The sequence below is a fragment of the Microbacterium sp. 22215 genome, assembly GCF_052045655.1.
Classification (GTDB): Bacteria; Actinomycetota; Actinomycetes; order Actinomycetales; family Microbacteriaceae; genus Microbacterium; species Microbacterium phyllosphaerae.
The window spans coordinates 1-115343 of sequence record NZ_JBQEPC010000002.1 but is presented as its reverse complement, the minus strand read 5'-3'; the positions used below and the strand labels follow the sequence as shown (position 1 = coordinate 115343).

Sequence of the window (115343 nt, the reverse complement as noted above, 5' to 3'; positions counted from 1 at the left end):
GATCGACCTGTTCGGAAAGGCTCGTGCCCGTCAGATCCTCGAGTCGTCGTTCGCCCAGTTCCAGGCGGACCGCGCGGTCGTGGGACTCGCACGGCAGGTGCGAGAGGCCGACGAGTCACTCGAGGGGTACAAGTCTGCGATGGTCTGCGACCACGGAGACTTCCTCGACTACGCGTCGATCCGCCGTGAGCTGAGCGACCTCGAGAAGAAGAACCGCCAGGACTCGAACGCTCCGCGGGTCACGCGCGACAAGCGCATGAAGCAGATCCAGGGTCTGCGTACGCGAATGCAGCGACACGGATGCCACCGCTGCCCCGACCGCGAATCGCACGCGCGCTGGGCCGAGCGGTATTGGAAGCTCAAGCGGCAGACCGACCGCATCCGTCGCCAGATCGAGAACAGGACCGGAACGGTCGCGCGGGTCTTCGACCGGGTCGTCGAGGTGCTTGAGACGCTCGACTACCTGCGACGCGATGACGACGACGAGACCGGCCTCACGGAGGCGGGGCGCACGATGCGACGCATCTACGGTGAGCGCGACCTCCTGGTGGCCGAATCCCTCAGGCAGGGCCTCTGGAACGGGTTGGACGCCCCGTCGTTGGCGGCGATGGCGTGCTGCCTCGTCTACGAGCCGCGCCGAGACGAGGCGAATTCGGGGGAGCGGGATCTCCCACGCGGAGCCTTCCGCGCCGCATACGAGAAGACCACGACGCTCTGGGCGGAGCTGGACGACCTCGAGAAGGATCATCACCTTCCGGGCAGTGAGCCTCTCGCCGCCGGACTCGCCGGTGCCATGCACGCATGGGCGCGCGGGGGGATGCTGGATCGTGTGCTGGTGGACGCGGACATGGCGGCGGGTGACTTCGTGCGCTGGGCGAAGCAGACGATCGACCTCCTCGATCAGCTCTCGATCGTCGCCGAAGACGGGGCTCTCGCCCGGAACGCGCGCGTCGCGCTCGACGGTGTCCGTCGCGGCATCGTCGCCTATTCTTCGATGTGACCAGAGGAACGATGCCTGACTCCCGAGCGCGACAGCGCCCACTTCTGCCGCTCTCGCTCGCGCTTCCCGCTGCGGCGGCCGCAGCACTGCTCATGGATCTGTCGTATCCCGACACCGCAGTGTGGGTGCTCGCCTTCCCGGCCACCGCGTTGCTGCTGATCGCCCTGATCGGACGCAGGGCGGGAGGTGCGCTGGCTGTGGGGCTGGTCTACGGAGTGATCTTCTTCGGGCTGCTGGTGTCCTTCACCTCGCGCTACCTGGGTCCGCTGCCCTGGGCCGCACTGAGCGTCCTGGAAGGCGTCCTGACGGCCGTGGCGCTCATCCTGATCACGTTCGCTTATCGCTGGATCCCCAGGGCTCTGCCGGGCCTCTGGGCGCGGCTCCTGCTCCTTCCGGCAGTCGTGGCCGCGCTCTGGGTCGGGCGGGAGCTGTTCGTGGGTTCGTGGCCGTACGGAGGCTTCCCGTGGGCCCGTCTGGGCATGAGCCAGGCCGAGAGTCCGCTGGCGCACGTCGCGTCCTGGATCGGGGTGAGCGGACTCAGCTTCCTGATGGTGTTCGTCGTCGCCCTGGTCATCCAGGTGGTGCGTGAGAAGGTCTGGCGTCGCCCGACTGCCCTGGTCGCGCCGGTCGTCGTCGCTGTCGCGCTGCTCCTCACACCGTTGTTCCCCACGACCGTCAGCGGATCCATGCGCATCGCCGCCGTGCAGGGGAACGGGCCGAGCGGGTATTTCGACGAGCGAAAGCCGTACTCGCTCATCGATGCGCAGACGGATGCGACCGAGCCGCTCTACGGCGAAGACGTCGACCTGTTGGTGTGGCCCGAGGGTTCGCTCGACTTCGACCCGTTCCAGTCCGAGTCGCTGGGGAGGCGGATGAGCGCGATCGCCTCGCGCATCGGCGCACCCCTGCTCGCCAACGCCGCGACGGAACGTGACGGACTCTTCTACAACACCTCGCTGCTGTGGGCCGAGGACGGTGCGACCGGACAGCTCCACGACAAGCGGCATCCGGTGCCCTTCGGCGAGTACGTGCCGGACAGGCCCTTCTTCAACGCCCTCGCGCCCGATCTGATCGGTCTGATCCAGCGGGAGTACACGCCGGGTTCGAACGCTCCGGTGGTCGACGTCGACGGCGTGAAGGTCGGGCTCGCCATCTGCTTCGATGTGATCTACGACGACGTGATCAACGAGGGAATGGCAGAGGGCGCCGAGGTGCTGGTCTTCCAGACGAACAACGCGGACTTCCGCGGAACCGACGAGAATCTGCAGCAGCTCGCCTTCGCACGGATGCGGGCGATCGAGACCGGTCGCAGCGTGGTCAACATCTCGACGGTCGGGACGAGCCAGGTGATCCGCCCGGACGGCTCCACCGTCTCGAGCCTGGATGCGGGAAAGGCCGGAGCGCTGCTCGAGGATGTCGAACTGCGCTCCGGCCTCACAGCGGGAGTCGCTCTCGGCCCCTGGATTCAGCAGATCCTGCTGTGGGGCGGCCTGGGCGCGCTCGCCTTCGGGTGGCTGCGCGCTCGGAGGCGTTAGGCGCCGATCTTCTCGCGGGTCGGGTCTTCGCCGGCTCCGCGGCGGGCGCGGATGAAGGCGAGTCGTTCTTCGAGGAGCTCCTCGAGCTCCGCGCGGGTGCGACGCTCCAACAGCATGTCCCAGTGCGTACGCGCGGCCTTCTCGTCGGCGGCGTCGAGCGTGACAGCCTGGCCGTCGACGTTCAGGCGGGCGTCCGCGCCGCAGGCACGGCACTCCCAGGTCTGCGGCGGCTCTGCGTCCGCTGCGAACATCAGGTTCGTGACATGGCCGCAGGTGTCACAGATGTAGGTGGTTTCACGGCGCTCCATGAACACGACGCCCTCTTCGCTCTGTAGGCTCTGGGCGCCGAGTCGGATGCCGCGTAGGCTGCGATCTGCCATTGTGTGGTCCTCTCGTCGCTGTCAGGTATAACGCTCCAGCCTGTGCGCTTCATCCACGCAAGCGGGTTCTCGGCGCTATTCACAGCGGAATCCCAGCGCGAGCGCGTATGGGCGGCGTGGCGCGTTCAGCCGGCCAAGGTCGCGAGGGCGACGTCGGCGCGATCCGAGACGATTCCGTCCACACCGGACGCGACGAGTCTGCGCATGTCGTCCGAGTCGTTCACCGTCCACACGTGAACTTCGGTGCCGTGCGCGTGTGCGGACCGAAGGAGAGCAGGCGTGAGGATCCTGAGTGCGCCGTGTCGTTCGGGAATCTGAAGCGCGTCGATGTCGCGCAGCACCCGGGCGGGGGAGAGGTGGAGCGCCGAGAGTCCGCGCACGGCGGCGATCGTGCGGCTGCCGCCCGAGGTGGCCGGTCGCAACGCTGCGCCGGCGCGGAGGACCGCGGCGACGGTGGCTCGACGGTTGGCATCGGAGAAGCTCGTCACGAGGACTCGCTCCGTGTGATCGACGAGGATCGGCCCGAGCAGCTGTGGGGCATCCGCCGTCTTGACGTCGATGTTGAAACGCGCGGTCGGGAACGAGGCGAGCGCGTCCGCGACCGTGAGGAGGCCGCCGTGATCGGCGAAGATGAGGGCGAGCTCGCGTGTGCGCACCTCGCTGACCGCGCGGGGATCCCCGGCGAGGCGTTGCAGCGTCGAGTCGTGGAAGAGCACGACGTCTCCGTCTGCGGTCACCTGGCAGTCGGTCTCGATGTACTCCGCACCCGCCGCATGCGCCGCCGCGAAGGCGGCCGCGGAGTTCTCCCACACGCCGGAGTCCTCACCCGCCGCGGTGACGAGACCGCGGTGAGCGAGGACTCGGGGGTGACGTGCCTTCTCGAAGTACGGGTGCGTCACGCGCCGGGCAGGTTGGTCGGTGGCTGCCCGGGCTTCGGCGTGAACGCGCTGCCGATCCCCTTGAGGGCTTCGGTCAGCTCGCTCGGAATGATCCAGAGCTTGTTCGACTGGCCCTCGCTGATCTTCGGCAGCATCTGCAGGTACTGGTAGGCCAGCAGCTTGTCGTCCGGTGCGCCCTGGTGGATCGCGGTGAAGACGTTCTGGATGGCCTCGGCCTCACCCTGAGCGCGCAGGACCGCCGCCTGCTTGTCACCTTCGGCTCGCAGGATCTCGGCCTGCCGCGAACCCTCTGCCTCGAGGATCGCGGACTGCTTGGTTCCTTCGGCCGTGAGGATCGCTGCTCGGCGATCACGCTCCGCGCGCATCTGCTTCTCCATCGAGTCCTGGATGGAGATGGGCGGATCGATCGCCTTGAGCTCGACACGCCCGACGCGGATTCCCCACTTGCCGGTGGCCTCGTCGAGAACGACGCGCAGCTGGCCGTTGATGTTGTCGCGGCTGGTGAGCGCCTCTTCGAGGTTGAGGCCACCGACGACGTTACGGAGCGTCGTCGTTGTGAGCTGCTCGACGGCGCCGAGGTAGTTCGCGATCTCGTAGGTCGCGGCCCGGGCATCCGTCACCTGGAAATACACCACGGTGTCGATCGAGACGACGAGGTTGTCTTCCGTGATCACCGGCTGCGGCGGGAACGACACGACCTGCTCGCGCATGTCGATCAGCGGACGCAGCCGATCGATGAAGGGGACGAGGATGTTGAGTCCCGGCATGAGCGTCTTGTGGTACCGACCGAGGCGCTCGACGACACCTGCCGTCGCCTGCGGGATGATGCGGATGGATCTGGCCAGCGTGACCACCACGAAGATGATGATCGCGATGACGAGGATCCACCCGATCGCAGCGGGGATGAACGATGCGTCGTCCAAGAGGTTCTCCTAGTCGTTGACGGGACGGACGGTGGCGGTCGCGCCGCTGATCGCGACGACCGCGATCGGGGACCCCTGCGGGATGGGCACGGGTCCGGCGGTGCGGGCTGTCCAGGTGTCGCCATTGCTGAGCTTCACCTGGCCGGTGATCTGGGTGATGTCCTGAAGAGCGGTGCCTCGTAGTTCGAGGAGTGCATCGACGTTGGATTTCGTCGGATCCTCGCCGCGATGCAGCCGCTTGATCAGCGGTGGGCGCAGGAACAGGATGAACAGTGCTGCGGCCGCCGCGGCGATCAGCACCTGCACCCAGACGGGGATGCCGATGAAGTCGGTGACGAGTCCGACGACGCTTCCGAAGCTGAGCATGAGGAAGGTGAAGTCGAGCGTCAGCATCTCGATGACGAGGAAGATGGCGATCAGGACCAACCACCCGATCCATGCCCATTGGTCGATGAACTGAACGAATGTCGCGAAGTTGTCCATGCGGCCTCCTTTGCGGTCAACCTATCACGCGCCATCGGTCGGGTCTCGGGCCGCGGAGGCCGCCTTGATAGTCTGGAGGCGCCGTGTCATCACGGCGTTTCACGCATCAGAGGAGTCACCGTGACCGACGTTCTTCCCGCAGGATCCCTCGAGGGCAAGGTCGCCCTCGTCACCGGTTCGTCCCGAGGCATCGGCGCTGACACGGTCCGCTATCTCGCCGAGGCAGGCGCCGACGTCGTGATCAACTTCCGCAACAAGGCCCCGCGCGCCGAGAAGCTCGCCTCTCAGCTGCGTGAACTGGGTCGCCGTGTCCTCGTCGTCGGTGCGGACCTCACCGACCCCGCATCCGTCGCCGAGATGTTCGACGCCGTGAAGGCCGAGTTCGGACACCTGGACGTGCTCGTGCTCAACGCATCCGGCGGCATGGAGTCCGGCATGGCCGAGGACTACGCGCTCCTCCTGAACCGCGACGCGCAGCTCAGCGTGCTCGATGCGGCCACGCCGCTGCTCGCCGAGGACGCCCGCGTGGTGTTCGTCACGAGCCACCAGGCGCACTTCATCCGCACGACGCCCACGATGCCGGAGTACGAGCCGGTGGCACTGTCGAAGCGCGCGGGCGAGGACGCCCTCCGGGAGCGCATCCCGGGCCTGGCAGAGAAGGGGATCGGCTTCACCGTCGTCTCAGGCGACATGATCGAGGGAACCATCACGGCGACACTCCTCGAGCGTGCCAACCCCGGCGCGATCGCCGAGCGCCGCGAGTCCGCGGGCAAGCTCTACAACGTGTCCGAGTTCGCAGCAGAGGTCGCACGCGCCGCGGTCGACCCGGTGCCGACGGACAACACGCGTCTCGTCGGCGACGTGAGCGCCTTCGCTGCCGAGTGACCCGCTGACACAGGAAGAGGGCCCCGTCCTGATGGACGGGGCCCTCTTCATATCTGCTGTCAGTTCGTGGTGTCGGCGTCGACCGACGCGACGAAGTTCTTCGCGTCCTTGCCGAGCGTGATCGCACGGACGATCTGAACGATGCCCAGGACGACCAGCGAGATGCCGAGCACCAGCCACAGGACGGCGGCGGCGTAGAGCGGCGAGAAGAGCACGACGATACCCGCGATGATGCTGAGCAGCGCGTACAGGAGCGTCCAGACGCGCGAGCCGTCCTGTCCGAGCAGCGACAGAGCGACCACGCCGTCGACGATCCAGCTGATGCCGATGAAGATGACCACGACGAGCGCGAGTGTCGCTGCGGCGACGCCGAGGTTCGCGAACGCGATGACGCCGGCGACGATGTAGAGCAGGCCGAGCACGATGTGTCCGACGCGAGCCCAACCGCCCTTGACCTTCGAGAAGATCCCGAGGCCGATGTAGACGAGACCGGCGACGACGAGGTAGGACGCGAAGATGGCGGTGACGATCACCGCGGACTTGAGCGGCCAGACGAGCAGGATGATGCCGGCGATCAGTGCGATGACTCCGGATACCGCCAGGACGACCCGGATGGATGTGAAGAGCGACTTCGCTTCGGAAGCGAGGGGAGTGGCCATGGTGGGGGACCCTTTCTGAGAAATTCCTGTGAGGGATGATCACAGAGTAGCGCTGTCCGGGTGGGGATGGGAGAGCGACTCCTCCGCGGCGTCGCAGAAGCACATACCGCGTGATGAAGCGTCATGGCAGGATCTACTCGTGACTCCTGACGACGACGCCCGTCTCCGCGAGCTCGTCGTCATGCGCAAGGTGCGCGACCGTATCGATCGCGAGTATGCGAAGCCTCTCGATGTCGAAGCACTCGCGAAGGGGGTGCACATGTCGGCAGGTCACCTCAGCCGTCGATTCCGAGAGGCATACGGCGAGTCTCCGTACTCCTATCTGATGACCCGTCGGATCGAGCGGGCCATGGCGCTGCTGCGCCGAGGCGACCTCTCGGTCACGGAGGTGTGCTTCGAAGTGGGGTCCTCGTCACTCGGCACCTTCAGCACTCGGTTCACCGAGCTCGTCGGTGTCTCACCCAGCGTGTACCGTGAACGCGCGACCAATGTCGACGGCATCCCGACGGTGCACGCGAAGCAGGTCATCAGACCGATCAGGAATCAAGAAGCACCCCGAACCGACGCGAACCTAGCCTGAACCCATGAACATCAGCATCCACTACGCATTCCTTCCGCACACGGATGCCGAGGCAGCCCTCGGCTTCTATCGCGATGCCCTCGGCTTCGAGGTGCGCAACGACGTCGGCTACGACGGGTTGCGATGGCTCACCGTCGGCCCCGAGAATCAGCCCGAGACGTCGATCGTGCTGCATCCACCGGCAACCGACCCGGGGATCACCGATGCCGAGAGGCAGACGATCCTCGAACTCATCGCGAAGGGCAGCTACACGGCGCTCACCCTCGCGAGCGACGACCTCGACGGGCTCTTCGAGCGCTTGGTCGAGCAGGGTGCCGACGTCGTGCAGGAGCCCATGGATCAGCCGTACGGAGTGCGCGACTGCGCCTTCCGTGATCCCGCAGGCAACCTTCTCCGCATCAACCAGGCCGGCTGACGCCGGCTGAGAACACCGAGGACCACCATGACCCATGTCGCCGACGGGCACGACCTCATTCGCGTCCAGGGAGCCCGCGAGAACAACCTCAAAGAGGTCAGCGTCGACATCCCGAAACGTCGTCTGACGGTGTTCACGGGAGTCTCCGGCTCCGGCAAGAGCTCGCTGGTCTTCGACACCATCGCGGCCGAGTCGAGGCGGATGATCGACGAGACCTACAGTGCGTTCGTGCAGGGCTTCATGCCGTCCGTGCCTCGCCCGGACGTCGATGTCCTGGAGGGGCTGACGACGTCGATCATCGTCGATCAGGAGCGCCTCGGGGCCAACCCCCGGTCGACCGTGGGGACGGTCACCGACGCGAACGCGATGCTGCGTATCCTCTTCAGCAAGCTCGGTCAGCCCTACATCGGCGGACCGACGGCGTTCTCCTTCAACATCCCCACGCAGAAGGCCAGCGGTGTGATGACCGGGCCCGGCGGTGAGAAGAAGATCGTCAAGGATGCGATCTATCTCGGTGGCATGTGTCCCCGGTGCGAGGGCAGGGGAGCGGTGTCAGACCTCGACCTCGCTCAGATCGTCGACGAGTCGAAGTCGCTCGATGAGGGCGCCATCATGGTGCCCGGGTACACGGCCGACGGCTGGATGGTCAAGGGATTCTCCGCGTCAGGCTTCTACCCGGCGGACAAGCCTGTGTCGTCGTTCACCGAGAAGCAGCGGCATCTGTTCCTCTACGGCGAGGTCACGAAGGTCAAGATCTCGGGCATCAACATGACCTACGAGGGCCTCATCCCGAAGATCACGAAGTCGATGCTCTCGAAGGACCTGGACGCCCTGCAGCCGCACATCCGCGCCTTCGTCGAGCGCGTCGCCACGTTCGCGACCTGCCCCGAGTGCGACGGCACCCGCCTCACGGAGGGTGCGCGCTCGTCGAAGATCGCCGGGATCAGCATCGCCGATGCGTGCCGGACGCAGGTGACCGACCTCGCCGCGTGGGTAGGAGGTCTCGAGCTGCCCGGCGCAGCGCCTCTTCTCGAGGCGCTGCGTGCCAATCTCGACGCATTCGTGACCCTCGGGCTCGGATACCTGAGCCTCGAGCGTCCATCGGGCACGTTGTCCGGGGGAGAGGCGCAGCGAATCAAGATGCTCCGCCACCTCGGTTCGTCGCTGACGGACGTGACGTACGTGTTCGACGAGCCCACGATCGGGCTGCACCCGCACGACATCCAGCGCATGAACACGCTGCTGCTCCGCTTGCGAGACAAGGGCAACACGGTGCTCGTGGTCGAGCACAAGCCCGAGACCATCGCGATCGGCGACCATGTGGTCGACCTGGGGCCCGGCGCGGGAAGCAAGGGTGGGGAGATCTGCTTCGAGGGCACCGTCGACGGACTCAAGGCCAGCGGCACCCTCACGGGCGAGCACCTCGACGACCGTGCGGAACTCAAGTCGACGGTGCGCCGCAGCAACGGACGGATCGAGGTGCGCGGCGCCACGGCGAACAATCTGCAGGACGTCGATGTCGACATCCCGACGGGCGTCCTGACTGTCGTGACGGGTGTCGCGGGTTCGGGCAAGAGCTCGCTCATCCACGGCTCGGTCTCGAAGCTTGAGGGGGTGGTGGCCATCGATCAGGGGGCGATCAAGGGCTCGCGTCGCAGCAACCCCGCCACGTACACCGGGATGCTGGAGCCCATCCGCAAAGCGTTCGCGAAGGCCAACGGGGTCAAGCCGGCTCTCTTCAGCGCGAACTCCGAGGGAGCCTGCCCGACGTGCAAGGGCGCAGGCGTCATCATCACCGAGCTCGGGTTCATGGACACGATCGAGACGCCCTGCGAGGACTGCGGCGGCAAGCGCTTCCAGGCGGCTGTGCTCGAGTACAAGCTCGCAGGCAAGGACATCATCCAGGTGCTGGATCTGCCCGTCTCCGAGGCACGCGTCTTCTTCTCCGAGGGCGATGCGAAGCTGCCGGCGGCGGCTGCCATCCTCGGGCGCTTGGAAGACGTCGGGCTCGGCTACCTCTCGCTCGGGCAGCCGCTGTCGACGCTCTCGGGTGGTGAGCGCCAGCGGATCAAGCTCGCCATTCAGATGGGGGAGAAGGGCGACACGTATGTCCTCGACGAACCCACCACAGGACTGCATCTCGCCGACGTGCAGAACATCCTCGGCCTTCTCGACAGGCTGGTGGAGTCCGGCAAGACCGTGATCGTCATCGAGCATCATCAGGCGGTGATGGCGCACGCCGACTGGATCATCGACATCGGGCCCGGTGCGGGTCATGACGGCGGACGCGTGGTGTTCGAAGGAAGCCCCGCAGACCTCGTGGCGGCGAAGTCGACGCTGACGGGGGAGCACCTCGCCGCCTACGTGGGCGCCTAGGTCGGGGCCCGATCAGGCGACGTCGGAGAAGGCCGGTCAGTCCTTGCGGGCGACGATCGTGAACGTGCAGGGGACGAGGTTTCGCTCAGCCTCCGGCCACGCGTAGCCGCGGGGGACCTCGACCATTCGAGGACTGAAACGCCACGGGAGCGTTCGTCCCTCATCGAAGTGGACGAGACGCAGGCCGGCACCGAGCAGCGCGCCGAGGATCTCGGACAGCGGATGCGGCCACTCGTACGTCCTCGAATGTGCGACCGTGCCGTCACCCGCATAGGTGGAGTCGTCGTCCCACTGCTGCGCGCGGCCGTCTCCGAAGTACGGGTAGCGCGTCGTGAGTTCCTGCGCATCCTCGTCGAGGGCGAGAAGTGCGGGATGCCCGTCGCGGATGAAGAACGTTCCGCCCGGACGCAGCAGTGCGGCGATCTGAGCTGCCCAGCGATCGAGATCCTCGAGCCAGCAGATCGTGCCGATGCTCGTGTACACGACATCGAAGTCGCCCGACACCGCGCTGCGCGCATCGAGAACGTCCGTTTCCACCCAGGTGGCAGCGACACCAGCGCGGTCGGCGAGAGCGGCTGCGACGCCCAGCGCAGGCGCGGAGAAGTCGACGCCCGTGACGACCGCCCCGGAGCGTGCCCAAGAGATCGTGTCGGTGCCGATGTGGCACTGCAGGTGGCACAGGTCGAGCCCGGTGAGAGCGTCGCCGGGCAGAAATCGGCTGAGCACAGGCAGGTCGTCAGTCACGACGTCACTGATGTGCGTCGGGTCGTCGAACGCATCCAGCCCGTACGCCGCTTCGTGCAGTGGCACGCGGTCATCCCAGTTCTGGAGGTTGGCTCCGCGTGCGGCTTCCCAGTCGATCTCGATGTTGCTTCCGTTCACGCCTCGAGCCTAGCGAGGCTCCGATCGACGCGGATGCAGTAATGCCGATAATGCACATTATGTCAGTACAAGTGAAGAGGCGAGGTCCCCTGCCGGGCCGAGCCGGCGCGGATCACCACGGAGTTCCTCGAAGATCGATGTCACCCTGCGGCCACCCGCCGCCGAGAGCGTTCGCGCTGGCTGCGAAGACGAGTAACGGTCCCGTCGATGTGACTGTTGCGCGCGGATCCGTCATGGACACGTGGCGCTCTTCGGCGTACACCTGTGACCATCCGGTGCGCTCGTAGAAAGGCACGACCTCATCGCGGCATCCGAGGTAGCCGAACTCGACATGATCGTCGTCGCGCATCGCCTGCTGAGCGTAGGACATCACTCGACGGCCGACTCCGTCGGAACGCCAGCGCGGATGCACCAGGACTCCCCCGGTTCCCGCTACCGGAACGTCGTGCCGGCCGACGCGTATGATCCGCCGCTGATAGCCGACGTGCGCGACGGCCGTCGAGCCGCGGAAGACGATCGTGTGCACATCCGCCGGAGAATAACCGTACGGGCGGTCGGGGTTCCACTCTCCGTGTTCCTCGCGGTACTCGCTGTCGAAGAGATCGCGCAGCATCGCCGTCTGAGAGGCCGTCAGCGCGTCGTGCTCGACGATGACGACGTGCTCCGCAACGCCCACCGCGGGTGCCGAAAGTAAGGCCGCCACCGTCAGGATATTCCGTCCATGCGCACCCACGGGGCGGTCGCATCCTGAGTCGACGAAACCGAGCTTCTCGAGCACGCGGCGCGAGGCGACGTTCCACTCCCAGACACTCGCCCAGACTCGCTCGTGTCCTGCAGATCGCGCCCAGGCGAGAACAGCCGTGGCGGCTTCCGTCGCGTACCCGCGACCGTGGACGCTCCGCAGAAGCTCGAACGCGATCTCAGGCTCGTTCGCCGACCCGTTGCCCTCGAAGATGAGCCCGCAGTAGCCGTACAGCTCCCCCGTCGCGGCGTCCTGCACGGACAGCAGGTCGGAGCGCTCGCTGTCCGCGTCGGCGATGTGAGCTGCGATGTCTGCGACCGTCGGGTGGCCGTCGGCATCGAGCTTGCGATGAGCCGGCACTCGTTCGTCTCGTTCGGTCCAGAGTCGACGGAACACCTCGGCGTCCTCGACCTCCTGGGGGCGGAGGATCAGGCGCTGCGTGCGCAGAGTCGCCCCACCCAGCGCACCGGGCGCGGAGACCGGAGCGTCGGTGCTCACGTCGCCGATCCGGCTTCGACGAGATCCGCCAGTGCCGCCGTCACCGATCCCCAGCCATCGAGAAAGCCGAGGTCCTGGTGCAGATTCCGTGCGACGGGGTCGCGATGGCGCACGATCGCGCGGTAGGCGGTCCCCTCCGCGTGCTCGCCGAAGATGATCTCCGCCGTCATGGAGACAGGCTCAGGCTGCGCCGGCCGCCAGGAGCTGTCGATGACGTTGGTGAAGACCAGTCGCTTCTCGGACTCCACGACGAGGAAGATGCCATCCGTATGCGGGACGTACTCCCCCGCCTCCTCGCGCATGCTGGTGACGAAGCCTCCGCCAGGTCGTACATCGAGGCGATCCACGCGCGTCTGCATGGGGGCGGGCACCCACCACCGGGCGAGAAGCTCCGGATCGGTCCATGCTCGCCAGACGGAGGAAGGCGAGGCCCGGATGACCCTTTCGAGGGTCAGATCGAGGGTCGGGTCGAGTACGGTGCTGGTCATGGTGACTCCTCCAGGTCGGTCGCGATGGCTTCGAGGCGGCTCGTGCGGTCTTCCCAGACCCGCCGCTGCTCATCGAGCCAGTCCGTCACCACCGCGAGGCGTTCGCGGTCGAGGCTGCAGGTGCGCACACGCCCGCTCTTCGCTGTGTGGATGAGGCCGCTGCTCTCGAGCGCTCGGATGTGCTTCAGGAAAGACGGAAGCGTGATCGGGAACGGCTGCGCCAGCTCCCCCACGCTTGCGGGCCCTCGCCCGAGGCGCCGGATGATGTCGCGACGAGTGGGGTCGGAGAGAGCGAGGAACACCTCACTCACGTCCATACTGTTAGCCATGAAGATAAGTATTGCGCTCGACAATGCTTAGCGCAAGGGCAAAGTTTCTGCACGCCGCACCATGCAGACGAGTCCCTCACGGTCATCCCACGATGCGACCCGCTCGAATCCGCGCGATTCGTACAGCCTGATCGCCGGAGCGCGCCACTCCCACACGGACAGGCGAACGAGCCCGGCCGTCAGAGACAGTGCCGCATCCAGCAACGCGGAGCCGAGTCCGCGGCCGCGAAGGTCTGGATCTGCCCAGAGTCGCTTGATCTCGGCCTCTCCCCCGTCGATCCGGATGATGACGACCCCGACGGGCTGCCTCTCGACCACGGCGACCAGCGTCGTGCAGTCAGCGTAGGCGGCGCGGGGATCCGCCACCTCCCGCCCGTATCGTGGCGGCAACAGCGTCAGTGCGTCAGCCGATTCGGCCAGACCGCGCTCGCGCTTCTCCGCCTCGGTCTGCAGGAGATAGGTGCGGACGAGCGCACTCACCGCCGTCGTGTCGCACTCGTCCCACTGCGATGCTCGCACGCGGATCGGCAGCCGGAGCCTGTCAGACGACGAGTGAGTACGGGGCGAAGTCACATCCCCATTCTGCTCTCACTGCGCCGCCCAGACTCCCAGCTCGTTGCCGCTCGGGTCCACGAAGTGCAGTCGCCGCCCACCAGGGAAGTCGTACGGCCCCTGCGTCACTGCGCCGCCGGCATCCGTGATCGCCGCGTGCGTGGCGTCGAGGTCATCGGAGTACAGCAGCACGAGCGGCCCTCCCGCGGGACGCGCCTGGTCGGAGAGCAGCAGACCGCCCACCTCTGACCCGTCACCTGTCGGCGAGGCGATGCCCGCGTAGGCAGGACCGTAGTCGACGAACACCCAGCCGAAAGTGTCGCCATAGAAGCGCTTCGCGGTCTCGAGGTCATTGACGACGAGCTCGACGTAGTTGAGGGAGTGATGAACGGGTGCGGGAGTCATGCGGCCACGGTAGCGAGAGCATCCGACATCCGGAAGGGGATGCTCCGGTGCGGCGCGGGACCGAGGAGGCCGCGCACCAGGAGTAGCGTTGAAGGGTGCAACAGGTTCCCCGCTCCCCCGTGACCGACCCGGGGTGGAGGGCCTGGCTCATCTGGGGCGTGGGCGTCGCGGCCTACGTTCTCGCGATCACGAACCGCACCTCCTTGGGCGCTGTCGGAGTCGAGGCCGCCGATCGATTCCAGGCCGATGCGTCCACGCTCGCGCTCTTCGCCGTGGTGCAGCTCGCCGTCTACGGCGGCATGCAGATCCCGATCGGCATCCTGCTCGACCGCTTCGGGTCCCGCCCGATCATGACGGTCGGCATGCTGCTCATGGCGGCCGGCCAGCTCACCATGGCGCTCTCCCCCAGCATCGGGATCGCCGTCTTCGCGCGCATTCTGCTCGGGGCGGGCGATGCGGCGATCTTCCCCGCAGTACTGCGTCTCGTCGCCACGTGGTTCCCCGCGCAGCGAGGGCCGATCATGGTGCAGTTCACCGGCATCATCGGCCAGGGCGGCCAGCTCATCGCCCTCGTCCCCCTGGCCGCGCTCCTGCACGCGACGACCTGGACGATCACGTTCGGCAGCATCGCCGGGCTCGGCGTGCTGTTCACGATCCTGGTCGCGCTCCTCATCCGCAACCACCCCGCCGCACGCGGCGCCGACGTCTCCGTCGACACCGACACGGGCGTGATCCGCGTCGTCACCTCGGCGATCGACACGGGCGTCGGCATCCGCGCGGCGTGGGCGCACCCCGGCACGCGGCTCGCCTTCTGGTCGCACTTCACGACGCCGTTCGCGGGTACGGCCTTCATCCTGCTCTGGGGAATGCCGTTCCTCACCGCAGCCCAGGGCCTCGACACCGCTCATGCGGCCGGGATCATCTCCGTGTACGTGGTCGCCGGAATGGCTTTGGGGCCGATCATCGGAGACCTCTCGAGACGGCTGCCCAATCAGCGCTCGGTGGCGCTCGTCCTCCCTGCCGTCGGGGTGCAGTTCGTCGCGTGGGTCGCCGTCATCGCCATGCCGGAACCCGCGCCGATCTGGCTCCTCTACGTGCTCGCGGTGGCCCTCGCCACGGGTGGTCCGGCCAGCATGATCGCCTTCGACCATGCCCGCACACACAATCCGTCGCATCGCCTGAGCACGGCGACCGGCGTGACCAATGCCGGTGGCTTCATCGCCGCCCTCATCGCGATCTGGCTGATCGGGCTCGCGCTCGACGTCCAAGGCGCCGGAACGCCGGAGACCTACTCGTTCGAGGCATTCCGGATCGCGTTCCTGATGCCCATCCCCCTCTGGATCCTCGGCGTCGTGTTCATCGTGATCGAACGAAAGCGCACGCGCATCCGGATGGGCCTGGATCCCGAGAAGCGGCGCTGACAGCTTCTAGGATGAGGCGCATGTCCTCCGCCTTCACGTTCTCGAACGACCCGTCCCTGATAGACCGGGACCTGGTGCACCACTGGCTCAGCGTCGAGTCCTACTGGGCGCAGGGCAGGAGTCGAGACACGCAGGACGCCGCGATGGACGCGTCGCGGAACTACTCGGTGCGCGATTCCGATGGGCGGCAGGTCGCGTACGCCCGCGTCGTCACCGACGGGGCGACCTTCGCGTGGCTGTGCGACGTGTTCGTCGACGAGGCGGCACGCGGCAACGGGGTGGGTCGGATGATCGTCGAGGGCGTGATTCAGGACCTGCAGGATTCGTCGACGGTGAAGCGGATCGTGCTCGCCACAAGCACCGCGGACGGCCTGTACGCGAAGTACGGTTTCGCGGAATCGTCGGGGCCGAATCGCTACATGATCAAGCAGATGCCGCGGGACTGACCGCCCGATCGAGCGATCGTCCGATCGTTCGATCGAGCGGTTCAGCGCCCGGGGCGTCTCAGCGGCGTCCAGCCGAACGGCACCGGGCCGTCGAACGCGGCCCGTTCGCGGTCGGCACGGTCCGACCACCCCTGCGCCTCGCCGGGCGTCTCGAAGGCCCCACGCGCGACGCGCAGTCCGACGTCCTCGTGGTGCATCCGTGGTGCGCCCCCGCGTCGGACCGAGGCCCGGACGCTCCAGGAGTCGTCGGCGAAACCACCCCCGCGGAATACGCGGTAGTCGCCGTACCGGGCGGGATCGAGGAGGTCCCAGCACCACTCCCAGACGTTGCCGAGTGTGTCGAACAGGCCGTGGAGATTGGGCAGTTTGCCTCCGACGTCCTGCGGCGTCGACACTCCGTCTGCGCTGGTCCATGCCGCATCGGTGAGCGGAGCATAGTGCGGTCCGGTCGAGCCGGCGCGGCACGCGTACTCCCATTCGGCCTCGGTCGGGAGCCGATAGCCGTCGCCGGTGGCGTCCCAGGTGACGTCTTCTCCGTTGAACCGATAGACCGGGTCGAGTCCCTCCCACTCGGACGCGGCGTTGCAGAAGTGGACCGCGCGCAGCCAGCTCAGATCCGCAGCCGGTCTGCGTGGGTGCGTCGAGGGGATCGGTAGCACCTCGGCGAACTGCTCCTCCGTGATCGGGAACACACCGATCTCGAAGTCCTCCACGACCACGGTGCGCTCGACCTTGCGCCGCGCGTCGTGCAGAGTCACCGAGCCGCCCGGAATGCGGCGCATCTCGATGTCGGTCACGCCTGGGGTGCTCTCTCTACCCAGTCCGCGTACTTCGCCGCGCGTCCGTCCCCGGAGGACGTACGCGTGACGCGCCGCCTCACCCAGGGGCCGACGAACTCCCGGTAGTAGGCGAGGCCGGCCGGGCCACCCGCCGTGAGTGCGGTCGGCGACCACCACGACGACGGTGGCTCGAAGCCGAGGCCCTGAAGCACCCGGGCGGCGACCCGGTGGTGTCCCGCGGCGTTCATGTGCAACCGATCCTCTGACCAGTACTTCGCATCGGCGAGCTCGCGATCAGGCCAGTTGAGCGCGCGCACCACGTCGTCGCGCCCCTCGACCCTGCGAAGGACGGCATCGGAGAGCTGGTCGCCGCGGCGCTGCACGAGCGAACCCATCGGCAACTGCCCGCTGGGGTTCGCACCCGACAGCAGGATCAGCGTGACACCCTCTTCGTCGCACCGTCGAAGCACTCGACTGAACGCATCGGCGATGTGCTCGAGATCGGTCCGCGGGCGGAGCATGTCGTTGCCACCGCCGTTGAAGGAGAGATGGGTGGGGCGCAGCGCCAGCGCCGGCTCGAGCTGCTGCTCGACGATGGGCCAGGCCAGCTTGCCGCGGATCGCGAGATTCGCATAGCTGATCGAGTGCCCGGCGGCGTCGGCCCATCCCTGGGCGACCAGGTCGGCCCAGCCCCGCTCGCGTCCGTCCGGCAGCACATCACCCACTCCCTCGGTGAAGGAATCGCCGATGGCCACGTAGCGCACGTCTGTCACCACGACAGCCTATTCCCGCCCACGGACATGTGGCCGCATCAGCGGTCGTCGAGCGCGACTCCCCGTCGATCGACCAGGCCCCACGCCGCAGCGGCTGCTGCCACGAAGCACGCTCCGAACACGGCGAAGAGTACGGGTGCTCCCCCGGCGACGAGGATCACGGGTACGGCGAGAGGAGCCACGATCGAGGCGATCCTCCCGACACCCGCGGCCCATCCGGAACCGGTCCCCCGGAGCGACGTCGGATAGATCTCGGGGGTGACGGCATACAGTGCGCCCCACGCGCCGAGGTTGAAGAAGGACAACGCCATGCCCGAGGCGATGATGGCAGCCTCCGTGGTCGACGTGCCGAAGAACACCGCCGAGACGGCGGACCCGATCAGGAACACCGACAGGGTGGTCCGGCGCCCCCAGACCTCGATCAACCAGGCGGCCACCGCGTATCCCGGCAGTTGAGCGAGGGTGATGATGAGGGTGAACCCGAACGAGCGGACGAGATCGAAACCCGCATCGACGAGGATGCTGGGGATCCAGATGAACGCACCGTAATAGGCGAAGTTCACGCAGAGCCAGACGATCCACAGGCACAGCGTGCGGACGCGGAACTCGGCATTCCAGAGGGTCGTGAGACGCGCCCTGGTGGTGACGGCGATCGCGCGGGAGACAGGCTCGCGCCTGATCGCCGGGCCCGGCTCGACACCGGCATCCGCTTCGAACGTCGACACGATCCGATCGGCCTCGGCGATGCGTCCCCGCGAGGCGAGCCAGCGCGGTGACTCCGGCAGCCCCCAGCGCACGATCAGCGCGTAGACGGCGGGGATCGCGCCGAGCGCGAAGGCCCAACGCCAGCCGTCGTCGGATGCGGGGATCACGAAGAAGCCGATGAGCGCTGCAGCCGTCCATCCCAGCGCCCAGAACGCCTCGAGAATGACGATGAGGCGCCCCCGGATACGCGCCGGCGCGAACTCGCTCACGTATGTCGAGGCGACAGGGAGCTCGGCGCCGAGACCGAGCCCGACGAGGAACCGCAGGACGAGAAGCGCGGCGAGTCCGCCGACGAGTGCGCTCGCCCCCGTGGCGATGCCGTAGATGAGGAGCGTGAGTGCGAAGACCTGGCGTCGCCCCAGGCGGTCGGCGAGAAGGCCGCCGAGCGTCGCGCCGAGAGCCATGCCGATGAATCCGACGGATGCGATCCAGCCGGCATCCGTCTTCGTGAGGCCCCACTGCTGGGTGAGCGCCGCGAGGATGAACGAGATGAGTCCGACATCCATCGCATCCAGCGCCCAGCCGACTCCGGAGCCGGTGAGCAGGCGCAGATGGCGACGCGTGAACGGAAGCTCGTCGAGACGCCCGGCGATCGATGCGCGGCTCGGCAGCGCGGTGTTGGCCATTCCTACATCGTAGGGGCGCACACCGAGCCGCCGAGCCTGTGGCTCAATCGCGGTCGGCGAGCAGCTTGCGCACGCGCGGGATGACCTCGGAGCCGTACAGCTCGATGCTGCGCATCATCGCCTCGTGCGACAGGGTGCCCGTGGCGTACTTCATGTCGAATCGTCCGAGTCCCAGCGTCGTGACCGTGTCGGCGATCTTCGCGGCGACGCGCTCGGGCGAACCGACGTACAGCGCGCCGGCGGGGCCGATGTCGTTCTGGAATCGCGCGCGGCTGTAGGGAGGCCACCCGCGCTCGCGTCCGATCGTGTTGTTCATCGCCTCGAAGCCCGAGTACGCGGCCTCCCACGCCTCGTCGTCGGTGTCGGCGATGTGTCCGGGTGAGTGGACGGCGATCGGATGCGAGGTCGTGCCGAACGACGCCACCGACCGGTGGTAGAGGTCGACGAACTGCCGGAACCGCCCCGCGGGGCCTCCGATGATCGCGAGCATCAGTCCGAGTCCGTGTCGCGCCACGCGCACGACCGACTCGGGGCTGCCGCCCACGCCCACCCACGTGCGCAGACCGTTCGCGGTCTTCGGGAAGACGTTCGCGTTCTCGAGAGAGGCGCGCATGGAGCCTGACCACGTCACGGGCTCCTCCTTGAGCAGTTCGACGAACAGCTCGAGCTTCTGCTCGAAGAGCGCGTCGTAGTCGCGGAGGTCGTACCCGAACAGCGGGAACGACTCGATGAAAGAGCCACGGCCGAGCACGACCTCTGCCCGTCCGTTCGAGAGCGCGTCCAGAGTCGAGAAGCGCTCGAAGACACGCACCGGGTCGTCCGACGACAGCACGGTCACCGCGGTACCGAGGCGGATGTCCTTCGTCCTTCCGGCGATGGTCGCGAGCACCATCTCGGGGGCCGAGACGGCGAACTCGGTGCGGTGGTGCTCCCCCACTCCGAAGAAGTCGACGCCGACGCTGTCGGCCTGTTCCGCCTGCTCGACGATGTTGCGGATCGTCTGCGCTCCTGAGAGGAGCTCGCCGTCGGCGCCCCTCGTGATGTCGCCGAAGGTGTCCAGCCCGAACTCGATGCTCATGTCAGCCCTTTCTATTCAACTGAATGAACACGGTGCGCGCTGGACTCATTCCCTCATCGTGCGAGAAGAGCGGTCCGAAGCGTGTCGAGGCCGACGCCGCCCATGTCGAGAGCTCGCTTGTGGAACTCCTTGACGTCGAAGTCCGCTCCGCGCTCCGTCTGGTAGGCGTCACGCACCTGCTCCCAGATGCGCTGTCCGACCTTGTACGACGGTGCCTGCCCCGGCCAGCCCAGGTAGCGGTTGACCTCGAACTGCACGAACTGGTCCGACATGTTGACGTTCTTGCGCATGAAGTCGAGGGCATAGTCGGCGTCCCAGGTGCCGTCGCCGTCGAGACGGGGCTTGCCGAGGTGCACGCCGATGTCGAGTACGACGCGCGCCGCGCGCATCCGCTGCCCGTCGAGCATGCCGAGTCGATCGGCCGGGTCGTCGAGGTATCCGAGCTGCTGCATGAGCCGTTCGGCGTAGAGCGCCCAGCCCTCGGCGTGACCGGACGTACCGGCGAGCAGTCGCCGCCATGAGTTCAGCTCGGCGCGGTTGTACACGGCCTGTGCGATCTGCAGATGATGCCCGGGAACACCCTCGTGGTACACGGTCGTCAGCTCGCGCCAGGTGTCGAACTCGGTCACACCCTCGGGAACAGACCACCACATGCGTCCAGGGCGCGAGAAGTCATCGGTCGGCCCCGTGTAGTAGATGCCACCCTCCTGGGTGGGCGCGATCATGCACTCGAGGGTGCGGATCGCCTCGGGGATGTCGAAGTGCGTGGCGCCGAGTTCGGCGACCGCGCGGTCACTCGTCTCCTGCATCCAGTGCTGCAGCGCCTCGGTGCCCACGAGCTTGCGGGCGGGATCGGCCTCGAGGTGCGCCACGGCCTCCTCGACGGAGGATCCGGGGAGGATCTCGTTCGCGATCGCCGTCTGCTCGGCGACCATGCGGGCGAGCTCCTCGCGACCCCACTCGTACGTCTCGTCGAGATCGATGGTCGCTCCGAGGAAGCGACGGGAGTTCAGAGCGTAGAGCTCGCGTCCTACGGCATCGACCTCGGTCGCGGCGGGAGCAAGCTCCTCCGCGAGGAAGCTGCGCAGCTCGTCGTAGGCCACGCGGGCGGCCGCGGAGTTGTCGGCCAGGGTGCGAGCGAGGGATGCCGGGAGGTTGCCCTCCGCAGGCGCGGCGTCCGCGACGAACGCGGCGAAGAAGCCGTCGTCGGCCGTGTAGCGATCGATCTGCGTGGCGACCTCGACGACCTGCCGGCGCGCAGGCGTGACGCCCTCGGCGATGCCGGCCCGAAGGGTCTCGGTGTAGCCCCGGAGCGCGTCCGGCACGGCGGCGAGGCGAGTCGCGATGACCGACCAGTCATCCGCGGTCGCCGTCGGCATGAGATCGAACGCCGAGCGCACGTCCTGTGCGGCCGAGGCGATCACGTTGAGGTCGCGCAGGTGCCACTTCGCGTCGTGCAGCTCGAGGTCGAGGCTGAGCTCTGCAGACAGGTCGGTCTTGGTCACCTCGTCGATCGCATCGACCGGCTCGAGGGCGGCGAGCTTCGCGAGTGTGGCACGCGTGGCCGACGCGATCTCCTCATGCCCGGCCGGGCTCAAGTCGCCGAAACGGTCGTTGACCTCGTCGCGACCGATATAGGTGCCGAGTGTCGGGGCGAGCACCGCGATGGTGTCGACCCACTCATCGGCGACTTTGTCGATGGCAGACGGGGTGCGGGGAGAAGAGGTCATCCCTCCAGCGTAGCCCCGCCCCCTCCGCGCAGGATATCGGTGTGGTGCGCGTCGTCGACGATCAGTGCGCGGCCTCGTTCCAGTCGTGACCTCGGCCCACCTGCACGTCGAGGGGCACGGTGAGATCCGCCGCATCGCCCATGCGGGTCCGGACGATCCTCTCGGTCGCGTCCCATTCGCCCGGGGCCACCTCGACCACGAGTTCATCGTGGATCTGCAGGAGGGCGCGCGAGGTGAGGCCCTCGGTGCGCAGATCTTCGTGGATGTGCAGCAGCGCGATCTTCATGATGTCCGCGGCACTTCCCTGGATCGGTGCGTTGAGCGCAGCCCGCTCGGCGTTCTCACGCAGCACGCGGTTCGGGCTGGCGAGGTCGGGGAACGGTCGGCGGCGCCCGAAGATCGTCTCGGTGTAGCCGACCTCCTTGGCCTTCAGCACCGATGCACGGAGATAGTCGCGCACCGCACCGAACCGGGCGAAGTACTCGACCATCAGCTGCTTCGCCTCGGACTGCTCGATGCGCAACTGCTTCGACAGGCCGAATGCCGAGAGGCCGTAGACGAGCCCGTACGACATCGCCTTGACCTTCGTGCGCATCGCGGAGGTCACATCGCTCGGCTCGACACCGAAGACGCGCGCGCCGACGAACCGGTGCAGATCCTCGCCGCTGTTGAACGCCTCGATGAGGCCCTCGTCTCCGGAGAGGTGCGCCATGATGCGCATCTCGATCTGCGAGTAGTCGGCGGTGAGGAGGGCTTCGTAGCCGTCCCCCACCTGGAACGCGCTGCGGATGCGGCGCGACTCCTCGGTGCGGACAGGGATGTTCTGCAGGTTCGGGTCGGTGCTCGACAGGCGACCGGTCTGGCTGCCCGTCTGCACGTACGTCGTGTGCACACGAGCGTCGGCACCGATCGCCGTGTCGAGCGATTCGATGATCTGACGCAGCTTCGTGGCCTCGCGGTGCTGCAGGAGCAGGCCGAGGAAGGGGTGCGGGTGCGAATCCTGCAGATCGGCCAGCACGGCGGCATCCGTCGAGTACCCCGTCTTGGTCTTGCGTGTCTTCGGGAGCTGGAGATCGTCGAAGAGCACCTCCTGCAACTGCTTGGGAGAACCGAGGTTGAATTCGCGCCCCACGATGCCGAAGGCCTCCTGGGCGAGGCCTTCGGCGCGGGTCGCGAGCTCGCCGGAGAAGGTCGAGAGGACCTCGTGCGACACCGCGACGCCGGCGACCTCCATGTCGGCGAGCGTGATGAGCGTGGGCAGCTCGATGTCCGTGAGGACCTTCGCGACCGACTCGGGGATGTCTTCTCGCAGGGCATTCGCGACACGCAGGGCGAACCAGGCCTCCTGCGAGGGTGTGGCGCCCTCGGTCTCGGGAACCAGCTGCGAGGGATCAGCCTCGGGGAGCTTCTCGCCGAGGTAGCGCTCGACGAGGTCACCGAGCGTCTTGTCGGGGAAGCTCGGGCGCAGCAGCCAGCCGGCGAGGCTCGTGTCGTAGGCGAGTCCGTTGACGCGCACACCCTGCCGCAGCAACGCCTTCACCTGCGGCTTCGCGTCGTGGAGCACCTTGGGGCTCGTCGACTCGAGCCACGGCCGCAGTGCCGCGGCGACGTCGTCGTTCCAGTCGAGTTCGCGGAGTTCCTTCTCGGTCGCAGCGCCCACACGGGTGGGTGCTCCGCCCTGGACGAGGAGCCGTACTGCGACATCACCCGTCTGCGACTCCGCCCACGTGACGAAATCCGATGCGCCGACCTCGACGGGCTCGGGCAGGACGACCGCTGTGGCCGGGTCCTCGGCGACCTCGCCGGCTCCGACGGCGTCGAAGACGCGGGGCAGCAGCGTGCGGAACTCGAGGCGGGCGAAGATGTCACGGACTGCTTGCGCGTCGATCGGCGCCACCGCGAGGTCGTCGGGAGCGACGGGCAGCTCGACATCCGTCAGCAGCCGGTTGAGTCGACGGTTGCGCCGTACGTCCTCGATGTGGTCGCGCAGGTTGCCGCCCACGACGCCCTTGATCTCATCCGCTCGTTCGAGGAGATCGTCGAGCGAGCCGAACTGCGTCAGCCACTTCACGGCCGTCTTCTCACCGACCTTGGGAACGCCGGGCAGGTTGTCGCTGGTCTCGCCGACCAGCGCGGCGATGTCAGGGTACTGCTCCGGGCGCACGCCATAGCGCTCCTGCACGGTCACCGGGTCGTAGCGCTTGAGCTGCGAGACACCCTGAACCGACGGGTACAGCAGTGTCACATCGTCGGTGACGAGCTGGATCGTGTCTCGGTCGCCGGAGACCACGAGGACGTCGTATCCCTTCTCGGCCCCTTGAGTCGACAGGGTGGCGAGGATGTCGTCGGCTTCGACGCCCTCCTTCATCAGCACGGGGATCGACATCGCGGCAAGGCAGTCCTGCAGCAGCGGGATCTGGCCGCGGAACTCCTGGGGTGACTCCGACCGAGTCGCCTTGTACTCGGGGTACTGGTCAGTGCGGAACGAATGACGAGAGGTGTCGAATGCGATCGCCATGTGCGTGGGCTGCTCTGCCTTGATGAGGTTCACCAGCATCGACAGGAAGCCGTAGATGGCGTTCGTGTGCTGGTTGTCCTTGGTCGTGAAGTTCTCGACCGGAAGGGCGAAGAAGGCACGATAGGCGAGCGAATGGCCGTCGACGACCATGAGGGTAGGCTTTGCGGAGTCCGTCACCCTGTCAGCCTAACGAGGACGACAGACACCCGCTGAGGAGGATCCATGACCGAGACCGCGACGAGTGCAGGACTCGACTGGGCGACAGCCCGCGGGATGGGCGCACTCGCCCAGAAGATGGGCATGGAATTCCTCGAGTTCACAACTGAGCGTTGCGTCGCGACGCTCCCCGTCGAGGGCAACACGCAGCCGGTCGGCCTCATGCACGGCGGCGCCTATGTGGTCCTCGGCGAGTCGCTCGGCTCGATGGCGGCGAACCTCCACGCGGGCCCCGGCCGGCTCGCGGTCGGGGTGGACATCAACGCGACGCACACGCGCTCCGCGACGTCGGGCGTCGTGACGGGTGTCTGCACGCCCGTGCATCTCGGACGCAGCATCACGGTCCACGAGATCGTCGTCTCCGACGATCAGGGACGACGGTGCTCGACGATCCGGATCACCAACATGATCAAGGATGCTCCCGCGGCACGCTGAGCGGCTCTTCCAGCAGAAGCTGGAACAGCAGGTGGTCCTGCCACTCCCCCGCGATCCGCAGATACCGTGGCGCGAGACCGATGCGTTCGAAGCCGGTGCCGGCGAGCACCCGCTGTGACGCGAGGTTGTGCAACAGCGTCGCCGCCTGGATCCGGTGCAGATGCAGATCGTGTCGGGCGTGGGCGATGACCTCGCGCACTCCACGGGATGCCAGACCTCGACGCGCATGCGCGACGTCGATCCAGTACCCGAGGTCGGCGCTGCGGAACGCACCGCGGACGATGTTGTTCAGGTTGATACGACCGCGGATCTCGCCGTCGGTCGATTCGATGACGAAACGGGCGCCTCGGCCCTCGGCGGCATCCGCCAGACACTGGCGTACGTGCGTCTCCTGCCACTGCGCCGTGTAGAACTCGTCGTCGCGCAGAGGATCCCACGGCGCGAGGTGTTCGCGGTTCGCCGAGTACGCCTTCGCAAGCGCAACGCCGTCACCGGCGCGGACAGGCCGCAGAACATGCTCCGCGTCGAGCGGCAGCAAAGACTACTTCTTCGGCGCGAGCTGCTCGATGATCGCCTTGGCGACGTCCTGCATCGTGAGGCGACGATCCATCGACGCCTTCTGGATCCAGCGGAAGGCCTCGGGCTCGGAGAGGCCCATCTTCTCGTTCAGCAGCCCCTTGGCGCGGTCGACGAGCTTGCGGGTCTCGAAGCGCTCGACCATGTCGGCGACCTCGGCCTCGAGCGTGATGATCTGCTCGTGGCGAGCCAGCGCGATCTCGATCGCCGGCAGCAGGTCGTTCGGGGTGAACGGCTTGACGACGTAGGCCAGCGCGCCGGCCTCGCTCGCACGCTCCACGAGCTCCTTCTGGCTGAAGGCCGTGAGGAGGACGACGGGAGCGATGTTGCCCTTGTGCAGCTTCTCGGCCGCGCTGATGCCATCGAGCTGCGGCATCTTGACGTCCATGATGACGAGGTCGGGACGCAGCTCGGTCGCCAGTGCGACCGCGGTCTCACCGTCTCCGGCCTCACCCACCACATCGAAGCCGTTGTCGCGGAGGATCTCGACGATGTCGAGACGGATCAGCGACTCGTCCTCGGCGACGACGACGCGTCGGGGTGCGGATGACGTGGGCTGCTCAGCTGCCTGTTCTTGCTCGGTCACAGATCCATCCTAGTGGAGACGACCTCCGAGGACCCCGATGGCGCGGCGAGTGGCCGTGATCACCGATCCTCTGCGATAAAGTCGAAGACGCGACACACGAGCCGGCGTGGCGGAATGGCAGACGCGGAGCACTCAAAATGCTTTGTCCGAGAGGGCGTGTGGGTTCGAGTCCCACCGCCGGCACAACAGGGATCAGATGCTGATCCACACCTCTCCGTCGATCAGCAGATAGCGATCGAGGGCGGGCGCCATGGCCGCATGGAGTTCACGTTCTGCCGTCGCGGGGTGATCTGCCTGCAGGACCCCCTCCGGCACCGTCGCACTGATGATCGCGCCGAGGTTCTCGTCTGATGCGGCCACGGGCAGGCCGCCGATGAGCAATGGCTCGTATGCCCGGTCGCCGTGGATCCGCTCGCCCTCGCGCGCCGCGATCGTCTCTGCTGAGCGGGTCTGCGCGAGGTAAGCGGGAACACAGGCGATCGCGTCGTAGGTGCGGAAACGACGCTTCAGTCGGTACCGCACCCCGATGCTGCCCGGCTTCAGAGGCGGCAGCGAGTCGGACGAGGCCGTCTCGACGGGATCGAGGCGAGACGCGCACGGCTCGACGGACACCGGTCGGGCGATCTCGGGTCGCTCGTCCACGGCGGGTTCGATGGTCAGGTCATCCATGGGTGCGGGGCAGACGTGTCGACGTGCGGAGGTCTGCGCCTGCACCAGAGTACAGGTCTGCGCCTGACAGCCCCATGGCCGAAAGTCGAGGGTTTGCGCGGACCCGCGCCGAACCGGCGCTGCTCATCGCTCGGACAACGCTGCGACCTCTGCGACGACGCGAGGGTCCGCGAGGATCCGGAAGTGTCCCCCGGTCTCGATTCGCACGTTCTTGCGCGCACCGATCAGCTCGCTGCCCTCGGGGATGTGCGGGTCGAAGGCCGCGTAGACCGAGACGATCCTCTCGTTCACCTCGAGGTGCGCCGCCAGCTCGACGATCGACGGGTCCGAAGGGGAGAACGCCCACAGCGAGCGAACAGGCAGCAGGCGGGCGTAACGGGATCCGCCGAACGGCGTCGCGACCGCGAGCATCGCACGGATGCGCTCGCCCGCGGCGCCGGCCATGGCGAGCTTCCCCGCGAGTCCGCCCTTGCTGTGCGCGACCACGATCACGTCGGTCATCCGGTTCGTCTCGAGGAACTCCTCCACGACCCGGGCCGCGTCGTGCACCGGCCGCCGATTGTGTGCGAGGGCGTCGAGGACGTGGACGGGATGCCCGCGATCATGCAGTGCGGTGATCAGCGGCTGCATGAATCTCCAGGTCTCGTAGACGCCCGGGAGGATGAGGAGCGGCGCAGCATCGCCGCTCGCGAAGGCATCCGCCTCCTGCCGACCGAACGCCGCCCGGAACTGCCAGTAGACGGCGTATGCGTAGTCGGCGATCCACCAGCCCGCCTTCTTCACGAGATCGATGATCCACTCCCCTGCCACTCTCGCCGACGCGTGTGCGTCGTGCTCGACGATACGCCGGAGGCGATCGCGTGCGCGGCACCGCCCTGGATACGACGAAGGGGCGGAACTGTCGTTCCGCCCCTTCGCTGCGATTCGATGTCAGACCGTGGCTTCCTTGTAGATCGGAGCCGCGCCGTTGACGGCGTCTCCGACCTTGTGCACTCGGATGTCGTTGGTCGAACCCACGATTCCGGGAGGGGAACCGGAGATCACGACGACCTTGTCTCCCTCGACGGCGAGGCCGCTCGAGAGCAGGTAGTCGTCGACCTGCAGGTACATCAGGTCGGTGTGCTGGACCATGTCGACGAGCTTCGACTGGATACCCCAGGTCAGCGCCATGCGGCGGCGGATGTTCGGCTCGGGGGTGAACGCGATCATCGGGATGCGCGAGCGCAGTCGCGACAGGCGACGCGCCGAATCCCCCGACTGCGTGAAGACGCAGAGATACTTCGCCTCGACGAACTCGGCGACCTCGAGGGCAGCGAGAGTGATCGCGCCACCCTGCGTGCGGGGCTTGGTGGTCAGGGGCGCGATGCGCTCGAGACCGTGCTCCTCGGTCGACTCGATGATGCGGGCCATGGTCTCGACGACGACCACCGGGTAGTCGCCCACGCTCGTCTCGCCCGACAGCATCACGGCGTCGGCACCGTCGAGCACCGCGTTCGCGACGTCCGAGGTCTCGGCGCGCGTCGGCACGGGGCTGTTGATCATCGACTCGAGCATCTGCGTCGCGACGATGACCGGCTTCGCCATGCGTCGTGCGAGCTCGACCGCGCGCTTCTGCACGATCGGCACGGCCTCGAGCGGGAGCTCGACGCCGAGGTCGCCGCGGGCGACCATGATGGCGTCGAACGCGTCGACGATCTCCTCGAGCGCGTCGACGGCCTGCGGCTTCTCGACCTTGGCGATGACGGGGACCTTGACGCCCTCTTCCGCCATGATCTCGTGCACGCGGCTCACGTCCTCCGCGTTGCGGACGAACGACAGCGCGATGAGGTCGGCGCCGATGCGCAGCCCCCAGCGGAGGTCGTCTTCGTCCTTCTCGCTCAGTGCGGGGACGTTGACGGCGACACCGGGGAGGTTGATGCCCTTGTTGTTGGAGACGGCACCGGCGACGATGACCTTCGTCGTCACGGTGACACCGTCGGTCTCGACGACCTCGACGCGGACCTTGCCGTCGTCGATGAGCAGGAAGTCGCCCGGCTTGACGTCCTGCGGCAGGCCCTTGAAGGTCGTGCCGCAGATGTCCTTGTTGCCGATGATGTCTTCGGTCGTGATCTTGAAGATGTCGCCCTTGGCGAGCTCGTAGGGGCCGGCCTCGAACTTGCCGAGACGGATCTTCGGGCCCTGCAGGTCGACCAGGATGGCGACAGCGCGGCCGGCGTCGTCGGCTGCACGGCGAACGTTGGCGTAGTTGTTCTCGTGCACGGAGTAGTCACCGTGGCTGAGGTTCAGACGGGCGACGTCCACGCCGGCGTCGATGAGTGCACGTACGGTCTCGTACGTGGAGGTAGCGGGTCCCAGGGTGGCGACGATTTTCGCGCGTCTCAAAGATTGCTCCAGGGTAGTGGGGGATGGAAATCAGGCGACGGTGCCGCGGCTCAGCCTACGCGGGCTGGAGGCCGATAGCGATTTCATGCGGACGCACCGGCTCGGGCAGCACGGTGGTTCCCATGAGGAACCGATCGACGTTCGCCGCGGCCGCACGGCCTTCGGCGATGGCCCAGACGATGAGCGACTGCCCGCGGCCCGCGTCACCGGCGACGAACACGCCGGGGACGGTGGACTCGTAGCTGTCGTCTCGACGGAAGGCACCACGGTCGGTCAGCTGCGGAAGCGTGTCCTCGGTGTAGCCGTCCTGCTCGGGGCCGGTGAAGCCCATCGCGATGAGGACGAGATCCGCGGGGATCTCGCGCTCTGTGCCGCTCTTGGGCACGCGACGACCGTCGATGAACTCGGTCTCGGCGACGCGCAGTGCACGGACCTCGCCCACATCGTTCGAGAGGAACTCGACGGTGGAGGCGAGGAAGACGCGCTCACCGCCCTCTTCATGGGCGGAGGCGACCTCGAACAGCGTCGGCATCATCGGCCACGGCTGGTGCCCCGGACGCTCGGTGCCGGGCTGCTTGCCGATCGCGAGGTTCGTGACGCTCAGCGCACCCTGACGGTGGGCCGTGCCGATGCAGTCCGCACCGGTGTCACCGCCACCGATCACGATGACGTGCTTGCCCTCGGCCGTGATCTGCTCGGGGACCTTGTCGCCGGCGACCGCATGGTTGGACTCGACGAGGTACTCCATCGCGAAGTGCACGCCGTCGAGGTCGCGGCCCGGAATCGAGAGGTCGCGAGGAACCGTCGATCCGGTGGCGATCACGATCGCGTCGTAACGAGCACGCAGGTCGGCCCAGGAGATGTCCTTGCCGATCTCGACGCCGGCGCGGAAGCGCGTCCCCTCCTCCTGCATCTGGCGAAGGCGCGACTCCAGCTGCCCCTTCTCCATCTTGAAGTCGGGGATGCCGTAGCGCAGCAGACCGCCGATGCGGTCGTCACGCTCGAAGACGGCGACCGTGTGGCCGGCGCGGGTCAGCTGCTGTGCGGCTGCCAGCCCTGCGGGGCCGGAGCCGACGACGGCGACCGTCTTGCCGGTCAGGCGTGCGGGCGGCTGCGGCTCGACCCAGCCCTTGGCGAAGGCCTCGTCGATGATCGAGACCTCGATCTGCTTGATCGTCACCGCCGGCTGGTTGATGCCCAGCACGCACGAGCTCTCACACGGGGCGGGGCACAGACGACCCGTGAACTCCGGGAAGTTGTTCGTGGCGTGCAGACGATCGATCGCCGCGCGCCCCTCACCACGCCAGGTCAGGTCGTTCCATTCGGGGATCAGGTTGCCGAGCGGGCAGCCCTGGTGGCAGAACGGCACACCGCAGTCCATGCAGCGACCGGCCTGACGCTTGAGCACCGCCTGATCGCCCGCCTCATAGACCTCTTTCCAGTCCATGATGCGCACCGGCACGGGGCGACGCTTGGGGAGCTCACGCTCCGTGGTCTTCAGAAAGCCTTTGGGGTCAGCCACCGGTCACCTCCAGGATGCGGTTCCAGACGATGTCGCCGTCGGGGTCGATGCCCTCGGCGACTGCTTCCTCGCGCATGCTGCGCACGGCGGCGTAATCCCGCGGAAGCACCTTCGTGAACTGGCCGGCGGTCTCATCGAACCGCGCCAGGATGTCGGATCCGAGCGGCGATGCCGTCTTCTCCACGTGAGCGACGATCAGGCTGCGCAGGACCTCGAGGTCGGCCCGGTCGAGGGGCTCGAGGCGCAACTCGCCGCTGCCGAGCGATTGGGCGTTCACCTTGCCGGTGTCGAGCGAGTGGATGTAGGCCACTCCCCCGGACATGCCGGCTCCGAGGTTGCGACCCGTCGAGCCGAGGATCACCGCGACGCCGCCGGTCATGTACTCGAGCGCGTGGTCGCCCACGCCTTCGACGACCGCGGTCGCACCCGAGTTGCGAACGAGGAACCGCTCGCCCACGACGCCCGAGAGGAACATGGTTCCCGCCGTCGCGCCGTAGCCGATGACGTTGCCGGCGATCACGTTCTCGTGCGGCGCGATGGCGGAGCCCCGTGCCGGGCGGATCGTGATGTCGCCGCCGGAGAGGCCCTTCCCGACGTAGTCGTTGGCATCGCCTTCGAGGCGAAGCACGATTCCGGAGGGCAGGAACGCGCCGAGCGACTGACCGGCGGTGCCGTGCAGGGTGACGTCGATCGTGCCGCTGGGGAGCCCCGCAGCGCCGTGACGAGACGTGACCTGGTGGCCCAGCATGGTGCCGACCGCGCGCTCGGTGTTGGCGATGGGCAGCTCGACCACGACGGGCTCGCCGTTGAGGAGAGCAGGCTTCGCGATGTCGATCAGCTGCACGTCGAAGTGCTTCTCGAGCTCGTGATCCTGCGTACGGCGGTTGCGGCGCGGCTCGCTCGCGGGGAACGCGGGCCCTTCGAGCACGGGGCTCAGGTCGAGACCCTCCGCCTTCCAGTGCTCGAGAGCCGCGTTCGCCTCGATCAGCTCCGCGCGGCCGACGATCTCGTCGATCGAGCGGAAGCCGAGCTCGGCGAGCAGCTCGCGCACCTCTTCGGCGATGAACTCCATGAAGTTCACGACGAACTCGGGCTTCCCGGTGAAGCGTTCGCGCAGAACGGGGTTCTGGGTCGCGACGCCCACGGGGCACGTGTCGAGGTGGCAGACGCGCATCATGATGCATCCGCTAACGACGAGGGGGGCGGTCGCGAAACCGAACTCCTCTGCGCCGAGCAGCGCACCGATGATGACGTCGCGTCCGGTCTTGAGCTGGCCGTCGACCTGCACCACGACGCGGTCGCGCATGCCGTTGAGCATGAGCGTCTGCTGCGTCTCGGCGAGACCGAGCTCCCACGGGGTTCCCGCGTGCTTGAGGGAGTTCATCGGGCTCGCACCCGTGCCTCCGTCGTGTCCTGACACGAGGATGACGTCGCTGAGCGCCTTTGCGACACCGGCGGAGACCGCTCCGATGCCCGACTGGCTGACGAGCTTCGTGTGGATGCGCGCCTCGGGGTTCGCCCGCTTCAGGTCGAAGATGAGCTGCTTGAGGTCTTCGATCGAGTAGATGTCGTGGTGCGGCGGGGGCGAGATCAGACCGACGCCCGGCGTTCCACCGCGGGTACGTGCGACCCACGGGTACACCTTCTGCGGCGGCAGCTGACCTCCCTCGCCGGGCTTGGCGCCCTGGGCGAGCTTGATCTGGATGTCGTCGGCCTCCGTGAGGTACAGGCTCGTGACGCCGAAGCGACCGGATGCGACCTGCTTGATCGCGCTGCGACGCTCGGGGTCGAGCAGGCGATCGGTGTCCTCGCCGCCCTCACCGGTGTTCGACTTGCCGCCGATCCGGTTCATGGCGATGGCGAGGGTCTCGTGCGCCTCCTTGGAGATCGAGCCGTAGCTCATCGCCCCGGTGGAGAATCGCTTGACGATCGCGGACACGGGCTCGACCTCGTCGAGCGGCACCGGCTTGCGGGTGCCTGTGCGCAGCGTGAAGAGACCGCGCAGCGTCTTGAGCTCGGCCGCCTGATCGTCGACGAGCTTGGTGTACTCGCGGAAGATGTCGAAGCGACGCTCGCGCGTCGCGTGCTGGAGCTTGAAGACGGTCTCGGGGTTGAAGAGGTGCGGGGAGCCGTCGCGACGCCACTGGTATTCGCCACCGGTCCAGAGACGCTCGTGTGCACGTGCGGCCTCGTCCTCGGGGTAGGCGTAGTCGTGACGTGCCTGGTTCTCGATGAAGATCTCTTCGATGCCGATGCCACCGAGCTTCGACTCGGTGCGCGTGAAGTACTTGTCGATGAACTCCTCGCTCAGGCCGACAGCCTCGAAGACCTGTGCGCCGGCGTAGGACGACACGGTCGAGATGCCCATCTTCGACATGATCTTCAGCACGCCCTTGCCGAGTGCGTAGATCAGGTTGCGGACGGCCTTCTCGGGGCTGATGCCGGTGATGTAGCCGGTGCGCACGAGGTGCTCCACCGTCTCCATCGCGAGGTACGGGTTCACGGCCGATGCGCCGTATCCGATCAACGTCGCGACGTGGTGGACCTCGCGGACGTCACCCGCCTCGACGATCAGACCGACCTTCATACGGTTCTCACGGCGGATCAGGTGGTGATGGATCGCCGAGACCATGAGCAGCGACGGGATCGGGGTCAGATCCTTGTTCGAGTCGCGGTCCGAGAGGATGACGAACTCGGCACCCTGCGCGATGGCCTCGTCGACCTCGTCGTACATCTCGGTGAGACGCTTCTCGAGCGTGTTCGAGCCCGCGTCGAAGTGGTAGAGACCCTTGATCGTCACGCTGGAACGGTCGGGCAGCGCCTTGTCGATGTGGCGGATCTTCGCCAGCTCGTCGTTGTCGATCACCGGGAAGTCGAGAGAGACGGTGCGCGTGTGGTCGGGACCCCACGTCAGCAGGTTGCTCTCGGGGCCGAGGCCGAGCTTCAGGCTTGTGACGACCTCTTCGCGGATCGAGTCCAGCGGCGGGTTGGTGACCTGCGCGAACTGCTGCGTGAAGTAGTCGAAGAGCAGACGGGGCCGCTTGCTGAGAACCGCGATCGGAGTGTCGGATCCCATCGCGCCCAGAGGCTCGACGCCGGTCTGACCCATCGGGGTCAGGAGGATCCGCACCTCTTCCTCGGTGTAGCCGAAGGTGCGCTGGCGGCGCGTGATCGACGCAGGCGGGTGCACGATGTGCTCGCGCTCGGGGAGGTCGGCGAGACGCACGGATCCGGCATCCAACCACTCCTGCCAGGGGTGCATCGTGGCGAGATCGCGCTTGATCTCCTCGTCTTCGATGATGCGCTTCTGCGACGTGTCGACGAGGAACATCTTGCCGGGCTGCAGGCGCCCGCGACGCTTGATGCGCTCGGGCTCGAACGTGAGCACACCGGTCTCGGAGCCGATCACGATCAGTCCGTCGGTGGTCTCGGTCCAGCGCCCGGGGCGCAGGCCGTTGCGGTCGAGGGTCGCGCCGACCACGGTGCCATCGGTGAAGATGAGGGCGGCGGGGCCGTCCCACGGTTCCATCTGGTTCGAGTGGTACTCGTAGAACGAGCGCAGCTCCGGCGAGATGTCGGACTGCTTCTCGTAGGCCTCGGGCACCATCATCATGATGGCGTGCGGCAGGCTGCGTCCGGTGAGGGTGAGCAGCTCGAGCACCTCGTCGAAGGAGGCCGAGTCGCTGGCCCCATCGGTGCAGATCGGCAGCAGCGGAGCGACGTCGCCGAGCAGCTCGGACTCGAGCTGGGACTGACGGGCGCGCATCCAGTTGCGGTTGCCGCCGACCGTGTTGATCTCGCCGTTGTGCGCGAGCATCCGCAGCGGCTGCGCGAGCGGCCACGACGGGAACGTGTTGGTCGAGTAGCGGGAGTGCACGACGGCGAGCTCCGACATGAAGCGCTCGTCCTGCAGGTCGGGGTAGAACGGCTCGAGCTGAAGCGTCGTGACCATGCCCTTGTACCCGAGGGTGCGGGCGGACAGTGAGACGAAGTAGGCGCCGAGCTCGTGCCCAGCGCGCTTGCGCAGACGATAGGCGACTCGGTCGAGCGCGATGCCCGTGAGGGGTGCCTGCGAGTGCGTGGCTCCCCCGGCGCTCACGAAGAGCTGCTCGAAGGCGGGGCGTGCCTCGTCGGCGAGCTTTCCGAGGTTGTCGTTGACCGTCGGAACCTCGCGCCATCCGAGGACGCGGAGGCCCTCGGCTCGGGCGATCTTCTCGATCCCGGCCTTCTGCTGGCGGCGTTCGCTGGAGTCGCGCGGGAGGAATGCCAGACCCGCGGCGTACTCGCCGACCGGGGGCAGTTCGAAATCGGTGACCGCACGGAGGAAGGCGTCGGGCATCTGCGTCAGGATGCCTGCACCGTCTCCGGTGCCGGCATCCGAGCCGATCGCACCACGGTGCTCGAGGTTGCGCAGCGCTTCGAGCGCCAGCGCGATGATGTCGTGGCCCGCTTCACCACGCAGGGTGGCGACCATGGCCAGGCCGCAGGCGTCCTTCTCGAACGCCGGGTTGTACATGCCCTGCTTCGGGGGGTAAGCGCCGGAAGCGCCGTAGGGAGGCTGAAAATACACCAGTACCGTCCTCAGATCTTCGGATGACCCGGGGGCGTCATTGGCCGGGTGGATGCGATGGGGTCCGCACGGACCGGTCTGCTATCGAGAGCTTTCCGTGTCCGTGGGAGCGGTGCTTGTGGCGCTGGCTCCTGCGGCGACTTCTTCGGACGGAGGCTCACTCACGTCCACGAAATCGGAGGGATTGTCCTGCGATTCTACATCAGCGTCCAGGTCCTTCCGTCCGCGGCCGGGCTGGTACGGCGAAGGCTCCAGGCCCGGGTGACGACGCGACTGCACGATGAGGATCGCGAGACCCACGACGATGCCGATGATCGCGGCCCAGACGTTGCTGCGCAGGCCCAGGATGATCTCGCTCGGGTCGATGCGGATCGACTCCCACACGACGCGGCCCGCGCTGTACCAGATGAGGTAGATCGCGAAGAGCCTGCCCCACTGCAGAGCGGTCACCTTGCGGCTCAGCCACAGCAGGACGACCACGCCGAGAAGGTTCCAGATGACCTCGTAGAGGAAGGTCGGGTGGAACAGGGTGCCCTCGGGAAGGCCGGGAGGGAAGGCCGAGTTGTCGGACTCGATCTCGAGGCCCCACGGCAGGTCGGTCGGCAGACCGAACAGCTCGTGGTTGAACCAGTTGCCGAAGCGTCCCATCGCCTGCGCGAGCAGGAGACCGGGAGCGAGGGCGTCGGCGAAGGTCCAGAAGCGGATGCCGGTCCAGCGGCAGCCCAGGTACGCACCGATGGCACCACCGATGAGCGCACCGAAGATCGCGATGCCACCCTCCCAGATCGCCCAGACGGAGCCGGGCTCGAACGGGTTCCAGGTGTTCTTGCCCTCGCCGAAGTAGAAGTTCGGGTGGGTGAGCACGTGGAAGATGCGCGCGCCGATGATGGCGATCGGCACGGCGAGGATCGAGATGTCGATCACGACCCACGGCTCTGCCCCGCGCTTGGTCAGGCGGTGGTTGGTCAGCAGCACGGCGGCGATGATGCCGGCGATGATGCAGAGCGCGTAGAAGTGGATCCGGAGCGGGCCGAGGTCGATGTAGGAGACCGGGGGGCTGGGGATGCTGGCGAGCACGCCGCTGAAGGTGCTGTGGAGCGCGAGGGACATGATTGCGATTCTAGTTCTCGTGTGCGGGGCGCGACGACGACGTGCCGACGGCCAGGTTTCGGGTGACCTCGGCGAGGGCGGGGATGCCGCCGTCGCGCAGGGCGCGGACGAGTGCGGTGCCGACGATCGCGCCGTCGGCGTACTCGGACACGCCGGCGATCTGCTCGGCGGTCGAGATGCCGATGCCCACGCAGGCTCGGATGCTGCCGTGCTCGCGCAGGCGCCCGACCAGTGTGCGCGCCGCACGGTCGAGTTCGGTGCGTTCTCCGGTGATGCCCATGGTCGACACGGTGTAGACGAATCCGGTCGACGACTTCACCACGAGCTCGAGGCGCTCATCGGTCGACGTGGGGGCTGCGAGGAAGACGCGGTCGAGGCCGGTCCGCTCGCTCGCGGCGATCCACTCCCCTGCGACGTCGGGCGTGATGTCGGGGGTGATGAGCCCTGCGCCTCCCGCTGCCAGCAGGTCGTCGGCATAGCGGTCGACGCCGTACTGGAAGACGGGGTTCCAGTAGGTCATGACCAGCACGGGGACATCGGTGGCGGCTGTGATCGCACGGATCGCGGTGAAGAGGTCCTTCATCTTGAACCCGTTCGCGAGCGCGGCGGTCGTCGCCTCCTGGATCACCGCACCGTCCATCACCGGGTCGCTGTACGGCGGGCCGAGCTCGATGATGTCGACGCCGTTCTCGGCGAGGGCGATCGCGGCCTGGATGCTCGTCTCGAGGTCGGGGAAGCCGACCGGGAGGTATCCGACGAAGGCGCTGCGACCCGCCGCGTGGGCTGCGGCGATCGCCTGTTCGACGCGGCTCATAGCTCGGGCTCCCCCTTCGAGGCTGCGTCTTCGGCTGCGGTCTCCTGGGCGACGTCGTGCGCGAGCGCCTCGGCGTCGTAGAGGTCGAAGTAGCGTGCAGCGGTGTCCATGTCTTTGTCGCCGCGGCCCGAGAGGCAGATCGCGATCACGGCATCCGGGCCGAGCTCGCGTCCGAGGCGCAGGGCTCCCGCGAGAGCATGCGCGGATTCGATCGCCGGGATGATGCCCTCGGTGCGACTCAGCAGACGCAGCGCCTGCATCGCCTCGTCATCGGTCGCCGGGATGTACTCGGCGCGGCCGATGTCGGCGAGCCACGAGTGCTCGGGTCCGACCCCCGGGTAGTCGAGTCCTGCCGAGATCGAGTGCGACTCGACGGTCTGCCCGTCCTCGTCCTGCAGGACGTAGGTCTTCGCGCCGTGCAGGATGCCGGGGCGACCGCGTTCGATGGACGCGGCGTGACGGGGCGTGTCGACTCCGTCGCCTGCCGCCTCGACGCCGTACAGCTTCACGCCCTCGTCATCGAGGAAGGCGTCGAACATGCCGATGGCGTTCGATCCTCCGCCGACGCACGCGACGACGGCGTCGGGGAGGCGGCCGACCTCGTCGAGAAGCTGCTGGCGGGCCTCCTCGCCGATGATCTTCTGGAAGTCGCGCACCATGGCGGGGAACGGATGCGGGCCCGCGGCGGTGCCGAAGATGTAGTTGGTGGTCTCGACGGTGGCGACCCAGTCACGGTACGCGTCGTTGATCGCGTCCTTGAGCGTGCGCGAGCCGGAGGTCACGGCGACGACCTCGGCACCGAGCAGCCGCATCCGGGCGACGTTCAGCGCCTGGCGCTCGGTGTCGACCTCGCCCATGTAGATCGTGCAGTCGAGGCCGAAGAGGGCTGCGGCGGTCGCGGTGGCGACGCCGTGCTGGCCCGCGCCGGTCTCGGCGATCACGCGTGTCTTGCCAAGACGCTTCGTCAGCAGCGCCTGCCCCAGCACGTTGTTGATCTTGTGTGAGCCGGTGTGATTCAGGTCCTCGCGCTTGAGGTACACGCGCGCGCCGCCGGCGTGCTCGGCGAACCGCGCGACCTCGGTCAGCGGCGACGGACGCCCGGCGTAGGAGCTGAGCAGCGATGCCAGCTCGGAGCGGAAGGCGGGATCGACGATCGCGTCGGCGTACGCCGCGGACAGCTCATCGATCGCTGCGATCAGCGATTCGGGCATGTACCGCCCGCCGTAGTCGCCGAACAGTGGCCCGTGCTGATCACGCAGGCTCATCACGCCTCCAGGAAGCTCTTGAGAGTGGCGACCGGGTCGCCCGTGACGAGCGCCTCCCCGATCAGGACGACGTCCGCACCCGCCGAGCGGTAGTGCGTGACGTCTGCAGGGGTGAGCACCGCGGACTCGGCGATCTTGACGGCCGAGTCGGGGATGCGCTCGACCAGTCGACCGAACAGGTCGCGATCGAGCTCGAGGGTCTTCAGGTCGCGAGCGTTGACCCCGATCAGAGGCGCACCGAGGTCGATCGCGACCTCGAGCTCGTCGGCCGAGTGGGTTTCGACCAGAGGGGTCATGCCGAGCTCCGTGATGAAGCCGAACAGGTCCTCCAGCACGGAGCGCTCGAGTCCGGCGACGATCAGCAGGACGAGGTCGGCACCCGCGGCACGTGCTTCGAGCACCTGGTAGCGGTTGGCGATGAAGTCCTTGCGGAGCACGGGAAGGGAGACGCGGGAGGTGACGGCCTCGAGATCGGCCAGGCTGCCGCCGAAGCGGCGCTCCTCCGTGAGGACGCTGATCGCCGAGGCTCCCCCCGTCTCGTAGAGCGAGGCCTGCAGCGCAGGATCCGGGATCTCGGCGAGGGCACCGCGAGACGGGCTCGCGCGCTTGACCTCGGCGATGATCTTGACGCGATCGGCAGGCGCGAGGAACGCGAGGGCGTCCTTGGCCGCAGGGCGCGCGAGAGCATCGCGCTCCACGTCGGCCAGGGGCCGGGTGAGCGCGCGACGTTCTGCGTCAGCGACTGCGCCGGCCGTGAGGTCGGCGAGCACCATTAGTGCGCCTTCGGCGAGTACTTGGGGCCCTTCACGCCGTATCCGGCCCTGGCGAGCAGCCAGCCCACGAGCGCGCCGATCGGGACGATGGCGGCGCCGACCCAGATCAGGGCGACCCACACGGGGCTGAACTCGGCGAGGCAGAACGCCAGCGTGCCGATCGTGAAGCCCGCGAGCATGATGATCACGGCGGTCCATGCTGCCGGCGAGTGTCCGTGGCCGGGGTCAGCGATCGGGTTGGTCATGGTCTCCTCCGGGGGACGACGTGGTGGGTCGGTTCAAGTCTATCGGGGTCATCGTGTGGGGTCGGTTCCGCGAGACAGGTCGTCCCACGAATCGATCGCATCCACAGGGCCTGCGGCGGCCTCGACGTGCGCGGCATCGGTGCGGTAGCGGCGTCCGCCCGTCTTCCATCGACGCCAGGTGAACAGGACCACGAGCGAGGCGGCCAGCAGCACGATCCACCCGATCAGCGTCATGACCGGCCAGGCCGAGAGCTCGATCCCCGCGACGACGTCGGCGATCGCCGAGCTTCCCGCGAGTCCGGTGGTCTCGGTCACGGTCGGTCCGACGGCGCTCAACGGTTCGGAGAGCAGCAGCTGGAAGGTCGTCCACCCGAGGAACAGGGCGCTGGCAGCGCCGAGCACGCCGAAGAACAGCCGGAGCACAGGGCCGACGATCGACAGGGCGATGCCGAGCGCCAGCACGGCGAGACTCAGGGGCGCGAGCAGCGGCAGCGCGGAGGCTCCCGGAACCAGGATCGCCTCTCCGGCATCCGCGCGCTCGACGGTCAGCCACGTCTGGGTCGACGAGATGATCCCGACTGCTCCGGACAGGAGGAAACCGGAGACCGCGAGGGAGCGTCCTCGGCGGGCGAACGTCACGAGGATGCGCCTCCTTCGACGGCTTCGAGGTCGTTCGAGTCGAAGCAGGTGCGTGTCCCGGTGTGGCAGGCGGGCCCGGTCTGGTCGACACGGAGCAGGATCGCGTCACCGTCGCAGTCGAGGCGTGCCTCGTGCACGACCTGGATGTGGCCGGAGGTGTCGCCCTTTCGCCAGTACTCCTGCCGAGAGCGCGACCAGTACACGGCGCGCCCCGTCGTCAGGGTCCGACGCAGTGCCTCGGCATCCACCCACGCGAGCATGAGCACCTCAGCGGTGTCCCACTGCTGCACGATGACCGGCGCGAGCCCGTCTGCGTTGAACGCGACCTGAGCGATCCGCTCCTCGATGTCGGTCATCGGACCAGCACTCCTTCTGCGCGCAGCGCGTCCTTCACGTCCCCGACGGTGAGAGCACCCGTGTGGAACACGCTCGCAGCGAGCACCGCATCCGCCCCCGCCTTGATCGCCGGAGCGAAGTCGGATGCCTTGCCTGCACCGCCCGAGGCGATGACCGGCACGGACGCCGCCTCGCGCATGAGCTTCACCAGTTCGAGATCGAAGCCGTCGCGCGTGCCGTCCGCATCGATCGAGTTGACGAGCAGCTCTCCGGCACCGCGCTCGGCTGCCTCTCGCGCCCAGTCGAGGGCATCGAGGGTCGTCTGCGTGCGCCCACCGTGTGTGGTGACGACGAAACCGGACGCGGTGGTGTCCGCGCGCTTGACGTCGAGCGAGAGGACGAGGACCTGCGCGCCGAACCGGTCGGCGATCTCACCGATCAGCTCGGGTCGCGCGATGGCGGCGGAGTTGACCCCGACCTTGTCGGCGCCGACCGAGAGCAGCCGCGCGACGTCGTCGACGCTGCGGACTCCCCCGCCGACGGTGAGCGGCACGAAGACCTGCTCCGCAGTGCGCTGCACGACGTCGTAGGTCGTCGCGCGGGCGTCGACGGTCGCGGTGACGTCGAGAAAAGTGATCTCATCCGCACCCTGCGCCGCATAGTGGCGCGCGAGTTCGACAGGGTCGCCCATGTCGCGGAGGTTCTCGAAGTTCACTCCCTTGACGACGCGGCCGTCGGCGACGTCCAGACACGGGATGACCCGGCTCGCGAGCGTCATCAGAGCCTCGCGTTGTGGATCGCCGTCACGAGGATCGCCCGGGCGCCGAGCGCGTACAGCGCGTCCATCACGGGGTTCACCCGTGCCCGCGCCACCATCACGCGGACAGCCACCCATTCGGGATCCCGCAGCGGCGAGACGGTCGGCGACTCGATGCCGCCGGCGATCTTCACCGCGTCGTCGAGCAGCGCCAGAGGCAGGTCGTAGTCGATCATCACGAATCGTCGGGCGACCATCACGCCGCGCAGGCGACGCAGAAGCGTCTCCGACCCGTCGGCATCCTGTGGGCCGGCGATCAGCACGGCCTCGGACTGCAGGATCACGGGACCGAAGACGTCGAGGCCTGCCTGACGCAGTGTCGTACCCGTCTCGACGACGTCCGCGACGGCATCGGCCACGCCGAGGCGCACGGCGGATTCCACGGCACCGTCGAGCGGCACGAGATCGACCGCGATGCCGCGCTCGTCGAGGAACGCGTCCACCAGCCCCGGGTACGAGGTCGCGATGCGGAGACCGTCGAGCTCGGAGACCTCGGTGTAGCGGCCGGCGGGCGCAGCGAATCGGAAGGTCGAACCGGCGAAGCCGAGCGCCTCGATCTCGCGCGCTCCCGGCATCCGGGCGTCGAGCAGGAGGTCACGGCCCGTGATGCCGACGTCGATGGCACCGGAGCCGACGTAGGTGGCGATGTCCTTCGGACGGAGGTAGAAGAACTCGACGTCGTTGTCGGTGTCGACGACGTGGAGGGTCTTGGGGTCACGACGACCGGCGTAGCCGGCCTCCGCGAGCATGTCGGCGGCCGTCTCGGAGAGAGAGCCCTTGTTGGGAACAGCAATGCGCAGCATGGGATGCCTTCAGATCGAAGCGAGTGGGGCGGAGCGCTTCACAGATGTCGGTAGACGTCCTGCAGGCTCAGGCCCTTCGCGATCATCATCACCTGCACGTGGTACAGCAGCTGCGAGATCTCCTCGGCCGCGGCCTCGTCGGATTCGTACTCGGAGGCCATCCATACCTCGGCGGCCTCTTCGACGATCTTCTTGCCGATCGTGTGCACGCCGCCATCGAGCTCTGCGACCGTCCCCGATCCTTCGGGTCGGGTCTCGGCCTTGAGGCTGAGCTCGGCGAACAGCTCGTCGAAAGTCTTCACGATTCCAGGCTAGCGGCTCTGGCGCGGTCCCTGAGCCGAGTGACGGCCGCTTCGACGTCCTCGGCGCCGTACACGGCGGATCCCGCGACGAAGGTGTCCGCCCCGGCGGCAGCGGCCGCCTCGATCGTCGCATCCGAGATGCCGCCATCGACCTGGAGCCAGACGTTCGAGCCGCGGCGCTTGGCCTCATCCGCGAGAGCGCGCAGCTTCGGCATCGTCTCGGGCATGAACCCCTGACCGCCGAACCCGGGCTCCACCGTCATGACGAGGATCTGATCGAACTCCTCGAGCACGCTGTACAGGCCCTCGGCAGGGGTGTCGGGCTTGATCGCGACGCCGGCTCGAGCGCCGATGCTGCGAAGCGTGCGGGCGAGGGAGATCGGGTCGGCTGCGGCCTCGAGATGGAACGTCACGCTCGCGGCACCGAGCTCTGCGTATGCGGGCGCCCAGCGCTCGGGGTCCGTGATCATCAGATGCACGTCGAGTGGGATCGGGCTCGTCGCCTGGATCCGTTCGACCATCTGGGTGCCGAAGGTGAGGTTCGGCACGAAATGGTTGTCCATGACGTCGACATGCGCGAAGTCGGCCGACGCGATCTTCGCGAGGTCCCGCTGCATGTTGACGAAGTCGGCGGCGAGGATGCTGGGGTTGATGCGCGGTGCGCCCGGGAGTTCCACGTGTCTATTCTCCTTCGTCGGCGCGTGCGCTGCGCTTGTCGGGCGCGGCGAGCGTGTCAGTCGTGTCCCGCTGCAGGAGCGCGAGGAACATCGCGTCCGTGCCATGGCGATGCGGCCAGAGCTGGACCCGACCCGAGCCGTCGTCTGCGAGGTCGATCGGCGAATCCGCGACCCGTGCGACCACCGCACGTGCGTCGAGCTCAGTGATGTCGGTGCGTCCGCGCAGGACCTCCTGCACGACACCCGTCGTCTCGGCGAGATGCGGTGAGCAGGTCGCGTAGGCGACGATGCCACCGGGCGCGAGCGCGTCGAGCGCTGAGGACAGCAGTTCGACCTGCAGCGGCGCGAGCTCGGCGACGTCGGCCGGGGACTTGCGCCAGCGGGCCTCAGGACGCCGCCTGAGCGCACCGAGGCCGGTGCAGGGGGCATCGACCAGGATGCGATCGAACATGCCGCTGTGCGAGGCGCCGAAGGTCCGCCCGTCCTCCTCATGGACGACGATCTCCCCGGGCACGGCGCGCAGGGCGTTGCGCACGAGACGAGCTCGTGTCGGCACCACCTCATTGGCCTCGAGCGTCACATGATGCGGGCCGGCGACCGCTGCGAGCAGCGCCGTCTTGCCTCCGGGGCCGGCGCAGAGGTCGAGCCACCGCTCGCCCTCCGAGATCGGTGCGGCTTCGGCCAGCGCGAGTGCGACGAGCTGCGACCCCTCGTCCTGGACGCGCACGGTGCCGCCGGATGCGGCGATCACGCGGTGCGGGTCTCCGCCCGGCGAGCCGTACGCCGTCGGCGCATACGGACGACGTGGCTCTCCCGGCTCCGCGAGGCCGGGGAGCGCGACCAGCGTCACCTCGGGCGAGGCGTTGTCAGCGTCGAGGAGATCGTCGAGCTCATCCGCGCGTCCCTCCGCCGCGAGAGCGCGGCGGAGAGCACGGATGACCCACACCGGGTGGGCCGAGCGCAGGGCGAGCCTCTCATCGTCGGAGCGCGCCGAGTCCTCGATTCGCCTCTCCCATTCCTCCGGAGTCTCCCGGGTGATCCGGCGCAGCACGGCGTTCGCGAAGCTCGACGCTCCCCGCCCCTGTGCCATCGCGACGAGGTTCACGGACTCGTTCACCGCGGCGTGCGAAGCGACCCGGGTGGCGAGCAGTTGATGTGTCGCGAGCCGCAGAGCGTCGAGCACAGCCGGATCGATCTCGTCGGCGGGCCGGTCGGCCGCCGCCGAGATGATCGCATCGTACGTGCCTCGGCGCCGCAGTGTGCCGTACGCGAGTTCGGTGGCCAGCGCCGCATCCTGCGGGTTGAGGCCCGCCTCCGCGATGGCCGGGGGCAGGATCAGGTTGGCGTACGCCTCGGACTCCGACACGGCGCGGAGTACGTCGTATGCGACCCTCCTGGCCGGCTGCACGGTGCGCTGCGGGCCGCGCTGCTGCCGCTCTCCCCCGGACGCACCTCGTCGGCCGGACGCAGGATCGCGACGCCCCTGCGAGCGGCCACGGGGTTCTCCGGTACGGCGACGACGCTCGCCCTGCTCGCCGCTCATGCTCCGGCCCTCACCTTCTCGGTGTCGCGCTGACCACGCCACCAGTCGACAGCGTTCATGGCGCCCTTCCCTGCGGGCTGCACCCGCGTGACCGACAGCGGTGCGGATCCGGTCCCGATGAGCAGCGCCGACTTCGTCGCGACGATCTCGCCGGGTTCCAGTTCGGCACCGTCATCTCCGGGCAGCGCTGCGAGGATCTTGAGTCGCAGACCGTCGACGGTCGTGTGGGCGCCGGGCTCAGGCGTGACTCCGCGGAATCGCGCGTACACCGCTCCGAGCGGTTGGGCCCAGTCGAGCAGCCCGTCGTCGAGGGTGAGCTTCGGCGCGAGTGTCGGCTCGCCGTCCTGCGGCACCGGTCGGGCACTGCCGTCGGCGATCGCCGCGACCACCTCTGACATCAGATCAGCACCGTCGACCGCGAGAGTCTCGAGCGCCGCATCGGCGGTCGCGTCCGGGGCGACGTCGACGACGCGCGTGGCGAAGACATCGCCCGCATCGAGCGCAGGCACGAGCTGGAAGACGCTCGCGCCCAGCTGCTCATCACCCGCGATCAGCGCTCTCTGCACCGGTGCGGCGCCTCGCCACTGCGGCAGGAGCGAGAAATGGAGGTTGATCCAGCCCTTCGCCGGGGTCGAGAGCAGCGGCTCGCGGACCAATCCCCCGTACGCGACGATCACTCCCAGCTCGGTGCCGAGCCCGGCGATCGCCTCTGTCGCCTCCGCATCGAGCCGTGCGGCCTTGATCACCGGCAGACCCAGTTCGGTCGCCGCCTGGGCGACCGGCGATGGCGTCAGCACGCGTTTGCGGCCCAGCGGCGCATCAGGCCGAGTGACGACCGCGATGACGTCGTGCTCGGTCGCGAGGCGACGGAGGGTGGGAACGGCGGCCGACGGTGTGCCGGCGAAGACGAGACGCATGAAGGTGCTCCGGAGGGATGCGGTGGTGGATCGGGTGAGTGCTGAGGGTTCTTCGCGATCAGAGCTCTGGGTCGAGGATATCGAGCCGAACCGAGAGCGCGATGCGCGTCGACTTGCCCTTGCCTCGACGAGCGCTGACGGCTTCGGCGACGACCGCGGCACGGAGCGTCGTCGCGACCTTGGCCCCGGCTCCGTAGTCGAAGCGCACGAGGGCGCGGACGCGGGGCGGGTAGTCCTCGGAATCGACCGGCACCGGTCCGAGCACGGCGTCCGACGGCAGCGCGAGTTCCTGCAGAGCCGCGAGGGCCCTGCCGACCGCTGACGCGGAACCTTCGACCAGCGCCACGCGCGCCGCCGGGGGCATGTGCAGCGGTGCGCGTTCCGCCAACTCCGACCTCGCATATCCGGACTGGTTCCACGTGGCGAGTGCCCTCGCGATGGAGCCGTCGACCCCGACGAGGTGGATCGGGGCACCGGGAGCCGCGAGAGCTGCGGCGTTGGACCACCAGCGCAGGCACGCCTCTCCGATGCGGAGGTCGGGCGCCTGCAGCATCCGCGGCCCGTCGAGCAGGACGACCGCTCGGTAGCCGCCCTCGGCCAGCGGCTCCGCGCCACGGGTCGCGACGATGAGGGACGGCTTGTCCGTGACGTACTCCACCGGGTGTGCGCTGTCGGCCACGATCACGCGGATGCCGGGGAACGCCTTGCCCAGCTCATCGGCTGTGCGCTCACTGCCCGACGAGGCGAGGCGCAGCTTCGTTGACGAGCACGCAGGGCAGGCCCAGACCCGCGCACCGCGCCCGCACCAGGCGCAGACGGGGACGGCACCGCGATGCTTCGCCCCCAGAGGGCCACCGCAATGGGCGCAACGGGCAGGAGCCCGGCACTCGGCGCAGACCAGCGAAGGCGAGAACCCGGGGCGGGAGACCTGCACCAGCACGGGTCCCTCTGCGGCGGCATTGCGAGCCGAGAGGAACGCGGATGACGGCATCCGCTGCGCGGTGGGCGCGTCCATCTCCTGAGGTGTGCTCAACACGACCCGCGGCAGGACCCGGCGCGCGGCCCTGACATCGTGCAACCAGCCGTGTGCGACCAGTCGCTCGACGTCGGTGGTTCGCGTGTGGCCGACGAAGAGGAGCGCCGAATTCTCCTGCTCCTGCCGCAGAAGCGCTGCGTCCCTGGCATTGATGTACGGGGCGAGGGGCTCGCCGAGCAGCGGATCTCCGTCGTCCCACACCGCGACGAGTCCGGCGCGCACAGGGGCGTACACCGCCGAGCGATTGCCGACGACGATGCACGGTGCGTCTTCCAGTGAGCGGAGGAACGAACGGTATCGGTCGGGATTCGTCTGCCTCGAGTCGTACCGGGCGACCGCTTCGGCGGGAACGGACGTGGCGAGTACGGCGAGGAGCTGATCGAGGTCGCGGTGATCGGGCACCACCAGGATGCTCGACTGTCCGGCGGCGAGCATCCTGGCCGCCGACGATGCCAGCAGAGCGGCCCACCCCGGCGCCCCGTCGTGATGCACGGGGATCGCTTCGACGGCGGCTCGTCCGCCGCTCTCCAGCACCTCTTCGAGACCGTCGTACGACGCGACGAGCTCGGCCGAACCCGCGAGTTGCTCTTCGGTCGAGACGACCCGTGGCGAGTCCGCTTTCCACGCCTTCTCGACGCGCACCTGTCTCTTCGGGATGACGAGCCGGAGCACATCGGATGCCGATCCCGCTGCACGGTCGGCGGCGCGCCGCGCGAGCCGGTAGAGCCTGTCGGGCAGCACGGGGACCGGCGAGACGACGCTGTCGACCTCGGACAGGGGTCTGTCGGCATCGTCTTCGCTGTCGAGCTCGATCACGTAACCGTCGATCACTCGCCCCGCCGTGCGCAACGGCACGCGCACCCGCACTCCGGGCACGACATCGCCGAGTTCTTCCGGCAACGCGTAATCGAACAGGCGATCGAGCTGAGGAAGCGGCGAGTCCAGGAGAACGCGCGCGATGCGTCTGCTCTGCGCGTCAGAAGGCAACAGGCTCTGCCCGTCAGAGGACAACAGGCACCGGCCCGTCAGAGGCCGGCAGCGCGCCGCAGCTCTTCGGCGCGGTCGGTGCGCTCCCAGGTGAACTCCGGCAGTTCGCGCCCGAAGTGTCCGTAGGCAGCGGTCTGCGCGTAGATCGGGCGGAGCAGGTCGAGCTGCTCGATGATCGCCTGCGGGCGAAGATCGAACACATCGCTGATGGCGCGGGTGATGACCTCGTCGGACACCTTGCCGGTGCCGAACGTCTCGACGTACAGGCCGACGGGGCGTGCGACGCCGATCGCATAGGCGACCTGCACCTCGAGCCGGTCGGCGAGACCCGCGGCGACCGCGTTCTTGGCCACCCAGCGCGTGGCGTACGCACCCGAGCGGTCGACCTTCGACGGGTCCTTCCCGCTGAACGCGCCTCCGCCGTGCCGAGCGGCGCCACCGTACGTGTCGATGATGATCTTGCGTCCGGTCAGGCCCGCATCGCCCTTCGGGCCGCCTGTGACGAAGGGCCCGGCCGGGTTGATGTAGTACGTGATGTCGTCGAGGTCGAGCCCGGTCGTCTCGAGGATCGGGTCGATGACATGCTCGCGGACCTGCGCCTTGATGTCGTCCTGCGAGATGTCGGGGTGGTGCTGGGTCGAGAGGACGATCGCGTCGACGGTCTTCGGCGTGAATCCGTCGTAGCCGAGCGTGACCTGCGTCTTGCCGTCGGGTCGGAGGAACGGCAAGGCGCCGGAGCGTCGCGCTTCCGTCAACCGCTCGGCGATCCGGTGCGCCGTCCAGGCGGCCATCGGCATGAGCTGCGGCGTCTCGTTGGTGGCGAAGCCGAACATGATGCCCTGGTCGCCCGCGCCGAGGCTGTCGAAGGGATCGATCGATCCGCCGTCGCGGTGCTCCTGCGCGTTGTCGACGCCGTGCGCGATGTCGGTCGACTGCTCACCCACCGAGATGCTGACACCGCACGAGTCGCCGTCGAAGCCGGTCTCGCTCGACGTGTAGCCGATGCGGTTGACGACCTGCCGGACGATGGTGGGGATGTCGACGTACGCCTCGGTGCGGATCTCGCCCGCGACATGCACGAGTCCTGTGGTGACCAGAGTCTCGACGGCGACCCGGGAATCCCGGTCTTTCGCGATGAGCCCGTCGAGGATGCTGTCCGAGATCTGGTCGCAGATCTTGTCCGGGTGCCCTTCGGTGACGGACTCGGACGTGAACAGACGCAGGGCGCTCATCAGGGCTCCAGAACGGGGTCGGACGGTAAGAAGGGGGTCGCTCCCATGATGGACCGCACCGCCGACATCAGCCGGCGGTGCGGTCATCGGACGTCACTCGGCGTGACGGAGGCGGAGCTTGTCCTCGTTGATCTCGTGCAGAGCGATCGTGAGGGGCTTGTCCTCGACCGACGAGTCGACCAGCGGGCCCACGTTGTCGAAGAGGTTTCCCTCGTGCAGGTCGGAGTAGTAGTCGTTGATCTGACGCGCGCGCTTGGCCGCGTAGATCACGAGCTCGTACTTGGAGTCGACACGGTCGAGCAGGTTGTCGATGGGGGGATCGATGATTCCGTTGGTGTGGTGTCCGGCCATGGTGGGACCTCCTGATCAGGCGACGGGATCGTCGCGAAGACGCTGCTCCGGGCGCGCGAAGACGCTCAGCGCGCAGAGCTTGAAGACAATTCTACGACCTCTGCGGCGGCGGTGGCGACGTCCTCGTTCACGATGAGGTGGTCGAACTCGTTCTGTGCGGCCAGTTCGACCTTCGCGGTGCGCAGCCGGCGAGCCCTCTCCTCGGCGCCTTCGGTGCCGCGTCCGACCAGTCGCTGGACCAGTTCGTCCCACGTCGGCGGCAGCAGGAAGATCAGCGTCGCCGCGGGCTCGGCCTTCCGTACCTGACGTGCGCCCTGGAGATCGATCTCGAGCAGCACGGTCTTGCCGTCGGCGAGAGCGGCGTCGATCGGTGCCCGCGGAGTGCCGTAGCGCGACCGGTTGTGCACGACGGCGTACTCGAGGAGCTCGTTCTCGGCGATCAGCCGATCGAACTCCGCGTCGTCCACGAAGTAGTAGTGCACGCCGTCGATCTCGCCGGGGCGAGGGGCACGGGTCGTCGCCGACACCGAGAGGTGGATCTCGGGGTTGTGCTCGCGGATGTGCGCGGCGACCGTCCCCTTGCCCACGGCTGTGGGCCCGGCGAGAACGAGCAGACGGCTCCGGGCACCGCGCGGTTCGAGCACGGGGAACCGCGTGTCGAGCCACTGCGAGAGTGCGACTCGCTGACGAACGCCCAGACCGCCCAGCCTCTTGACCGGCGAGATGTGCAGCTCATCGAGGATGCGGTCGCGCTTCCCCGCGCCGATCGCAGGAAGGGCGAGGAGGAAGTCGGTGATCCGCATCGACCCCTCGACGGAGTCGGGGTCGGCGGTCGCGCGTTCGAGCACGACCTGCGGCGTCACGACGCGCATGGTCAGATCGCGCTTCAGCGACGCGCGGGCGCGACGACGCTCCACGGCCTTGCGTGCCGCTGCGGCCCGATCGACCTCGGGAACCGGACGGGACTCAGCCACGGGTGCTCTCCCTGTACTCTGCGACGCGGGCGTCGATGGCGGTGGCGAGACCGGCGGGTCCCGCCGAGAGGATGCTGCGGCTCTCGCTCGCGATGACCGCGTGGCTCATCGTGCCGAAGCGGTGGCGGAGGTCGGCGGGGGTCGCCCCCTGCGTCCCGAACCCGGGTGCGAGGATCGGCGCGGTCGGTGCGAAGGCCGCGATACCGGCATCCGTCCAGTCGACCGTGGCTCCGATGACGAAGCCGAAGCTCCCCCACTCCCCCGTGTCCGAGTGCTCCGCGTTGCGGGACGACACCACGGCGATGATGTCGGCGGACACAGCGCGCCCGGTCTCGGAGACCGCGCGCTGGAGTCCCTCAGCCTCGGGGTTGCTGGTCGCGGCGAGGACGAACAGGCCCTTGTCGTGCCGATGCGCCAGGGCGAAAGCGCCGTCCAGGGCGCCGACGCCGAGGAAAGGATTGACCGTGAGCGCATCCGCCTCCAGCGGAGAACCCGGGGTCAGCCAGGCCTCGGCGTACGCGTCCATGGTCGTTCCGATGTCGCCGCGCTTCGCGTCGGCGATCACGATCAGATCCGCGGCCCGTGCTGCAGCGAGAACGTCTTCGAGCGCTGCGACCCCGGCGGAACCGAACCGCTCGAAGAACGACACCTGCGGCTTCACGACGCCGACGCGGCCCGCGGCGGCCTCGACGGTCCGCAGTCCGAAGTCCCGGACTCCGCGTGCGTCGTCCGTGAGCCCCCAGGAGTTCAGGAGCGCCGCGTGCGGGTCGATGCCCACGCAGAGCGGGCCGTGCGCCGACAGGGCGTCACGGATCCGCTCTCCGAAGCGTGCGCTCACAAAGCGGCCTGTCGGTCGAGGGCGTACTCCTGCAGGCTCTTCACCTGGAAGCCCTCGTGCGCCGCATCCATTCCGCTCACCGCAGCGCCCAGGACGGCCATCGTGGTGAACAGCGCCTTGTCAGCCGCGACGGCGGCCGCGCGGATCTCGTAGCCGTCGGCACGGGCCGCTCCACCCGAGGGGGTGTTCACGACGATGTCGATCGCACCCTCGTTGATCAGGTCGACGATGTTCGTCGCACCCGACTCCTGGGTCTCGCTGAACTTCTCGACCACGGTCACGGCGATGCCGTTGCGCGACAGGATCTCGGCAGTGCCCTCGGTGGCCACGATCGTGAATCCGAGCTGCTGGAGGCGGTGCGCCGGCAGGATCACCGCGCGCTTGTCGGAATCGGCGACCGAGATGAACACGGTTCCCGAAGTCGGCATGCCGCCGTACGCGGCAGCCTGGCTCTTCGCGAACGCGGTCGGGAAGTCACGGTCGATGCCCATGACCTCGCCCGTCGAGCGCATCTCCGGTCCGAGGATCGAGTCGACCGTCTTGCCGTCTGCGGTGCGGAACCGCTTGAACGGCAGCACGGCCTCCTTGACCGAGACCGGGGCGTCGAGCGGCACGCGCGAGCCGTCCTGCTCGGGCAGCATGCCCTCGGCGCGCAGCTCGGCGATGGTGGAACCGGTCATGACACGGCTCGCCGCCTTCGCCATCGGGATGCCCAGCGCCTTGGAGACGAACGGCACCGTACGGCTGGCGCGGGGGTTCGCCTCGATCACGTAGAGCACTCCGGCGCTGATCGCGAACTGCACGTTCAGCAGACCGCGGACGCCCACGCCCTCGGCGATCGCGAGGGTGGCCTCGCGCACGCGGTCGATGTCGGTACGGCCGAGCGAGACCGGCGGGAGCGTGCAGCTCGAGTCGCCGGAGTGGATGCCGGCCTCTTCGAGGTGCTCCATCACGCCGCCGATGAACAGGTCGGTGCCGTCGTACAGAGCGTCGACGTCGAGCTCGATCGCGTCGTCGAGGAAGCGGTCGACGAGAAGGGGCTTGCCCTCCTCGATGATGACCTCTCCCGCCGTGCGCACGAAGTACTCGCGCAGCGAGTCCGAGCTGTAGACGATCTCCATGCCGCGTCCGCCGAGCACGAAGCTCGGACGCACGAGGACCGGGTAGCCGATCTCCTCGGCGACCGCGACCGCACCGTCGGCGTCGATCGCCGTGCCGTGACGCGGGGCGATGAGGCCGGCCGAATCGAGCAGCTGCGAGAAGAGCTCGCGCTCCTCCGCGATGTCGATGGCGGCGGGGCTGGTGCCGAGCACGGTGTAGCCGGCAGCCTCGATGCCCTTCGCCAGGCCCAGCGGGGTCTGTCCGCCGAGCTGGCAGACGACGCCCAGGATGGTTCCGCTGGCGGCCTCCGCATCGAGCACCTCGAGCACGTCCTCCAGGGTCAGCGGCTCGAAGTACAGGCGGTCCGAGGTGTCGTAGTCGGTCGAGACCGTCTCGGGGTTGCAGTTGACCATCACGGTCTCGAAGCCCGCGTCCGACAGCGCGAACGACGCGTGCACGCAGGAGTAGTCGAACTCGACGCCCTGACCGATGCGGTTCGGCCCGGATCCGATGATGACGACCTTGGTGCGCTCGGACGGCACGACCTCGGTCTCGAAGTCGTAGCTCGAGTAGTGGTACGGCGTGAGAGCCGGGAACTCGCCCGCGCACGTGTCGACCGTCTTGTAGACCGGACGGATGCCGAGGCCGTGGCGCATGCCGCGGATCTCGGCCTCCTTCTCGCCACGCAGCTCGGCGATCTGCGCGTCGGAGAAGCCGTGCTCCTTCGCGTAGCGGAGGGTCGCGGCGTCGAGCTCGGGGGCGTTCGCCACGATCTCGGCGACCTCGTTGATCAGCACGATCTGATCGATGAACCACGGGTCGATCGCGGTGGCTTCGAATGCCTGCTCGACGGTCGCGCCCTTGCGCAGCGCCTGCTGCAGGGTGACGATGCGTCCGTCGGTGGGCACCTTCGAGATCTCGAGCAGCTCGTCGACCGAGCGCTCCTCCGCGCCCCAGTGGAAGCTGGATCCGCGCTTCTCGAGCGAGCGCAGCGCCTTCTGCAGCGCGGTGGCGTAGTTGCGGCCGATGGCCATCGCCTCACCCACCGACTTCATGGTGGTGGTGAGCGTCGCATCCGCCGCGGGGAACTTCTCGAAGGCGAACCGGGGCACCTTGACGACGACGTAGTCGAGCGTGGGCTCGAAGCTCGCCGGGGTCACGCCCGTGATGTCGTTCGGGATCTCGTCGAGGCGGTAGCCGAGCGCGAGCTTGGCGGCGAGCTTCGCGATCGGGAAGCCGGTGGCCTTCGAGGCCAAGGCGCTCGACCGCGAGACACGCGGGTTCATCTCGATCACGATGATGCGGCCGTTGCTCGGGTCGACGGCGAACTGGATGTTGCAGCCGCCGGTGTCGACGCCGACGGCGCGGATGATGTCGATGCCGATGTCGCGGAGCTTCTGGTACTCGCGGTCGGTCAGCGTCAGCGCGGGGGCGACGGTGATCGAGTCTCCCGTGTGCACGCCGACCGGGTCGACGTTCTCGATCGAGCAGACGACCACGGTGTTGTCGGCCGTGTCGCGCATGAGCTCGAGCTCGTACTCCTTCCAGCCGAGGATGGACTCCTCCAGGAGCACCTCGGTGGTCGGCGAGTCGCGCAGGCCGGCTCCGCCGATGCGGCGCAGGTCCTCCTCGTCGTACGCGAACCCGGAACCGAGACCGCCCATCGTGAACGACGGACGCACGACGAGCGGGTAGCCGAGCTCTGCGGCGCCCTCGAGCAGGTCGTCCATCGTGTGCGCGATGATGCTGCGCGCCACGTCTGCGCCGGCATCCAGCACCAGCTGCTTGAAGATCTGCCGGTCCTCGCCCTTGTTGATCGCCTCGAAGCTCGCACCGATCAGCTCGACGTCGTACTTCTCGAGGATGCCGTGGTTGTGCAGCTCGATCGCGGCGTTCAGCGCCGTCTGACCGCCGAGGGTCGGCAGGATCGCGTCGGGGCGCTCCTTGGCGATGATCGTCTCGATGACCTGCCAGGTGATCGGCTCGATGTACGTCGCGTCGGCGAAGTCGGGGTCGGTCATGATCGTGGCCGGGTTGGAGTTGACCAGGATGACCCTGACGCCCTCTTCGCGGAGGACGCGGCACGCCTGGGTGCCGGAGTAGTCGAACTCGCAGGCCTGACCGATGACGATCGGGCCGGAGCCGATGACGAGAACGGAGTTGATGTCGTCGCGCTTGGGCATTACTTGGCGTCCTTCTTGCTGGCGATGACCATGTCGCGGAACCGGTCGAAGAGGTAGTTGGCGTCGTGCGGGCCTGCGGCCGCCTCGGGGTGGTACTGCACCGAGAACGCGGGGATGTCGAGGGCGCGCAGGCCCTCCACCACGTTGTCGTTCAGTCCGACGTGGCTGACCTCTACCTTGCCGTAGCCGTTCGGGCTGTCGAAGGATCCCTCGAGCGGGGCGTCCACGGCGAACCCGTGGTTGTGCGCGGTGATCTCGACCCGACCGGTCGACTTGTCGAGCACGGGCTGGTTGATGCCGCGGTGGCCGAACGGCAGCTTGTAGGTGCCGAGGCCCAGCGCGCGTCCGAGCAGCTGGTTGCCGAAGCAGATGCCGAAGAAGGGAAGGCCGTCGTCGAGGACTGCGCGCAGCAGCTCGACGTGGTCACCGGAGGCCGCCGGGTCGCCGGGGCCGTTCGAGTAGAAGACCGCGACCGGATCGATCGATCGGATGTCATCGATCGTGACGTTCTGCGGCAGCACGTGCACCTCGAACCCGCGGGCTGCGAGGTTGTCGATCGTGGCCTGCTTGACGCCGAGGTCGAGGACCGCGAGATTGCCGACCCTCTCCCCCATCGCGGTCGTCACCGTCGCGACGTCGACAGAGACCTGAGCCGAGAGGTTCTGACCGGCCATCTGCGGGGCCTCGCGCACGAGGCGCAGCTGCTCCCCCTCGTCGAGCCGTGCGGCCTCACCCGAGAAGATGCCGCCGCGCATGGAGCCGGCCGACCGGATGTGGCGCGTGATCGAGCGGGTGTCGATACCGCTGATGCCGACGATGCCGTCCTGCACCAGCACCTCGTCGAGTGAGGCGTTCGCGCGCCAGTTCGAGACGACGCGCGAGGGGTCGCGCACGATGTAACCGGCCACCCAGATGCGTCGGGACTCCGGGTCCTCGTCGTTCATGCCGGTGTTGCCGATGTGCGGCGCCGTCTGCAGGACGATCTGTCCGGCGTACGACGGGTCGGTGAGCGTCTCCTGGTAGCCGGACATGCCGGTGGCGAAGACGACCTCACCGATCGTGGTTCCCAGCGCGCCGTAGGCGCGGCCGGTGTGACGGGTCCCGTCTTCGAGGACGAGGACGGCGGGTTCGGGGAGGGCTGTCATGACGTTGCTCCTGTGTCGGGGGCAGCGGTGTCGTCCGAGGCGCCGGAGGCGGGGACGAGTCGCTGCAGTTCTGAGATGAAGTTCTGGGGGTCTCCGTCGGTGAGACGGAGGTAGGAGTCGACGATCGTGTCGTCGTCGGCGCTCCAGGCCACGCGGACGAGGCCACCGGGCTCGACGACGCGATCGATCGTGACCGTCGCGCGGTCGACGCTCGCCAGGCGGGCCGAGGCCAGGAAAACCGTCGGTGCTCCGTCGAGGCAGAGCGCGAGTCCCCGGTCGGTGACCGCGACCTCTCCTCGGGCGCGGTACGCGAGCGGCGACAGCGTCAGGCGCTCGAGCGGCTGGTCGTGCTTGGTCGTCGACACGTACAGCACCTCGTGGCGGTCGAGCACCTGCGCGTGCTCGGGAACGCCGAGGGGCGCCGTGAGACCGGAGTCGCGTCGGAGTCGTCGTCGCCAGGCGAACAGCATCGTGAGCAGCACGAGGACCGCCAGGGCGATCATCAGCGCGATCGCGAGATCCCTGGGGATCATGCCCGGAGCTCCGAGACCACGGCGCCGGCGTCGACGGTGAGGACGCCGCCGTGCACCGTGTACTCGACGCGTCCGGGCAGGTCGCGTCCGAGGTAGGGCGAGTTCACGCTGCGGCCGTGCAGGTCGGCCTCGGTGAAGACCCCTGCGACCGACGCGTCGTACAGCGCGATCTGTGCCGGCGCACCGACCTCGAGCGCGGTGCCGTGCCCCGACAGGCGACCGATGCGTGCCGGTGCGGCGCTCATCACGCGAGCCACGTCCTCCCAGCCGATCAGGCCGGTCTGCACCATCGACTGGTGCACGACGCGCAGTGCGCTCTCGAGCCCGACCATTCCGTTCGCGGCGGCCTGCCACTCGCACGCCTTGTGTTCGCTCGGGTGCGGGGCATGGTCGGTCGCGACGATGTCGATCGTGCCGTCGGCGAGGCCCTCGCGCACGGCGAGCACATCCTCTTCGCGGCGGAGCGGCGGGTTGACCTTGTACCGGGCGTCGTAGCCGCGCACCAGCTCGTCGGTCAGCAGCAGGTGGTGCGGGGTCACCTCGGCGGTGACGTTGATGCCGCGCTTCTTGGCCCAGCGGATGATGTCGACCGACCCGGCCGTCGAGAGATGGCAGACGTGCAGACGCGATCCCACGTGCTCGGCGAGGAGCACATCACGGGCGATGATCGACTCCTCCGCGACCGCCGGCCACCCGGCGAGTCCGAGCTCGGCCGAGACGGTGCCCTCGTTCATCTGGGCGCCCTCGGTGAGCCGCGGGTCCTGCGCATGCTGTGCGATGACGCCGTCGAACGACTTCACGTACTCGAGCGCACGGCGCATGATCAGCGGATCGAAGACGCAGAATCCGTCGTCGCTGAAGACGCGCACCTGGGCGCGCGACGTCGCCATCGCGCCCAGCTCGGCGAGGCGCTCGCCCTTCTGACCGACCGTGACGGCGCCGATCGGCTGGACCGTCGCGTAGCCTGCGGCCTCACCCAGCGCGAGCTCCTGCTCGACGACTCCGGCCGTGTCGGCGACCGGGGAGGTGTTCGGCATCGCGAAGACGGCCGTGAACCCACCGGCCGCCGCAGCGCGGGTTCCGGTGAGGATCGTCTCGGAGGCCTCGTAGCCCGGTTCGCGAAGATGGGTGTGCAGATCGACGAGACCGGGAAGTGCGACGAGGCCCGCCGCGTCGATGACACGGGCCCCCGTGCGGGAGAGACCGGTGCCGATCTCGGCGATCACACCGTTCTCCACGATGATGTCGGCGCTCTCCGCACCGAGAAGCTGTGCGCCGGTGATGACGAGGGTCTCGCTCACTGGTCTCCCCCTCGTTCGTCGTCTCGTTCTCCTGCAAGAAGCAGGTACAGCACTGCCATCCGGATGGACACTCCGTTCGTCACCTGTTCCAGCACAGTGGAGCGCGGGGAATCGGCGGCTTCGGAGGAGATCTCCAGACCCCGGTTCATGGGTCCGGGGTGCATCACAATGCTACCGTCCGGAAGACCTGCGACCCGCAGTGCGTCAAGACCCCATCGTCTGGAATACTCCCGCTCAGTCGGGAAATACGCGGCGTTCATCCGTTCGAGCTGGATACGCAGCATCATCACGGCATCCGGGCCTTCCGCCAGCGCCTGATCGAGGTCGTAGACGACCCTCGCCGGCCAGAGCGAGACGTTCTGCGGCACCAGTGTCGGCGGGGACACCAGCGTGACCTCGGCACCGAGCGTCGAGAGCAGCCAGACGTTGGAGCGCGCGACCCGCGAGTGCAGCACGTCGCCGACGATGACGACCCTGATCCCGGCGAGGTCTCGACCGCGGCTGTCGGCGCCGAACCGTCTTTTGCGGATCGTGAAGGCGTCGAGGAGCGCCTGCGTCGGATGCTCGTGCGTACCGTCGCCCGCGTTGACGACGCCCGCCGAGATCCACCCGCTCGTGGCGAGGGTCTGTGGGGCACCGGAGGCGGGATGGCGGATGACGACCGCATCCGCCCCCATCGCCTGCAGCGTCTGAGCGGTGTCCTTCAGGCTCTCGCCCTTGGAGACGCTGGAGCCCTTCGCCGCGAAGTTGATCACATCGGCCGAGAGACGCTTCGCCGCAGCCTCGAACGAGATGCGGGTGCGCGTGGAGTCCTCGAAGAAGAGGTTGACGACGGTCTTGCCTCGGAGCGTCGGGAGCTTCTTGACCTCGCGCGACTGCGTGTCGGACATGTCCTCGGCGACGTCGAGGATCCGCAGTGCGGTCTCGCGGTCGAGAGTACGGGTGTCGAGGAGATGTCTCATGCTTCGATCGTCACCTCTTCGGAGCCGTCGTCTTCGGTGAGGCGCACGTTGACGCGCTCCTGCCGGGACGAGGGGATGTTCTTGCCGACGAAGTCGGGGCGGATCGGCAGCTCGCGGTGACCGCGGTCGACGAGGATCGCGAGGCGCACGATCGAGGGACGCCCGATCGACTGCAGCGCGTCGAGAGCGGCACGGATGCTGCGTCCCGAGAAGAGCACGTCGTCGACCAGGACCACGGTGCGTCCGTCGATGCCGCCGGCCGGGATGTCCGTCGGACGCGGCGACCGGGTCGGGTGCTTCGCGAGATCGTCACGGAACATCGTGACGTCGAGCGCTCCCACCGGCACAGCGGTCTGTGCGATCTCGCCGATGACAGTGGCGAGGCGACGGGCGAGAGTGACGCCGCGGGTCGGGATGCCCAGCAGGACGAGGTTCTCAGCCCCTCGGTTCGACTCGAGGATCTCGTGTGCGATGCGGGTCAGAGCCCGCGAGATATCGGCTTCGTGCAGAACGGTGCGTGCACTCATCAGCCGCTCCCTTCTCCGCCTCACAGGACGGTGTTAAAGGTTGCTTGATTCGTCCAGTCTAGCGCGTGGTCATCGCCAGCCGAGAACGTCACGGACGACCGCCTGCGAGAACGGAGCGCCGTCATTCGGCACCCCACGCAGGAACTCGTGCGAGACCATGGCGCCTTCGGCGCCGGCAGCCGCGGTGATGCCCTCGAGCGCCACGCGGAGCCGCGGGCCTGCCGCCCATGCGTACTCCGCGTCTCCCCGGAGGGAGATGTGGGGGAAGACGACCAGTTCGGCGACCCTTGACGCGACGTGACGAGCTGCCACCACCACGAGCGTGGGTGGGATCGAATGCTGCAGCGCACGCGGAAGCGGGAAAGGAAGGTCGTCGGTCAGGATCCCCCGCCAGAATCCACGACGAGAGCGCTTCTCATCGCCGATCTCGAGCGTGGTCGACGTCCAGTCCGATCCCTGGGCGCGAAGCGTCGACTCGAAATCGTCCTCGCGCGGCTCGAATCCCTGCTCCTGCAGGAACTCCGTGGCGATGCGCACCAGTCTGGGAGCGTCGGATCGCACGACCCACCTGGCGCCCCGGAACGGTCCGGCGAACTGCAGACGCGAGGTCCGAGCATCCCGGCCCGAGCCCTGCGGATGCGAGGCGCCGCGCACGTCAGCTGGCCTCGCTGAGCACCGCGTCGGTGACGTCGTCGATCTTGGTCGAGCGGATGGGGTGACCGCTGGTCGACAGGCATCGTCCGGTCTTGAGGTCCCACTTCCAGTCGTGCATGCTGCACGTCAGGATGCCGTCTTCGTCGACCTTCCCGGTCTTGGTGAGGTCGGCGCGCAGATGCGGGCAGCGTCGCTGAACGACCCAGTCGCCGACTTCGGCGTCCTCGGTCTGGTCGGTCTGCTCCTGGTACCAGTTCTCGACGTACTCGATCCGGTCGACCGAGAGGCACTTGAGGAACGTCGTGAGGAACTCGTTGAACTTGCCGCTGCGACCGACCTGGAACTGCATCGACAGGAAGATCGAGTTCGACCAGTCGATCTCGTGGTCGCGGATGTTCGTCGAGACGAGGTCGGCGGGGATCGTGTACCAGTAGATGCACTCCTCGCCGGCGTACTCGCGCACCTTGGCGCGGGGGAAGTCGACGACCATGTCGAGGTCGCCGATCTTGAACCGGACGCACCCGCCGACACCGAGGCGGATGGTGCGCGACTTCTTCAGCAGCGGCTCCCACCAACCCTTGAGCGCCTCGAGGATCTCCGCCGCCGGAAGGACCTCCGCGCGGGAAGCCTCTTCGTCGCGGATCTCCTGCTGACGCGTCGAGCGCTGCTCCTCGAGGTAGTCCCACTTCTCGTCGAAGATGTGGGCGAGCTCCGCCTCGGTGTAGAGCGACTGCTCGGTGGCGACGTCTCCCCCGTCGACCGTGACGACCGTGCCGGGGACGAACAGGTGGCCGTCGTACTGCGGCGACTGCTCCTTCATGTGCGCGAGGAACTGCTTCTGGTCGGTGAAGATCGACTCGCCGTTGCGGCCGATCCCGTTGAAGTCGAAGAGGTCGTCGCGCAGGAACATGGGCGGTCCTGCCATCGGGAAGACGTGCGGGGCGTCCACCTTGTCGATGTAGTACATCGCCCGCTTGTTCTGAGCATCGCGCTTGAGCTTCGCGAAGTTCTGCTTCGCGTCCATGGGCAGGTCGTAGACCATGGGCCACCAGATGGCCCCGGAGACCTGCGTGAAGTACGCGTCGGGCTTGCCGAAGTGCAGCAGGGTGTCGAGATCGAGAGGATGCGAGTCGTTCTGGTTGAGGATCGACGCGGTGCCGTCGTCGACGCTCAGCGACGAGTCGCCGATCGGGCCGTCGCTCGGGGCGCGGAGCGGCGTGATCATGATCTTCAGATCGCCGCGTTCGATGATCTCCCCTGCGGGTGCGTAGGTGATGTTCGTGTAGCCGAGCGCCCGGATGTCCTGCTCGAGGTCGTCGATCGGGTACTCGGGCAGCAGCACCTCGATGTCCTTGCGGATGTACCGCTCGAGCAGCTTCGGGTCGAAGTGGTCACGGTGACGGTGCGAGATGTAGAGGAAGTCGGCCTCACGACCGAATCGCTCCCAGTCGAGCCCTCGGTTGTCGGGGAACGGGAACCAGGAGCCGAAGAAGGAGGGTCCGAGGACGGGGTCGCAGATGATGTTCCCGCCGACCGTCTCGATGAACATCCCGGCGTGGCCGAGTCCCGTGATCCGCATGCATTCCTCCTGAAGTGAACCGTTCGATTCTACCGATGGGCCCCTGAGCGAACCCGATGACCCGGCCGGAAGTAATCAGCTCTCCTCGAAGAGCCCCTTGATGTCGTCGGCCGTGATCGACTGCGCGAACAGCTCGTCGTCGTCCATGACGGCCGTGAAGAGGCGGGCTTTGCGCTGCTGCAGCTGCAGGACCTTCTCCTCGATCGTCCCGGTCGAGATCATCCGGTAGACGAACACCTGACTCGTCTGCCCGATGCGGTGGGTGCGGTCGATCGCCTGCTCCTCCGCCGCGGGGTTCCACCACGGATCGAGCAGGAAGACGTAGTCGGCCTCTGTGAGAGTCAGACCGAAGCCTCCCGCCTTCAGGCTGATCAGGAAGACCGGCTGCTCCCCCGCCTTGAACGCGTCGATGACCTGCTCGCGGTGTCTCGTCGAGCCGTCGAGATGGGCGTACGGGATGCCGGCCGCTTCGAGGCGGGAAGCGGCGAGGTCGAGGAACGACGTGAACTGGCTGAAGACGAGGGCACGGTGCCCCTCGGCCTGCAACTCGATCACCCTCTCGAGCAGGGTGTCGAGCTTGCTGGACCCGATCTCCGCGTCGGCCTCGTCGACCAGGCCGGGCGCGAGGCTCAGCATCCGCAGCAGAGTGAGCGAGCGGAAGACGATGAACCGATTGCGGTCGAGATCGTCGAGCAGACCCAGCACCTTCTGACGTTCGCGCTGCAGTACCACGTCGTAGAGGGCTCGGTGCTCGGGGCTCAGCTCGACCTCGAGCAGCTGCTCCTGCTTCGCCGGCAGGTCGGAGGCGACGAGCTCCTTCGTGCGTCGCAGCATCAGGGGCCGAACGCGGCGACGGAGCTGGGCCAGACGCCGGGCGCGGTACTCGCCGCCCTCCTCGTTCTCGGGGACCTTGCCCTTCTCGATGGGCTGGATGTATCGGTCGCGGAACTTGCGCGCCGACGGGAACAGGCCGGGAGCCGCCAGGGACAGGAGCGACCAGAGCTCCGACAGGCTGTTCTCCATCGGCGTTCCGGTCACCGCGTACGTCACATCGGATCGGAACGTCGCGATGGCCCGGTGCAGTCGCGTCTTCGGGTTCTTGACGAACTGGGCCTCGTCGAGGATCAGTCCGGCCCACTCGACCGTGCGGAACTCCTCTTCGTCGAGTCGGGCGACCGTGTAGGAGCTCACCACCAGGTCGGCCGACTCCGCAGCGGTGCGCAGCGCGTCCGCGCGCCTGCCGCTGGTGCTGTCGACGATCGACACCCGCAGTCCCGGAGTGAACCTCGCCGCCTCCGACCGCCACGTGCTCAGCACCGACGTGGGAGCGAGCACCAGGAACGGCCGGCTCTCGCCCTCATCCTTCGCATGCTGGAGGAAGGTCAGCAGCTGCAGCGTCTTGCCGAGACCCATGTCGTCGGCGAGGATGCCGCCCATTCTGTGGCGCCACAGGAAGGCGAGCCAGTCGAACCCGGTCTTCTGATACGGCCGAAGCTCGGCCTGCACTCCCGCGGGCACGGGGGTCTCGGGAACGCCGGTGGCCTGACGGAGCCCCTCGGCCGTGGCTCGCCAGTTGACCGCGGGCTCCGCCTCGTCGGCGAGGTCTTCGAACTCCTCCCAGAGGTCGGTCTGGTAGCGGCTGATCCGGGGGCCGGTCTCCCATTCCTGCAGCTCACCCGCCTCTTCGATCAGATCGCGAAGGCGGTCCAGAGCCGGGTGGTTGAGCGAGAAGTACCCGCCGTCGGAGAGCAGGAGCTTCTTGCGTCCCTTGCTCAGCGCGGTGAACAGCGGACCGAACGGGATCCTTCGGCCGTCGATCGTCACGAGGATGCCGAGGTCGAACCAGTCCGAGTCGGTCGTCTCGACGGTCGTGACCTTCACCTCGGGGACGCCGGTCAGCTCGCGGTACTCCTTGGGTGCGCCGACAGACTCGACGGTCACGCCCACCGCCTCGAGGGCGGGGACGCCCTCGGCGACGAACGCCGCGGCATCGATGTCGTGGAACGAACCACCCGGCCGGAAGTTCGTCGCCCGGAACTCCTGCCAGGCCTCCTCGATCCGCGCCCGGGTCGTCGCCTCTGCTGAGGCGTCGCGCACCGCGGCGTCGTTCCAGGCGAACGGCACGCGTCCGAATCGGCCGTATGACCACTCGAACGAGTAGCTCACCACATCTCCGCGTTCGTACGTGATCGTCAGAACGGGCTTCGGGTCGGGCACCTCAGGCAGCGAGACGGCACCGACCGCGCGGACCACACTCCGCCGCGCGAGCAGCGGGTAGGCGTCGGAGATGAACGCCTGCTCATCGGATGCCGGGACCACGATGGCCTCGGGGGCGGCCAGCAGCGCGCGGATCTGCTCGCTCAGGGGTGCCTCTGCGAGCACGATCTCGATCCGCGACCCGATCAGAGCTGCCGAATACAGGCCGGTGCGACCGATCGGATGCGCCGCTGATGCGGGCACGGCGGCATCCTCGATCTGGACTTCGGCGGCGACGGACAGCGAACCGTCCTCGACCCGCGCGATGCGCGCCGACACCTCGGCCGATGTGGCGAGTCGCACGGACGCGTTCTTCTGACTCGCGACGAGAGGTATGCCGAGCTCCACTCCCGTGCGGAGCTGACCCCACAGCAGGGGCGACTCGACCTGATCGAGCACCAGCCAGTCGCCCGCGTTGCCGGAGAGCAGTGAATCGCGGGAGATGCTCAGCAGATCGCCGAACCAGCGGTTCTGCATACGCCCGAACTGGGTCGCATCCCGACGCACGGCATCCCAGCCCGCACCGCCCTGGATCCACGACCCCGTCTGGGCGCTGCGCATGAGAGGACGGATCGCGAGCAGCAGCTCGCCGCCCGGCCGGGCGAGATCACGCGCGGTCGCCGCGCGCACCGGACGTGGACCCCAGTGGTTCTCCGACCGGGATTCCCGGTGACGCAGCTCGACTCCGAGCGCCAGCGGCTGCGGGTGCCGCGAGACCGCCGGGTCGAGCAGGCTGCGCCAGGAGGGAGCCGACTCCGGCGCGCGAGGCGTCGCCGGAGGAGCCGCCTCCGCGGGCCGCTTCAGCGCGGCGGCCTGCTCGGTGTACTCGTGCACGTTGGAGGCGAGCAGCGTCGCGACGACGTGCTTGCATCCGCTGCGCACCGGGCATGAGCAGCGGGTCGTGCGGACCCGACGAGTGCCGTTCGACGACACGAAGCCGACCTCGGTCTGGTACTGCGCGTCGCCGCTGCCGCTGACGTGCCCTTCGAGCTCGAGGAGATCCTCGTGCCAGACCACATCGAGCACGTTCCCGGCGCGGAAGTAGGCGAGACCGCGCTGATATCCGCCCGCGTCCGTGATCTGCATGAGGTCGCGGAGGTCGACGTGCGGCGCGGGCATGGTCCTATCCTTCCCGCGGCCCCGGACATCGAGGTCGCCGCGGTCTGTGGCCTCGCTCAGGCCGCGCGAGAGACGCGTGCGAGCACGCCGTGCACGAACGCACCGGAGTCGTCGGTCGAGAACTCCTTGGCGAGCTCGACCGCCTCATCGATGGCGACGGCCGTCGGCACCTGGTCGTTGAAGAGGATCTCCCACACGCCGATGCGCAGCAGCGCTCGATCGACGGCCGGCATCCGCTCGAGCTTCCAGTCGCGGCTGTGCGTGGTGATCTGCTCGTCGATCTCGTCGCGGTGATCGATGATGCCGTCGACGACCTCGCGGGCGTACAACCACGAGGCCTCACGTGCGGGCTCGCTCGCTGCGCGCTTGGCTTCTGCGGCCAGCGTCACCGAGACCTCGTCGCCACGGACGTCGGCCGAGAACAGGATGTCGAGTGCGCGCTTGCGCGCCTTCGTACGGGCGCTCACGCCTTACTTCTCGCGGCCGAGGTAGTCGCCCGTGCGCGTGTCGACCTTGACCTTGGTGTTGGTCTCGACGAACAGCGGGACCTGGATCTCGTAGCCGGTCTCGAGCGTGGCGGGCTTCGTGCCCGCCGAAGAACGGTCACCCTGCAGGCCGGGCTCGGTGTACGTGATCTCGAGGATCACGGAAGCCGGCAGGTCGATGTAAAGCGGGTTGCCGTTGTTGAGCGCGATCGTGACCTGCTGGTTCTCGAGCAGGAAGTTCTTCGCGTCGCCGACGGTCGCCGCGCTCACGGTGATCTGGTCGTAGTCGGTCTGGTCCATGAACACGTAGGCGTCGCCGTCGGTGTAGAGGTAGGTGTAATCGCGGCGGTCGACGTTCTCGATCTCGATCTTCGCGCCGGCGTTGAACGTCTTGTCGACGACCTTGCCGCTCATCACGTTCTTGAGCTTGGTGCGGACGAACGCGCCGCCCTTGCCGGGCTTGACGTGCTGGAACTCGACGACGCTCCAGAGCTGGCGCTCGATGTTGAGGACGACGCCGTTCTTGATGTCTGCGGTAGATGCCATGCGCTGGACTTTCCGTTTCTAGAGTCTGGGGGCCGCTCGCGTCCCGGTGGACTGGGTGGGCCGACAGTCGATTCTACGGGATGAGCGCTGCGAGCTGCCGCACAGCGCTCGCATACCCCTCCACGCCCTCGCCGATCACCCTGACCGCAGCGACATCGTGCAGGTAGGAGTGGTGACGGAATTCCTCGCGCGCGTAGACGTTCGAGATGTGGACCTCGGCGAAGGGCAGCGAGACGCCGGTGAGCGCGTCGCGCAGGGCGACGGACGTGTGCGTCAGCCCGCCCGGGTTGATCACGACGCCTGCACAGTCCTCCCGCGCGGCGTGGATCGCATCGATCAGGACGCCCTCGTGGTTGCTCTGGATCGCGCGGACCTCGAAGCCCTCGGCGGCGGCGGCCTCTGCGGTGAGCCGCTCGACATCGGCGAGGGTGGCCGTGCCGTAGACCTCGGGCTCGCGGCTGCCGAGCAGGTTGAGGTTCGGACCGTTGACGAGCAGGAGGCGGCGCATCAGTCGCCGATCTCCTGGTACGCGGCGAACAGCAGCGACTCGTCGGGTGCCTGCAGCACCGTGGGCTTCGCGATGTCGTCGAGCAGGATGAAGCGCAGCATCCCGCCTCGGCTCTTCTTGTCACGCTGCATCGTCGCCAGCAGCTGCGGCCAGGCACCCGCGCGGTACCCGGTCGGAAGGCCCAGCGATTCGAGGATCGTGCGGTGGCGCTCCGCGGCGTCGTCCGAGAGGCGTCCGGCGAGCCGTGACAGCTCCGCCGCGTAGAGCATCCCGATCGAGATCGCCGCGCCGTGGCGCCACCGGTAGCGCTCCGCATGCTCGATCGCATGGCCGAGCGTGTGACCGTAGTTGAGGATCTCGCGCTGCCCCGCCTCCCGGAAGTCGTCGGAGACGACCTTCGCCTTCATGTCGATCGCGAGTTCGACTGCACGACGGAACTCGGGGGTCGTCGTGTCGACGGCGCGCGCCGGATCGGCCTCGATGATGTCGAGGATCTCGGGTGCCCAGATGAAACCGGCCTTCGCGACCTCGGCGAACCCTGCGGTCGCCTCGTTCGGGCTGAGGCTCGCGAGCTCGTCGAGGTCGCCGATCACAGCGCGCGGAGCCCAGAAGGCGCCGACGAGGTTCTTCCCCTCGGCGGTGTTGATCCCCGTCTTCCCGCCGACCGAGGCGTCGACGAGTCCGAGCACCGTCGTCGGCACCTGGACGACCTGCACTCCGCGCAGCCAGGTCGCCGCCACGAAGCCCGCGAGATCCGTGACCGCGCCGCCGCCGTAGCCGACGACGGCATCCGTGCGGGTGAAGTCGGCCTGGCCCATGACCTGCCAGCAGAACGCCGCGACCTCGATGCGCTTGCCCTGCTCGGCATCCGGCACCTCGGCCAGCAGCACCTCGCGGGGTCCGTTCTCGACGTCGGCCAGAAGCCGATCGCGCAGCTCGGCGGCGCGGGCCGCGAGCGTCGGAGGGTGCACGACGAGGATCTTGCGCACCCCGGGGTCCAGAGCCGCGGAGACCTGATCGAGGATCCCTCGTCCGATGGTGATGTCGTACGGGGTCTCCCCCGTCACGCTGATGGTGGTGGTGCTCATGCCAGTTCTCTCCTCCAGGCCACGATGTCGTCGGCGATACGCTGCATGGGGCGCCGAGACGTGTCGAACGTCACGGATGCCACCTCGTCGTACCAGCCTCGACGTTCTTCGAAGATCTGCGTCCATCGCCCGACCGGGTCGTCTCCCGCGAGCAGCGGTCGGCCGCCGGCGTTGATGCGATGCACGACCACCTCCGGCGACACGGTCAGGAAGACCACGGGATGCTCGAGCAGCAGCGCCCGTGTTCCCGGATCGGTCACGGCTCCGCCTCCGAGCGAGACCACTCCACCCGTGCTCAGAGCGGCGGCCACCTCGGCGCGCTCGAGCGAGCGGAAATGCGCCTCCCCGTGGTCGGCGAAGATCGCTGGAATGGGCCCGTGCGCCGCGACGACGCGCTTGTCGGTGTCGACGAAGGGCACACCGAGCTTCTTCGCGACACGGCGCCCGACACTGGTCTTGCCGGCCGCCATCGGACCGACGAGAACCAGCGTCAGCTGCTCAGCCTCGCTCGTCATGCGCGATGAGCGCCGCCTCGGACGCAGGTGTCGTGCGCAGTTCGGCGGGGATCCCGTCGAGGTAGCCCTCGAGGTTGCGGCGCGTCTCGCGGATGCTGTCTCCACCGAACTTCTCGAGCACGGCGTTGGCGAGCTCGACCGCGACCATCGCCTCGGCGACGACGCCCGCGGCGGGCACCGCGCACACGTCCGAGCGCTGGTGGTGCGCGGTGGCGTCCTCGCCCGAGGCGATGTCGATCGTGCGGAGAGCATGCGGCACGGTCGCGATGGGCTTCATCCCCGCGCGCACGCGCAGCACGGTACCGGTCGACATCCCGCCCTCGGTGCCGCCCGCGCGGTCCGAGCCTCGGGAGATGCCGTCCGCCGTGGCGAACAGCTCATCGTGCGCTGCGGACCCACGCCGACGGGTCGTCTCGAAGCCGTCGCCGACCTCGACGCCCTTGATGGCCTGGATGCTCATGAGCGCCTGCGCGAGACGCGCGTCGAGTCGGCGGTCCCAGTGCACGTGGGATCCCAGCCCAGGCGGCAGGCCGTAGGCGAGGACCTCGACGATGCCGCCGAGGGTGTCGCCGTCCTTCTTGGCATCGTCGACCTCGGCCACCATGAGGGCGGACGTGGCCGGATCGAAGCAGCGCAGTGGATCGGCGTCGAGCGCCTCGACGTCATCGGGAGTCGGCAGCGCAGAGCCGGCCGGCACCTGCACAGGCCCGATCGCGAGGGTGTGGCTGACGAGGCGGATGCCCAGCTCGCCCAGGAACGACCGGGCGATCGCGCCGAGTGCGACACGGGCCGCGGTCTCGCGCGCGCTCGCGCGCTCGAGGATCGGCCGAGCCTCATCGAAGTCGTACTTCTGCATCCCGACGAGATCGGCATGACCGGGGCGCGGACGGGTCAGCGGAGCGCTGCGACCGCGTGACTTGTCGGTGAGCTCGACGGGCTCGGGGTTCATGACCTCGATCCACTTCGGCCACTCGGTGTTGCCGATGCGCAGGGCGATCGGGCTGCCGAGGGTCTTGCCGTGGCGGACGCCGCCTGAGATGGTCAGCTCGTCCTGCTCGAACTTCATCCGCGAGCCGCGACCGTAGCCCAGCTTGCGGCGTGCCAGATCGGCCTGGATCGCCTCGGAAGACACGGGCACGCCCGAGGGCAGACCCTCCATGACGGCAATGAGTTCTGGGCCGTGCGATTCGCCGGCCGTGAGCACGCGGAGCATTGCTCTAGTCTCCCACGCGTTTCGACCCGATTCGTGCCGCGTGTCGTCCGTGGTTACAGAACCGCTCGCATCGCGCGGATCACGTCGGCCTCCGACGGCAGCGCGACGGTCTGATCGCCGTGGAGGAAGACCCGGATCTGACGGACGGCCTGATGCAGCAGCATCCCCTGTCCCGAGATCGACGGGCGGCCATCGGACCAGTGCGACGCCAGCGCGGACGGCCAGGGGGCGTAGGCGACATCGAACAGGGCCCCGCCGGCATCGCCCAATCCGGCCGCGACCGACTCCTCCAGCGCCGTCCCGCTCGGAAGCGTCGCGATGGTCAGGTCGACGCTGTCGAAAGCACCGTCGAACGAGGCGGCGGTGACGGCGACGCCCAGCCGCTCCCCCAGGTCGACGAGCCCTTTCGCACGCTCCGGGCGACGCGCACGCACCTCGACCGCGTCGGCGCCGGACTCGGCCGCTGCCACGAGAGCGGATGAGGCCGTCGCGCCCGCGCCGACGATGCGCACCCGACCGAGACCGTCGAGACCGTGCTCCGCGAGGGCATCGACGATGCCGCCGACATCGGTGTTGAAGCCGTAGATGCGGTCGCTCAGGAGCAACGTGTTGACCGCTCCCGTCAGGTCTGCGTATCGGTCGCGAATCTCTGCCGCCCGGTGGGCCTGCTCCTTCAGCGGCATCGTGAGCGACAGGCCGATCCACGACCGGTCCAGCCCTGCCAGCGCCTCCACGAAGCCGGCCTCTCCGACCTGCCTGCGTGAATAGTCCCAGTCGAGACCGAGAACGCCGTACGCGGCCGCGTGCAGCCGGGGCGACTTCGAGTGTGCGATCGGGTCACCCCACACCGCGAGCTGCCGAGGCATCATCCGGCCGAGCATCCTCCGTCGGGGTTCTCCTGGCACCACTTCTCCCACTTCTCCACGCCCTGGAGATGCTCCTCGTACGTCACCGAGAACTGCGTCTCACCTGTCGCGAGGTTCACCGTCACGAAGTAGAGCCATGGTCCGTCCACCGGGTGCATCGCGGCGTCGATCGCGGCGTCGCTCGGGCTCGCGATCGGCGTGACCGGAAGCCCCGTGTGCACGTAGGTGTTCCAGGGGTTGTCGTCTTCGAGGGCCTCGGCGGAGCTCGAGACGACGCCCTCGTGCAGGGAGCCGTACCCGTACTGGGCCGTCGAATCCATCTGGAGCTTCATGTCGATGTCGAGGCGGTTCTGAATCACGCGCGACACCTTCGGGAAGTCGGCCGTGAGTCCCTCGCGCTGGATGATGGACGCGATCGTCAGCACGCGCTGAGCGTCTTCGGCGGGCACGCCCGCCGCATCGAGCGACTCCTGCGTGCGATCCACCATGCGCTGGATGACCTGAGTGGCCGTCACACCGGGATCGAACGTGTACACGGCGGGGAAGAGCCACCCTTCGAGACTCTGCGCGTCCACGCCGTAGGTCGCGGGGTCGGCGTCGACCGCGGCCTGGAGGTCCTCGAGCGGCATCCCCAGAGACTCGGCCATGCCCGGAAGCGATGACTCGATCGTCGCGCCTTCGCCGACGCTCGCCGAGTTCTCGAGCTTGTTCGCAGGATTCTGGATCGCCTCGAGTGCGGCCTCGGCCGTCATCTTCTCCTGGAGGCGGTAGATCCCGGGATAGAACGTGACCGAGATGCCCTCCTTCACCAGGTAGTCGTAGAAGACCTCATCGGTGCGCGTCACGCCCGCCTCGTACAGTGCGGTCGACACGGGAGACCCGGTGTCGCCGTCCTGGATGGTCACGAGCACCTCGCCCTCGGCGAGACCGGGTTCCCAGTCGGCGGGTTCGCCCCAGCCGAGTGCGTCGCTGATCTTGTCGCCGTACGTGTTGAACGCCCACACGCCGCCCGCCACCAGTCCGCCGATCACCGCGAGCACGATGATCAGGGCGACGAGGCAGCCGGTGCGTCGCTTCTTCTTCGGCGCGCGCCCGTCGGAATCCTCATCGGGGTGCGCGTGGAAGAGATCCTCCAGGCGACCGCCGCCTCCGGACGAGGCCGTGGTCGATGATGCGGCGGCGACCTCGGCATCGACGAGCTCGGGCGCGGTCTGCGCGTCTCCCTCGTCGGCGGCGCGGTCCGGATCGGAGGCGTTCAGCAGCGGCTCCTCACCGGCAGACCGCGTGTCGGAGTCCTGCACGCGCGCACCGGTTGAAGCATCAGGTGCGGACGTCGTCGGGAGCGCCCTGGTGGCGAGATCCTGCTCTGCAGGTGCGTCTGCGGCAGGAGGAGTGGACGCACGGGCGCCCGTCGACCTCGCAGCCTCGCGGGCCGCTCTGCGCGATCCGGGCGGAGGCGGAGTGTTGTCGACCGTCGGAAGCTGCTGCGACGGTTCGGGGAGGTTCTCGAACAGATCGCCCAGACGGGCGTCCGGATCATGCTGAGGTGACGCGTTCTCACGTTCGGGCATTATCGGGGGGACTCCTCGTCGAGCGGAACAGTGGCACCAGGCGGGTTTCCGGTGCTCTTCTCCGTGTCGATCGCCTGTTGCAGCAGGACCACTGCGGCGATCTGATCCACAATGCTACGAGAGTTCTTCTGGGATCTGCCCGAAGAACGCAGGGCGGCGTGTGCGGTGACCGTGCTCAGACGCTCATCGACGAGCCGTACGGGCGTGCCGGTGCGCACCTGCAGTGCGGCCGCGAATTCGCGCGCATCCGTCGTGGAGGGCGTATCCGCGCCCTGCATGTTGACGGGCAGACCGACGACGAACTCGAGCACATCGAAGTCGAGGGCGATGGTGGCGATGCGATCGATCGACGACTCGTTGCGCTGCACCGTCTCGACAGGGACGGCGAGCATGCCGTCGGGGTCGCAGCGAGCGACCCCGACACGAGCGCGTCCGACATCGACACCGAGCCGCACGCCGCGGCGAAAGCCGCTCACGCTGACTGCAGCTCCTGCGAGACGGCCTCGAGCGCCGAGGCGAGTGCCGAAGCATCCGTCCCGCCGCCCTGAGCGACGTCATCACGACCGCCGCCTCCGCCGCCGAGAACCGCCGCGGCGCGCTTCGCGAGCGCACCGGCCTTCGCACCCGCGGCGCGTGCGGCGTCGTTCGTGGCGACGACGACGACGGGACGACCGTTGACGACTGCACCGAGGGCGACCACCGCGGCGTCGGATCCCAGGCGTTCACGAACGCCCAGCACCAGTTCGCGCACGTCGTCGGCCGACGCGACCTCGCCGAGCGACTGGGCCGCGACGAGGAACGCTCCCACTCGACCCGCGGCGTCGGCGATGGCCGGGACCTGACCCGCCCGCTCCTTGGACTCGAACTGGGCGATGCGCTTCTCCGCCGCCTTCAGGCTGGCGGAGAGGTCGGCGATGCGCTCGGCGAGCTGGTCTCGCGGGGTCTTGAGCGAGGTCGTCAGCTGGGAGACGAGTGCGCGCTCTGCGGCGAGTTCGCGGAATGCGTCCTGGCCGACCAACGCTTCGATGCGACGGTTCGATGCGCCGACCGACGACTCGCCCACGACGCTGACGAGACCGATCTCCGCACTGGTGCTGACGTGGGTCCCCGCGCAGAGCTCGCGCGACCAGGGACCGCCGATGTCGACCATGCGCACCACGTCACCGTACTTCTCGCCGAAGAGGGCCATCGCGCCGGCCTCTTTCGCCTCGTCGAGCGTCAGGATGCGGGTCGTGACCTCGAGTGCGTCGTTGACGGCACGGTTGGTGATCTCCTCGATCTCGGTGCGCGTCTGCACAGACAGCGCCTGAGACCACGAGAAGTCGAATCGCATGTAGCCTGCGCGGTTCAGCGAACCGGCCTGGGTGGCCGTGGGGCCGAGCGTGTCGCGGAGCGCCGCGTGCACGAGGTGCGTCGCCGAGTGCGCCTGACGAGCGGCGCGGCGGTTGGCGGCGTCGACGACCGTGGTCGCCGCGTCGTCGACCGCCACGGATCCGCGCGTCACCTCGACCGTGTGACTGATGAGGCCGGGAACCGGTCGCTGCACGTCGAGCACGTCGAGCTCGAAGCCCGCACCGACGATCACTCCCTTGTCGGCGACCTGGCCACCCGACTCGGCGTACAGCGTCGTCTCGGCGAGCACGACCTCGGCGATCTGCCCCTCGGCCGCACTCGTCACGACCTGGCCGTCGACCAGGATGCCGAGGATGCGCGAGTCCACCTCGAGCTCGCTGTAGCCGTCGAAGCCGGTCTCGCCCTTCGCGCGCAGATCGCGGTAGACGGAGACGTCCGCGAGCTGGCGCTTGCGATTGCGCGCATCCGCCTTCGCGCGGGTGCGCTGCTCCTGCATCAACGAGTCGAAGGCGGCGCGATCGACGTTGAGGCCCGCTTCCTCGGCGACCTCGAGCGTGAGGTCGATCGGGAATCCGTAGGTGTCGTGCAGCAGGAACGCCTCGCGACCGCTCAGCGATCCGTCGCCCTTCTTCTTCGTCTCGTCGAGAGCGAGGTCGAGGATCGTCGAGCCCGACGCGAGGGTGCGCCGGAACGTCTCCTCCTCGGCGAAGGCGGCAGCCGACAGCGTCGACCAGTCCTTCTCGAGCACGGGGTACGCCGACTTCATGGCGTCGCGGGAAGTGGCGAAGAGTTCGGGGAAGACCGGCTCGTCGACGCCGAGCAGACGCATCGAACGCACAGTGCGACGCATGAGGCGTCGGAGGATGTAGCCGCGCCCCTCGTTCGACGGGCGCACGCCGTCGGACAGCAGCATCAACGAGGACCGGACGTGGTCCGCGATCACGCGGAACCGGACGTCATCCTCGTGCGTCGCGCCGTAGCGGCGGCCCGAGAGCTCGACGGCGCGGTCAAGGACCGGACGCACCTGATCGGTCTCGTACATGTTCTCGACGCCCTGCTTGAGGAACGCGACGCGCTCGAGACCCATGCCGGTGTCGATGTTCTTCTGGGGCAGCTCCCCCACGATGTCGAACTCCGTCTTGCCGCGGATGTTCTCGATGAAGTCCTGCATGAAGACGAGGTTCCAGATCTCCAGGAACCGCGAGTCGTCGGCCGCGGGGCCGCCGTCCTTGCCGTAGGCGGGGCCGCGGTCGAAGAAGATCTCGGAGTCCGGGCCGCCGGGGCCGGGCTGACCGGTGTTCCAGTAGTTGTCTGCGCGGCCGAGTCGCTGGATGCGCTCGGGCTTGAGCCCGATGATGTCGCGCCAGATCGCCTCCGCTTCGTCATCCGTCTCGTAGACGGTGACCCAGAGGTCCTTCTCGTCGAAGCCCAGACCACCGTCGGCCTCGGAGCTGGTCAGCAGCTCCCATGCGTAGCGGATGGCGCCCTCTTTGAAGTAGTCGCCGAACGACCAGTTGCCCATCATCTGGAAGAACGTGCCGTGCCGCGCGGTCTTGCCGACCTCTTCGATGTCGTTGGTGCGGATGCACTTCTGCAGGTCGGCGATGCGCGGGTGCGGAGCCGGAACGACGCCCGTGAGGTACGGGATCATCGGCACCATGCCGGCGACCGTGAAGAGCAGGGACGGATCGTCGCTGACCAGCGACGCCGAGGGGACGATGACGTGGTCGTTCTTCTCGAAGAAATCGAGGTAGCGCTGCGCGATGTCCGCAGTTTTCATAGGGGTGCCAGGTGTCCTTGCGTACAGGGTGTGTGGAAGTGCGGACGCGGAGCGCGGGCGGCCGACCGGCCGCGGCGCTCAGTCGTCCGCGGGGTCTGTGAGTCGCGCCTGCTGCTCGCGGTAGGCGTCACCGATGATCCCGGTGAACTCGTTGAAGCGAGCGTCTACCTCGGCGAGGATGTCGTGACCGCGCGGGTCCTTATTCATGAAATGCGCCGCGACGAAGCCGCCGATCACACCGATCAGGAACCACAGCACGTTCTTCATGTCGCCATCCTTGCCTTTGGCCCGCGAGGGCGCGGTGCCTCCATCGTATGCGGAAACGACAGAAGGCGTCGGGTGACCCCGACGCCTTCTGCGGAAAAGCTGAACTCAGCGAGCTGCGTAGTACTCGACGACGAGCTGCACTTCACAGGTCACGGGGACCTCGACGCGCTTCGGGCGACGAACCAGGCGAGCCTGGAGCTTGTCGAGCTCGACCTCGAGGTAGCCGGGAACGGGAGGCAGGACCTCGGCGTGACCGCCGGCGGCTGCGACCTGGAAGGGCTCGGTGCCCTCGCTCTTGGCCTTGACGTGGATGAGCTGACCCGGCTTCACGCGGAAGGACGGGCGGTCGACGAGCTGGCCGTCGACGAGGATGTGGCGGTGCACGACGAGCTGACGAGCCTGCGCGGTGGTGCGGGCGAAGCCCGAACGCACGACGAGAGCGTCGAGACGCATCTCGAGGAGCTCGACCAGGTTCTCACCGGTCAGGCCATCCTGACGACGCGCCTCGTTGAACGTGTTGCGCATCTGCTTCTCGCGGATGCCGTACTGCTCGCGCAGACGCTGCTTCTCACGCAGACGGACGGCGTAGTCGCTGTCAGCCTTGCGCTTGGTGCGGCCGTGCTCACCCGGAGCGTAGGGACGCTTCTCGAGGTAGCGGGCGGCCTTCGGGGTGAGCGGGATGCCGAGGGCACGGCTCAGACGAACCTTGCGGCGGTCCTGGGACTTCGTGGTCACGAAGTTTTCCTTCCGATGACGTGGTCGCGTCTTTCACGACTCACGGACGTATCGTCCGCGTTCTGCCTTGGAGCGCACGCCGGGGCGCCAGCAAGGTGTGGTGTGAACGAGGAGATGCCCGAAAACTCGGTTTCGAGCCGATCCAGTCTAACAGATCCGGGATCAACGCCCGTCGAGGATGCGACGGATGCGTTCGAGACGTGCGGAGATGTCGCGTTCGGCCCCGAGGTTCTTGGGCTCGTAGTAGCGCCTGCCCTGCAGTTCGTCGGGCAGATACTGCTGCGGAAGGATGCCGAACTCGCTGTCGTGGGGGTAGACATAGCCGCGCCCGTGACCGAGGCGCTTCGCCCCCGGGTAGTGGGCGTCGCGCAGATGCAGCGGGACCCGGCCGAACCCGCCGGAGCGGATGTCGGCGATCGCGGCGTCGATGCCCGAATATGCCGCGTTCGACTTCGCGGTCGTCGCGAGGTAGACCGTCGCCTCCGCCAGCGGGATGCGTCCTTCAGGCATGCCGATGAACGCGACGGCGTCAGCGGCCGCGACGGCGATCACGAGGCCCTGCGGGTCCGCGAGTCCCACGTCCTCCGACGCGGAGATGACGAGACGCCTGGCGATGAACCGCGGGTCTTCCCCGGCCTCGATCATCCGGGCGAGGTAGTGGAGCGCGGCATCCGGATCGGAGCCCCGGATGGACTTGATGAACGCGCTGATGACGTCATAGTGCTCGTCGCCCTGGCGGTCGTACCTCAGCAGCGCTTTGTCGACCGCCTGCGCCACATCATCCGCCGTCGCGGCGGGAACCGCACCGTCTTCACCGTTCGACAGCGCCACCGCGGCCGCGGCCTCGAGCCCCGTGAGCGCCCGCCGTGCGTCGCCGGAGGCGAGCCGGATGAGCGCGGCCCGCGCGTCATCGGCGAGCGTGACCGCTCCGTTCAGACCCCGAGCATCCGTCACGGCTCGATCGACGAGGACGCCGATGTCATCGTCGGTCAGGGGCTGCAGCGTGAGCAGCAGCGATCGGGACAGCAGCGGTGAGATCACCGAGAACGAGGGGTTCTCGGTGGTCGCGGCGATCAGCAGCACCCATCCGTTCTCGACCCCGGGCAGCAGCGCGTCCTGCTGCGCCTTGGTGAACCGGTGGATCTCGTCGAGGAACAGGATGGTCGTCTGCCCGTACAGGTCGCGCTGCGTGATCGCCTCCTGCATGACTTCGCGCACGTCCTTCACGCCCGCCGTGATCGCGGAGAGCTCGACGAATCGTCGTCCGGACGACCGCGCGATGGCCTGGGCGAGCGTGGTCTTCCCCGTGCCCGGAGGGCCCCAGAGGATGATCGACACCGCGCCGGGTGAGCTGGCCGCCGGATCGGCGAGTGCCACGATCGGAGACCCCGCGCGCAGCAGGTGCTTCTGGCCCGCCACCTCGTCGAGCGAGACCGGGCGCATGCGCACAGCGAGAGGCGTCTGCCCGGAGAGCAGTGCGGCTGCGGATGTCATCCGTCCAGGCTAACGCGGGGTGCGGACACTTCGGGCAAGAACGGTGCGCGGCGCTCGCGACGATAAGCTCTCAGGCGACGTCGCACATTCACGTCCAGTAAGGGAGCACGCAATGGCCGGACGCGGGTCCAAGAGCGCACAGCAGCGCACCGAGGCGGAGCGTGCACGACTCCACGCCGCCCGTACGTCATGGCACGAGGGACAGGTTCGCCGTCGCACACGCGACAACGCGGTCGCCGTCATCGTCGGCGCACTGGTCGTCGCCGGCGCGGTCGCGAGTCAGGTGGCGTACGCGCAGGTGAACCCGCCGGCGCCCGCACCGACGCCCACCGTCGAGCAGACCGACGCCCCCGCTCCGACGGAGTCCACGACTCCGCTGCCCACCGACCTCCCCACCGACGCGCCCGCGGAGTGACGACGCGCTGACCCTGCGCGTCGCCCGGTCGGCGATCAGTCCTCGGTGACGGCGAGACGGTACCCGCGTTTCACGACCGTGTGGATGAGCTCATTGCTGCCGAGCGCGTCGCGAAGCCTCGCGACGGCGACCTCCACGGCGTGCGGGTTGCGCTCGGCCCCCGGCAGCACTCCCCCGAGCTCGGCCCGTGAGAGCACCCGACCGCCCGCAGAGGCCAGCGCCTCGATGAGCGCTGCGGCCGACCGCGAGAGAGGTATGAATTCGCCGCCGACGAGCACGCCTCCACTGCGGACCTCGACGCGACCGGCATCGGTCGGCAGCGACGGTGCTCGGCCTCCTCCGAAATGCGCGATCACGGTCCGCGCGAGCGATCCGAGGCGACCGCGGTCGGCGATCGTCGTCCGCAGCTCTGCGGCGTGCAGGGGCGCTGCGGTGATCGGCCCGACGGAGGCCAGGAGCAGGCGGCCGCTCTCGGCACGACGACGGATCCGTTCGAGTGCCTCCGCCTGCTCGGCGAACGCGAGCCAGGATGCAGCGCCCGGCGCCGAGGTGAAGAGCACGGCATCCGCCTCGCCGCTCGCGGCCTGAAGGGCCGAGCGTCTCACGACCTCGGGGTTCGGCGGCGGTCCCCAGCGGTAGACCGTGATGCTCAGGACGTCCGCACCGGCGTCCGCCAGGAGTTCGTCGAGACCATCGGAGCCGGCGCCGTGGTGCTGCACGAGCACACGCTTGCCACCGACCCCGGAGGCGAGGAGGTACTCCCCGACCTCGGCGGACGTCTCGGACTCGGCGACCCAGTCGGCGGCGAAGCCTGCCTGCTGGATCGCTCCGTGGGCCTTCGGCCCTCTGGCGACGAAGTGCGCGTTCTCGAGCGCCGCGAAGAGCTGCTCGTCGAGTCCGTGCTCGTGGGCCGCGTCCATCCACCCACGGAATCCCACACCCGTGGTGACGATCACGATGTCCGGCGGAGTCGCGATGACGAGTTCGGTGCGGGCGATCAGCTCGGCGTCGTCGGCGTTGGTCACGATGCTCAGCGCCGGCGCGCGGTGCACCACCGCCCCGCGGCGCTCGAGAGCGGTCGCGAGGTCCACGGAGCGACGATCCGCCGCGACGACGATCGTGCAGCCGGCGAGGGCGGAGTCGAGCGTGCGCACGGTGGTCATGTGACGCTCTCGGACAGCATCGTGGCGGTCGGCAGAAGAAGGCCCGCGCGCGCGACCTGCCCGATCACGATCACCGCGGGGTTCACGACCTGAGCGGCGACCGCATCGACGACGACATCGGCGAGGGTGCTGCGGATCGTCCGTTGACGTTCGGTGTGACCGTTCTCGACGATCGCGACCGGGGTGTCTCCCGGAACTCCGTGTCGCGCCGCCCTGGCGGCGAGACGTGGGAGCGAGGCCACTCCCATCAGCACGACCGTCGTCACGGTCGGGTCTGCCAGCGCTTCGAGGGCACTCGGCGTGAGGTCACCGTGTCCGTTGACGATGTGCACCGCGGCTGCGACGCCCCGATGCGTGACCGGGATGCCCGCTGCCTGAGGAACCGAGATCGCGCTGCTGACCCCGGGGGTGACGGTGACCGGGACTCCCGCCGCCTCGCACGCGAGGACCTCCTCCCCTCCCCGGCCGAGGACGAACGGATCTCCTCCCTTGAGGCGTACGACCCGCCGACCCGCGAGTGCGTGTGCGACCAGAAGCTCGTTGATCTCGTGCTGCGGCACCGGGTGATGCCCCGGGCGCTTCCCCACGTCGATCACCTCGACGTGCGCGTCGAGCTCTCCGCGCAGCTCTTCGAAGGGGCCGAGACGATCGGCCACGACGACGTCTGCGGCCATCAGCAGACGGTACGCGCGCACCGTCATGAGGTCGGCCGGCCCCGGTCCTCCGCCGATCAGGTCGACGCGACCGACCAGCGCGCGTCTCATGGCGCAGCGCCTTCCGGGGAGCCCACGTAGACGGTCCCGGCGATCAGCGCCACCGGCCACACACGGAGCCTCGCGTCGCTCTTTCCCTGTGTGTCGAGGCATTCGCCCGTGCGCAGATCGAAGACCTGCTTGTGCAGAGGCGAGGCGACGGTCGGCACGTCTCCTCGTGTGCCGACGATGCCCCGGGAGATCACGTGGGCGTCGCTGTACGGATCGAGGTTGTCCACCGCGTGCACGGTGCCGTCCGGGAGCAGGAACAGCGCGACCTGCTCGCCGTCGATGAGCGCAGCTCGCCCGCGCTCGACCTCGAGGTCGTCGAGCGTGCAGACACGGGTGCCGGTGGCGGTGTCGACCACGATGCTCATCGCCGCACCTCCAACGCGGTGCCGGCGATCAGGACCCCGCCGGTCCGGCGCTCCTCGGACGTGGCCGGTCGGATCTGGCCACGCTCCGAGACGTACGCGAGCGAAGGATCCGGCGTGTCCGCGGCGTTCACGAACGACCGGAAGCGCTCGAGCTTGACGGGATCGCGGAGCGTGGCCGCCCATTCGTCCTCGTAGCGATCGACGTGCTGGGCCATGGCCGCGTCGAGATCGTCGCAGATCCCCAGCGAGTCGTCGAAGATCACGCTGCGCAGGCCGTCGAGCCCGCCCTCCAGTTCCGCGCACCACGGTGCCGTGCGCTGCAGACGATCGGCTGTGCGGATGTAGTACATGAAGAAGCGGTCGATCGCCCGGATGAGCCCGTCATCGTCGAGGTCCGATGCGAGGAGTTCCGCGTGCCTGGGTGAGAATCCACCGTTGCCCCCGACATACATGTTCCAGCCGGTCTCGGTCGCGATGACCCCGACATCCTTGCCGCGCGCCTCGGCGCACTCGCGCGCGCACCCGGAGACGCCGAGCTTCAGCTTGTGGGGCGCGCGCAACCCGCGGTAGCGGAGCTCGAGCTTCACCGCCATGCCGACCGCGTCGAGCACCCCGTAACGGCACCAGGTCGAGCCGACGCAGGACTTCACCGTGCGCAGCGACTTGCCGTACGCCTGTCCTGATTCGAAACCGGCATCGACGAGGCGCCGCCAGATCGACGGCAGCTGCTCGAGGCGCGCGCCGAACATGTCGATCCGCTGGCCGCCGGTGATCTTCGTGTAGAGGGCGTAGTCCTTCGCGATCTGGCCGATCGCGATGAGCCCCTCCGGAGTGACCTCGCCGCCGGCCATCCTCGGGACGACCGAGTACGTGCCGTCCTTCTGCATGTTGGCCATCACGTGGTCGTTGGTGTCCTGCAACGTCGCGTTCTCGCCGTCGAGCACGTGCGCCCCGACGAGCACCGACAGGATGCTGGCGATCGCCGGCTTGCAGATATCGCAGCCTCGGCCCCGGCCGAAGCGCTCGACGATCGAGCTGAACGTCGTGAGCTGTGCGACCTGCACGGCGTCGAACAGCTGGCGGCGCGAGAGGTCGAAGTGCTCGCACAGCGCGTGCGACACCGTCTGACCGAGCTTCGTGAGCTCCTGCCCGACGACCTTCTTCACCATCAGGACACAGGATCCGCAGGTGGCTCCCGCCTTCGTGCATCCCTTGACCGCCGCCGCGTCCGCGCATCCCTCCTCGTGCACCGCCTGACGGATGCGACCCGCGGTCACGTTCGAGCACGAGCAGACCACGGCTGCGTCCGGGAGCTCGCCGACGGGTGCCTCGTTCCCGCCCTCAGGCAGCAGATACGCCGCAGGGTCAGCGCCGAGTGCGGCACCCACGAGCGGACGCAGTGCGCCGTACGCGGCGGCATCTCCGACCAGGATGCCGCCGAGCAGCGTCTGGGCGTCGTCGGAGAGCACCAGCTTCTTGTAGACGCCCGCGACGGGGTCCGCATAGACCACGTCGAGCGCGTTCGGGGTGACGGCCATCGCGTCGCCGAAGCTCGCCACGTCGACACCTGACAGCTTGAGCTTCGACGAGTCGTCGTATCCGGGGAACACCGCGTCGCCGCCGAGCAGCCGGGTCGCCGCGACCTCCGCCATCGCGTATCCCGGGGCCACCAGCCCCACACAGCGTCCCTCGAAGCTGGCGACCTCCCCGATCGCGAGGATGTGCGGGTCGGAGGTCGCGCACCGGTCGTCGATGACCACGCCGCCGCGCGGTTCGACGTGCATGTCGGCGTTGCGGGCGAGCTCGTCCCGGGGGCGCACGCCGACGGTGAAGACCACGACGTCGGCGCGCTCGACCGACCCGTCCTGGAACTCCAGCGCGGTCACCGCGCCGGAGGCGTCAGGGTCGAGACGCGTCGTGCGCGATTCGGTGCGCACCGAGATGCCTCTGGCCTCGAGCAGTCGTCGCAACATGCCCGCACCGGCGGAGTCCAGCTGCGCGGACATCAGGCGATCGGAGTATTGCACGACGGTCGACTCGACATCCATTCCCTGCAGCGCGCCCGCTGCCTCCAACCCGAGCAGGCCTCCGCCGATGACCGCGCCCTTGAGCGGACGCCCCAGCATCCGGCTGCGCGACTCGACGAAGTCCTTGAGTCGACGGACGTCGTCGAGAGTCCGATACACGAAGCACCCCGGCAGATCCGCGCCATCGACCGCGACCTTCGCCGCGTACGAACCGGTGGCGAGGACGAGCGTGTCGTAGGGGATCGTCTGACGAGAACGCGTCGTGACGGTGCGCGCGGAGCGATCGATGCGCAGCACGCGATCGTCGGTCATGACCCGCACACGGAAGTCGTCGAACACCGAGCGGTCGAGCTCGAGCGCCTCAGGGGTCGCGCCCGAGAAGAAGCTCGTCAGGCCCACTCTGTCGTACGGGTGACGCCCCTCGTCTCCGATCACGGTGACGTGCATCGGCTTCTCGGCCCTGCTGATGAGGCTCTCGACGAATCGGTGCGCCACCATGCCGGCTCCGACGACCACGATCTCCTCTGGGGTGAGGATGGCCTCGTTCATGCTTCTCCATTCGCCGGGGGACGTCGTGATGGCGACGATAGGAGCACGGTGTTTCCCGCAAGTGACGCCCGGTGTTTCGTGCGTCGAACGTTCTGCTCACAGAACGGTAACGATGGTTGTGAGACGCGGTGACCACACCCGAAGGTCGCTCTCGTACTAGGCTGAACCTCGTCCTTTCCGCCTCCCGCGGGCCCTACCGCGCAAGGAGAATCACCGTGTCTGCCACAGAGCCGTCGAAGCCGACTCCCCCCGTTCCCGCTCCCCCGACGGCACCCCTGCCGCGAAAGCTGCCCAAGCCGGCGACTGTCGCTCCTGCTGCCGCCTCCGCGCCTGCCAGCGCATCGTCCTCCGCCGATGCCGCCAAGTGGGGCCGCGTCGCAGACGACGGCACCGTCGAGGTCCTCGAGGGTGAGGAGTGGCGCGTCGTCGGACAGTACCCTGACGGCACCCCGGGCGAGGCGCTCGCCTACTTCGTTCGCAAGTACGACGACATCGCCTTCAAGGTGCACGCGCTCGAACAGCGCCACCAGGCAGGCGGCGCGCCTGCCGGCGACCTCGTCAAGCAAGCCGGTCACCTCCTCGCCGAGGCGACGGATGCCGCAGCTGTCGGCGACCTCGCCGGCCTGCGCGAGCGTCTCAACACACTGACGTCCTCCCTCTCGGAAGCGACCGCGCAGGAGGCCCAGCAGGCCAAGGAGCTCGTCGATCAGGCGATCGTCGAGCGCACCGCTCTGGTGGAGCGCGCCGAGGCGATCGCCGCCCGCGATCTGTCGAAGGTGCAGTGGAAGCAGGTCACGGCAGAGCTCGGCGAGCTGTTCGACGCGTGGCAGGCCCAGCAGCAGAGCGGCCCGCGTCTGTCAAAGAGCGTCTCGCAGCAGCTCTGGAAGCGGTTCCGCGACGCACGCGGAACCGTCGACAAGGCCCGCCGTGCGTTCTACTCCGAGCTCGACGACACCCACAAGGCCGCTCGCGACGCGAAGACCCGTCTGGTGGAGCGCGCCGAGGCACTCGCGCCGCGCGGAATCGACGGCATCCCGTCGTACCGGAACCTGCTCGACGAATGGAAGGCTGCGGGCCGCGCAGGTCGCAAGGCCGACGACGCGCTCTGGGCGCGGTTCAAGGCCGCCGGCGACGCTCTCTATTCGGCCCGCGCCGAGCAGGCTGCGGCCGAAGAGGCCGAGTCCGGCCCGAAGATCGAGGCACGTCAGGCTCTGCTCGAGGAGGCCAAGACGGTCGCCGACGAGCCGAACATCAAGCGTGCACGGGCACTGCTCACCGGCATCCAGCGCCAGTGGGACGAGATCGGTCGAGTCTTCCCCCGCGAGAAGGAGCGAGCGCTCGACGACCGCCTGCGTGTCATCGAGCAGGCGCTCAAGGCCCGCGAAGAGGTCGACTGGAAGAAGAACAACCCCGAGACCAAGGCTCGCGCCAACGACATGAGCTCGCAGCTCCTCGAAGCGATCGAGAAGCTCGAGTCCGAGCTCGCCGCCGCCGAGAAGGCCGGCGACAAGAAGGCGGCGAAGGCCGCCGCGGATGCGCTCGAGGCCCGACGTACCTGGCTCAACGCACTCGGAGGCTGACGCTCTCCACAGATCCTCGGGTCCGTCAGGAACGCGGGATGCAGCACGCCAGACTGGCGTGGTGCATCCCGCGTTCCTGTATCTGCCCGGGCGAAGTCTCGACATCACCGAGCTCAGTGCGGCTCGACTCGACGGCCACGTCTTCGAGATCGGCGAAGGCTACATTCCCGCGGATCTCGTCGAAGGCCCCGCCACGAGGGCCGCTGCTGTCGCGACTCTCATCCCGGCGGACACCGCGGCGTCAGGTCCGACAGCGGCATGGATCCACGGCGCCGGCGATGCTCCCCCCGCCCGGCACCACGTGAGGCGGGCGGTCGATCATCGAATCAGACCGGTGATAGCCCCGAGGGTCACGCTCCACGACACTGCTCTCGCCGCGAGCGAGTTCGTCGTCCTGGGCGAGGTGCCCGTGATGACTCCAGCGCGCACGATGATCGACCTCGCGCTCGGACTCCATCGTGATGAGTCGCTGCGACGCTGGATGCTGCTGCTCGCCGAGGTCGATCCGCGGCTCGTCCGAGACGCTGTCGCCGCCCTCGAGACGATGACCAGGGTTCCCGGCAAGAGGGCGGGACGTGCCGCACTCGAGAGACTCTCCCTCAGGACGAGGTGACGCGGTAGACGTCGTAGACCGCGTCGATACGGCGTACCGCGTTCAGTACTCGATCGAGGTGCACGGCATCACCCATCTCGAACACGAAACGACTGATCGCGAGGCGCTCATCCGTCGTGCTGACCGTCGCCGAGAGGATGTTCACGTGATGCTCGCTGAGCACACGTGTCACGTCCGACAGCAGGCCCGACCTGTCGAGTGCCTCGACCTGGATCTGCACGCGGAACACGCTCTTCGTCGTCGGAGCCCAGGAGACCTCGACGAAGCGGTCCTGTTCGCTCGCGAGCGCCTTGACGTTCACGCAGTCGGTGCGGTGCACCGAGACGCCGCTTCCGCGCGTGACGAAGCCCACGATCTCGTCGCCCGGAACCGGAGTACAGCACTTCGCGACCTTGACGAGGATGTCGGACGCTCCGCGCACGAGAACCCCGGAATCGCCGGCACGAGGCTCCCGTGACGGCATACTGCCCGGAAGATCGATGGGACCGGTGACCGGATCCGTCGCCGCGACCAGAGCGGTGACCTTCTCGAGAACCGACTGCGTCGACACGTGGCCCTCGCCGACCGCTGCATACAGCGCGGAGACGTCCTCGTAGCGGAGCTGGTGCGCGACCTCGGCGAACGAGTCCTGACTCATGAGTCGCTGCAGCGGCATGTTCTGGCGGCGCATCGCACGGGCGATCGCCTCCTTGCCCTGCTCGATCGCCTCTTCGCGGCGCTCCTTCGTGAACCACCCGCGGATCTTGTTCCGGGCTCGGGTGCTCTTGACGAAGCCGAGCCAGTCCTGGCTCGGTCCGGCATCGGGGTTCTTCGAGGTGAACACCTCGACGACGTCGCCGCTCTTGAGCTCGGATTCCAGCGGAACCAGACGGCCGTTGACCTTCGAGCCCATCGTGCGGTGGCCGATCTCGGTGTGCACGGCATACGCGAAGTCGACGGGGGTCGCGCCCGCGGGGAGACCCACCACGCGCCCCTTGGGCGTGAAGACGTAGACCTCTTTGGCTCCGATCTCGAAGCGGAGGGAGTCGAGGAACTCGCCGGGGTCGGCCGTCTCGGCCTGCCAGTCGGAGATGTGCGCGAGCCAGGCCATGTCGCTGTCCGACGCGCGGACCTCGGCCTTGCCGCCGTTCATCCGCTCCTTGTACATCCAGTGCGCGGCGACACCGTACTCGGCCTGCTGGTGCATCTCGTGCGTGCGGATCTGGATCTCGACCGTGCGGCCGGACGGCCCGATCACCGTCGTGTGCAGCGACTGGTAGAGGTTGAACTTCGGAGTGGCGATGTAGTCCTTGAAGCGACCGGGAAGCGGGGTCCATCGCGCATGGATCGCACCGAGGACGGCGTAGCAGTCGCGCACGGATGCGACGAGCACGCGGATGCCGATGAGGTCGTAGATGTCGTCGAACTCGCGGCCGCGCACCACCATCTTCTGGTAGACGGAGTAGAGCTGCTTCGGGCGCCCGACGACCTTGCCGCGGATGCGCAGATCGCGGAGGTCTTCGTCGATCTCCTCGACCACCTGGGCGAGGTATTTCTCACGCTGAGGGGTGCGCTGAGCGATCAGGTTGTGGATCTCGTTGTAGATCTTCGGATGCAGGACGGCGAACGAGAGATCCTCGAGCTCCGACTTGATCGCCTGGATGCCGAGGCGGTTGGCCAGCGGCGCATAGATCTCGAGGGTTTCCTTGGCCTTCTTGGCCGCCTTCTCGGGAGGCACGAACCCCCACGTGCGCGCGTTGTGCAGTCGGTCGGCCAGCTTGATGAGCAGGACGCGGATGTCCTTCGACATCGCGACGATCATCTTGCGGACGGTCTCGGCCTGGGCGCTTTCGCCGTACTTGACCTTGTCGAGCTTGGTGACGCCGTCGACGAGCATCGCGACCTCGTCGCCGAACTCGGCGGTGAGGTCGGTCAGTGCGTAGCCCGTGTCCTCCACCGTGTCGTGCAGGAGTGCCGCGGCGATCGCGCGGGGCCCCAGGCCCATCTCGGCGAGGATCTGCGCGACGGCGAGCGGGTGCGTGATGTACGGCTCGCCGCTCTGACGCTGCTGCCCGGTGTGCTTCTCCTTGGCGACCTTGTAGGCACGCTCGATGACCGCGAGGTCACCCTTCGGATGATTCGCCCGCACAGTGCGGATGAGGTTGTCGAGGTCGTTGACCCTGGGCGCGCGGGAGAAGATGCGGGGAACCAGTCGTCTCAGGCTGGATCCCTGCGACGCCGTCTGCGGTTCCGCCATCCGCTCACCTCCGAATCACAACAGCTTACGCGTGCTCTGCGGGGTGCGGCCCCGCAGAACGGGAACGATCAGACCTCGACAGCGGCTTTCGCGCGGGACTCGCGGATCCTCGCATCGCGAGCGGCGATTCCGGGCTCGTTCTCGCGGAACAGCGAGTAGAGCGGAGCAGCCACGAACAGGGTCGAGTACGTCGCGACGAGGATCCCGACGAAGATCGACAGCGAGATGTCGGTGAGCGACTCCGCACCGAGCCAGAAGGCGCCGATGAAGAGGACGGCACCGACGGGAAGCGCAGCCACGACCGAGGTGTTGATCGAGCGTACGAGCGTCTGGTTGACCGCGAGGTTGACCGATTCGCCGAAGAGCCGCGCGGACTTCTCGCCGTCTTCGGTGGTGTTCTCCCTGATCTTGTCGAACACGACTGTCGTGTCGTAGAGGGAGTACGCGAGGATCGTCAGGAAGCCGATCACGGCCGCAGGCGAGATCTCGAAGCCGGCCAGCGCGTAGACGCCGACGGTGATGACGAGAACATCGAGGAGGCCGATGATCGCCGCTGCCGACATCTTCCACGTGCGGAAGTAGATCGCGAGGATCAGGAAGGTCAGTGCGAGGAAGATCGCGAGACCCCAGAGCGACTGCTTCGTGACGTTCTCACCCCACGCCGGGCCGATGAACGACGAGGTGACGCTGTCGGGCTCGACGCCGTACGCCTCGGCGAGGGCATTGGAGACCTGCTGGGTCTCGGCCGCGCTCATCTGATCGGTCTGTACGCGGATGTTGGTCTCGTTGATGACCACCACCTTGGTGGCGGCATCGGGAACGACCGACTGCACGGCATCCGTCGCCGTCTGCTGATCGGTGCTGTCCGGAGCCTGCACCGTGAACTGCGAACCGCCCGTGAACTCGATCGAGAACTGGATCGGACGGATCAGCGGCACGAGAGCCGAACCCACCACGAGGATGATCGCGATGATGAACCAGAGTCGACGCTTGCCGACGAACGGGAAGGACGTCTTGCCCGTGTAGAGGTTGTTTCCGAACTCGTTCATGGAAGCCATCACGCGTCCCCCTCACTTCCGGTGCTGGTGGATCTGTCACCGGCGAGTGCTTCGGCGCGCTTGCGCTCTGCGATGGTCTGACGGCGTTCGGCTTCGCCCTTGGCTCTGGCGTTCTTCGCGCCCCGTCCGGCGGTCGCGGTCGACACCTGGCGGAACTGCGAGCGGCTGCGGTAGACGGCACCGAGCGACTCGGGATCGAGGCCGGAGAGCTTGTGTCCGCCGCCGAAGAACTTCGTGCGTGCGAGAAGCTGCATCACGGGGTGGGTGAAGATCACGAAGATGAACACGTCGATCAACGTCGTGAGGCCGAGCGTGAACGCGAAGCCCTTCACCGTGGCATCGGCCAGGATATAGAGCACGACCGCGGCGAGGATGTTGATCGACTTCGAGATGTAGATCGTGCGCTTGGCGCGACCCCAGCCGTCTTCGACCGCCGCGGTGATCGACTTGCCGTCGCGCAGCTCGTCTCGGATTCTCTCGAAGTAGACGATGAACGAGTCGGCGGTGAATCCGATCGACACGATCAGACCGGCGACACCGGCGAGCGACAGGCGGAACCCGAGTCTCCACGCCAGGATGCAGATGATGATGTAGGTCAGCACGGCCATCACCGCGATCGATGCGATGATCACCGACCCGAGAGCTCGGTAGACGATGAGCGAGTAGATCGCGACGAGCGCCAGACCGATCAGACCGGCGATGAGACCGATCTGCAGCTGCTGCGTTCCGAGAGTCGCCGAGATCGTGTCGGAGCTCTGCACGGTGAAGCTCAGAGGCAGTGCACCGAACTTCAGCTGGTCGGCGAGAGTGGTCGCCGTCTCCTGGGTGAAGTCGCCGGAGATGCTCGGGCGGCCGTCGAGGATCTGCCCGTTCATTCGCGGAGCGCTGATCACGGAGCCGTCGAGGACGAACGCGAACTGGTCGCGAGGCGACAGCTCGTTGATGCGGTTCTGGTTGAGGCGGGTGCTGACCTTGCCGAACGCGTCAGCGCCATCGGCATTCATGGTCAGCTGCACCAGCCAGGCGCCCGACTTCGGGTCGCGGCCGGCGGTCGCGTCGGTGATCGCATCACCCGTGAGCTCTGTCGGTCCGAGAAGGTACTTGGCCTGCCCGGACGGATCGCAGGCGATCAGCGGCTGGTCCTTGGGAGCGCTCGACGGGTCGTTCTCGGGGTTCGCGCAGTCGTAGGCCTGGAACTCCGCCGCCAGCTTGTCGCTGACCCACGACAGGTCGCTCGCGTCGGTCGGCGTGGCCGTCGGCGTCGCGTTCAGAGAGGCGTCCGGCGTCGGGTACGCCGTCTCGTTGCCGTCCTCACCCACGTACGTGTTCGTGCCCGCGGTGGTGGCGAGGACAGGACGGAACTCGAGCTGCGCGCTGGACTGGATGCGCTCGCGCGTCTGCTCGTCGGCGACACCCGGGATCTGGACGACGATGTTGCGTCCGCCCTCGGTCGTGATGTCGGCCTCGGCCACACCGGACGCGTCGACACGCTGCCGGATGATCGCCGCGGCCTGATCGAGCTGCTCGCTCGACGGAGCCGCGCCGTCTTCGGTCTCGGCACTGAGCACGATCTGCGTTCCACCCTGCAGGTCGAGCGCGAGCTCCGGAGTCCACGAGCTCTTCTCGAAGACATGCACGCCCAGCGCGTTGATGCCGAACAGGACGCCCGTCACCAGGAGCAGGCCCAGAAGGACCCGCCAGGCGTGACGGACCGGGGAGGAAGTGGCCACGTGTGATCAGCTTTCTACGATGCCGGAGTGCCGAGAGTGTGAAGCGGCGAGGGCTTACTTGTCGTCGGCGTCGCGCTCGAGGCGACGCCGGGTCTCCTCGGGAGTCTCGATGGCCGGTGCGTCCTCTGCGAGGGGCGTCTCGTCGACGACGACCACGCCGTCGTCGAGGCCGTCGACGACGGCGTCCTTCGGCTCGACGATGCGGAGGATCGCCTGGCTGTGGACCTCGATGACCGTACCGGGGGCGATCTCGACCAGAGCGGGCGAGTCGAGGTCGTCGTGGTCATAGGCCACGATCGTTCCGTAGATGCCGCCCTGAAGGAGCACCTTCACGCCGGGAACCGTCTTGGTCGCCTTCTCTTCCTGTTCCGCCTTCATCTGCTTCTGACGCTTGCGTCCGTTGACGAACATGAAGACGACGAGCACGGCGAGAAGGCCGAAGAGGAGGATTTCCATGGGCATGGTGGCAAAGGGCCTTTCTCAGGTGCGCGCACCAGAAGACGGGCGCGCAGTTTCATCGGGGGAAGTCTTCAGCGATTATAGGTCATCAAGACGAAGCGCCCCGTCCGGATGCGGCACGCCGAGGTGCGCGTATGCCTCCGGCATGGCCACGCGGCCCCGGGGCGTGCGCCCGAGGAATCCGATCCGCACGAGGTACGGTTCCACGACGCTCTCCACGGTCTCGGCCTCTTCGCCGACCGCCACGGCCAGTGTGCTGAGACCGACCGGGCCGCCACGGAATCGGCGCACGAGGGATTCGAGCACGGCCCGGTCGAGCCTGTCGAGACCGATCGGATCGACGTCGTAGAGCTCGAGGGCCGCTCGCACGCCCTCGAGCGTCGCCGCCCCTCCTCCGTGCACGAGTGCGTAGTCACGCACTCGTCGCAGAAGGCGGTTGGCGATCCTGGGGGTGCCTCGCGAGCGACGGGCGATCTCCGACAGCGAGTCGCGGGGAAGATCGACCCCCAGGACCAGCGCCGAGCGGGCGATGACCTGTTCGAGCTCCGGTTCGTCGTAGAACTCGAGATGCCCCGTGAACCCGAACCGATCACGAAGCGGATTGGGCAGCAGGCCCGAACGCGTGGTGGCCCCGACGAGCGTGAACGGAGCGAGATCCAACGGGATGCTCGTCGCGCCGGCGCCCTTCCCCACCATGATGTCGATGCGGAAGTCCTCCATGGCGAGGTACAGCATCTCTTCGGCAGAGCGCGCCATGCGGTGGATCTCGTCGATGAACAGCACCTCGCCCGGCACGAGGCTCGACAGGAGGGCTGCGAGGTCGCCGGCGTGCTGGATCGCCGGGCCGCTCGACAGGCGCAGCGGGCGTTCGCTCTCATGCGCGACGATCATGGCCAGCGTCGTCTTGCCGAGACCCGGGGGGCCCGCGAGCAGGATGTGGTCGGGAGGTCGGTTCTGGATCCGCGCCGCATCGAGCAGGAGCTGCAGCTGGCCGCGCACCTTCTGCTGTCCCACGAATTCGCCGAGACTCGTGGGGCGCAGGGCACCTTCGATCGCGAGCTCCGTGTCGTCGGTGGGCTCCGTGGCGTCGAGGGCGTCAGACACGCGCCGGCCCCAGGAGTGCGAGAGTGCGACGCAGCAGCGGCGCGACGCTTGCGCGCTCGGCGTCGGTCGCCTCGGCCGCCGTCTGCGCCGCGGCCTCGGCGGCGACCTTCTCGGACCAGCCGAGTCCGACGAGCGCCGCGGAGACCTGATCGACCACGTCGACAGGACCGCTGGATGCCTGCGTGGACGGCGCCCCGACCGGGTGCACCTTGCCCGCGAGCTGCAGCACGATGAGCTTGGCCGTCTTCGGGCCGATACCCGAGACGCGGCGGAACGGCGCATCGTCTTCGGCGGTCACGGCATCGGCGATCTGGTCGACCGTGAGGTGGGACAGCACACCGAGCGCGGACTTCGGTCCGACCCCGGTCACGCTGATCAGCAGACCGAAGATCTCCAGTTCGCTTCGGTCGGCGAAACCGAAGAGTGACAGCGAGTCCTCACGCACGATCAGGCTCGTGTGAAGAAGGATCCTCTCGCCGACCGTCGCCGTGTGCGCGACGTCCGCGGGAACGGCGACCGAGAACCCGACGCCGCCGACGTCGACGATGACCTGATCGGCGGTCGAGTGGAGGACGGCGCCGTGCAGCGAGGAGATCATCTCCTCAGCCTACGCACCCGGTCGTATATATGTTCGAGCGACACGCTCCGCGTCGGCCCAGGCACGTTGGGCGGGCGTGAGCGCCCCCTGCCCCGGCGCTCCGGTGGCCCCACGGCGCCAGGCATGGCACAGAGCGATGGCGAGGGCATCCGCGGCGTCGGCCGGCTGCGGAGGAGCATCCAGACGCAGGATGCGCGCGATCATCGACTGCACCTGCCGCTTGTCCGCCGAGCCGTAACCGGTGACGGCCGCCTTCACCTCGCTCGGCGTGTGGGTGGCGGCGGGCAGACCGGCCTCCGCCGCGAGCAGCAATGCCACGCCGCTCGCCTGTGCGGTGCCCATCACGGTGTGGGTGTTCTGCTGAGCGAACACACGCTCGACGGCCACCGCATCCGGGTTGTGCGCCTCGATGACCTCGCGGATGCCGGCGGCGACGAGCGCGAGCCTCTCACCGATCGGCAGGTCTGGTGCCGATCGGATCACCCCGACGTGCACGAGCGTGCCGCGGCGCGAACCGTCGACGTCGACCACCCCGACACCGCAGCGGGTGAGGCCGGGGTCGATGCCGAGCACGCGCAGCGAGGAGGTCACTCCCCCAGGCTATTCGCCGTCATCGAGTCCGGACGCTCGCCGCGCCTACGCGTCGTCGTTCTCGAGCTCAGCCTGCACGTCTGCGGACAGATCGAAGTTCGTGAAGACGTTCTGCACGTCCTCGCTGTCTTCGAGGGCGTCGATCAGGCGGAAGATCTTGCGCGCGGTGTCGGCGTCGATCTCGACCTTGAGGTTCGGCACGAACTCGACGTCGGCCGACTCGTAGTCGATGCCGGCCTCCTGCAGAGCGCTGCGGACGGTCACGAGGTCGGTCGCCTCGGTGATGATCTCGAAGCCTTCCGCGTGCGGCTCGATCTCCTCGGCGCCCGCTTCGAGAGCGGCCATCATGACGTCGTCCTCGGTGGTTCCCTCGGAGCCCACGACGATGACGCCCTTGCGGCTGAAGTTGTAGGCGACGCTGCCGGGGTCGGCGAGGGTGCCGCCGTTACGGCTGAGTGCCGTGCGTACCTCGGCCGCTGCGCGGTTCTTGTTGTCGGTCAGACACTCGATCATCATCGCGACGCCGTTGGGTCCGTAGCCCTCGTACATGATCGAGGTGTACTCGACGGCTTCGCCGCCGATGCCCGCTCCGCGCTTCACCGCGCGGTCGATGTTGTCCTTCGGGACCGAGGTCTTCTTCGCCTTCTGCACGGCGTCGAACAGCGTCGGGTTGCCCTGCAGATCGGCTCCGCCGAGCTTGGCGGCGACCTCGATGTTCTTGATGAGCTTGGCCCAGGACTTGGCGCGCCTGGAGTCGATGATGGCCTTCTTGTGCTTCGTGGTGGCCCACTTGGAATGCCCGGACATAAGTCTCCGCTCGTCGTATCCGCCCGTGGGCTCGGCCCAGGGCATCGTCCATTCTATCGAACCATGCGGTCGACCCGTGGATGCACCCGGGTCGAGATCTCGTCCGATGCCCGCGCTGTGCCCCTGGCGTGACGCGGATCGCGGGTGTAGTCCTGACTCATGGACGAGAGAGTCGACGACGACAGGGCCCGCGGACTCGATGCCGCACACGAGGCCGCACTCCGATTCCTGGACTCGCTCGACGACCGCCCCGTGTGGCCGCGCGCGAGCCTCGACGACATGCTCACCGCCTTCGGCGGGCCTCTGCCCGATCACGGATGCGATACCGCCGATGTGATCGAGGAGATCGCATCACGAGCAGACCCCGGATTGGTCGCGATACCGGGCGGACGCTTCTACGGCTTCGTGATCGGTGGCACTCATCCCGCGGCACTCGCGGCCGACTGGCTGGTGTCGGCATGGGATCAGAACTCCGGCTCGGCGAGTCTCACGCCGACGACCGTCGCCATGGAGCGCGTCGCGGGCCAGTGGATGCTCGATCTGCTCGATCTTCCGGACACATCCAGCGTCGGGTTCGTCACCGGGGGCCAGATGGCCAACTTCACCTGTCTGGCGACGGCGAGGAACGCCGTCTTCGCCCGCGCAGGATGGGACCTCGCCGAGCGAGGCCTGCGCGGATCTCCTCCCCTCCGCTTCGTGGTCGGTGCGGATCGCCACGGGTCGATCGACCGCGCCGCCCGATTCCTCGGCATAGGGCGGGCCGATCTGACGGTCATCGAGTCGGACGACCACGGACGGATGCGAGCGGATGCCCTGCGCGCTGCTCTCGCTGACCGTTCGGGGCCGCTCATCGTGTGCCTCCAGGCCGGCGAAGTGCACACCGGCGCCTTCGACGACTTCACCTCGCTCATCCCGATCGCGCACGAGCACGGTGCCTGGGTGCACGTCGACGGCGCGTTCGGGCTCTGGGCCGCGGCATCCGCCTCTCTGCGGTCCCTCACCGCGGGCATGGATCAGGCCGACTCGTGGGCGACCGACGCGCACAAGACCCTCAACGTGCCGTACGACTGCGGCATGGCGATCGTCCGTGACCCCGCCGACTCGATCGCCGCGTTCCGCACCGGCGGCGACTACCTGATCTACACGAGCCTCGATCCGTGGGACGTCACCCCCGAGCTCTCCCGCCGCGCACGCGGGGTACCCGCATGGGCTGCGCTGCGGAGCCTCGGGCGCAACGGCGTCGCGAGTCTCATGGACCGGCTCCACGACAACGCGGTGGCGATGGCGGAAGGACTCGCGTCGATCGAGGGAATCGACGTGGTGAACGAGGTCGTCTACACGCAGGTCATGTTCCGTCTCGCCTCCGACGACGCCACCCGCGACCTGGGCGCCGCGATCCTCGCAGAGGGAACCGCGGCCGTCACCGGCGCCGAGTGGCGTGGCCGTTCGGCCCTGCGCTGTTCGATGTCGTCCTGGGTGACCACGCAGCACGACATCGACCGCACGCTCGACGCGATCCGGGGGCTCGTGGCGGGGTGAGGGCGCGTACCGAGGTCAGCGCCGGTTCACGCGTCTTCGGCCGGCAGACCCACCTTCGGCCGCGCCCACGAGCGACCGCGCGTGTCCTTGAGGATGTCGTACTCCACGTCGACGTGCGGCTCGATCGCGCTGTACTTGTCGTTCGGCGCACCGATCACGAGCTGGAAGCCGAGCCCCCGCCATGCACCGATCGCACGCTTGGTGAAGTGCGCGTCCGCCTTGATCAAGGCCTCATCCATGAACACCGGCGCGTATCTCGGACGCGCCGCACCGGCATCCCCGAGCTGGTAGCGCAGGGCGGCACCCACGATGAACGCGACGAGCTCCTGCGACTCACCGCCCGACTTCTCGCCGATGTGGTCGTAGAGGGCGACGTGTTCCCGCGTGACGGCGTGCACCCGCTCGGCGCTGACACGGACGTGGTTGCGCACGTCGATGAGTTCGGCGAAGTCCGGTGCCGTCCGACGCATGCGTCCGATCAGACGACTCATCCTGCGATAGACGTTCTCGCGCTCGGCATCCGTCGCCGCGGCCTCGATCAGCCCCCGCACCTCGCGCAGCTCCCTCCGGAACCGCCTGCGCGCCTCCGACTGGTTCTCGCGCGGTGAGATCTGCAACCGGTGGTCGTCGTCGTAGAACGGCAGCTCTTCCATGATCCGGTTGATCGGATCGATGCGGTTCTTGATCTCGCGCAGTGATCGGCTGAGTGTCGAGTCCAGGCTCGTGAGGTCGTTGCCCGACAGCTTGAGCAGACTGTCGCGCCACTCGGCCTCCAGCTCATGCAGGCCGTTCGTCTGCAGCGCGTCGAGGATCGCCTCGAATTCGGCGACCGATTCGTCGGGGTCGGGCAGGATCGTGAGCGTGTCCCACCGCTCGAGGAAGCCGGTCATCAGGCGGCGCATCTGCTCGCGCTGATCGGCGTGCGAAGACGCAGCGGCCGTGCGGTCTTCGAGGAGCCGTGCCGCCGCGGTGCGCAGCGCGGAGTCCAGATGGGCGAGTCGTTCGGATGCCGTCACGCTCACCGCCGCGTCCGCGCCGAGGAAGCGGGCGTCGAGGAAGGCACGGTGCCGCTCCTCGAGAGCGATGTCCGTCGCCTCCGCCGCATCGATGACGCGCTGGCACGCGTCGACCTGATCGGTGACCTCCACCCAGCGATCCTGCGCGAGCGCGAGCTCGCCGCCGAGACGTGCGCTCTCATCTCGCAGCCGCGCCGCACGGTGTCGAAGCTCGTCCGCCTGCGAACGCATCTCGGCGATCTGCGGGTTCCCGTCCGTGACCTCCGCCTCGACCGACAGCCAGCGCTGCCTCTCGGCCGAGACGGCCTCGACATCGATCTGCTCCCAGGTGAGATCCTCGATCTTCGCGCGCGCCTTCGCGGTGGTGTCCAGCCGGTCGAGGCGACGCTCGGCGTCTTCCGCGTCCGCAGCCGTGACGTCGCGGCGTGCTTCGAGCTCGGCGATCTGCACGTCGAGCTCACGGAGTCGACGTGCATTCGAGAACCCGAGCATGTTCGCTCGCCCGTGACCGCCGTGGGATCCCCGGTCTCCCTGAGAGACCTGGCCCGCGAGGGTCAGCGCGCGCGGATGCGCCGAGAGTTCCGCCGACGAGTCGACGCACACGTACGCGAAGCGCTCCTGAAGCCGCTGCTGGAGCCAGCCCGTGAACGGTGTCGATCGGAGATCGAGGCGCGCGGGAAGCGTACGCGGATCCGACGTGCGGGTCTCGGACAGTCCCGTCTGCACGCCCTCATAGCTGATCCGATCGGGCGTCCTGACGGACTCGATGGCTGCGCGGAATCGCCCCAGGTGGGCGACGTCGACGAGCAGAGTCCTGGCGAAGCCTCCGAGCGCGAGATTGAAGGCCTCGCGCCACGGCTCGAACTCGGTGCGCACCTCGACGAGCTCTCCGACGAAGGGCAGGTCGTCGGCGGAGAGTCCGGCGGCTCGGGCGAGCTCGGCGCGCGATTCGTGCAGGTGGGCGGGGACACTTCCCCGCAGCTCCTCGGTCCGGTCGCGTTCGGTGCGCAGCTGCGCGAGTTCGCGTTCCGCCGACCGACGGGCGGACTCGGCCTCGGCGAAGTCGGCGCGTGCAGCGCGAAGTCCGTCTTCCGGAAGTTCGGCCCGGATACGGGCGAGCAGACTCTCGAAGTCCGCCGCGCTCTGCACCTCGGCGCCGAGGTCGCGCACCACGGTGTCGAAACGATCCCGCTCCCGCCGGACGTCGTCGAGTCGGCGCTCGACCGCACGCAGTTCGCGCTGTGCCGTCTCGAGTCGGTCGCCCCCGGACTGTCGCAGGACATCGAGAAGGCCTTCGCGTTCGAGCTCGGCGGCCGCCACGAGGGCGTGCTTCTCGCGCACGGCGAGCTGCAGCGACTGGGTCCGGTCGCGCAACTCCCCCTCGACCTCGCGGAGCAGGTCGAGGCGACGCTCCGCACTCCACAGCGACGCGAGCGAGGATGCCTCCGAGAAGACCCCGACCTCGTCGACGACCCGGACCCGTTCCGCCGCCGCGTCGATGCGCTGCGCGATGCCGCGGATCGGCTCCAGGGCCGCGACCTGCTGCTTGGCGACCAGCATGCGAGTACGCGTGCTCTCGAGCTCGTCGAAGTGTGCGACCACGGCGTCTGCGGTCGTCATGGTCTCGGGCTCCTCGAGCACGAGCTTCTTGTACAGATCGTCGACCGTCGTGATCTGCTGGCCGGCCTGGATGCGGGCGAGAAGACTGATCGCCTTCGCACCGGAACCGGCCGCGCCGATGCCGAGAACTGCGTGCAGGCGTGCCGAGAACTCCCGGTCGGTCACCACCGGTTCGAGGCCCATCGAACGGGCCGCCGCGTCGCTGAGTCGCTGCGTCGCCGCGTGTTCGAGACGCGAGAGGTCGAACGCGCCGTCGACGGTCGCCCGGAGCCGTGTCGTGTCTTCGAGGGTTCGGGCATCGGCAGGGATGTACCAGCCTCGGATCGCGGTGAATCGCGAACCGTCGTGGTCGAGCCAGGTCATGGAGACCGCACTCCAGGTGTCCTCGCCGTCACCGCGCAGCACCCGGAGCTTCGTCCCCTCATCCGTGCGCGACTCGTCGATCTTGCCGCGACCGTAGGAGAGGATGTTGCGCTGCTCCTCGCCGCGCGGGCGCCCGGTCACTCCGCCGTTGGATGCCCCGTTGAACGGCGTGGTGTGCGGCATCATCAGCGCGATGTAGCCGTCCATCAGCGTCGACTTGCCCGAGCCGGATCCGCCGCACAGCAGCGTCGCGTCCGGTGAGAACCGCACACGGTGCGGTCCGCCGTCGTAGCCGCCCCAGTTGATGAGCTGCAGTTCCTCGGCGACCCACTGCTGGCCGCGGGAGCTCGCGGGGATCATTCCGAAGAGCGTGTCCATCATCGTCATCGCGCCACCACCGTCTGGGCTCGCAGCCACTCACGCAGCTCCTTGAGAGTCTCCGCACTCAGCACCACCTCGACGAGAGCGGTGATCCGATACCGTCCGCTCGTCTCCTCCTGCACGATGCCTTCTCGATCCAACCGGTCGAGCGCGCTGCGGATCGCCCGCTGCTGCTTCGCGGTGCCGCCGTCGACGTCCGCGAAGTAGCTGAGCACCGTCTGCTCGATGTCCTCGATGTCGATGCGCACCGATGCCTCCCCGGCGGCGGACTCCCGCTGATACACGGTTCGCAGATGCACGAGTACGAGGGTCTCCGCCCGGGAGTACGGGGCGTCCTTCAGCAGCACGGGCATGTCGATCTCGTCGGAGCGGAGCTGCTGTTTGTAGGCGAATCCGCGAGCGTGATCGATGACCAGTCGCAGATAGATGTCGTTGAGACGGGACTCGACCACGTGCTGGTGGTCGAGCAGCAGCGCCCACTCGCGGCGATTGCGCTCAGCCGAGATGAACCGACGCTGCAGCAGGTGCACGAGCACGCGTCGGATCTCGGGATCGAGTGTGCCGCGATCTCCCGGGAAGTGCTCCTCGAGATCCTGCTCCATCGCCGTCGGGGCGATGAACGGGTCGCTCACGCCGACCGCGGCGAGGTCTTCGTCAGTCATCTGCATCCTCTTTCGTGCTGCGGGCGATCACGGAACCGAAGGCGAAGCGGCGAGTCGTCCCGTCAGGGCGCAGCGCTTCGACGGTCGAGATTCCGTCGCCGTCTGTGAGGCCGTTGCGGTGAGCGAGCTCGAGAAGCCCCAGCAGGTCGACGGGGCGCCGCGTGGCGTCGGGAACGTGTCGGAACGCCTCCGCGAGGTCGAACTCCTCATCGAGCCCTGCCACGTACTCCTCGAGTTCGGCGTAGCGCGGCCCGCCCCACGCGCGGGTGTCGTGATCGAGGAAGTCGACGTCGTCTGCATCCGTGAGCGGCGCGGGCGCGCGCGGAGGACGGATGTCGCTGGTGGTCTGCCGCAGGTGCCCCAGATCGATCAGCGGCATGCTGCGGACCGGATCCACGTGTGCGGCAGTGCCCGACCGGCCGTGCAGTCCCGCGATCACGTCGCGTAGAAGGTCATCGATCTGGCGGTCACGCAGCGGATCATGGGTCTTCACCTGCCCCGTGATCACGTGCGAGGCGCGCCGTTGCGCGGCCAGCACCTCTTCGACTCCGAGTTCGACGCGTCGGCCGACGGCGTCGAGCTCGGCGCGCTGAGAGCTGTCGAGGAGACGCGCGAACGGCTGGCTGAGAAGTCCGCTGAGCTGCTCGGTGAGGGCGTCGATGCGGTCAGGGTCTCCGATCAGCCGCAGAGCGCCCGCGAACGCCCGCCCCTCCGCAGTCGACTGCATGACGTCCTGCGCGCGCTGCAGGTACTCGCGGAGCACCTCACCGGTCGGCCGTTCGTCCCGGCGGAGGTGGGCGACGACATCCCGCTGCATGGCCTTGAGCGATTCGGCGACACGGGTGAAGTCCGCGGGCAGCTCGCGTGCGAGGTGCAGGACGTTCTCCGCCTCCTCGAGGAGCTCGTCGTCGTCGAGCGGGTCCGCGCGCCCTGATTCCTCGACGCGCGAGATCTCGGCGTCGAGGAGGTCGCGTTCCGCATGGAGCCGAGCGAGACGGCGCACGGGGTCGGCCTCGGCGCTGTCCGAGAGGTGCTCGACCGCGTCGAGCAGTGTGCGGACGCGGGAGTTCGACACGCGGGTGCGCCCTCCGCCGGTGCGGCCGGATATCTCCAGGGCCTCGACCGCGTGGGCCGAGAGACGGTAGACCTCGACCTCGTCGTCGATCTGCTGCACGAGCCAGCCGAGTCGAACCCAGTTGCGGCACACATCCCTACCACTCCCCGACGGGATCCTGCGGTCGTCCTCGTCACCGGTGGCGCGGAGCTCGTCCATGACCTTGGCGAGCTCCGCATGCGCGTCGGCGATGGGCACGGACGCACGGTCGGCGGTGAACAGGATCGTGAGCGCTGCCACGACGAAAGGTGCGAATCGTCCGTGCAGGAGATCCAGCGTGGGTGTGCTGAATGCGGCGACGGCGCGCGAGTACGCGGCTTCTGCTCGGGATCCAGTCACCCGATCGAGAGTAGTCGCGACGCCGTGCTCGTGCCGCCATGCCGTGGCCCCCGGGCGGGTCGGACGCGATGACCGTCAGGCCGAGCGGACGTGGTCGCTCACGTGCGCGAGGAACCGCGAGTGGAACCGAGTCTCGCCGTCGACCTCCGGATGAAAGCTCGTTCCGAGCAGCCGTCCCTGCTCGACGGCGACGATTCCGCCATCGGGCAGCGTGGCGAGCACGTCGACGGGAGCTCCCGCGCGCTCGACGATCGGTGCGCGGATGAAGGTCGCGCGCACCGGCTGCTTCCCGAGCACCGGAACATCGAGTTCTGTCTCGAAGGACTCGGTCTGCCGGCCGAACGCGTTGCGCCGCACCGCGATGTCCATACCGCCGAAGGACTGCTGCCCCTCGATGCCGTCCAGCACCTCGTCGGCCAGAAGGATCAGCCCCGCGCAGGTGCCGTAGACGGGAAGCCCCGCAGCGATCGCAGCCCGGATCGGCTGCTGCATGCCGAAAGCGCGGGACAGCTTGTCGATCACGCTGGACTCGCCACCGGGGATCACGAGACCGTCGACGGCCGCAAGTTCCTCCGGCCTGCGCACCAGCGCCACCTCGGCGCCGAGCCCGCGGAGCAGGGCGGCGTGCTCACGCACGTCGCCCTGCAGCGCCAGGACTCCGACCCGTGGGTTACCAGCCACGCTCGGCCAGGCGGTGCGGTGCGGGGAGGTCGGAGACGTTGATGCCGACCATCGCCTCACCGAGTCCGCGCGAGACCTCGGCGATCACCTTCGCGTCGTCGAAGAACGTCGTCGCCTTGACGATCGCCTTCGCGCGTTCCGCAGGGTTGCCCGACTTGAAGATCCCGGAGCCGACGAAGACGCCGTCGGCGCCGAGCTGCATCATCATCGCGGCGTCGGCCGGAGTGGCGACGCCACCCGCGACGAACAGCACGACCGGGAGCGTGCCGGTCTCGGCGATCTCGGCGACCAGCTCATACGGCGCCTGCAGCTCCTTCGCGGCGACGAACAGCTCGTCCTTCGGGAGGGCGGTGAGCGTCGCGATCTCACCGCGGATCTTGCGGATGTGCTTCATCGCCTCCGAGACGTCGCCGGTTCCGGCCTCGCCCTTCGAGCGGATCATCGCCGCCCCCTCGTTGATGCGACGGAGCGCCTCACCGAGGTTGGTGGCGCCGCAGACGAACGGCACGGTGAAGCCGAACTTGTCGATGTGGTTCACGTAGTCGGCGGGCGAGAGGACCTCGGACTCGTCGATGTAGTCGACGCCGAGCTCCTGCAGCACCTGCGCTTCGACGAAGTGGCCGATGCGAGCCTTGGCCATCACGGGGATGGACACCGCGTCGATGATGCTGTCGATCATGTCGGGGTCGCTCATGCGCGAGACACCGCCCTGGGCCCGGATGTCCGCGGGAACCCGCTCGAGTGCCATGACCGCGACCGCGCCGGCATCCTCGGCGATCTTCGCCTGGTCGGCCGTGACCACGTCCATGATCACACCGCCCTTGAGCATCTCGGCGAGACCGCGCTTGACGCGGGAGGATCCGGTGGTGGGCTGTTCGGTCATGAGAGCTCCTGTCGGGGAAGCACGATGTGCATGAGTGTGTCGAACGATGTCTCGTTTGATCTAGGCCAAACAGTATCACTGTCCCCGACGACCTAGAATCGGTGAAGAGGACACATGAACGACCAGATCACCGGAACGACCGCAGCCGACATCTCGGACAGCGTGCGCGACCTGCGCGACCGCGGAGTCCTGCGACCGGGCAGCGCGCTTCCCCCCGTCCGTGAACTCGCCACGACTCTCGGTGTGAACCGCAACACGGCTGTCGCCGCGTACCGTCAGCTCGCGCAGGCCGGAATCGTCATCTCGCGAGGGCGGGCAGGCACCGTCATCACGGGTCACGAGTCCGTCGCGCAGGAGGGCTACGCCTCAGACACCGTGCTGCGGGATGTCGGCACGGGCAACCCTGACCCTCGCCTGATCCCCGATCCGTCCGCGGCGCTCGCGACGGTCGCCGGTCGTCCGGTGCTGTACGGCGAGCCCGTCATCGACCGCGGCCTCGACGACTGGGCGCGCGAGTGGATCTCGCAGGACCTCGATCACCTCGACTTCGGCATCACCGTCACCAGCGGCGCGGTCGATGCGGTCGAACGTCTGCTCGCGCAGGCGCTCATGCGCGACGACGCCGTCGCGCTGGAGGACCCGTGCTTCCTGGCCAGCATCCACACGGTCCGTTTGGGCGGCTATCGTGCCGTTCCCGTGCCCGTCGACGATCAGGGAATGACGGTCGACGGTCTGCGCGCCGCACTGGACGCCGGCGTCCGGGCCGTGATCTGCACCCCCCGAGCGCAGAACCCGACCGGGGCGAGCCTCACCGCCGCTCGGGCTGCGGAGCTCCGCGCCGTGCTCGTCGAGCACCCGTACGTCCTGATCATCGAAGACGATCACTTCTCGATGCTGTCGCAGCGCCCGTACGAGTCGCTGATCGGCCCCGAGCACCGCCGATTCGCGCTCGTACGCTCGGTGTCGAAGTTCCTCGGACCCGATATGTGCCTCGCCATCGCGGCCACGGATGCCACCACGGCCGAGCGGCTCGCGATGAGGTTGAGCCCGGGCACCACCTGGGTCAGCCATCTGCTGCAGCGTCTCACCCTCACGCAGCTCACCGACGATTCGGTGCTCTCACGGATCGCCGACGCTCGTGAGCACTACGCCGCGCGGAACGCGGCCTTCGCATCGCGCTTGCGCGAACAAGGCCTCGACTCTCCTGTCACCGACGGACTGAGCCTGTGGATCGAGTTGCCGAAGCCCGCGCGCCTCGTCGCCGAGCGGCTCATGCGCCGTGGGTGGCTGGCACGAACCGGCGACGACTTCGCCCTCGATGAGCGCGCCGACCCCTCGCGCCACCTGCGTCTCACGGTGCACGACCTGTCCGAAGAGGATGCGGAGACGCTCGTCGCCGACCTCGTCTCGGCCGCACGATGACCCACCGCCCGATGACCCACCGCCGCGGGAGCACTCCCGCCCTGAATGAAAGGATCGGGGAATGAAGGTCCTCTCCATCCAGTCCGCCGTCGCGTACGGACATGTCGGAAACTCCGCCGCGGTCTTCCCGTTGCAGCGCATCGGCGTCGAGGTTCTCCCGGTCTACACCGTGAACTTCTCCAACCACACCGGCTACGGCGCCTGGCGCGGCCCGATGATCGATCCGAACGACGTGAGCGAGGTCCTCACGGGCATCGAGGAGCGCGGCGTGTTCGGTGAGATCGACGCCGTGCTCAGCGGCTACCAGGGCGGCGAGGGCATCGGAGACGTGATCATCGACGCCGTCGCCCGCGTCAAGGCGGCGAACCCTGACGCGGTCTACGCCTGCGACCCGGTGATGGGCAACGCCAAGTCGGGATGCTTCGTCGCACCGGCGATCCCGATCCTGCTGCGTGAGAAGGTCGTGCCCGCAGCCGACATCATCACCCCGAACCAGTTCGAACTCGGCTTCCTCACCGGGACCGAGCCTGACACGCTGGAGTCCACGCTGGCCTCGGTCGACCTGGCGATGGCCATGGGACCCCGTACCGTGCTCGTCACGAGCGTCGAGCGCCCGGACCGCGAAGAGGGCACGATCGAGATGCTCGTCGCCGACTCGGCTGGTGCCTGGATCGTGCAGACGCCTCGCCTCCCGATGAAGGCCAACGGCTCGGGCGACGTGACCGCGGCGCTCTTCACCGCGCACTACGTCGAGACGGGCGACGCCAAGACGGCGCTCGAACGCACCGCGTCCAGCGTGTTCGACCTGCTCGCCGCGACCCTCGAGTCCGGTGCGCGCGAACTGCAGCTCGTGGAAGCGCAGGAGTTCTACGCGAACCCGCGGATGCAGTTCACCGCACGCCAGGTGCGCTGAACCGCCGCTCTACGGCGTCGGCCAGGCGTTCGCCACAGCTTCTCGCACTTCGCCGAGCAGCTGAGGCAGCGCCTTGGTCTTCGCGATGATCGGGAAGAAGTTGGCGTCCGACGTCCACCGCGGCACGATGTGCTGGTGCAGGTGGCCGTCGACGCCGGCACCGGCGACGGCACCCTGGTTCATCCCGAGGTTGAAGCCGTCGCACCGCGAGACCTCGCGGAGCACCCGCATGCCGATCTGGGTCAGCGCTCCGATCTCGGCGACCTCCTCGGGCGTGGCCTGGTCGTACGTGCCGATGTGGCGGTACGGGCAGACCAGAAGGTGTCCGGAGTTGTACGGGAACAGGTTGAGCAGCACGTAGGCCGTCTCACCCCGTGCGACGATCAGCCGTTCGGCATCCGGGAACTTCGGAGCCTCGCAGAACGGACACTCCTCGCGCAACGGCTCGGGGCCCGCCTGGATGTACGCCATCCGGTGCGGGGTCCACAGCCGCTGGAACTCGTCGGGGACGCCGGCGAACTCACCGGCGTCCTCCCACGGCTCCGAGGGCGTCACGCCAGATCCCCTGCTGTCTGCACGAGCGTGTGCGCATCGATCGCGGCACGGATGCGCGACACGGCATCGGCGATCGGGACGCCGTTCTCCTGGGTTCCGTCGCGGTAGCGGAACGAGACGGTGCCCGCGTCGCGGTCCTTCTCGCCCGCGATCAGCAGCAGCGGGACCTTGCCTGTCGTGTGCGTGCGGATCTTCTTCTGCATGCGGTCGTCGGACGTGTCGAGCTCGGCGCGCACTCCCTGCGTGCGCAGGGTGTCGACAACCTCTCCGAGGTAGTCGGCGAAGTCGTCCGCGACGGGGATGCCCACGACCTGAACCGGAGACAGCCAGACCGGGAAGTCGCCGGCGTAGTGCTCGAGGAGGATCGCGAAGAAGCGCTCGATCGAGCCGAACAGCGCCCGGTGGATCATGATCGGACGCTTCTTCTGTCCGTCCTTGTCCATGAACTCGAGCTCGAATCGCTCAGGCAGGTTCGGGTCGACCTGCACGGTCGAGAGCTGCCAGGTGCGGCCGATCGCGTCGCGCGTCTTCAGGTCGATCTTCGGGCCGTAGAAGGCCGCCTCGCCGGGGACCTCGGTCAGCTTCAGACCGGATGCCAGGGCGACACGACGCAGAGCATCCGTCGACGACTCCCAGAACTCCTCCGAGCCGATCCACTTGGACTTCTCGTCATCCTTCATCGACAGCTCGAGCTCGAAGTCGGTGAGACCGAAGTCGCGCAGCATCGAGAGGATGAACTCCAGGACCTTCGCGACCTCTCCCTCGAGCTGGTCGGGCGTGACGAACAGGTGCGAGTCGTCCTGGGTGAAGCCGCGCACACGGGTGAGGCCGTGCAGCGCACCGGAGAGCTCGTTGCGGTACACGGTGCCGTTCTCGGCGAACCGCAGCGGCAGGTCGCGGTAGCTGCGCGCACGCTCCTTGTAGATCAGGATGTGCATCGGGCAGTTCATGGGCTTCAGGTAGTAGTCCTGGCCCTGCTTGGTGATGTTGCCCTCCTCGTCGCGCTCCTCGTCCATGACGATCGGCGGGTACATGCCCTCCTTGTACGTGACGAGGTGGTTCGAGGTGAGGAAGAGGTCTTCCTTCGAGATGTGCGGCGTGTACACATAGGTGTAGCCGCCCTCGATGTGGCGCTTGCGCGCGTGCTGCTCCATCTCGCCGCGCACGACTCCGCCGCGAGGGTGCCAGACCGAGAGCCCCGAACCGATCTCCTCGGGGAACGAGAACAGGTCGAGTTCCTTGCCCAGGCGCCGGTGATCGCGCTTGGCGGCCTCCTCGAGACGGTGCTGGTACTCGCGCAGCTCGTCCTTCGAGGGCCACGCCGTGCCGTAGATGCGCTGCAGCTGCGGGTTCTTCTCGCTGCCGCGCCAGTAGGCGGCCGCGATGCGGGTGAGATCCCAGCCGTTGCCGATCATCCGCGTGTTGGGCAGGTGCGGACCGCGGCACAGGTCCTTCCAGACGACCTCGCCGTCACGCGTCGTGTTGTCGTAGATCGTGAGTTCGCCCTCGCCGACCTCGACCGAGGCGCCCTCGGCTGCCTCCTTGCCACCCTTGAGGCCGATGAGCTCGAGCTTGAACGGCTCATTCGCGAGCTCCGCCCTCGCCTCGTCGTCGGTGACGACGCGACGCACGAAGCGCTGGCCCTCACGGACGATGCGCTGCATCTCCTTCGTGATGGCCTTGATGTCTTCCGGCGTGAACGGGGTCTCGACGCCGAAGTCGTAGTAGAAGCCGTCGGTGATGGGCGGGCCGATGCCGAGGTTGGCCTGCGGGTTGATCCGCTGCACCGCCTGCGCGAGCACATGCGCCGCCGAGTGACGGAGGATGTTGAGTCCGTCGGGGCTGTCGATCGTGACCGGCTCGACCTCGTCGGCATCCGTCACTGTCGCGGCGAGGTCCTTGAGGGTTCCGTTGACGCGCATCGCGACGACTGAACGGTCAGAGAACAGGGCGAAGCCGTCTTTCGGCTGAGCATTTTCAGGCACTGCACACTCCATCTGGGTCTGGATCTAGGCTACTCGCATGCCCGGCGGCCGCTGACCGCTACGACACGCTCTCCGTCGCGGTGTTCGCCGCCGTCGGCGCGAGGATGATGATCGCCGCGCCGACCAGGGCGATCGCGGATCCGACCCAGTCCCAGAGGGTCGGCTTGAAGCCGTCGACGATGATCCCCCAGGCCAGGGATCCGGCGATGAACACGCCGCCGTACGACGCCAGCACACGCCCGAAGTTCGCGTCGGGCTGGAGCGCGGCGATGAACCCGTAGGCGCCGAGCGCCATGACACCGAGCACGGCGAAGACCCATCCCCTGTTCTCCTTGACCGCCTGCCAGATGAGCCAGGCTCCGCCGATCTCGGCGACGGCGGCGAGCACGAAGAGGATGCTGATGCGTAGGACGGTCATGCACCCAGTGTGGCAAAGCCCCGGAGGCCAGGGGTCAGCGGCCGGGTGTCACCACCCCGGACTCGTAGGCGAGGATCACCAGCTGCGCCCGGTCGCGCGCGTCGACCTTCGCCATGATCCGATTCACGTGGGTCTTCGCGGTGTGGGGCGAGATCGTGAGACGGGCGGCGATGTCGTGGTTGGTCAGCCCTTCGGCGACAAGCTGGAGAGCCTCGCGCTCCCGTGGCGTCAGCGGGGCGAGCACGGCCTCCCAGCGCTCCGAGGGCGGCACGGCTCCGGGGCGGAGGGAACGCTCGATCAGCGACCGCGTCGCGGACGACGAGAGCAGCGCGTCACCCCGGTGCACGGTGCGCACGGCCCGGACGATCTCCTCCGGCTCAGCACCCTTTCCGATGAAACCGCTCGCGCCCGCTCGGAGCGCGGCGACGACGTTCTCGTCCTCCTCGAACGTCGTGAGCATCAGCACCCGCGGCCGGTTCGATGCATGCGCATCTGCGGACGCGGGAGCATCCGCGCAGATGAGCGTCGTCGCGGCGATGCCGTCGAGCTCGGGCATCCTGATGTCCATGAGCACGACGTCCGGCGCCGTCTCGGCGGCCGCACGCACCGCATCGCGCCCGTTCGACGCTTCACCGACGACGACGAGACCGCCGTCGACGAGGATGTCACGCACCGCGTGCCGTACGAGAGGCTGGTCGTCGACCACGAGCACCGAGATCGTCATGAGCTCGTGTCGGCCTCGGTCGGGATCCACGCCTCGAGCGAGAAGACTCCGCCCTCGCTGCCGAAGTGCACGGCACCTCCGACGGCCGCGATGCGTTCCTGCAGTCCTCGCAGGCCGTTGCCGACCGCGGGCGGCGACGACTCGGTCGAGGTCGTGTTCACGATCGTCAGGTGCACCGCCGCACCTTCGGCGCGGATCGCCACCGTCGCCGTGCCGCCGCGCCCGTGCTTGTGCGCGTTGGTGAGAGCTTCGTGCAGCACCAGATAGGCGACGTGATCGCCACCCGGCGACAGAGCGATCTCGCGGCGTCCGCGCCGCAGATCGACGCGGAGCCCCGCATCGCGGAAACCGCTGAGGAGCGCGTCCAGATCGGAAAGCCCCCGCTGCGGGCGGAGCTCGGCTTCGTCGTCCGAGCCGTCGGAGCCGTCGGCGCGGAGGAGCGTCATGAGTCCGCCGATGTCGGCGAGAACCGTCCGTGAGGCGCTGCGCACGGTCGTCAGTGCCTCACGCGCGCGCTCGGGTCGAGTCTCGAGCGACGAGGATGCGACGCCCGCGTTCAGGCTGATGACCGCGATCTGATGCGCGACGACGTCGTGCAGGTCACGGGCGATCCGCACTCTGTCCTCGGCGACCCGTCTGCGCGCCTCGTCGTCGCGGCTCCGCTCGGCCCGCTCGGCGCGCTCGGTCATCGCCGTCGCGAACTCCCGGCGCGACCGGGCAGTGTCGCCCAGCGCTCCGCCCAGGACGATGAGCAGGACGAACTGCAGAGCCGTCGAGTCGAAGAGATCTCCGCCGAGGGCCCACCCGTTCGCGAGGACGGCGACCACGACCGACACGCCGAGAGCGAGCACGCCGATGCGGCGTCCGAGACGATCGAGCACCGCGAAGCAGGCGATCGCGACGGCGAGGAGCGCACTCGGCGAGATCGACCCGGCTGCGGCGACGGCGACCACGCACGTCAGGCTGACACCGAGGGACGCGAGCGGCCACCTGCGCCGGAACGGCATGATCACGGCCGGTGCGAGGCCCGGGATGAGAAGCAGCCCGCCGGCGCGGAAGGTCTCGTCGGGGAACGGAAGGACGGCGAAGATCACGATCAGCGCGACCGAGAGGACATCGCTCATCCGGAACCCGTCTCGGGAGGTACGGGTGGTCGGCATGCATCCAGTATTTCGTGTCGGCGTGCGCTTCGGATCCGCCCGGCGGATGACTCGCGCATACCGCGAACGCGGTACCGAGGTGTCTGCGGCGGGCTGACGCGCCCGTGGAGTTCACGATCCAGTCTGGGAGGACAGGCGTGCACCACCCTTCGACACCCGTGTGCGCCGGGAAGGCCATGATGCGCAGATCCCTCAGAAAAGCCCTCGTCGTCGCCGGGGCCATCGGCACCGTGCTGGCGGTCGGGCTGACGACCACGACCGTGGTGAACGCCGTATCCACGGAGACGGAGAAGAACCGTATCGAGACCTACGGTCAGACGGTGAGCGTCGACGGGCGGGCGATGAACGTGGTCGTCGCCGGCCAGGGCGACCAGGACGTCGTGCTGCTCCCCGGCTTCGGCACGGCGTCTCCGGCCCTCGATTTCGAGCCTCTGGTCTCGCAGCTCGCGCAGGATCACCGCGTCATCGTGGTCGAGCCGTTCGGCTACGGTCTCAGCGACGGCACCGACAGCGCGCGGACCACCGACAACATCGTGGATGAGATCCACCAGGCGCTGCAGTCGCTCGACGTCGACCGCTACGTGTTGATGGGGCACTCGATCGCAGGGCTCTACGCGATCGAGTACACGACCAGGTACGCCGACGAGGTGATGGCATTCGTCGGCATCGACACGAGCGTGCCGGGGCAGCCGAACATGGACACGGTCTTCCCCACCGGCCTGTTGGCCGCGGCGAAGAGCCTCGGTCTGATCCGCCTGGTCTCGAGCGCAGCCGGAGACGGTCTCGACGGTCTCGCCTATGACGACCACACGCGCGAGCAGATGTCGCTCCTCAGCAACCGGAACTCCCTCAGCCCGACCTACCTCGACGAGATGACGCACATCAGGACGAACTTCGCGGATGCCGCGGGCACGGGGTTCCCCGCCGGACTCCCTCTCCTGCTGTTCGTGGTGGCCGACAACGCCGGCAATCCGGACTGGATCGATCTGCACGAGCGTCAGGCGGCGACGGTCGACGACGGAACCGTCATCCCCCTCGACGGCGAGCACTACCTGCATCACACGCACGCCCCCGAGATCGCCGACGGGTTCCGACAGTGGGAGGCCGACCGTCTCCTCGACGCCGACTGACCCGGCGCGACGCGCCTCGGCGAACCGGGAGTCAACGGATGCCTCGGGGTAGCGTGAGCGGATGATCAGAGCACTGGCGCGTTGGACCCTCGCACTCGCACTGGGTGCGATCGGCATCGTCCACTTCGTGAGCACCCGCGGCTTCCGGGTCGTCGTGCCGGACTGGGCCACGAAGGCCACGCGTCTCGACAAGGACGCGATCGTGATCGCCTCCGGCGCCGCGGAGGTCGCGCTCGCGGCCGGACTCCTCGCTCTGCCGAAGGAGCGACGACGCATCGGAATCGCGACCGCCGCGTTCTTCGTGGCCGTGCTCCCCGGGAACGTGCACCAGTGGCGCACGCACCGTTCGACTCCCGGTCTCGACACCGAGGCGCGGCGCTTCGGCCGACTGTTCCTCCAGCCGCTGCTCGTGCTGTGGGCCCTGTGGGCGACTGCTCCCGATCCTCTCCTGGCGGGCCGCCGCCGGCGGCCTAGCCGCTGAGACAGACGGCACGCAACCCCTGCCCGCCGATTCCGCCGCGCGGGCGAGAATGGAGCCATGGCTTCCCCCTCGATCGTGTGGCTCCGTGACGACCTCCGCCTCGCCGACAACCCGGCCCTGCGGGCAGCGATCGATCGAGATGAGCCGATCGTCGTGCTCTACGTGCTCGATGAGGAGTCCCCCGGCATCCGCCCGCTCGGTGGCGCCGCACGCTGGTGGCTGCACCACTCGCTCACCTCGCTCCGAGAGCGACTCCTCGAGATCGGGGCCACGCTGACCCTGCGCCGCGGACCCGCCGCACGCGTCGTCCGCGAGGCCGTCACGGACGCGGGGTCGACCGCCGTGTTCTGGAACCGTCGCTACGGGGGCGCGGAACGCGAGATCGACGCCGCCCTGAAGACCTCTCTCCGCGAAGACGGCCTCGAGGTCGCATCCTTCGCCGGTTCCCTGCTGCACGAGCCGTGGACGGTCAAGACCGGAGGCGGCACCCACTTCTCCGTCTTCACGCCGTTCTGGCGCGCATGCCTCGCGCTCCCCGCGCCCCGTGCACCGCTCCCCGCGCCCCGGAGCCTCGAGGGGATGTCGCCTCCCCCCGCATCCGATGATCTCGACGACTGGGATCTTCTGCCGACGAGCCCGGATTGGGCGGGCGGTCTGCGCGAGACCTGGCAGCCGGGTGAGCCCGCGGCACGAGCCCGTCTGCGCGCCTTCCTTCACGACGACATCGGCGCATACGACAGAGCGAGGGACGAGCCGTCGGCCGGTGCCACCTCCCTGCTCTCGCCCCGCCTGCGCTGGGGCGAGTTGAGTCCGTTCACGGTCTGGCACGAGGCTGTCGAGACGCACGGAGCCGCAGGCTTCCTGTCGGAGCTCGGCTGGCGGGAGTTCGCGTGGCACACGCTCTTCCACTCCCCGGATCTCGCGACGGTGAATCTCCGACGGCAGTTCGATGCGTTCCCCTGGCCGCGGTTGCATCCCGCCCACCTCGAGGCGTGGCAGCGCGGCGACACCGGCGTACCTCTGGTGGATGCCGGAATGCGCGAACTGTGGCACACCGGTTTCATGCACAACCGGGTCAGGATGGTCACCGCGTCGTTCCTCGTCAAGAACCTCCTGATCGACTGGCGGCGCGGCGAGGAGTGGTTCTGGGACACGCTGGTCGACGCCGACGGCGCGAGCAACCCGTTCAACTGGCAGTGGGTCGCCGGTTCAGGTGCCGACGCAGCACCGTACTTCCGCGTCTTCAACCCGGAGCTGCAGGCCAAGAAGTTCGACCCCCACAGGCTGTACATCTCGGAGTGGGCATCGGATGCTCCGACAGACCCGATCGTGGATCTCGCCGCCACCCGCAAGGCTGCGCTCGACGCCTATGACGTCGTCAAGCGCTCCTCACGACAGGACGCGTGACTGCGGCACCGACCGCTCAGGAGGCGTAGCGCTCCACACGCAGCACGCAATCGAGCGCCTCGTCCTCCACGGCGACCGTCGTCTCCCAGTCGGCGCTCGCCCCGGCGGCGATCGGCTCGACATCGACCTGCGTCAGCGACCGTGTATCGCCGCCCTCGGTCAGAAGCGACACGTAGATCCGGTACGACGCGTCCGCATCGCTCGAATTCGTGACGGATCCGGCGACCTCCCAGTGGTCGCCGGCGAGCTCGCAGGTCTTGACCTCGGCATCCGCGAGCGCCCCCTCGAGACCCTCGCCGGAGCCGGGCGTGTCCTGGATGTCCGTGATCCCGGCCTCGGCGGGTTCCGTCGCGGTCGGCGTCGGCTTCGGGTCCGGCGCCGAGTCGGTGCATCCGGCGAGCACCAGGCCGAGAGCCACGGCGATGCCGGCCACGACCACCCCCTTGGTCGCCGTACGGCGTCCTGCGGTGGACGGGGTGGTTGAGCTCGAGTTCAGCATCGTGTCGCCTTTCAGTACGGATTGCTAGGAGGAGAGGTCATGGGGCCGCATCGACCGGCGACGCCGGGCGGCGAGCAGGAGTACGAGGCCGGCGAGCAGAAGCAGCGCGGACCCTCCCACGAGAGGCAGCGGGTCGCCGCCACCCGTGAAGGGGAGCAGATCGATCGGCACGATCTGCGCGGGCTGCGGAAGGTTCACGGCATCCGAGGCCACATCGAGCACCTGCACACCCGACTGCGCCTCCACACTGGTCACCACGGCACGGGACGTTACCACGGTGCCCTCCATCGAGGGGGTGATGACCACGCTGGCCGTCGCGGTGACGCTCTGCCCGGGGAGCAGCACGCCGGGCTCGCCGGGCCACGTGTAGACGATCGACGAGAGTCCGGGGTACGGATCCGTGATGCGCACGCCCGTGAGGGTCGTGGTCCCGGTGTTCGTCGCGGTGTACCGGAAGATGAGCGTGTCGCCCGCGAAACCCTTCTGCCCGTCCTTCACCGAGATGCTCATACCGAGGCGGATGCTCGGCGCGTCGGGAACATCCACCCGAACCGAGTCGGCGTCGTCGGTCGTCGTGCCGTCGGGCGCTGTGCCGACTGCGGAGGCGGTGTTGTCGACGTGCTGTCGCACGACGTCTGCCGACGTGATCACGTAGTCCGCGGTCATCGTGACGCTCTGGCCGGAGGCGAGCATCCCGGGCGTACCGGGCCACTTCACGGTCGGGGAACCGAGGCCGGCGAGGTCATCCGTGATCGCGACGTCGGACAGTGTGACGTTGCCTGTGTTGGTGACCGTGACCAGGTATCGGATACCGCCGCCCTGCTGCGCTGCTCCGGTGAGCTCGGCGGTCTTGACGAGGGTGAGCGCGGGGGCGGCGGCGATGATCGTCTCCGCGACGGTCTCATCACGGACGACCGTGCCTGCGCCGTCGCCTGTGGTGACCGCCGGCGACGTGATCCGCCCCGCATCGACATCCGCCTGGGTCAGGATGTAGGTGGCCGTCGCGGTCGCCGACTGTCCGGGCGCCAGCACGCCGATCTCTCCCGGCCACGCGATGCCGAGTCCTGTGATCCCGACCTGGCCATCGGCGAGCGTCACGCCGCGGAGCGTGATGTTGCCGGTGTTCGTGATGGTGAAGGTGTAATCGACGACGTCGCCGGGGCGCCCGGTGGCGCCCTGGGCGAGCACCTGGGACTTCTCAATGTCGATCGAGGGTGCGGAACCGATCGTCGTCACGACCGACTCGGGCGACTCGTCCGTCACCGGGTCTCCCCCGGGGGTCAGCGCACTCGCCGAGGCGGTATTGCGCACCTCGCCCGTGTCGATGTCCTTTTGCTGGACAGTGTATGTCGCCGTCGCGCTGACGGACTCGCCCGGCGCGAGCGCTCCGTCAGCGGTCGGCCACTCCGCGTACGAGATGTCGGACAGGCCGTCGAGCGAGTCGGTGAGAGCGACCGAGCTGAGCGAGAGCGTTCCGGTGTTCGTGATGACGAAGTCGTAGCGGATCTGCGTGCCCAGGCTGCCGTCGCCCAGGCGCGTGCCGGTCTTCGAGACGTCGACCGATCCCGTTCCGCCGACCAGCGGCACGATGGCCATCGGCGTGCGGCTCGTCACGACTGCTCCCGCCGGCGGCGTGCCCGATCCCGTCGCGGTGTTGCGCACCGTGCCCGTATCCACATCCTGCTGCGTGACGAGGTGCGACGCCGTGATCGTCACGGTCTGACCCGGCAGCAGGCGTCCGGGGTTCGCGGCATCCGGCCAGGTGTAGGCGAAGCCTGTGAGTCCGGCGACCGTATTGCTGAGCGTCACACCGTTCAGGGTCGTGTTGCCGGTGTTCTGGATCATGAACGTGTAGTCGACCGAGTCGCCGAGCACGCCCTCGTCCCCGGCGGCGAGTTGCGCGGACTGCGTCGTGCGGATCGCCTGCTCCGGATTGGTCGGCGAGTCCGTGTCGATCGTGAACGGGGCGGAGCTGTCGGAGACGACGACTCCGCGCGGAGACGTTCCGAACGACGTGGCGACGTTCGTGATCGACCCCGCATCGACGTCGTCCTGGGTCACCGTGTACCGGGCGACACCGGTCGCGGTCCCGCCGGGCGGCAGGATGCCGGTGGCCGACGGGAACTCGATACGAGGAGTGCCGAGGCCCTCGAGGTCGTCCTGCAGACGGATCAGTCGCAGGGTCACGTTTCCGGTGTTCGTGATGTCGAAGGTGTACTCGATGATGCTGCCCACGCCGCCGGTGCCGCTGACGTAGCTGCCGCCCTTCACCGTCTGGATCGATGGAGCGTGGTCAGCCGTCGGGATGGGGTCGATGGTCGAGCGGGTCGACAGCACCTCGCCGCTCGGTGTCGTGGCACGGACGGATGCCGTGTTCTGGACGGATCCTCGATCGACGTCCTCCTGGCTGATGTCATACGACGCCGTTCCCCGCGCGATCTGTCCCGGCGCGAGCACGCCTGCGGCCGCGGGCCAGTCCACGGTGATGGGTCCGATGCCGACGAGTTCGTCCGTGATCGCCACGCCCGAGAGGGTGACGGTCCCGGTGTTCTCGATGCGGAAGTCGAAGGTCACTCCGTCGCCGGTGCCGTTCGCACTCGCGGAATCCAGGCTCGCCGTCTTGCTGAACACGAGACCGGGAGCCGCGACGAGCGACACCGTCGCGGGGGTCGTGGCCGCAGCCCGCGCACCGGTCGGCGGATTTCCTGTTCCGGTGACGAGGCTGGTCACGCTGCCCGCGTCGACATCCGCCTGAGTCAGGACGTACGTCGCCGTCGCCGTCACCGACTGACCCGGCACGAGGACACCCTCCGCCCCCTGCCACACATACGACGGAGCGGACGCACCAGGCAGTGCGTCGGCGAGGGCGGCGCCGGTCAGCGTCACGTTCCCGTCATTCGTCAGCACATACGTCCACGTCACCACATCACCGGCCCGGCCCGTCGCCCCCGGAGCCAACGCACCACGGTCGGTCACCGACACCGCCGGAGCCGCCGCCACCGTCGGAACCACACTCTCCGCAGACACCACCGTGATCGGCTCACTCCGCGCCGGCACACCAGACGCCGACGCCGTGTTCACCACACGACCCGCATCCACATCCGCCTGCACGATCACATACGACCCCGTCGCCGTCGCCGTCTCCCCCGGAGCGATCACCCCCGGAGCACCCGCATCCGGCCACACCACACCCGACAACACCACACCCGGCACCGCATCCGACAGCACCACACCCGACACCGTCACATTGCCCGTGTTCGTCACACCGAACTCATACGACACCACATCGCCCACCGCACCAGCACCCGACGCCACACCCGACTTCGACACCGACAACCCCGCCGCAGGCAACACCGTATTCACCCGCACCGTGTTCGTATCCGCCGACACCCGCACCCCACCCGGAGCGAACGCCGCCACCGACGCCGT

106 protein-coding genes and 1 tRNA gene (1 of these 107 running past the window's edge) are annotated in these 115343 nt (G+C 68.2%); 19 read left to right on the top strand and 88 right to left on the bottom strand.

Going from position 1 to position 115343, the window contains the following annotated elements:
- Together ACTJKH_RS03780 and lnt are read left to right on the top strand one after the other, a co-directional pair.
- Window positions 1-1000: the end of a DEAD/DEAH box helicase gene (locus ACTJKH_RS03780; RefSeq protein ID WP_440735814.1), read on the top strand. The gene continues 1478 nt to the left of window position 1, outside the view; only the last 1000 of its 2478 coding nucleotides appear in the window; its start codon lies beyond the left edge, outside the window; it ends in the stop codon at window positions 998-1000.
- An 11-nt stretch (window positions 1001-1011) separates the two neighbouring features.
- On the top strand, window positions 1012-2535 hold the full coding sequence (gene lnt / locus ACTJKH_RS03775) for an apolipoprotein N-acyltransferase (protein WP_440735813.1): 1524 nt from the start codon (window positions 1012-1014) through the stop codon (window positions 2533-2535).
- On the opposite strand, the gene ACTJKH_RS03770 is transcribed toward lnt, so the two are convergent.
- The 4 genes from ACTJKH_RS03770 to ACTJKH_RS03755 form a co-directional block, all read right to left on the bottom strand.
- Window positions 2532-2915 carry an RNA polymerase-binding protein RbpA gene (locus ACTJKH_RS03770; protein WP_210097903.1) on the bottom strand — a complete coding sequence of 128 codons (384 nt, stop codon included), beginning with the start codon at window positions 2913-2915 and terminating at the stop codon, window positions 2532-2534. The two genes, lnt and ACTJKH_RS03770, sit on opposite strands and share 4 nt — an antisense overlap.
- Before the next feature lie 125 nt (window positions 2916-3040).
- Complete coding sequence (locus ACTJKH_RS03765; RefSeq protein WP_440735812.1) at window positions 3041-3814, bottom strand: glycerophosphodiester phosphodiesterase family protein; 774 nt, start codon at window positions 3812-3814, stop codon at window positions 3041-3043.
- On the bottom strand, window positions 3811-4737 hold the full coding sequence (locus ACTJKH_RS03760) for an SPFH domain-containing protein (protein ID WP_210097905.1): 927 nt from the start codon (window positions 4735-4737) through the stop codon (window positions 3811-3813). The genes ACTJKH_RS03765 and ACTJKH_RS03760 overlap by 4 nt, the downstream gene beginning before the upstream one ends.
- Window positions 4738-4746: 9 nt before the next feature.
- On the bottom strand, window positions 4747-5220 hold the full coding sequence (locus tag ACTJKH_RS03755; RefSeq protein WP_440735811.1) for an NfeD family protein: 474 nt from the start codon (window positions 5218-5220) through the stop codon (window positions 4747-4749).
- Between the two features lie 120 nt (window positions 5221-5340).
- Between ACTJKH_RS03755 and ACTJKH_RS03750 the strand changes: the two genes are divergently transcribed.
- Complete coding sequence (locus ACTJKH_RS03750) at window positions 5341-6105, top strand: SDR family oxidoreductase (RefSeq protein ID WP_440735810.1); 765 nt, start codon at window positions 5341-5343, stop codon at window positions 6103-6105.
- Between the two features lie 59 nt (window positions 6106-6164).
- Here the strand turns inward: ACTJKH_RS03750 and ACTJKH_RS03745 are convergent, their stop codons facing one another.
- A complete protein-coding gene (locus ACTJKH_RS03745) occupies window positions 6165-6764 on the bottom strand; it encodes an HdeD family acid-resistance protein (protein WP_440735809.1) in 600 nt (199 codons plus the stop codon).
- A 181-nt stretch (window positions 6765-6945) separates the two neighbouring features.
- Here ACTJKH_RS03745 and ACTJKH_RS03740 point away from each other — a divergent pair, with 181 nt between their 5' ends.
- The 3 genes from ACTJKH_RS03740 to ACTJKH_RS03730 are packed head-to-tail and all read left to right on the top strand — an operon-like array spanning window position 6946 to window position 10135.
- The gene (locus ACTJKH_RS03740; protein ID WP_440736142.1) at window positions 6946-7344 is read left to right on the top strand and encodes a helix-turn-helix transcriptional regulator; all 399 of its coding nucleotides are present in this window, start codon (window positions 6946-6948) and stop codon (window positions 7342-7344) included.
- Between the two features lie 4 nt (window positions 7345-7348).
- Window positions 7349-7759, top strand: coding sequence for a VOC family protein (locus ACTJKH_RS03735; protein ID WP_259159049.1), 411 nt, complete (start codon window positions 7349-7351; stop codon window positions 7757-7759).
- Between the two features lie 27 nt (window positions 7760-7786).
- On the top strand, window positions 7787-10135 hold the full coding sequence (locus ACTJKH_RS03730; RefSeq protein ID WP_440735808.1) for an ATP-binding cassette domain-containing protein: 2349 nt from the start codon (window positions 7787-7789) through the stop codon (window positions 10133-10135).
- A gap of 36 nt (window positions 10136-10171) precedes the next feature.
- Here ACTJKH_RS03730 and ACTJKH_RS03725 read toward each other — a convergent pair whose 3' ends face one another.
- From ACTJKH_RS03725 to ACTJKH_RS03700, 6 genes are all read right to left on the bottom strand, one after another.
- Window positions 10172-11017, bottom strand: coding sequence for a class I SAM-dependent methyltransferase (locus tag ACTJKH_RS03725; protein WP_440735807.1), 846 nt, complete (start codon window positions 11015-11017; stop codon window positions 10172-10174).
- A 112-nt stretch (window positions 11018-11129) separates the two neighbouring features.
- Complete coding sequence (locus ACTJKH_RS03720; protein ID WP_440735806.1) at window positions 11130-12257, bottom strand: GNAT family N-acetyltransferase; 1128 nt, start codon at window positions 12255-12257, stop codon at window positions 11130-11132.
- Window positions 12254-12745 (bottom strand): SRPBCC domain-containing protein, encoded by a 492-nt coding sequence (locus ACTJKH_RS03715; RefSeq protein WP_440735805.1) that lies wholly within the window; start codon window positions 12743-12745, stop codon window positions 12254-12256. The genes ACTJKH_RS03720 and ACTJKH_RS03715 overlap by 4 nt, the downstream gene beginning before the upstream one ends.
- Window positions 12742-13074 carry an ArsR/SmtB family transcription factor gene (locus ACTJKH_RS03710; RefSeq protein WP_440735804.1) on the bottom strand — a complete coding sequence of 111 codons (333 nt, stop codon included), beginning with the start codon at window positions 13072-13074 and terminating at the stop codon, window positions 12742-12744. The genes ACTJKH_RS03715 and ACTJKH_RS03710 overlap by 4 nt, the downstream gene beginning before the upstream one ends.
- Before the next feature lie 27 nt (window positions 13075-13101).
- Window positions 13102-13647 (bottom strand): GNAT family N-acetyltransferase, encoded by a 546-nt coding sequence (locus tag ACTJKH_RS03705; protein ID WP_440735803.1) that lies wholly within the window; start codon window positions 13645-13647, stop codon window positions 13102-13104.
- Between the two features lie 15 nt (window positions 13648-13662).
- Window positions 13663-14031, bottom strand: a complete 369-nt coding sequence (locus ACTJKH_RS03700) for a VOC family protein (RefSeq protein ID WP_259159041.1) — start codon at window positions 14029-14031, stop codon at window positions 13663-13665.
- A gap of 95 nt (window positions 14032-14126) precedes the next feature.
- Here ACTJKH_RS03700 and ACTJKH_RS03695 point away from each other — a divergent pair, with 95 nt between their 5' ends.
- Together ACTJKH_RS03695 and ACTJKH_RS03690 are read left to right on the top strand one after the other, a co-directional pair.
- Window positions 14127-15452, top strand: a complete 1326-nt coding sequence (locus ACTJKH_RS03695; RefSeq protein WP_210097938.1) for an MFS transporter — start codon at window positions 14127-14129, stop codon at window positions 15450-15452.
- Between the two features lie 20 nt (window positions 15453-15472).
- Window positions 15473-15898 (top strand): GNAT family N-acetyltransferase, encoded by a 426-nt coding sequence (locus tag ACTJKH_RS03690; protein ID WP_440735802.1) that lies wholly within the window; start codon window positions 15473-15475, stop codon window positions 15896-15898.
- Between the two features lie 41 nt (window positions 15899-15939).
- On the opposite strand, the gene ACTJKH_RS03685 is transcribed toward ACTJKH_RS03690, so the two are convergent.
- From ACTJKH_RS03685 to polA, 6 genes are all read right to left on the bottom strand, one after another.
- Complete coding sequence (locus tag ACTJKH_RS03685) at window positions 15940-16695, bottom strand: formylglycine-generating enzyme family protein (protein ID WP_440735801.1); 756 nt, start codon at window positions 16693-16695, stop codon at window positions 15940-15942.
- Window positions 16692-17441: an SGNH/GDSL hydrolase family protein gene (locus ACTJKH_RS03680; protein ID WP_259161741.1), complete on the bottom strand. Its 750-nt coding sequence runs from the start codon at window positions 17439-17441 to the stop codon at window positions 16692-16694. The genes ACTJKH_RS03685 and ACTJKH_RS03680 overlap by 4 nt, the downstream gene beginning before the upstream one ends.
- 47 nt (window positions 17442-17488) lie before the next feature.
- On the bottom strand, window positions 17489-18841 hold the full coding sequence (locus ACTJKH_RS03675) for an MFS transporter (RefSeq protein WP_440735800.1): 1353 nt from the start codon (window positions 18839-18841) through the stop codon (window positions 17489-17491).
- A 43-nt stretch (window positions 18842-18884) separates the two neighbouring features.
- Window positions 18885-19919, bottom strand: a complete 1035-nt coding sequence (locus ACTJKH_RS03670) for an LLM class flavin-dependent oxidoreductase (protein WP_440735799.1) — start codon at window positions 19917-19919, stop codon at window positions 18885-18887.
- A gap of 53 nt (window positions 19920-19972) precedes the next feature.
- Window positions 19973-21649, bottom strand: a complete 1677-nt coding sequence (locus ACTJKH_RS03665) for a DUF885 domain-containing protein (protein WP_440735798.1) — start codon at window positions 21647-21649, stop codon at window positions 19973-19975.
- A 61-nt stretch (window positions 21650-21710) separates the two neighbouring features.
- Complete coding sequence (gene polA, locus ACTJKH_RS03660) at window positions 21711-24344, bottom strand: DNA polymerase I (RefSeq protein ID WP_440735797.1); 2634 nt, start codon at window positions 24342-24344, stop codon at window positions 21711-21713.
- Between the two features lie 45 nt (window positions 24345-24389).
- On the opposite strand from polA, the gene ACTJKH_RS03655 reads away from it, so the two are divergent.
- Window positions 24390-24818, top strand: coding sequence for a hotdog fold thioesterase (locus tag ACTJKH_RS03655; protein WP_210097945.1), 429 nt, complete (start codon window positions 24390-24392; stop codon window positions 24816-24818).
- On the opposite strand, the gene ACTJKH_RS03650 is transcribed toward ACTJKH_RS03655, so the two are convergent.
- Window positions 24793-25356, bottom strand: coding sequence for a GNAT family N-acetyltransferase (locus ACTJKH_RS03650; protein ID WP_440735796.1), 564 nt, complete (start codon window positions 25354-25356; stop codon window positions 24793-24795). The two genes, ACTJKH_RS03655 and ACTJKH_RS03650, sit on opposite strands and share 26 nt — an antisense overlap.
- Window positions 25357-25359: 3 nt before the next feature.
- Window positions 25360-25980: an ANTAR domain-containing response regulator gene (locus ACTJKH_RS03645; RefSeq protein ID WP_042536652.1), complete on the bottom strand. Its 621-nt coding sequence runs from the start codon at window positions 25978-25980 to the stop codon at window positions 25360-25362.
- A 100-nt stretch (window positions 25981-26080) separates the two neighbouring features.
- Here ACTJKH_RS03645 and ACTJKH_RS03640 point away from each other — a divergent pair.
- Window positions 26081-26163, top strand: a tRNA-Leu gene (locus tag ACTJKH_RS03640).
- 9 nt (window positions 26164-26172) lie between these two features.
- On the opposite strand, the gene ACTJKH_RS03635 is transcribed toward ACTJKH_RS03640, so the two are convergent.
- From ACTJKH_RS03635 to ACTJKH_RS03415, 45 genes are all read right to left on the bottom strand, one after another.
- Window positions 26173-26649 carry a hypothetical protein gene (locus tag ACTJKH_RS03635; RefSeq protein ID WP_440735795.1) on the bottom strand — a complete coding sequence of 159 codons (477 nt, stop codon included), beginning with the start codon at window positions 26647-26649 and terminating at the stop codon, window positions 26173-26175.
- 123 nt (window positions 26650-26772) lie between these two features.
- A complete protein-coding gene (locus ACTJKH_RS03630) occupies window positions 26773-27432 on the bottom strand; it encodes an esterase/lipase family protein (protein ID WP_440735794.1) in 660 nt (219 codons plus the stop codon).
- A 147-nt stretch (window positions 27433-27579) separates the two neighbouring features.
- Window positions 27580-29031 carry a pyruvate kinase gene (pyk, locus tag ACTJKH_RS03625; RefSeq protein WP_440735793.1) on the bottom strand — a complete coding sequence of 484 codons (1452 nt, stop codon included), beginning with the start codon at window positions 29029-29031 and terminating at the stop codon, window positions 27580-27582.
- A gap of 55 nt (window positions 29032-29086) precedes the next feature.
- Complete coding sequence (locus ACTJKH_RS03620; protein ID WP_440735792.1) at window positions 29087-30553, bottom strand: glutamate synthase subunit beta; 1467 nt, start codon at window positions 30551-30553, stop codon at window positions 29087-29089.
- Window positions 30546-35069 (bottom strand): glutamate synthase large subunit, encoded by a 4524-nt coding sequence (gltB, locus tag ACTJKH_RS03615; RefSeq protein ID WP_440735791.1) that lies wholly within the window; start codon window positions 35067-35069, stop codon window positions 30546-30548. Before gltB ends, ACTJKH_RS03620 begins: the two co-directional genes overlap by 8 nt.
- A 135-nt stretch (window positions 35070-35204) precedes the next feature.
- On the bottom strand, window positions 35205-36233 hold the full coding sequence (lgt, locus tag ACTJKH_RS03610; RefSeq protein ID WP_210097950.1) for a prolipoprotein diacylglyceryl transferase: 1029 nt from the start codon (window positions 36231-36233) through the stop codon (window positions 35205-35207).
- Window positions 36234-36243: 10 nt separating this feature from the next.
- Entirely contained in the window at window positions 36244-37047 is an 804-nt protein-coding gene (gene trpA, locus ACTJKH_RS03605; protein ID WP_440735790.1) for a tryptophan synthase subunit alpha, read from the bottom strand.
- Window positions 37044-38312 carry a tryptophan synthase subunit beta gene (gene trpB, locus ACTJKH_RS03600; RefSeq protein WP_210097952.1) on the bottom strand — a complete coding sequence of 423 codons (1269 nt, stop codon included), beginning with the start codon at window positions 38310-38312 and terminating at the stop codon, window positions 37044-37046. The genes trpA and trpB overlap by 4 nt, the downstream gene beginning before the upstream one ends.
- Entirely contained in the window at window positions 38312-39082 is a 771-nt protein-coding gene (gene trpC, locus ACTJKH_RS03595) for an indole-3-glycerol phosphate synthase TrpC (protein ID WP_210099178.1), read from the bottom strand. The genes trpB and trpC overlap by 1 nt, the downstream gene beginning before the upstream one ends.
- 2 nt (window positions 39083-39084) lie before the next feature.
- Window positions 39085-39330 (bottom strand): HGxxPAAW family protein, encoded by a 246-nt coding sequence (locus ACTJKH_RS03590; protein ID WP_210097953.1) that lies wholly within the window; start codon window positions 39328-39330, stop codon window positions 39085-39087.
- Window positions 39331-39378: 48 nt separating this feature from the next.
- Window positions 39379-39969 carry a Trp biosynthesis-associated membrane protein gene (locus ACTJKH_RS03585; RefSeq protein WP_210097954.1) on the bottom strand — a complete coding sequence of 197 codons (591 nt, stop codon included), beginning with the start codon at window positions 39967-39969 and terminating at the stop codon, window positions 39379-39381.
- The gene (gene hisI / locus ACTJKH_RS03580) at window positions 39966-40325 is read right to left on the bottom strand and encodes a phosphoribosyl-AMP cyclohydrolase (protein WP_259159021.1); all 360 of its coding nucleotides are present in this window, start codon (window positions 40323-40325) and stop codon (window positions 39966-39968) included. The genes ACTJKH_RS03585 and hisI overlap by 4 nt, the downstream gene beginning before the upstream one ends.
- Window positions 40322-41083, bottom strand: a complete 762-nt coding sequence (gene hisF, locus ACTJKH_RS03575) for an imidazole glycerol phosphate synthase subunit HisF (RefSeq protein WP_440735789.1) — start codon at window positions 41081-41083, stop codon at window positions 40322-40324. The genes hisI and hisF overlap by 4 nt, the downstream gene beginning before the upstream one ends.
- Entirely contained in the window at window positions 41083-41925 is an 843-nt protein-coding gene (gene hisG / locus ACTJKH_RS03570) for an ATP phosphoribosyltransferase (protein ID WP_440735788.1), read from the bottom strand. The genes hisF and hisG overlap by 1 nt, the downstream gene beginning before the upstream one ends.
- A gap of 38 nt (window positions 41926-41963) precedes the next feature.
- Window positions 41964-42227, bottom strand: coding sequence for a phosphoribosyl-ATP diphosphatase (locus tag ACTJKH_RS03565; protein WP_056307688.1), 264 nt, complete (start codon window positions 42225-42227; stop codon window positions 41964-41966).
- A complete protein-coding gene (gene rpe / locus ACTJKH_RS03560; RefSeq protein ID WP_307803591.1) occupies window positions 42224-42904 on the bottom strand; it encodes a ribulose-phosphate 3-epimerase in 681 nt (226 codons plus the stop codon). Before rpe ends, ACTJKH_RS03565 begins: the two co-directional genes overlap by 4 nt.
- 4 nt (window positions 42905-42908) lie before the next feature.
- Window positions 42909-44447: an RsmB/NOP family class I SAM-dependent RNA methyltransferase gene (locus tag ACTJKH_RS03555; RefSeq protein WP_440735787.1), complete on the bottom strand. Its 1539-nt coding sequence runs from the start codon at window positions 44445-44447 to the stop codon at window positions 42909-42911.
- Window positions 44444-45364, bottom strand: a complete 921-nt coding sequence (gene fmt / locus ACTJKH_RS03550) for a methionyl-tRNA formyltransferase (RefSeq protein ID WP_440735786.1) — start codon at window positions 45362-45364, stop codon at window positions 44444-44446. The genes ACTJKH_RS03555 and fmt overlap by 4 nt, the downstream gene beginning before the upstream one ends.
- Window positions 45365-45422: 58 nt before the next feature.
- The gene (locus ACTJKH_RS03545; protein ID WP_440735785.1) at window positions 45423-47387 is read right to left on the bottom strand and encodes a primosomal protein N'; all 1965 of its coding nucleotides are present in this window, start codon (window positions 47385-47387) and stop codon (window positions 45423-45425) included.
- A gap of 38 nt (window positions 47388-47425) precedes the next feature.
- Entirely contained in the window at window positions 47426-48619 is a 1194-nt protein-coding gene (gene metK, locus ACTJKH_RS03540; RefSeq protein ID WP_440735784.1) for a methionine adenosyltransferase, read from the bottom strand.
- Between the two features lie 93 nt (window positions 48620-48712).
- On the bottom strand, window positions 48713-48970 hold the full coding sequence (rpoZ, locus tag ACTJKH_RS03535; RefSeq protein WP_042536631.1) for a DNA-directed RNA polymerase subunit omega: 258 nt from the start codon (window positions 48968-48970) through the stop codon (window positions 48713-48715).
- Window positions 48971-49035: 65 nt separating this feature from the next.
- A complete protein-coding gene (gmk, locus tag ACTJKH_RS03530) occupies window positions 49036-49944 on the bottom strand; it encodes a guanylate kinase (protein ID WP_440735783.1) in 909 nt (302 codons plus the stop codon).
- Complete coding sequence (gene pyrF, locus ACTJKH_RS03525) at window positions 49937-50782, bottom strand: orotidine-5'-phosphate decarboxylase (RefSeq protein ID WP_440735782.1); 846 nt, start codon at window positions 50780-50782, stop codon at window positions 49937-49939. The genes gmk and pyrF overlap by 8 nt, the downstream gene beginning before the upstream one ends.
- On the bottom strand, window positions 50779-54066 hold the full coding sequence (gene carB / locus ACTJKH_RS03520) for a carbamoyl-phosphate synthase large subunit (protein ID WP_440735781.1): 3288 nt from the start codon (window positions 54064-54066) through the stop codon (window positions 50779-50781). The genes pyrF and carB overlap by 4 nt, the downstream gene beginning before the upstream one ends.
- Complete coding sequence (gene carA, locus ACTJKH_RS03515) at window positions 54066-55211, bottom strand: glutamine-hydrolyzing carbamoyl-phosphate synthase small subunit (RefSeq protein WP_440735780.1); 1146 nt, start codon at window positions 55209-55211, stop codon at window positions 54066-54068. The genes carB and carA overlap by 1 nt, the downstream gene beginning before the upstream one ends.
- Entirely contained in the window at window positions 55208-55744 is a 537-nt protein-coding gene (locus tag ACTJKH_RS03510) for a PH-like domain-containing protein (protein ID WP_440735779.1), read from the bottom strand. The genes carA and ACTJKH_RS03510 overlap by 4 nt, the downstream gene beginning before the upstream one ends.
- Entirely contained in the window at window positions 55741-57045 is a 1305-nt protein-coding gene (locus tag ACTJKH_RS03505; protein WP_440735778.1) for a dihydroorotase, read from the bottom strand. The genes ACTJKH_RS03510 and ACTJKH_RS03505 overlap by 4 nt, the downstream gene beginning before the upstream one ends.
- Window positions 57042-58007 carry an aspartate carbamoyltransferase catalytic subunit gene (locus ACTJKH_RS03500; protein ID WP_210097969.1) on the bottom strand — a complete coding sequence of 322 codons (966 nt, stop codon included), beginning with the start codon at window positions 58005-58007 and terminating at the stop codon, window positions 57042-57044. Before ACTJKH_RS03500 ends, ACTJKH_RS03505 begins: the two co-directional genes overlap by 4 nt.
- Window positions 58004-58534 (bottom strand): bifunctional pyr operon transcriptional regulator/uracil phosphoribosyltransferase PyrR, encoded by a 531-nt coding sequence (gene pyrR, locus ACTJKH_RS03495; RefSeq protein WP_440735777.1) that lies wholly within the window; start codon window positions 58532-58534, stop codon window positions 58004-58006. Before pyrR ends, ACTJKH_RS03500 begins: the two co-directional genes overlap by 4 nt.
- Before the next feature lie 69 nt (window positions 58535-58603).
- On the bottom strand, window positions 58604-59071 hold the full coding sequence (locus ACTJKH_RS03490; protein ID WP_440735776.1) for a hypothetical protein: 468 nt from the start codon (window positions 59069-59071) through the stop codon (window positions 58604-58606).
- A gap of 118 nt (window positions 59072-59189) precedes the next feature.
- Window positions 59190-60767 (bottom strand): Rieske 2Fe-2S domain-containing protein, encoded by a 1578-nt coding sequence (locus tag ACTJKH_RS03485; RefSeq protein WP_440735775.1) that lies wholly within the window; start codon window positions 60765-60767, stop codon window positions 59190-59192.
- A gap of 75 nt (window positions 60768-60842) precedes the next feature.
- Window positions 60843-64142 (bottom strand): DEAD/DEAH box helicase, encoded by a 3300-nt coding sequence (locus ACTJKH_RS03480; protein WP_440735774.1) that lies wholly within the window; start codon window positions 64140-64142, stop codon window positions 60843-60845.
- Window positions 64143-64198: 56 nt separating this feature from the next.
- Window positions 64199-64609, bottom strand: coding sequence for a transcription antitermination factor NusB (gene nusB, locus ACTJKH_RS03475; RefSeq protein ID WP_210097973.1), 411 nt, complete (start codon window positions 64607-64609; stop codon window positions 64199-64201).
- A gap of 3 nt (window positions 64610-64612) precedes the next feature.
- A complete protein-coding gene (efp, locus tag ACTJKH_RS03470; protein ID WP_259158982.1) occupies window positions 64613-65173 on the bottom strand; it encodes an elongation factor P in 561 nt (186 codons plus the stop codon).
- 73 nt (window positions 65174-65246) lie between these two features.
- Entirely contained in the window at window positions 65247-65681 is a 435-nt protein-coding gene (aroQ, locus tag ACTJKH_RS03465) for a type II 3-dehydroquinate dehydratase (protein WP_440735773.1), read from the bottom strand.
- Entirely contained in the window at window positions 65681-66769 is a 1089-nt protein-coding gene (gene aroB, locus ACTJKH_RS03460; protein ID WP_210097977.1) for a 3-dehydroquinate synthase, read from the bottom strand. The genes aroQ and aroB overlap by 1 nt, the downstream gene beginning before the upstream one ends.
- Window positions 66766-67284 carry a shikimate kinase gene (locus ACTJKH_RS03455; RefSeq protein ID WP_210097978.1) on the bottom strand — a complete coding sequence of 173 codons (519 nt, stop codon included), beginning with the start codon at window positions 67282-67284 and terminating at the stop codon, window positions 66766-66768. The genes aroB and ACTJKH_RS03455 overlap by 4 nt, the downstream gene beginning before the upstream one ends.
- Complete coding sequence (aroC, locus tag ACTJKH_RS03450) at window positions 67268-68497, bottom strand: chorismate synthase (RefSeq protein WP_440735772.1); 1230 nt, start codon at window positions 68495-68497, stop codon at window positions 67268-67270. Before aroC ends, ACTJKH_RS03455 begins: the two co-directional genes overlap by 17 nt.
- A gap of 53 nt (window positions 68498-68550) precedes the next feature.
- Window positions 68551-69366, bottom strand: coding sequence for a shikimate dehydrogenase (locus ACTJKH_RS03445; protein ID WP_440735771.1), 816 nt, complete (start codon window positions 69364-69366; stop codon window positions 68551-68553).
- The gene (gene mltG / locus ACTJKH_RS03440; RefSeq protein WP_440735770.1) at window positions 69363-70934 is read right to left on the bottom strand and encodes an endolytic transglycosylase MltG; all 1572 of its coding nucleotides are present in this window, start codon (window positions 70932-70934) and stop codon (window positions 69363-69365) included. The genes ACTJKH_RS03445 and mltG overlap by 4 nt, the downstream gene beginning before the upstream one ends.
- The gene (gene ruvX, locus ACTJKH_RS03435; RefSeq protein ID WP_210097981.1) at window positions 70934-71410 is read right to left on the bottom strand and encodes a Holliday junction resolvase RuvX; all 477 of its coding nucleotides are present in this window, start codon (window positions 71408-71410) and stop codon (window positions 70934-70936) included. The genes mltG and ruvX overlap by 1 nt, the downstream gene beginning before the upstream one ends.
- The gene (gene alaS, locus ACTJKH_RS03430) at window positions 71407-74067 is read right to left on the bottom strand and encodes an alanine--tRNA ligase (RefSeq protein ID WP_440735769.1); all 2661 of its coding nucleotides are present in this window, start codon (window positions 74065-74067) and stop codon (window positions 71407-71409) included. The genes ruvX and alaS overlap by 4 nt, the downstream gene beginning before the upstream one ends.
- A 78-nt stretch (window positions 74068-74145) precedes the next feature.
- Window positions 74146-74334 (bottom strand): hypothetical protein, encoded by a 189-nt coding sequence (locus ACTJKH_RS03425; protein ID WP_060926815.1) that lies wholly within the window; start codon window positions 74332-74334, stop codon window positions 74146-74148.
- A gap of 105 nt (window positions 74335-74439) precedes the next feature.
- Window positions 74440-75069 carry a 30S ribosomal protein S4 gene (gene rpsD / locus ACTJKH_RS03420; RefSeq protein ID WP_210097983.1) on the bottom strand — a complete coding sequence of 210 codons (630 nt, stop codon included), beginning with the start codon at window positions 75067-75069 and terminating at the stop codon, window positions 74440-74442.
- Between the two features lie 162 nt (window positions 75070-75231).
- Window positions 75232-76563 (bottom strand): replication-associated recombination protein A, encoded by a 1332-nt coding sequence (locus ACTJKH_RS03415; protein WP_440735768.1) that lies wholly within the window; start codon window positions 76561-76563, stop codon window positions 75232-75234.
- 112 nt (window positions 76564-76675) lie between these two features.
- Between ACTJKH_RS03415 and ACTJKH_RS03410 the strand changes: the two genes are divergently transcribed.
- The gene (locus ACTJKH_RS03410; protein WP_210097985.1) at window positions 76676-76978 is read left to right on the top strand and encodes a hypothetical protein; all 303 of its coding nucleotides are present in this window, start codon (window positions 76676-76678) and stop codon (window positions 76976-76978) included.
- A gap of 35 nt (window positions 76979-77013) precedes the next feature.
- Here ACTJKH_RS03410 and ACTJKH_RS03405 read toward each other — a convergent pair whose 3' ends face one another.
- From ACTJKH_RS03405 to nirB, 4 genes are read right to left on the bottom strand one after another with little or no spacing between them, the layout of a single operon-like run.
- Window positions 77014-78141, bottom strand: coding sequence for a uroporphyrinogen-III synthase (locus ACTJKH_RS03405; RefSeq protein ID WP_440735767.1), 1128 nt, complete (start codon window positions 78139-78141; stop codon window positions 77014-77016).
- Window positions 78138-78905 (bottom strand): uroporphyrinogen-III C-methyltransferase, encoded by a 768-nt coding sequence (gene cobA, locus ACTJKH_RS03400; RefSeq protein WP_440735766.1) that lies wholly within the window; start codon window positions 78903-78905, stop codon window positions 78138-78140. Before cobA ends, ACTJKH_RS03405 begins: the two co-directional genes overlap by 4 nt.
- Complete coding sequence (gene nirD, locus ACTJKH_RS03395) at window positions 78902-79270, bottom strand: nitrite reductase small subunit NirD (RefSeq protein ID WP_440735765.1); 369 nt, start codon at window positions 79268-79270, stop codon at window positions 78902-78904. The genes cobA and nirD overlap by 4 nt, the downstream gene beginning before the upstream one ends.
- Window positions 79267-81846 (bottom strand): nitrite reductase large subunit NirB, encoded by a 2580-nt coding sequence (gene nirB, locus ACTJKH_RS03390; protein WP_440735764.1) that lies wholly within the window; start codon window positions 81844-81846, stop codon window positions 79267-79269. The genes nirD and nirB overlap by 4 nt, the downstream gene beginning before the upstream one ends.
- Before the next feature lie 215 nt (window positions 81847-82061).
- Between nirB and ACTJKH_RS03385 the strand changes: the two genes are divergently transcribed.
- Both ACTJKH_RS03385 and ACTJKH_RS03380 read left to right on the top strand, forming a co-directional pair.
- Window positions 82062-83426 carry a DUF349 domain-containing protein gene (locus ACTJKH_RS03385; RefSeq protein WP_440735763.1) on the top strand — a complete coding sequence of 455 codons (1365 nt, stop codon included), beginning with the start codon at window positions 82062-82064 and terminating at the stop codon, window positions 83424-83426.
- Window positions 83427-83487: 61 nt separating this feature from the next.
- Window positions 83488-84039 (top strand): type IV toxin-antitoxin system AbiEi family antitoxin, encoded by a 552-nt coding sequence (locus ACTJKH_RS03380; protein WP_440735762.1) that lies wholly within the window; start codon window positions 83488-83490, stop codon window positions 84037-84039.
- On the opposite strand, the gene ACTJKH_RS03375 is transcribed toward ACTJKH_RS03380, so the two are convergent.
- From ACTJKH_RS03375 to ACTJKH_RS03340, 8 genes are all read right to left on the bottom strand, one after another.
- A complete protein-coding gene (locus tag ACTJKH_RS03375) occupies window positions 84026-86275 on the bottom strand; it encodes a RelA/SpoT family protein (RefSeq protein ID WP_210097992.1) in 2250 nt (749 codons plus the stop codon). The genes ACTJKH_RS03380 and ACTJKH_RS03375 overlap by 14 nt on opposite strands.
- A gap of 68 nt (window positions 86276-86343) precedes the next feature.
- Window positions 86344-87333 (bottom strand): protein translocase subunit SecF, encoded by a 990-nt coding sequence (gene secF, locus ACTJKH_RS03370; RefSeq protein ID WP_440735761.1) that lies wholly within the window; start codon window positions 87331-87333, stop codon window positions 86344-86346.
- Window positions 87333-89063 (bottom strand): protein translocase subunit SecD, encoded by a 1731-nt coding sequence (secD, locus tag ACTJKH_RS03365; RefSeq protein WP_440735760.1) that lies wholly within the window; start codon window positions 89061-89063, stop codon window positions 87333-87335. Before secD ends, secF begins: the two co-directional genes overlap by 1 nt.
- A 54-nt stretch (window positions 89064-89117) precedes the next feature.
- Window positions 89118-89525, bottom strand: coding sequence for a preprotein translocase subunit YajC (locus ACTJKH_RS03360; RefSeq protein WP_343848340.1), 408 nt, complete (start codon window positions 89523-89525; stop codon window positions 89118-89120).
- A 75-nt stretch (window positions 89526-89600) separates the two neighbouring features.
- A complete protein-coding gene (gene ruvB / locus ACTJKH_RS03355; RefSeq protein ID WP_210097996.1) occupies window positions 89601-90626 on the bottom strand; it encodes a Holliday junction branch migration DNA helicase RuvB in 1026 nt (341 codons plus the stop codon).
- On the bottom strand, window positions 90619-91224 hold the full coding sequence (gene ruvA / locus ACTJKH_RS03350; RefSeq protein ID WP_440735759.1) for a Holliday junction branch migration protein RuvA: 606 nt from the start codon (window positions 91222-91224) through the stop codon (window positions 90619-90621). Before ruvA ends, ruvB begins: the two co-directional genes overlap by 8 nt.
- A gap of 9 nt (window positions 91225-91233) precedes the next feature.
- Window positions 91234-91815 carry a crossover junction endodeoxyribonuclease RuvC gene (gene ruvC, locus ACTJKH_RS03345; protein ID WP_210097998.1) on the bottom strand — a complete coding sequence of 194 codons (582 nt, stop codon included), beginning with the start codon at window positions 91813-91815 and terminating at the stop codon, window positions 91234-91236.
- A 45-nt stretch (window positions 91816-91860) separates the two neighbouring features.
- Complete coding sequence (locus ACTJKH_RS03340; protein WP_210099181.1) at window positions 91861-92622, bottom strand: YebC/PmpR family DNA-binding transcriptional regulator; 762 nt, start codon at window positions 92620-92622, stop codon at window positions 91861-91863.
- A 159-nt stretch (window positions 92623-92781) separates the two neighbouring features.
- On the opposite strand from ACTJKH_RS03340, the gene ACTJKH_RS03335 reads away from it, so the two are divergent.
- On the top strand, window positions 92782-94161 hold the full coding sequence (locus ACTJKH_RS03335) for a pyridoxal phosphate-dependent decarboxylase family protein (RefSeq protein ID WP_440735758.1): 1380 nt from the start codon (window positions 92782-92784) through the stop codon (window positions 94159-94161).
- A gap of 26 nt (window positions 94162-94187) precedes the next feature.
- On the opposite strand, the gene ACTJKH_RS03330 is transcribed toward ACTJKH_RS03335, so the two are convergent.
- The 5 genes from ACTJKH_RS03330 to pdxS form a co-directional block, all read right to left on the bottom strand.
- Window positions 94188-97547, bottom strand: a complete 3360-nt coding sequence (locus ACTJKH_RS03330) for an ATP-binding protein (RefSeq protein ID WP_440736141.1) — start codon at window positions 97545-97547, stop codon at window positions 94188-94190.
- Window positions 97544-98203, bottom strand: coding sequence for a DUF4194 domain-containing protein (locus ACTJKH_RS03325; RefSeq protein ID WP_259158949.1), 660 nt, complete (start codon window positions 98201-98203; stop codon window positions 97544-97546). Before ACTJKH_RS03325 ends, ACTJKH_RS03330 begins: the two co-directional genes overlap by 4 nt.
- A complete protein-coding gene (locus tag ACTJKH_RS03320) occupies window positions 98196-99656 on the bottom strand; it encodes a DUF3375 domain-containing protein (protein ID WP_440735757.1) in 1461 nt (486 codons plus the stop codon). Before ACTJKH_RS03320 ends, ACTJKH_RS03325 begins: the two co-directional genes overlap by 8 nt.
- 75 nt (window positions 99657-99731) lie before the next feature.
- Entirely contained in the window at window positions 99732-100337 is a 606-nt protein-coding gene (gene pdxT / locus ACTJKH_RS03315; protein ID WP_440735756.1) for a pyridoxal 5'-phosphate synthase glutaminase subunit PdxT, read from the bottom strand.
- Window positions 100327-101220, bottom strand: a complete 894-nt coding sequence (pdxS, locus tag ACTJKH_RS03310) for a pyridoxal 5'-phosphate synthase lyase subunit PdxS (RefSeq protein ID WP_440735755.1) — start codon at window positions 101218-101220, stop codon at window positions 100327-100329. The genes pdxT and pdxS overlap by 11 nt, the downstream gene beginning before the upstream one ends.
- A 114-nt stretch (window positions 101221-101334) precedes the next feature.
- Between pdxS and ACTJKH_RS03305 the strand changes: the two genes are divergently transcribed.
- Window positions 101335-102642: an aminotransferase class I/II-fold pyridoxal phosphate-dependent enzyme gene (locus tag ACTJKH_RS03305; protein WP_440735754.1), complete on the top strand. Its 1308-nt coding sequence runs from the start codon at window positions 101335-101337 to the stop codon at window positions 102640-102642.
- 61 nt (window positions 102643-102703) lie between these two features.
- A complete protein-coding gene (gene pdxY, locus ACTJKH_RS03300; RefSeq protein WP_440735753.1) occupies window positions 102704-103555 on the top strand; it encodes a pyridoxal kinase PdxY in 852 nt (283 codons plus the stop codon).
- A 9-nt stretch (window positions 103556-103564) separates the two neighbouring features.
- Here pdxY and ACTJKH_RS03295 read toward each other — a convergent pair whose 3' ends face one another.
- Genes ACTJKH_RS03295 through ACTJKH_RS03275 form a run of 5 tightly spaced genes read right to left on the bottom strand, consistent with a single transcriptional unit; the run spans window position 103565 to window position 108397 of the window.
- Window positions 103565-104110: an HIT family protein gene (locus ACTJKH_RS03295; RefSeq protein ID WP_210098006.1), complete on the bottom strand. Its 546-nt coding sequence runs from the start codon at window positions 104108-104110 to the stop codon at window positions 103565-103567.
- A complete protein-coding gene (gene thrS / locus ACTJKH_RS03290; protein WP_259158934.1) occupies window positions 104107-106107 on the bottom strand; it encodes a threonine--tRNA ligase in 2001 nt (666 codons plus the stop codon). Before thrS ends, ACTJKH_RS03295 begins: the two co-directional genes overlap by 4 nt.
- A gap of 46 nt (window positions 106108-106153) precedes the next feature.
- A complete protein-coding gene (locus tag ACTJKH_RS03285) occupies window positions 106154-106513 on the bottom strand; it encodes a YnfA family protein (protein ID WP_210098008.1) in 360 nt (119 codons plus the stop codon).
- A gap of 34 nt (window positions 106514-106547) precedes the next feature.
- The gene (locus ACTJKH_RS03280; protein ID WP_440736140.1) at window positions 106548-107237 is read right to left on the bottom strand and encodes a response regulator; all 690 of its coding nucleotides are present in this window, start codon (window positions 107235-107237) and stop codon (window positions 106548-106550) included.
- Window positions 107234-108397 carry a sensor histidine kinase gene (locus ACTJKH_RS03275; protein ID WP_440735752.1) on the bottom strand — a complete coding sequence of 388 codons (1164 nt, stop codon included), beginning with the start codon at window positions 108395-108397 and terminating at the stop codon, window positions 107234-107236. The genes ACTJKH_RS03280 and ACTJKH_RS03275 overlap by 4 nt, the downstream gene beginning before the upstream one ends.
- A gap of 179 nt (window positions 108398-108576) precedes the next feature.
- On the opposite strand from ACTJKH_RS03275, the gene ACTJKH_RS03270 reads away from it, so the two are divergent.
- From ACTJKH_RS03270 to ACTJKH_RS03260, 3 genes are all read left to right on the top strand, one after another.
- Window positions 108577-109527, top strand: coding sequence for an alpha/beta fold hydrolase (locus ACTJKH_RS03270; RefSeq protein WP_440735751.1), 951 nt, complete (start codon window positions 108577-108579; stop codon window positions 109525-109527).
- A gap of 61 nt (window positions 109528-109588) precedes the next feature.
- Window positions 109589-110008 (top strand): DoxX family protein, encoded by a 420-nt coding sequence (locus tag ACTJKH_RS03265; protein ID WP_440735750.1) that lies wholly within the window; start codon window positions 109589-109591, stop codon window positions 110006-110008.
- 57 nt (window positions 110009-110065) lie between these two features.
- Window positions 110066-111415: a cryptochrome/photolyase family protein gene (locus ACTJKH_RS03260; RefSeq protein WP_440735749.1), complete on the top strand. Its 1350-nt coding sequence runs from the start codon at window positions 110066-110068 to the stop codon at window positions 111413-111415.
- 16 nt (window positions 111416-111431) lie between these two features.
- Here ACTJKH_RS03260 and ACTJKH_RS03255 read toward each other — a convergent pair whose 3' ends face one another.
- Together ACTJKH_RS03255 and ACTJKH_RS03250 are read right to left on the bottom strand one after the other, a co-directional pair.
- Window positions 111432-111914 carry a hypothetical protein gene (locus ACTJKH_RS03255; protein ID WP_440735748.1) on the bottom strand — a complete coding sequence of 161 codons (483 nt, stop codon included), beginning with the start codon at window positions 111912-111914 and terminating at the stop codon, window positions 111432-111434.
- A 24-nt stretch (window positions 111915-111938) separates the two neighbouring features.
- On the bottom strand, window positions 111939-115244 hold the full coding sequence (locus tag ACTJKH_RS03250) for a DUF7507 domain-containing protein (RefSeq protein ID WP_440736139.1): 3306 nt from the start codon (window positions 115242-115244) through the stop codon (window positions 111939-111941).
- Window positions 115245-115343: the final 99 nt, after the last annotated feature.

What these genes read in the sequence shown, in the direction of transcription:
- lnt (WP_440735813.1), top strand. Translation starts at nt 1,012, where the DNA reads ATGCCTGACTCCCGAGCGCGACAGCGCCCACTTCTGCCGCTCTCGCTC.
- ACTJKH_RS03770 (WP_210097903.1), bottom strand. Translation starts at nt 2,915, where the DNA reads ATGGCAGATCGCAGCCTACGCGGCATCCGACTCGGCGCCCAGAGCCTA.
- ACTJKH_RS03755 (WP_440735811.1), bottom strand. Translation starts at nt 5,220, where the DNA reads ATGGACAACTTCGCGACATTCGTTCAGTTCATCGACCAATGGGCATGG.
- ACTJKH_RS03745 (WP_440735809.1), bottom strand. Translation starts at nt 6,764, where the DNA reads ATGGCCACTCCCCTCGCTTCCGAAGCGAAGTCGCTCTTCACATCCATC.
- ACTJKH_RS03740 (WP_440736142.1), top strand. Translation starts at nt 6,946, where the DNA reads ATGCGCAAGGTGCGCGACCGTATCGATCGCGAGTATGCGAAGCCTCTC.
- ACTJKH_RS03735 (WP_259159049.1), top strand. Translation starts at nt 7,349, where the DNA reads ATGAACATCAGCATCCACTACGCATTCCTTCCGCACACGGATGCCGAG.
- ACTJKH_RS03730 (WP_440735808.1), top strand. Translation starts at nt 7,787, where the DNA reads ATGACCCATGTCGCCGACGGGCACGACCTCATTCGCGTCCAGGGAGCC.
- ACTJKH_RS03715 (WP_440735805.1), bottom strand. Translation starts at nt 12,745, where the DNA reads ATGACCAGCACCGTACTCGACCCGACCCTCGATCTGACCCTCGAAAGG.
- ACTJKH_RS03710 (WP_440735804.1), bottom strand. Translation starts at nt 13,074, where the DNA reads ATGGCTAACAGTATGGACGTGAGTGAGGTGTTCCTCGCTCTCTCCGAC.
- ACTJKH_RS03700 (WP_259159041.1), bottom strand. Translation starts at nt 14,031, where the DNA reads ATGACTCCCGCACCCGTTCATCACTCCCTCAACTACGTCGAGCTCGTC.
- ACTJKH_RS03690 (WP_440735802.1), top strand. Translation starts at nt 15,473, where the DNA reads ATGTCCTCCGCCTTCACGTTCTCGAACGACCCGTCCCTGATAGACCGG.
- ACTJKH_RS03675 (WP_440735800.1), bottom strand. Translation starts at nt 18,841, where the DNA reads ATGGCCAACACCGCGCTGCCGAGCCGCGCATCGATCGCCGGGCGTCTC.
- ACTJKH_RS03670 (WP_440735799.1), bottom strand. Translation starts at nt 19,919, where the DNA reads ATGAGCATCGAGTTCGGGCTGGACACCTTCGGCGACATCACGAGGGGC.
- ACTJKH_RS03665 (WP_440735798.1), bottom strand. Translation starts at nt 21,649, where the DNA reads ATGACCTCTTCTCCCCGCACCCCGTCTGCCATCGACAAAGTCGCCGAT.
- ACTJKH_RS03655 (WP_210097945.1), top strand. Translation starts at nt 24,390, where the DNA reads ATGACCGAGACCGCGACGAGTGCAGGACTCGACTGGGCGACAGCCCGC.
- ACTJKH_RS03635 (WP_440735795.1), bottom strand. Translation starts at nt 26,649, where the DNA reads ATGGATGACCTGACCATCGAACCCGCCGTGGACGAGCGACCCGAGATC.
- gltB (WP_440735791.1), bottom strand. Translation starts at nt 35,069, where the DNA reads ATGTACAACCCGGCGTTCGAGAAGGACGCCTGCGGCCTGGCCATGGTC.
- lgt (WP_210097950.1), bottom strand. Translation starts at nt 36,233, where the DNA reads ATGTCCCTCGCGCTCCACAGCACCTTCAGCGGCGTGCTCGCCAGCATC.
- trpA (WP_440735790.1), bottom strand. Translation starts at nt 37,047, where the DNA reads ATGAGCCGCGTCGAACAGGCGATCGCCGCAGCCCACGCGGCGGGTCGC.
- trpB (WP_210097952.1), bottom strand. Translation starts at nt 38,312, where the DNA reads ATGAGCCTGCGTGATCAGCACGGGCCACTGTTCGGCGACTACGGCGGG.
- ACTJKH_RS03590 (WP_210097953.1), bottom strand. Translation starts at nt 39,330, where the DNA reads ATGACCAACCCGATCGCTGACCCCGGCCACGGACACTCGCCGGCAGCA.
- hisI (WP_259159021.1), bottom strand. Translation starts at nt 40,325, where the DNA reads ATGACCGACATCGAGGAGCGGATCGCTCAGGTCGCGTTCAACGCAGAC.
- hisF (WP_440735789.1), bottom strand. Translation starts at nt 41,083, where the DNA reads ATGACGCTCGCGAGCCGGGTCATCCCGTGTCTGGACGTCGCCGACGGC.
- hisG (WP_440735788.1), bottom strand. Translation starts at nt 41,925, where the DNA reads ATGCTGCGCATTGCTGTTCCCAACAAGGGCTCTCTCTCCGAGACGGCC.
- ACTJKH_RS03555 (WP_440735787.1), bottom strand. Translation starts at nt 44,447, where the DNA reads ATGAGCGGCGAGCAGGGCGAGCGTCGTCGCCGTACCGGAGAACCCCGT.
- fmt (WP_440735786.1), bottom strand. Translation starts at nt 45,364, where the DNA reads ATGCGTCTCGTCTTCGCCGGCACACCGTCGGCCGCCGTTCCCACCCTC.
- metK (WP_440735784.1), bottom strand. Translation starts at nt 48,619, where the DNA reads ATGAGCGCCCTGCGTCTGTTCACGTCCGAGTCCGTCACCGAAGGGCAC.
- rpoZ (WP_042536631.1), bottom strand. Translation starts at nt 48,970, where the DNA reads ATGGCCGGACACCACACCAACGGAATCATCGATCCCCCCATCGACAAC.
- carB (WP_440735781.1), bottom strand. Translation starts at nt 54,066, where the DNA reads ATGCCCAAGCGCGACGACATCAACTCCGTTCTCGTCATCGGCTCCGGC.
- carA (WP_440735780.1), bottom strand. Translation starts at nt 55,211, where the DNA reads ATGACAGCCCTCCCCGAACCCGCCGTCCTCGTCCTCGAAGACGGGACC.
- ACTJKH_RS03510 (WP_440735779.1), bottom strand. Translation starts at nt 55,744, where the DNA reads ATGATCCCCAGGGATCTCGCGATCGCGCTGATGATCGCCCTGGCGGTC.
- ACTJKH_RS03500 (WP_210097969.1), bottom strand. Translation starts at nt 58,007, where the DNA reads ATGAGACATCTCCTCGACACCCGTACTCTCGACCGCGAGACCGCACTG.
- pyrR (WP_440735777.1), bottom strand. Translation starts at nt 58,534, where the DNA reads ATGAGTGCACGCACCGTTCTGCACGAAGCCGATATCTCGCGGGCTCTG.
- ACTJKH_RS03485 (WP_440735775.1), bottom strand. Translation starts at nt 60,767, where the DNA reads ATGCGGATCACGGGACTCGGCCACGCCGGGATGTTCATCGAGACGGTC.
- ACTJKH_RS03480 (WP_440735774.1), bottom strand. Translation starts at nt 64,142, where the DNA reads ATGCCCGCGCCGCACGTCGACCTCCGCGACCTCATGCAGATCACGGAC.
- efp (WP_259158982.1), bottom strand. Translation starts at nt 65,173, where the DNA reads ATGGCATCTACCGCAGACATCAAGAACGGCGTCGTCCTCAACATCGAG.
- aroQ (WP_440735773.1), bottom strand. Translation starts at nt 65,681, where the DNA reads ATGCGCCGCCTCCTGCTCGTCAACGGTCCGAACCTCAACCTGCTCGGC.
- aroB (WP_210097977.1), bottom strand. Translation starts at nt 66,769, where the DNA reads ATGAGCACCACCACCATCAGCGTGACGGGGGAGACCCCGTACGACATC.
- ACTJKH_RS03455 (WP_210097978.1), bottom strand. Translation starts at nt 67,284, where the DNA reads ATGACGAGCGAGGCTGAGCAGCTGACGCTGGTTCTCGTCGGTCCGATG.
- aroC (WP_440735772.1), bottom strand. Translation starts at nt 68,497, where the DNA reads ATGCTCCGCGTGCTCACGGCCGGCGAATCGCACGGCCCAGAACTCATT.
- ACTJKH_RS03445 (WP_440735771.1), bottom strand. Translation starts at nt 69,366, where the DNA reads ATGATGCCTCGGCAGCTCGCGGTGTGGGGTGACCCGATCGCACACTCG.
- mltG (WP_440735770.1), bottom strand. Translation starts at nt 70,934, where the DNA reads ATGCCCGAACGTGAGAACGCGTCACCTCAGCATGATCCGGACGCCCGT.
- alaS (WP_440735769.1), bottom strand. Translation starts at nt 74,067, where the DNA reads ATGAAAACTGCGGACATCGCGCAGCGCTACCTCGATTTCTTCGAGAAG.
- ACTJKH_RS03425 (WP_060926815.1), bottom strand. Translation starts at nt 74,334, where the DNA reads ATGAAGAACGTGCTGTGGTTCCTGATCGGTGTGATCGGCGGCTTCGTC.
- ACTJKH_RS03415 (WP_440735768.1), bottom strand. Translation starts at nt 76,563, where the DNA reads ATGACATCCGCAGCCGCACTGCTCTCCGGGCAGACGCCTCTCGCTGTG.
- ACTJKH_RS03410 (WP_210097985.1), top strand. Translation starts at nt 76,676, where the DNA reads ATGGCCGGACGCGGGTCCAAGAGCGCACAGCAGCGCACCGAGGCGGAG.
- ACTJKH_RS03405 (WP_440735767.1), bottom strand. Translation starts at nt 78,141, where the DNA reads ATGACCACCGTGCGCACGCTCGACTCCGCCCTCGCCGGCTGCACGATC.
- cobA (WP_440735766.1), bottom strand. Translation starts at nt 78,905, where the DNA reads ATGAGACGCGCGCTGGTCGGTCGCGTCGACCTGATCGGCGGAGGACCG.
- nirD (WP_440735765.1), bottom strand. Translation starts at nt 79,270, where the DNA reads ATGAGCATCGTGGTCGACACCGCCACCGGCACCCGTGTCTGCACGCTC.
- nirB (WP_440735764.1), bottom strand. Translation starts at nt 81,846, where the DNA reads ATGAACGAGGCCATCCTCACCCCAGAGGAGATCGTGGTCGTCGGAGCC.
- ACTJKH_RS03375 (WP_210097992.1), bottom strand. Translation starts at nt 86,275, where the DNA reads ATGGCGGAACCGCAGACGGCGTCGCAGGGATCCAGCCTGAGACGACTG.
- secF (WP_440735761.1), bottom strand. Translation starts at nt 87,333, where the DNA reads ATGGCTTCCATGAACGAGTTCGGAAACAACCTCTACACGGGCAAGACG.
- ACTJKH_RS03360 (WP_343848340.1), bottom strand. Translation starts at nt 89,525, where the DNA reads ATGCCCATGGAAATCCTCCTCTTCGGCCTTCTCGCCGTGCTCGTCGTC.
- ruvA (WP_440735759.1), bottom strand. Translation starts at nt 91,224, where the DNA reads ATGATCTCCTCGCTGCACGGCGCCGTCCTCCACTCGACCGCCGATCAG.
- ACTJKH_RS03340 (WP_210099181.1), bottom strand. Translation starts at nt 92,622, where the DNA reads ATGTCCGGGCATTCCAAGTGGGCCACCACGAAGCACAAGAAGGCCATC.
- ACTJKH_RS03335 (WP_440735758.1), top strand. Translation starts at nt 92,782, where the DNA reads ATGGACGAGAGAGTCGACGACGACAGGGCCCGCGGACTCGATGCCGCA.
- ACTJKH_RS03330 (WP_440736141.1), bottom strand. Translation starts at nt 97,547, where the DNA reads ATGACGATGATGGACACGCTCTTCGGAATGATCCCCGCGAGCTCCCGC.
- ACTJKH_RS03325 (WP_259158949.1), bottom strand. Translation starts at nt 98,203, where the DNA reads ATGACTGACGAAGACCTCGCCGCGGTCGGCGTGAGCGACCCGTTCATC.
- pdxS (WP_440735755.1), bottom strand. Translation starts at nt 101,220, where the DNA reads ATGACCGAACAGCCCACCACCGGATCCTCCCGCGTCAAGCGCGGTCTC.
- ACTJKH_RS03305 (WP_440735754.1), top strand. Translation starts at nt 101,335, where the DNA reads ATGAACGACCAGATCACCGGAACGACCGCAGCCGACATCTCGGACAGC.
- pdxY (WP_440735753.1), top strand. Translation starts at nt 102,704, where the DNA reads ATGAAGGTCCTCTCCATCCAGTCCGCCGTCGCGTACGGACATGTCGGA.
- thrS (WP_259158934.1), bottom strand. Translation starts at nt 106,107, where the DNA reads ATGGAGTGTGCAGTGCCTGAAAATGCTCAGCCGAAAGACGGCTTCGCC.
- ACTJKH_RS03285 (WP_210098008.1), bottom strand. Translation starts at nt 106,513, where the DNA reads ATGACCGTCCTACGCATCAGCATCCTCTTCGTGCTCGCCGCCGTCGCC.
- ACTJKH_RS03280 (WP_440736140.1), bottom strand. Translation starts at nt 107,237, where the DNA reads ATGACGATCTCGGTGCTCGTGGTCGACGACCAGCCTCTCGTACGGCAC.
- ACTJKH_RS03275 (WP_440735752.1), bottom strand. Translation starts at nt 108,397, where the DNA reads ATGCCGACCACCCGTACCTCCCGAGACGGGTTCCGGATGAGCGATGTC.
- ACTJKH_RS03270 (WP_440735751.1), top strand. Translation starts at nt 108,577, where the DNA reads ATGCGCAGATCCCTCAGAAAAGCCCTCGTCGTCGCCGGGGCCATCGGC.
- ACTJKH_RS03265 (WP_440735750.1), top strand. Translation starts at nt 109,589, where the DNA reads ATGATCAGAGCACTGGCGCGTTGGACCCTCGCACTCGCACTGGGTGCG.
- ACTJKH_RS03260 (WP_440735749.1), top strand. Translation starts at nt 110,066, where the DNA reads ATGGCTTCCCCCTCGATCGTGTGGCTCCGTGACGACCTCCGCCTCGCC.
- ACTJKH_RS03255 (WP_440735748.1), bottom strand. Translation starts at nt 111,914, where the DNA reads ATGCTGAACTCGAGCTCAACCACCCCGTCCACCGCAGGACGCCGTACG.